The 115343-nt window shown below is 59.9% G+C and carries 98 protein-coding genes and 1 riboswitch (2 of these 99 only partly in view); of the genes, 65 read left to right on the plus strand and 33 right to left on the minus strand.

The features are described from left to right. Together SHEL_RS03140 and SHEL_RS03145 are read left to right on the plus strand one after the other, a co-directional pair. Positions 1–390: the 3' portion of a beta/alpha barrel domain-containing protein gene (locus SHEL_RS03140; protein ID WP_012797807.1), read on the plus strand. Its footprint begins 492 nt before the window's first position; the window shows 390 of its 882 coding nt (coding positions 493–882); its start codon lies beyond the left edge, outside the window; the stop codon is at positions 388–390. A 264-nt stretch (positions 391–654) separates the two neighbouring features. Continuing rightward, positions 655–1152: a PaaI family thioesterase gene (locus SHEL_RS03145; protein ID WP_012797808.1), complete on the plus strand. Its 498-nt coding sequence runs from the start codon at positions 655–657 to the stop codon at positions 1150–1152. 101 nt (positions 1153–1253) lie between these two features. Here the strand turns inward: SHEL_RS03145 and SHEL_RS03150 are convergent, their stop codons facing one another. From SHEL_RS03150 to SHEL_RS03170, 5 genes are all read right to left on the minus strand, one after another. Next, positions 1254–2936, minus strand: a complete 1683-nt coding sequence (locus SHEL_RS03150) for a UDP-glucose--hexose-1-phosphate uridylyltransferase (RefSeq protein ID WP_012797809.1) — start codon at positions 2934–2936, stop codon at positions 1254–1256. Then, positions 2924–4192 carry a galactokinase gene (locus SHEL_RS03155; RefSeq protein ID WP_050749514.1) on the minus strand — a complete coding sequence of 423 codons (1269 nt, stop codon included), beginning with the start codon at positions 4190–4192 and terminating at the stop codon, positions 2924–2926. The genes SHEL_RS03150 and SHEL_RS03155 overlap by 13 nt, the downstream gene beginning before the upstream one ends. A 47-nt stretch (positions 4193–4239) precedes the next feature. Beyond that, entirely contained in the window at positions 4240–6009 is a 1770-nt protein-coding gene (locus SHEL_RS03160; RefSeq protein ID WP_012797811.1) for a glycoside hydrolase family 36 protein, read from the minus strand. Next, positions 6006–7388, minus strand: coding sequence for an MFS transporter (locus SHEL_RS03165; RefSeq protein ID WP_012797812.1), 1383 nt, complete (start codon positions 7386–7388; stop codon positions 6006–6008). Before SHEL_RS03165 ends, SHEL_RS03160 begins: the two co-directional genes overlap by 4 nt. Positions 7389–7531: 143 nt before the next feature. Then, positions 7532–8209: a hypothetical protein gene (locus SHEL_RS03170; RefSeq protein ID WP_012797813.1), complete on the minus strand. Its 678-nt coding sequence runs from the start codon at positions 8207–8209 to the stop codon at positions 7532–7534. Between the two features lie 122 nt (positions 8210–8331). Here SHEL_RS03170 and SHEL_RS03175 point away from each other — a divergent pair, with 122 nt between their 5' ends. After that, on the plus strand, positions 8332–9873 hold the full coding sequence (locus SHEL_RS03175) for a DUF6937 domain-containing protein (protein ID WP_012797814.1): 1542 nt from the start codon (positions 8332–8334) through the stop codon (positions 9871–9873). A 110-nt stretch (positions 9874–9983) separates the two neighbouring features. On the opposite strand, the gene gpmA is transcribed toward SHEL_RS03175, so the two are convergent. Further along, the gene (gpmA, locus tag SHEL_RS03180; RefSeq protein ID WP_012797815.1) at positions 9984–10745 is read right to left on the minus strand and encodes a 2,3-diphosphoglycerate-dependent phosphoglycerate mutase; all 762 of its coding nucleotides are present in this window, start codon (positions 10743–10745) and stop codon (positions 9984–9986) included. 97 nt (positions 10746–10842) lie between these two features. Then, positions 10843–14574, minus strand: a complete 3732-nt coding sequence (locus SHEL_RS03185; RefSeq protein WP_012797816.1) for a phosphoribosylformylglycinamidine synthase — start codon at positions 14572–14574, stop codon at positions 10843–10845. Between the two features lie 212 nt (positions 14575–14786). Here SHEL_RS03185 and SHEL_RS03190 point away from each other — a divergent pair, with 212 nt between their 5' ends. The 4 genes from SHEL_RS03190 to SHEL_RS03205 all read left to right on the plus strand — a co-directional run bounded on the left by SHEL_RS03190 (position 14787) and on the right by SHEL_RS03205 (position 19068). Beyond that, positions 14787–15521 carry a metallophosphoesterase family protein gene (locus SHEL_RS03190; RefSeq protein ID WP_012797817.1) on the plus strand — a complete coding sequence of 245 codons (735 nt, stop codon included), beginning with the start codon at positions 14787–14789 and terminating at the stop codon, positions 15519–15521. A gap of 972 nt (positions 15522–16493) precedes the next feature. Continuing rightward, positions 16494–17156, plus strand: coding sequence for a spermidine synthase (locus tag SHEL_RS03195; RefSeq protein WP_269471196.1), 663 nt, complete (start codon positions 16494–16496; stop codon positions 17154–17156). A 161-nt stretch (positions 17157–17317) separates the two neighbouring features. Then, positions 17318–18085, plus strand: a complete 768-nt coding sequence (aroD, locus tag SHEL_RS03200; protein ID WP_012797819.1) for a type I 3-dehydroquinate dehydratase — start codon at positions 17318–17320, stop codon at positions 18083–18085. 107 nt (positions 18086–18192) lie between these two features. After that, the gene (locus SHEL_RS03205) at positions 18193–19068 is read left to right on the plus strand and encodes a KR domain-containing protein (RefSeq protein ID WP_012797820.1); all 876 of its coding nucleotides are present in this window, start codon (positions 18193–18195) and stop codon (positions 19066–19068) included. 78 nt (positions 19069–19146) lie between these two features. Here the strand turns inward: SHEL_RS03205 and SHEL_RS03210 are convergent, their stop codons facing one another. Then, positions 19147–19569, minus strand: coding sequence for a peptide deformylase (locus SHEL_RS03210; protein ID WP_012797821.1), 423 nt, complete (start codon positions 19567–19569; stop codon positions 19147–19149). Positions 19570–19651: 82 nt separating this feature from the next. After that, positions 19652–21541: an immunoglobulin-like domain-containing protein gene (locus SHEL_RS15575; RefSeq protein WP_012797822.1), complete on the minus strand. Its 1890-nt coding sequence runs from the start codon at positions 21539–21541 to the stop codon at positions 19652–19654. Between the two features lie 215 nt (positions 21542–21756). On the opposite strand from SHEL_RS15575, the gene SHEL_RS03220 reads away from it, so the two are divergent. Together SHEL_RS03220 and SHEL_RS03225 are read left to right on the plus strand one after the other, a co-directional pair. Further along, complete coding sequence (locus SHEL_RS03220; RefSeq protein ID WP_012797823.1) at positions 21757–22311, plus strand: GNAT family N-acetyltransferase; 555 nt, start codon at positions 21757–21759, stop codon at positions 22309–22311. A gap of 154 nt (positions 22312–22465) precedes the next feature. Then, positions 22466–23023: a shikimate kinase gene (locus SHEL_RS03225; protein ID WP_050749619.1), complete on the plus strand. Its 558-nt coding sequence runs from the start codon at positions 22466–22468 to the stop codon at positions 23021–23023. Positions 23024–23190: 167 nt separating this feature from the next. Here the strand turns inward: SHEL_RS03225 and SHEL_RS03230 are convergent, their stop codons facing one another. The 5 genes from SHEL_RS03230 to SHEL_RS03250 all read right to left on the minus strand — a co-directional run bounded on the left by SHEL_RS03230 (position 23191) and on the right by SHEL_RS03250 (position 28585). Then, complete coding sequence (locus SHEL_RS03230) at positions 23191–23859, minus strand: zinc ribbon domain-containing protein (RefSeq protein ID WP_012797825.1); 669 nt, start codon at positions 23857–23859, stop codon at positions 23191–23193. Positions 23860–23974: 115 nt separating this feature from the next. Beyond that, positions 23975–24943: an FHA domain-containing protein gene (locus SHEL_RS03235; RefSeq protein WP_012797826.1), complete on the minus strand. Its 969-nt coding sequence runs from the start codon at positions 24941–24943 to the stop codon at positions 23975–23977. A 4-nt stretch (positions 24944–24947) separates the two neighbouring features. Further along, positions 24948–26762 carry a protein kinase domain-containing protein gene (locus tag SHEL_RS03240; protein ID WP_012797827.1) on the minus strand — a complete coding sequence of 605 codons (1815 nt, stop codon included), beginning with the start codon at positions 26760–26762 and terminating at the stop codon, positions 24948–24950. Next, on the minus strand, positions 26759–27364 hold the full coding sequence (locus SHEL_RS03245; protein ID WP_126513738.1) for a leucine-rich repeat domain-containing protein: 606 nt from the start codon (positions 27362–27364) through the stop codon (positions 26759–26761). The genes SHEL_RS03240 and SHEL_RS03245 overlap by 4 nt, the downstream gene beginning before the upstream one ends. A gap of 12 nt (positions 27365–27376) precedes the next feature. Further along, positions 27377–28585 carry a zinc ribbon domain-containing protein gene (locus SHEL_RS03250; protein WP_012797829.1) on the minus strand — a complete coding sequence of 403 codons (1209 nt, stop codon included), beginning with the start codon at positions 28583–28585 and terminating at the stop codon, positions 27377–27379. Positions 28586–28775: 190 nt separating this feature from the next. Between SHEL_RS03250 and SHEL_RS03255 the strand changes: the two genes are divergently transcribed. After that, positions 28776–29936 carry a zinc-ribbon domain-containing protein gene (locus tag SHEL_RS03255; protein ID WP_012797830.1) on the plus strand — a complete coding sequence of 387 codons (1161 nt, stop codon included), beginning with the start codon at positions 28776–28778 and terminating at the stop codon, positions 29934–29936. An 82-nt stretch (positions 29937–30018) separates the two neighbouring features. Here the strand turns inward: SHEL_RS03255 and SHEL_RS03260 are convergent, their stop codons facing one another. Both SHEL_RS03260 and SHEL_RS03265 read right to left on the minus strand, forming a co-directional pair. Further along, on the minus strand, positions 30019–30228 hold the full coding sequence (locus SHEL_RS03260; RefSeq protein WP_012797831.1) for a hypothetical protein: 210 nt from the start codon (positions 30226–30228) through the stop codon (positions 30019–30021). 379 nt (positions 30229–30607) lie between these two features. After that, positions 30608–31621, minus strand: a complete 1014-nt coding sequence (locus SHEL_RS03265; protein WP_012797832.1) for a DNA/RNA non-specific endonuclease — start codon at positions 31619–31621, stop codon at positions 30608–30610. Between the two features lie 324 nt (positions 31622–31945). Here SHEL_RS03265 and SHEL_RS03270 point away from each other — a divergent pair, with 324 nt between their 5' ends. Then, positions 31946–32521, plus strand: coding sequence for a PadR family transcriptional regulator (locus SHEL_RS03270; protein WP_012797833.1), 576 nt, complete (start codon positions 31946–31948; stop codon positions 32519–32521). Between the two features lie 108 nt (positions 32522–32629). Here SHEL_RS03270 and SHEL_RS03275 read toward each other — a convergent pair whose 3' ends face one another. Further along, complete coding sequence (locus tag SHEL_RS03275; RefSeq protein ID WP_012797834.1) at positions 32630–34738, minus strand: heavy metal translocating P-type ATPase; 2109 nt, start codon at positions 34736–34738, stop codon at positions 32630–32632. Positions 34739–34758: 20 nt separating this feature from the next. Continuing rightward, entirely contained in the window at positions 34759–35016 is a 258-nt protein-coding gene (locus SHEL_RS03280; RefSeq protein ID WP_012797835.1) for a DUF6110 family protein, read from the minus strand. Between the two features lie 431 nt (positions 35017–35447). Between SHEL_RS03280 and SHEL_RS03285 the strand changes: the two genes are divergently transcribed. Beyond that, a complete protein-coding gene (locus SHEL_RS03285) occupies positions 35448–35843 on the plus strand; it encodes a heavy-metal-associated domain-containing protein (protein WP_012797836.1) in 396 nt (131 codons plus the stop codon). 91 nt (positions 35844–35934) lie between these two features. On the opposite strand, the gene SHEL_RS03290 is transcribed toward SHEL_RS03285, so the two are convergent. Beyond that, positions 35935–37347: an aminopeptidase gene (locus SHEL_RS03290; RefSeq protein WP_012797837.1), complete on the minus strand. Its 1413-nt coding sequence runs from the start codon at positions 37345–37347 to the stop codon at positions 35935–35937. 327 nt (positions 37348–37674) lie between these two features. Between SHEL_RS03290 and SHEL_RS03295 the strand changes: the two genes are divergently transcribed. Both SHEL_RS03295 and SHEL_RS03300 read left to right on the plus strand, forming a co-directional pair. Then, positions 37675–39195 (plus strand): IMP dehydrogenase, encoded by a 1521-nt coding sequence (locus SHEL_RS03295; protein ID WP_012797838.1) that lies wholly within the window; start codon positions 37675–37677, stop codon positions 39193–39195. A gap of 90 nt (positions 39196–39285) precedes the next feature. After that, positions 39286–40395 (plus strand): RlpA-like double-psi beta-barrel domain-containing protein, encoded by a 1110-nt coding sequence (locus SHEL_RS03300; protein WP_012797839.1) that lies wholly within the window; start codon positions 39286–39288, stop codon positions 40393–40395. 102 nt (positions 40396–40497) lie between these two features. Here SHEL_RS03300 and SHEL_RS03305 read toward each other — a convergent pair whose 3' ends face one another. Beyond that, positions 40498–40773 (minus strand): helix-turn-helix domain-containing protein, encoded by a 276-nt coding sequence (locus SHEL_RS03305; RefSeq protein ID WP_012797840.1) that lies wholly within the window; start codon positions 40771–40773, stop codon positions 40498–40500. A gap of 128 nt (positions 40774–40901) precedes the next feature. Beyond that, the gene (locus SHEL_RS14780) at positions 40902–41171 is read right to left on the minus strand and encodes a helix-turn-helix domain-containing protein (protein WP_169304497.1); all 270 of its coding nucleotides are present in this window, start codon (positions 41169–41171) and stop codon (positions 40902–40904) included. A 407-nt stretch (positions 41172–41578) separates the two neighbouring features. Between SHEL_RS14780 and leuS the strand changes: the two genes are divergently transcribed. The 3 genes from leuS to SHEL_RS03320 all read left to right on the plus strand — a co-directional run bounded on the left by leuS (position 41579) and on the right by SHEL_RS03320 (position 46103). Then, positions 41579–44137 (plus strand): leucine--tRNA ligase, encoded by a 2559-nt coding sequence (gene leuS, locus SHEL_RS03310; RefSeq protein WP_012797842.1) that lies wholly within the window; start codon positions 41579–41581, stop codon positions 44135–44137. A 67-nt stretch (positions 44138–44204) separates the two neighbouring features. After that, the gene (locus tag SHEL_RS03315; protein WP_012797843.1) at positions 44205–44843 is read left to right on the plus strand and encodes a SanA/YdcF family protein; all 639 of its coding nucleotides are present in this window, start codon (positions 44205–44207) and stop codon (positions 44841–44843) included. A 126-nt stretch (positions 44844–44969) separates the two neighbouring features. Continuing rightward, positions 44970–46103 (plus strand): 4Fe-4S binding protein, encoded by a 1134-nt coding sequence (locus tag SHEL_RS03320; protein ID WP_012797844.1) that lies wholly within the window; start codon positions 44970–44972, stop codon positions 46101–46103. On the opposite strand, the gene SHEL_RS03325 is transcribed toward SHEL_RS03320, so the two are convergent. Next, positions 46100–47662 carry a LuxR C-terminal-related transcriptional regulator gene (locus SHEL_RS03325; protein ID WP_012797845.1) on the minus strand — a complete coding sequence of 521 codons (1563 nt, stop codon included), beginning with the start codon at positions 47660–47662 and terminating at the stop codon, positions 46100–46102. The two genes, SHEL_RS03320 and SHEL_RS03325, sit on opposite strands and share 4 nt — an antisense overlap. A 224-nt stretch (positions 47663–47886) precedes the next feature. Between SHEL_RS03325 and SHEL_RS03330 the strand changes: the two genes are divergently transcribed. From SHEL_RS03330 to SHEL_RS03370, 9 genes are all read left to right on the plus strand, one after another. After that, the gene (locus SHEL_RS03330) at positions 47887–50424 is read left to right on the plus strand and encodes a DMSO/selenate family reductase complex A subunit (protein ID WP_012797846.1); all 2538 of its coding nucleotides are present in this window, start codon (positions 47887–47889) and stop codon (positions 50422–50424) included. Positions 50425–50447: 23 nt separating this feature from the next. Next, a complete protein-coding gene (locus SHEL_RS03335; protein WP_012797847.1) occupies positions 50448–51092 on the plus strand; it encodes a DMSO/selenate family reductase complex B subunit in 645 nt (214 codons plus the stop codon). 180 nt (positions 51093–51272) lie between these two features. Further along, a complete protein-coding gene (locus tag SHEL_RS03340) occupies positions 51273–51905 on the plus strand; it encodes a DMSO/selenate family reductase complex B subunit (protein ID WP_012797848.1) in 633 nt (210 codons plus the stop codon). A gap of 24 nt (positions 51906–51929) precedes the next feature. Further along, positions 51930–52637 carry a molecular chaperone TorD family protein gene (locus SHEL_RS03345; RefSeq protein WP_012797849.1) on the plus strand — a complete coding sequence of 236 codons (708 nt, stop codon included), beginning with the start codon at positions 51930–51932 and terminating at the stop codon, positions 52635–52637. A gap of 6 nt (positions 52638–52643) precedes the next feature. Beyond that, complete coding sequence (locus tag SHEL_RS03350) at positions 52644–53510, plus strand: dimethyl sulfoxide reductase anchor subunit family protein (RefSeq protein WP_012797850.1); 867 nt, start codon at positions 52644–52646, stop codon at positions 53508–53510. 497 nt (positions 53511–54007) lie between these two features. Continuing rightward, entirely contained in the window at positions 54008–55084 is a 1077-nt protein-coding gene (locus SHEL_RS14220; protein WP_012797851.1) for a DUF559 domain-containing protein, read from the plus strand. 302 nt (positions 55085–55386) lie between these two features. Beyond that, positions 55387–56247: a transporter substrate-binding domain-containing protein gene (locus SHEL_RS03360; protein WP_012797852.1), complete on the plus strand. Its 861-nt coding sequence runs from the start codon at positions 55387–55389 to the stop codon at positions 56245–56247. 103 nt (positions 56248–56350) lie between these two features. After that, complete coding sequence (locus SHEL_RS03365) at positions 56351–57013, plus strand: amino acid ABC transporter permease (protein ID WP_012797853.1); 663 nt, start codon at positions 56351–56353, stop codon at positions 57011–57013. A gap of 9 nt (positions 57014–57022) precedes the next feature. Further along, positions 57023–57796 (plus strand): amino acid ABC transporter ATP-binding protein, encoded by a 774-nt coding sequence (locus tag SHEL_RS03370; RefSeq protein WP_012797854.1) that lies wholly within the window; start codon positions 57023–57025, stop codon positions 57794–57796. A 562-nt stretch (positions 57797–58358) separates the two neighbouring features. On the opposite strand, the gene hpf is transcribed toward SHEL_RS03370, so the two are convergent. Together hpf and SHEL_RS03380 are read right to left on the minus strand one after the other, a co-directional pair. Next, entirely contained in the window at positions 58359–58907 is a 549-nt protein-coding gene (hpf, locus tag SHEL_RS03375) for a ribosome hibernation-promoting factor, HPF/YfiA family (protein ID WP_012797855.1), read from the minus strand. Between the two features lie 83 nt (positions 58908–58990). Further along, positions 58991–60619, minus strand: a complete 1629-nt coding sequence (locus tag SHEL_RS03380; protein ID WP_012797856.1) for an amidohydrolase — start codon at positions 60617–60619, stop codon at positions 58991–58993. Between the two features lie 294 nt (positions 60620–60913). Here SHEL_RS03380 and fdhD point away from each other — a divergent pair, with 294 nt between their 5' ends. The 3 genes from fdhD to SHEL_RS03395 all read left to right on the plus strand — a co-directional run bounded on the left by fdhD (position 60914) and on the right by SHEL_RS03395 (position 62726). Continuing rightward, positions 60914–61807 (plus strand): formate dehydrogenase accessory sulfurtransferase FdhD, encoded by an 894-nt coding sequence (gene fdhD, locus SHEL_RS03385; protein WP_012797857.1) that lies wholly within the window; start codon positions 60914–60916, stop codon positions 61805–61807. Between the two features lie 125 nt (positions 61808–61932). Then, complete coding sequence (locus SHEL_RS03390; protein WP_012797858.1) at positions 61933–62397, plus strand: 2-thiouracil desulfurase family protein; 465 nt, start codon at positions 61933–61935, stop codon at positions 62395–62397. Between the two features lie 113 nt (positions 62398–62510). Beyond that, entirely contained in the window at positions 62511–62726 is a 216-nt protein-coding gene (locus SHEL_RS03395) for an ArsR/SmtB family transcription factor (RefSeq protein WP_012797859.1), read from the plus strand. Here SHEL_RS03395 and SHEL_RS03400 read toward each other — a convergent pair. After that, complete coding sequence (locus SHEL_RS03400) at positions 62714–63712, minus strand: IS1595 family transposase (protein ID WP_012797493.1); 999 nt, start codon at positions 63710–63712, stop codon at positions 62714–62716. The two genes, SHEL_RS03395 and SHEL_RS03400, sit on opposite strands and share 13 nt — an antisense overlap. A gap of 146 nt (positions 63713–63858) precedes the next feature. Between SHEL_RS03400 and SHEL_RS03405 the strand changes: the two genes are divergently transcribed. The 16 genes from SHEL_RS03405 (at position 63859) to SHEL_RS03480 (ending at position 78432) form a co-directional block, all read left to right on the plus strand. Next, positions 63859–64065, plus strand: coding sequence for a helix-turn-helix domain-containing protein (locus SHEL_RS03405; RefSeq protein ID WP_126513742.1), 207 nt, complete (start codon positions 63859–63861; stop codon positions 64063–64065). A gap of 78 nt (positions 64066–64143) precedes the next feature. Beyond that, positions 64144–65208: a hypothetical protein gene (locus tag SHEL_RS03410; protein ID WP_012797861.1), complete on the plus strand. Its 1065-nt coding sequence runs from the start codon at positions 64144–64146 to the stop codon at positions 65206–65208. Positions 65209–65266: 58 nt separating this feature from the next. Beyond that, on the plus strand, positions 65267–66499 hold the full coding sequence (locus tag SHEL_RS03415) for a Rossmann-fold NAD(P)-binding domain-containing protein (RefSeq protein ID WP_012797862.1): 1233 nt from the start codon (positions 65267–65269) through the stop codon (positions 66497–66499). Between the two features lie 138 nt (positions 66500–66637). Beyond that, positions 66638–68182 (plus strand): Na+/H+ antiporter NhaA, encoded by a 1545-nt coding sequence (nhaA, locus tag SHEL_RS03420; RefSeq protein ID WP_012797863.1) that lies wholly within the window; start codon positions 66638–66640, stop codon positions 68180–68182. Between the two features lie 61 nt (positions 68183–68243). Next, positions 68244–69092: a tRNA (guanine(46)-N(7))-methyltransferase TrmB gene (gene trmB / locus SHEL_RS03425; RefSeq protein WP_012797864.1), complete on the plus strand. Its 849-nt coding sequence runs from the start codon at positions 68244–68246 to the stop codon at positions 69090–69092. A 173-nt stretch (positions 69093–69265) separates the two neighbouring features. Next, positions 69266–70069, plus strand: coding sequence for a YebC/PmpR family DNA-binding transcriptional regulator (locus SHEL_RS03430; RefSeq protein WP_012797865.1), 804 nt, complete (start codon positions 69266–69268; stop codon positions 70067–70069). 243 nt (positions 70070–70312) lie between these two features. Continuing rightward, on the plus strand, positions 70313–70810 hold the full coding sequence (gene ruvC, locus SHEL_RS03435; RefSeq protein WP_012797866.1) for a crossover junction endodeoxyribonuclease RuvC: 498 nt from the start codon (positions 70313–70315) through the stop codon (positions 70808–70810). Between the two features lie 32 nt (positions 70811–70842). After that, complete coding sequence (ruvA, locus tag SHEL_RS03440) at positions 70843–71436, plus strand: Holliday junction branch migration protein RuvA (RefSeq protein WP_012797867.1); 594 nt, start codon at positions 70843–70845, stop codon at positions 71434–71436. Between the two features lie 42 nt (positions 71437–71478). Next, positions 71479–72546 carry a Holliday junction branch migration DNA helicase RuvB gene (gene ruvB, locus SHEL_RS03445; protein ID WP_174259101.1) on the plus strand — a complete coding sequence of 356 codons (1068 nt, stop codon included), beginning with the start codon at positions 71479–71481 and terminating at the stop codon, positions 72544–72546. Further along, complete coding sequence (locus tag SHEL_RS03450) at positions 72547–72990, plus strand: hypothetical protein (RefSeq protein ID WP_012797869.1); 444 nt, start codon at positions 72547–72549, stop codon at positions 72988–72990. A 272-nt stretch (positions 72991–73262) separates the two neighbouring features. Beyond that, positions 73263–73466 carry a cold-shock protein gene (locus SHEL_RS03455; protein ID WP_012797870.1) on the plus strand — a complete coding sequence of 68 codons (204 nt, stop codon included), beginning with the start codon at positions 73263–73265 and terminating at the stop codon, positions 73464–73466. A gap of 204 nt (positions 73467–73670) precedes the next feature. Continuing rightward, positions 73671–73804: riboswitch (FMN riboswitch) on the plus strand. Between the two features lie 125 nt (positions 73805–73929). After that, entirely contained in the window at positions 73930–75045 is a 1116-nt protein-coding gene (gene ribD / locus SHEL_RS03460) for a bifunctional diaminohydroxyphosphoribosylaminopyrimidine deaminase/5-amino-6-(5-phosphoribosylamino)uracil reductase RibD (RefSeq protein WP_012797871.1), read from the plus strand. Continuing rightward, positions 75046–75717: a riboflavin synthase gene (locus tag SHEL_RS03465; protein WP_012797872.1), complete on the plus strand. Its 672-nt coding sequence runs from the start codon at positions 75046–75048 to the stop codon at positions 75715–75717. It abuts the gene before it with no gap. Between the two features lie 51 nt (positions 75718–75768). Then, positions 75769–77022, plus strand: a complete 1254-nt coding sequence (locus SHEL_RS03470) for a bifunctional 3,4-dihydroxy-2-butanone-4-phosphate synthase/GTP cyclohydrolase II (RefSeq protein WP_012797873.1) — start codon at positions 75769–75771, stop codon at positions 77020–77022. 39 nt (positions 77023–77061) lie between these two features. Then, positions 77062–77529 carry a 6,7-dimethyl-8-ribityllumazine synthase gene (ribH, locus tag SHEL_RS03475; RefSeq protein WP_012797874.1) on the plus strand — a complete coding sequence of 156 codons (468 nt, stop codon included), beginning with the start codon at positions 77062–77064 and terminating at the stop codon, positions 77527–77529. Between the two features lie 243 nt (positions 77530–77772). Next, positions 77773–78432, plus strand: coding sequence for an HAD family hydrolase (locus SHEL_RS03480; RefSeq protein WP_012797875.1), 660 nt, complete (start codon positions 77773–77775; stop codon positions 78430–78432). Between the two features lie 15 nt (positions 78433–78447). Here the strand turns inward: SHEL_RS03480 and SHEL_RS03485 are convergent, their stop codons facing one another. Beyond that, positions 78448–79167: an HAD family hydrolase gene (locus SHEL_RS03485; protein WP_012797876.1), complete on the minus strand. Its 720-nt coding sequence runs from the start codon at positions 79165–79167 to the stop codon at positions 78448–78450. A 120-nt stretch (positions 79168–79287) separates the two neighbouring features. Between SHEL_RS03485 and SHEL_RS03490 the strand changes: the two genes are divergently transcribed. From SHEL_RS03490 to tgt, 3 genes are all read left to right on the plus strand, one after another. After that, positions 79288–80013, plus strand: a complete 726-nt coding sequence (locus SHEL_RS03490; RefSeq protein ID WP_012797877.1) for an epoxyqueuosine reductase QueH — start codon at positions 79288–79290, stop codon at positions 80011–80013. Positions 80014–80051: 38 nt separating this feature from the next. Continuing rightward, entirely contained in the window at positions 80052–81137 is a 1086-nt protein-coding gene (queA, locus tag SHEL_RS03495; RefSeq protein ID WP_012797878.1) for a tRNA preQ1(34) S-adenosylmethionine ribosyltransferase-isomerase QueA, read from the plus strand. 200 nt (positions 81138–81337) lie between these two features. Beyond that, the gene (gene tgt, locus SHEL_RS03500) at positions 81338–82486 is read left to right on the plus strand and encodes a tRNA guanosine(34) transglycosylase Tgt (RefSeq protein WP_012797879.1); all 1149 of its coding nucleotides are present in this window, start codon (positions 81338–81340) and stop codon (positions 82484–82486) included. A 54-nt stretch (positions 82487–82540) separates the two neighbouring features. Here the strand turns inward: tgt and SHEL_RS03505 are convergent, their stop codons facing one another. Next, positions 82541–83278, minus strand: a complete 738-nt coding sequence (locus SHEL_RS03505; protein ID WP_012797880.1) for a DUF6557 family protein — start codon at positions 83276–83278, stop codon at positions 82541–82543. Continuing rightward, positions 83265–84104, minus strand: a complete 840-nt coding sequence (locus SHEL_RS03510) for a hypothetical protein (protein ID WP_012797881.1) — start codon at positions 84102–84104, stop codon at positions 83265–83267. The genes SHEL_RS03505 and SHEL_RS03510 overlap by 14 nt, the downstream gene beginning before the upstream one ends. Positions 84105–84570: 466 nt before the next feature. Between SHEL_RS03510 and SHEL_RS03515 the strand changes: the two genes are divergently transcribed. The 7 genes from SHEL_RS03515 (at position 84571) to SHEL_RS03545 (ending at position 97893) form a co-directional block, all read left to right on the plus strand. Then, entirely contained in the window at positions 84571–87138 is a 2568-nt protein-coding gene (locus SHEL_RS03515; RefSeq protein WP_012797882.1) for a protein translocase subunit SecDF, read from the plus strand. Beyond that, on the plus strand, positions 87138–87470 hold the full coding sequence (locus SHEL_RS03520; RefSeq protein WP_012797883.1) for a DUF1292 domain-containing protein: 333 nt from the start codon (positions 87138–87140) through the stop codon (positions 87468–87470). Before SHEL_RS03515 ends, SHEL_RS03520 begins: the two co-directional genes overlap by 1 nt. Positions 87471–87768: 298 nt before the next feature. Continuing rightward, positions 87769–89208, plus strand: a complete 1440-nt coding sequence (locus tag SHEL_RS03525; RefSeq protein WP_012797884.1) for an alanine/glycine:cation symporter family protein — start codon at positions 87769–87771, stop codon at positions 89206–89208. A 444-nt stretch (positions 89209–89652) separates the two neighbouring features. Further along, the gene (locus SHEL_RS03530) at positions 89653–90270 is read left to right on the plus strand and encodes a TetR/AcrR family transcriptional regulator (protein WP_012797885.1); all 618 of its coding nucleotides are present in this window, start codon (positions 89653–89655) and stop codon (positions 90268–90270) included. Between the two features lie 32 nt (positions 90271–90302). Further along, positions 90303–95039 carry a 2-hydroxyacyl-CoA dehydratase gene (locus tag SHEL_RS03535; protein WP_012797886.1) on the plus strand — a complete coding sequence of 1579 codons (4737 nt, stop codon included), beginning with the start codon at positions 90303–90305 and terminating at the stop codon, positions 95037–95039. A 61-nt stretch (positions 95040–95100) separates the two neighbouring features. Continuing rightward, the gene (locus SHEL_RS03540; RefSeq protein ID WP_012797887.1) at positions 95101–96366 is read left to right on the plus strand and encodes a CobW family GTP-binding protein; all 1266 of its coding nucleotides are present in this window, start codon (positions 95101–95103) and stop codon (positions 96364–96366) included. Between the two features lie 108 nt (positions 96367–96474). Continuing rightward, a complete protein-coding gene (locus SHEL_RS03545; RefSeq protein ID WP_012797888.1) occupies positions 96475–97893 on the plus strand; it encodes an FAD-dependent oxidoreductase in 1419 nt (472 codons plus the stop codon). A 221-nt stretch (positions 97894–98114) separates the two neighbouring features. Here SHEL_RS03545 and SHEL_RS03550 read toward each other — a convergent pair whose 3' ends face one another. Beyond that, positions 98115–99011, minus strand: coding sequence for a LysR family transcriptional regulator (locus SHEL_RS03550; protein WP_012797889.1), 897 nt, complete (start codon positions 99009–99011; stop codon positions 98115–98117). Between the two features lie 213 nt (positions 99012–99224). Between SHEL_RS03550 and SHEL_RS03555 the strand changes: the two genes are divergently transcribed. Next, complete coding sequence (locus SHEL_RS03555; protein WP_012797890.1) at positions 99225–100952, plus strand: FAD-dependent oxidoreductase; 1728 nt, start codon at positions 99225–99227, stop codon at positions 100950–100952. Between the two features lie 353 nt (positions 100953–101305). On the opposite strand, the gene SHEL_RS03560 is transcribed toward SHEL_RS03555, so the two are convergent. Both SHEL_RS03560 and SHEL_RS15060 read right to left on the minus strand, forming a co-directional pair. Further along, entirely contained in the window at positions 101306–102709 is a 1404-nt protein-coding gene (locus tag SHEL_RS03560; protein ID WP_012797891.1) for an NAD(P)/FAD-dependent oxidoreductase, read from the minus strand. A 76-nt stretch (positions 102710–102785) separates the two neighbouring features. After that, entirely contained in the window at positions 102786–103688 is a 903-nt protein-coding gene (locus SHEL_RS15060) for a LysR family transcriptional regulator (protein WP_012797892.1), read from the minus strand. Positions 103689–103820: 132 nt separating this feature from the next. Here SHEL_RS15060 and SHEL_RS03570 point away from each other — a divergent pair, with 132 nt between their 5' ends. The 5 genes from SHEL_RS03570 (at position 103821) to SHEL_RS03590 (ending at position 110627) form a co-directional block, all read left to right on the plus strand. Then, complete coding sequence (locus SHEL_RS03570; protein ID WP_012797893.1) at positions 103821–106478, plus strand: molybdopterin-dependent oxidoreductase; 2658 nt, start codon at positions 103821–103823, stop codon at positions 106476–106478. 14 nt (positions 106479–106492) lie between these two features. Then, positions 106493–107071 (plus strand): 4Fe-4S dicluster domain-containing protein, encoded by a 579-nt coding sequence (locus SHEL_RS03575; protein WP_012797894.1) that lies wholly within the window; start codon positions 106493–106495, stop codon positions 107069–107071. A gap of 34 nt (positions 107072–107105) precedes the next feature. Further along, complete coding sequence (locus SHEL_RS03580; RefSeq protein WP_012797895.1) at positions 107106–107783, plus strand: TorD/DmsD family molecular chaperone; 678 nt, start codon at positions 107106–107108, stop codon at positions 107781–107783. Between the two features lie 754 nt (positions 107784–108537). Next, positions 108538–109143, plus strand: a complete 606-nt coding sequence (locus SHEL_RS03585) for an FAD-binding protein (RefSeq protein ID WP_050749518.1) — start codon at positions 108538–108540, stop codon at positions 109141–109143. Positions 109144–109220: 77 nt separating this feature from the next. Further along, entirely contained in the window at positions 109221–110627 is a 1407-nt protein-coding gene (locus SHEL_RS03590) for an NAD(P)/FAD-dependent oxidoreductase (RefSeq protein ID WP_012797897.1), read from the plus strand. A gap of 17 nt (positions 110628–110644) precedes the next feature. On the opposite strand, the gene SHEL_RS03595 is transcribed toward SHEL_RS03590, so the two are convergent. Both SHEL_RS03595 and SHEL_RS03600 read right to left on the minus strand, forming a co-directional pair. Further along, positions 110645–111445 (minus strand): MBL fold metallo-hydrolase, encoded by an 801-nt coding sequence (locus tag SHEL_RS03595; protein ID WP_012797898.1) that lies wholly within the window; start codon positions 111443–111445, stop codon positions 110645–110647. A 2-nt stretch (positions 111446–111447) separates the two neighbouring features. Next, a complete protein-coding gene (locus tag SHEL_RS03600) occupies positions 111448–112368 on the minus strand; it encodes an alpha/beta hydrolase (RefSeq protein ID WP_012797899.1) in 921 nt (306 codons plus the stop codon). 99 nt (positions 112369–112467) lie between these two features. On the opposite strand from SHEL_RS03600, the gene rsmI reads away from it, so the two are divergent. The 4 genes from rsmI to SHEL_RS03620 form a co-directional block, all read left to right on the plus strand. Continuing rightward, on the plus strand, positions 112468–113319 hold the full coding sequence (gene rsmI / locus SHEL_RS03605) for a 16S rRNA (cytidine(1402)-2'-O)-methyltransferase (RefSeq protein WP_041422701.1): 852 nt from the start codon (positions 112468–112470) through the stop codon (positions 113317–113319). A gap of 33 nt (positions 113320–113352) precedes the next feature. Continuing rightward, positions 113353–113601 (plus strand): glutaredoxin family protein, encoded by a 249-nt coding sequence (locus SHEL_RS03610; protein ID WP_012797901.1) that lies wholly within the window; start codon positions 113353–113355, stop codon positions 113599–113601. Positions 113602–113662: 61 nt separating this feature from the next. Then, complete coding sequence (locus SHEL_RS03615; protein WP_012797902.1) at positions 113663–114871, plus strand: iron-containing alcohol dehydrogenase; 1209 nt, start codon at positions 113663–113665, stop codon at positions 114869–114871. 3 nt (positions 114872–114874) lie between these two features. Beyond that, positions 114875–115343, plus strand: the 5' portion of a protein-coding gene (locus SHEL_RS03620) for a M48 family metallopeptidase (RefSeq protein WP_012797903.1). Its footprint extends 128 nt past the window's final position; the window shows 469 of its 597 coding nt (coding positions 1–469); its start codon is at positions 114875–114877; its stop codon lies off the right edge, out of view.

A 115343-nucleotide genomic window follows, 5' to 3' on the forward strand; every position in this document is an offset into this window, starting at 1 on the left:
TCTGAGATGCAAGGCTGCGCGGGTGTGGTGTGCAACAACACTTCGACGCCCGAGACCATCGAATCCATCAGATGTCACGTGGATATACCTGTTGTGGTTACCATCAGCAAATACGACGAGTATGCGGCGGCTCAGATTGCGGCAGGCGCCACCATCGTGAACGTGGCGGGTGGCAAAAATACCGCCGATGTGGTCGCGCAGGTTCGGGCAGCGTATCCCGAGATCCCCATTATGGCCAGCGGAGGCAAGAACGGGGATTCCATCAGAAGGACCATTGCCGCTGGGGCCGATGCCATCACATGGACTCCGCCCACCATCCAACAGCTCGAGAAAGAGCTGATGGATTTCAACCGCAAACAGGAGAGCGAAACGGAACAGCAGCCAGCCTAAGCGTGCCGAATGGGACCATGGCGATTGCCGGCCTAAAACATGGCGCACGGCGACCATCTCAGTCGTTCGCCTGAGCATGGCGTGCAGAGCCTATCGTATCGGCTGCCTAAACATGGTGCGCTGCGTTCGTCCTGGCTATCCATCTTGCCATAGGATAGAACCGGCCCGCAGGATTTGCGGGCCCTTTTCACGTTTCTGGCCGTTGCCTGAACGGGTTAGAGCGTCATAATGGGATGGTTCGACAACTATTGAGGAGAGTTTTACATGCACGAGGATAAATGGAGCAGGTTCGCAGAGGAGACGTTCGGCGAAGGCGCAACTATGGATGACATCATCCTGCATGGGCTGACCCATACGATGGGGTTGTCGGTGCAGGAGGTCAGGGACGGATACGTACGACTGGCGATGCCTGTGACAGAAGATCTTGTTCAGCCGCTGGGCTTCCTCCATGGAGGGGCGACGCTGGCCCTGCTTGAATCTTGCGCGAGCTGCGCATCCATGTTGCGCGTCGATCCCGACACCCACTATTCTTTCGGGTCCGGCATCGAGGCCAAGCATATCAACAGCGTCCAGGTGGGCGAGACCGTCATCGGCGAGGCTCAGCTGAATCGGACCGAAGATCTGGGCGAGCGTGGTTTGAAAGAGTATTGGGACATCAAAGCCACCACAACCGAAGGCAAGCTGGTCTGCACGGGCGTCTTCAAAGAACGGATTGTTTCCAAGGAGTATTTCGAGAAGCGCAATAAAGAACAGCATGCTTAAAGCCGACGCGTGCCGAGGCTTGTTTTGGAAGGAATTGAACAGGCGGGGGAAAGGTGCTTTCTCCCGCCTGTGGTGTGCAATGCCGTGTTGGGTCGACGCCTTTACAGGCTTTCGACGAACACCTTGAGGGCTGCAGACCCTTCGTCGGTGTGCTTGAACGGGCTTGCGTCTTCAAGAATCTCGAAGAACACGCGGCCGATTTCACGCTTGAGCTGGTCTTCGATGGCTTCATCCAGCGTGAACCGGTTGGCTGTGAAGTCTGCCGCCCATTTAGCATGTTTAGCGATGGCATCGTTCGTTTCAAGCTCCGCCCGAACGAGAATGCCTGCACGGCTGAGAGAAGATTCGCGGCTGTCGCCTGCGGCTCTCAAGGTCGAGGTGATCTGCGCGATGGCGCGCTCGACCTCGGAGAGTTCGCGTTCAAGACGACCAGGCAGGATAGCCAATCCGGCGACTTCGATAAGGCCGATGTTCTCACGCTTGATGTGGTGGTGCTCCGGACGCGGATGGAAAATGCCCAAGGGGCGATCCTCGCTAGTCCGGTTATTGCGCAGGGCGAGGAGCAGCTCGAACGAACCGTCCTCACGCACCCTTGCAAACGGGGTGATGGCGTTGTGGGGGCCGTTGGCGTCTTCGGCAACGATGTCGATGGATTCCGCAGAATAGGTGTGCCAGCACTCCATGACGCGGGACCCCGCGGCGACAAGCATGTCGGAATCGGTGCCCACCAGGCGGATGGTTGCCAGCGGCCAATCCACCACGGATGCGGCCACCTGGGGGTATGTCGACATATCGAAGGACCAGGCATCGTTGGCGGAAAACAAGGGGAGCATTTCTGCGCCGGCCTGGAAGTGGTCATGGGTAAGGATGGAACCACCCACGATGGGCAGCCCGGCGTTTGAGCCGATGAAGTAGTGCGGGGCGATCTCCAGAAACGCGAACAGCTTACGCAACGAAGCCTCATTAACAAGCATGGGCGTGTGACGACGGCTGAATGCGATGCAATGTTCCTGGTAGTAGGCGTAGGGGCTGTACATGAGGGCCCAATCTTCGCCATCGAGCCCGATGTTCACCGTGCGCAGATTCGAACGGGACGGATGGGCGCCGTGCGGGTTGCCGGAAGCGCGGCCGCGATAGCCCTCATTCTCTATGCAGAGCTGGCAGGCAGGATAGGGGGTCTCTTGCGGAGAGACCGAAACGGCTGCCTCTTTGGCGATGGCACGGGGATCCTTTTCTGGCTTCGACTTGTTGACGGTGAGCTTCAGCGGATTGCCGTACGGCACGTCATCGTAGCTCCAAGAGAGATCCTTGACGATGGCGTTGGTCTGTATGTGGTTGCAATCGCAGCTCAGCGTATGGAAATAGTCGAATGCGGCTTTGGATCCCTGCGTTTTATGGATGTTCCAGAAGGTTCTTTCAACTTGGGACGGACGAGGCGAGACCAGATCCATAAGCTGGGCGGATATGCGCTCGTCGTTTTCGTCGCGGCTGATGGCGCCGTGGATTCTGGCTGCTTTGGCGAGCGTGTCCAGAATGATCGGCAGCTCACGGCGATTGCGAGGCCAGTTTGCCGGAAGGCCCTCGGCCGAGTTTTCGAATTCATTGAGATGCCGAGCCGCCGTGTATTCGCTGGGTAGCAGGGGTGCATCGGCCGGAGAGTCGGCACCGATGGCTCCCAAAACGGCGTTGTATGCCCATTGGGAATCACGCTCATCGAGCAAAGCGTGACTGATTGCGTACTGGATTAGAGCTTCGGCGGCGTCTGACGGGGTTACTTCCACCATGCGTGGCTTCCTTCGGTCGTTATACGGGCGACAAGACATGCGCCTGCGCCAAAGTGTCCATCCATAATAGCGGCAAACTGGGCGGTTTGCTCTCTGGGGACGAAAACTTGTATGGAACCCCCGAAACCTCCACCGTGGATGCGGCAGACGCCGCGGCGGATTTCGGGTTGGCTTGCAGATGAGTTCCTGCTTCCGAGCGCGCTGGCGAGGGATGAGAAGCTCCTGGGCTTATCGGCGTCGGCCCATGCCAGGTCGTCGAGGACTTGGTCTGCAAAGGCCAAGGCCACCATGGCAGGTTGGTTGGCGCCTGGGACGGATACGTTCTGCAGATACTGGGCCGACGAGGCCGAAGACAGGGCTGTGCAGCGCAGGAATGCGTCGAAATCACCCTGCTCGAGGGCTTGGATTCGTTTGCGGGTCAAATCACATTCGCGGTAGTAGTGCATGGCGCGAAGCAAGGCTCCGTCTCCCAGTGCGAAACGGACGTCGTCCAGATGGTCATACAGCGTCGCTCGCGGCACGTCGCGAAGCGTGGTGCCTCCAAGGAACGAGGCGACGTTGTGCATGTCCGCAGGCACCTGGGCGTATTCTTCCACAAATGCGCTGTGGTCTGCACCCACGTTTACAAGGCAAAGGTCGTAGCCGAAGGATGCGAACTTAGCGGCAATGGATTTGACCTGCGGGTTCGTCGGGTTTGCAAAATCCATGGCAACCAATCCGCCACAGGCGATGGCCATTTGGTCCATGAGGCCGCAAGGCTTGCCCAGGTAATCGCGTTCTGCAGATTGAGCTAAAAGCGCGAGCTTCTCCGGCGGAATCCGGTTGCCCGAGAAGAACAGATTGCAGACGCTTGCGATTGCAAGTTCGAAGGCTGCCGACGAGGAAAGCCCGCTGCCGGACGGAAGGTCTGCTTCAAGCTGCAGGTCGAAGCCTCGCATATCGAATCCCGCATGTATGAAACCGGCGAGCACGCCTATGGCAAGCGCCCGCGATTGGTTGGCGTCGATGGGCGTGCCTGGCGTCCAATCCAGCTCGATGCGGCCGGTGCGAACGTCATCCAACAAGATTTCGAAGGCTGGATACCCCGAGCTTTCTATGTGCACGGTATCGGTGCCGTTCTCGGCAGCCTGACCGCGAATGCCCAGCTCGAGTGTTCCTGTGAGCACTACGCCGTTCTGGTGGTCTACATGGTTTCCTGCCAGCTCTGTTCTGCCAGGCGCGAACACCTGGGCAACGTGAAAACGGCCGTATCCCAATGAAGAATCCTGCGCGTGGGCAGCCCGGTATGCATCGCCGAGGGAACTCATCGGTTGGCCAATCTCATGAGATCGATGGCGTTCTGCCAACGTTCAATCTGATTGTCGTCCCAGGCACCCATGTTGTCAGAGGTGAACAGTACGCCGCTGAACACCGCACTGCGATCGAGCAGCATGGTGCGCTGCTCCATGTTCAGTTGCACGTCGGTTCTCAGATAGACGACGTCAGAGTCGTTGCGGAAGGCTCGCCTGTTCAGATGTGCGCGCCATACGGTGTTGGAAACGCTGTGTTTGGTGCTGACGCGCTCGCGGTGCAGCATGCGGCGGCTGGGCAGGTCGTCCCAGTCGTTTCCGACGTCGCAGCTGATTCGGCAGTAGTCGACCAGCCCGAATGCGCTGGCCAAGGGCACGCCGCATCCGTCGATAAGCACGTCTTCTCCAGCGGCATCCCTCAAAAGGCGCATGGCATCGGCCATGAGCTCGCCGCGATTCATGCCGTCATGGGGAATCATGCAGGCTGCATACAGGAAGTCGAGCTTCAGCAGTTTGAATCCCCAGTCCTGGGTGTAGGTGCGAATTACCTCGGTTACGTAGGCGCGAACTTCTGGGTTGCGGGTGTCGAGGGCATATGCGCCGCTCCAGTTGCTGCCAATGGTAACGGCGTTGCCTTTCTCGTCGCAAAGCACCCAGTCGGGGTGCTCGTGGCCGATTCTGGCGTCTTTCTCAACGGCGAACGGGGCGAGCCAGATGCCGGGGGTGAATCCTTTTCTGGAGATGTGCTGCGCCATTGGTGCTGGACCGGCTGGGAAGCATTTCCGATCGACATCCAGCCAGTCTCCAATTTTGCAGAAACCGTCGTCGATTTGGAATACACGTTCGAATCCCGAAGCGTCGACGCGCTCGAACACGCTTCTGACGGCGTCGAAATCCCTGCACAGGACGGTCTCATTGATGCGTCCGTAATGACGGTACCAGGTGGTATATCCGCAGGCCGGTTTGCAAGTGCGGGCTTGGATGCCGTTTAGTTCGAACCAGCGATCGAAGGCGGCCTCGGTCGCCTTGTCCACGTCCTCCGCGTCGGTGCGTTCTATGACGGCGAATCTTCCGAATTCGACGGTGTCGCCATCCTTGAATTCACGGGCGGGTGCTTCCGGCAGGACGAAGAGGAGGTTCTCCTTGCAGTCGGTGCGGATGTGGGTGAACCCGCGGGATTCGTCAAGACCGGCAATCAGCGTGCACGTTCGGTCGTCACGAATATACCCGTACGTCCATCCGTGAAGCTGTCCGGGCTTGTTTGTGTATTCGGTAAAGCGGTAGTCGCCCGAGCCATCCAGCACGAAACGACGGATAAGCGGTGCAGGCACGCGTTTCAGGCCGCGCATGTACCCATCGATAGGCAATTCCTGCGTGTCGGTCCAAGATTGCCATCCGTTCAGAAGAATGCGTTCGTCGTTACTGAACTCATGGGACCATACGACCATACAGGATTCGATGCGCACGTCGCTCATGACGTCGACGGAAACGGAGAACACCTCCTGGTCGAAGGTGCAGTTGATGCTGATGTTTCGCTTTGGCGAACCTTCGTCCTCGTCGTCCTGCACTTCGGCATCAGGCATTGCGTCCTGTTTTTCAGCGGCACGAATCGCGTCGGTGTACATCTTCACCGTTTCGGCGTTTATGGTCTTCGGTTCATCTTCCGGTTCTACATCCGATGGGGCTTCCGATTCTGAATCGAGAATCTTCACCAAGGTGCGCCGAGCTTTTTCGTTGGACTCGCCGACAAGGCGGTATGAAACAAAGCAGCGTATGGGTCTCATCGTGTCTCCTCGCCCGAGCCGATGCCGTTGTCCTCGAGGATGCCGTACACCTTCTTCTCGTTGTAGCGCATGATGACCAGGCCGCCTGCCAGGCAGAATACCGCTGCGACCAGGGCGGTCAGACGATAGCCGAATCCATGGGAACCGATGAGCGCGATGGATGTGAATGCCAGCATGCTAACAGACTGACCCAGCTTGAATGCAAAGGTTCGGGCGGCGTAGAACATGCCTTCACGTTTTTCGCCTGTGGTGATGGCATCGGCCGATGCGATGTCGGCGACGATGGCTTGCGGGAGGATGCCCAGGATTGCCATGGGGATGGATGCCATGACGGCGACGATGATGCCCCATGCGATGCCGGGTATGCCGAGCTTGCCGACCACAGTGGTTACGGCAAAGGAACAGGAGAAGAACAGGAACGCGAATACGACCAACTTCTTCTTGCCCATGCGCTTCGCCAGGATGTTGACGGGGGCGTAGAAGCACACTGAAAGGCCGGTCATGATAGCGAATAGGATGAAGGTCATGCCGTCATCAAGGCCCATGAGCACGGTGATGTAGAACGGTAGGCCGGTTTGGAACATGGTGAGCGCAATCCAATAAAGGACGTCAGAGCACACGAAGGTGCGGAACTCCTTATTCGCAAAGGTTTTGGCTAAGCTTTTGAACGTAGGCGTAGTGGATGGCGTGGTAACCGCATACGTATGCTCGTCGATGGTGAACGTAGGAACAAGCATACAGACGATTGCAACGCAGGCAAGGATGCCGATGGTTACACGGAAGCTGGCAGTGAAGCCCAGGGAAGGCTCCAGGATTCCGGCGATATTCGGCACTAGGTACGCGAAGGCCGTGCCGAAGAAGTACGTGAATGAGATGAAGGTGGACACATTGATGCGCAGTTTCTGGGTCGATCCAAGCTCAGGAATGAGTGCGTTGTACGGCGTACAGTAGCAGGTGAGGCACAGGTAGAAGCCGAGAACCGTGAACAACAGCCATAGGTTGTTCGCCATGGACACGCCGTTGATCGGGGCGCAGAACACCAGGACGGTGAAGATGCCGAGAGGGATGGCCGCATAGCGCATGAACGAGATGCGGCGACCCAGGCGATGGGTGGAACGGTCCGATTTCGATGCGATCCAGGGGTCAGTGAAGGCGTCGAAGATACGTCCGGATGCGGTGATAAGGCCAATGACGGTGAGTCCTAGAAAGACCGCGCCTTGGGTTATGAACAGCTGATGGCCCTGAGAAAGCAGCTCTTCAGAAGGCTGGTAATAGTAGACGAGCCAGTTGGAGATAATGCCGGAAAGCATTGCCCAGCCGAGCTGGCCAATGGCGAAAAGCCAGAGGATTTTCGTGCTTGCAGGTTTCTTTTCGATCATGGTGCCTCGGTTCTGCAGTCTTGCTTGTACAGGTAGCGTTTATGATACCTGAACTGCGCCGCAGTGTGACCACGTTGGCTTCCGCCAACTGCATTAATACGATAGTTTCCACCTATGAGAGCTTTTTCTTAAGGACCTCGACGTCATTGCTTCAGAACGCGCTCCGCAAGAGCTTGATGCTCGGCAGATGAGGAGTTTTGCAGGTAGTGCATTCCGAACAGCACGATCTCAAGCCAGGAAACGCCCTCGAAATCATCGGCGGGATAGGACTCGAACAACGAGGCGAATTTCCGCTGCTGGAGCCTGTCGGTTCCGGGAATCATGCTGTTGGCGATGCTTGTTTGCTCGTTGAACGTATCGGAGTCGATGGTGATCGGGGTTTTCTCAAAGAGTTCATGAGCGGTCGAAGACATACGGGACATACGGAACAAACGAAGCCAATAATCCTCCCTCCAATACTCGAACGCGTCAAGAAACTCTTCAGACGATGTCAGAAAGCTTCTCATACAGCGCACGAACTGATCGGGCTCCGTATGGCAATTGTCGAATGCAACGTCGAACAGCCGGACCTTCTCATCATGTGACAAGTCTTCTGCGACGGGTGCAAAGGTGTCGGGATAGGGAAGTGTCTTCAGTGTGTCCCGATCTTGCAGGATCGCATGTGTTTCTCTGCGGTCGCTGCGAAACAACTCGGTCCATATGGCATCCAGGCACTCATCTACCGTTTCCCGAGGAGAGATTCGTAATGCAATTACAATGGCGGCTAGGTTGTAGTCATCAAGCGATGTGAAGCCATTGTTGGAGAATGCGAATGAGCTCATGTTCTCTTCCGTTCGCGCCGTAAACCTTCCGGTGTTAAGCATATCAGGTTGGTCCAAACCACGTCGGCTGTCGTTTACAATGGTTGCATTGGTTTGTGTTACTAAAGCCTGTAGGAGCTGCCATGGTTGCCAATTCGGTTGATCGCGCTAAAGTCATTTTCGGCAATGAGATCGACACTGCAGATTACGAGAAAGCGTGTAAGGGCAAGGAGAAGTATGCCCGAAGATTCGGGGACGACTCCAATACGGTGTACCACTTGCGTGCCGAAGAGGCGCCTGTTATTGGGAAACATCTAGGGGTGCGGTGGCTTCGGCCGGCCGAACCTGGCTCAGATGAGGTTTTCGATATGGCTGCAGATGCAGCGGCGGCGCCTGTTGTTTCGACGACGCCAAAGACAATCAGCGAAGTCCAAGGAAAACCCCTGGTTGTCGGTAATATTCGCATGGGTTTCGGGCATTATCGTATCAGCATGGCCATAGCTTCAGCCGCCCATGCGCTGGGGTTTGTGCCATATTGGTTCGACTTATGCGGCTTTCCCGAGTCCACTTGTAGCAAGCTGATAGAACATCAAAACAATCTGTATTCTATGGGATCGCGCGTCAGCCAGAAGGTCGGCGCGTTCAACGCATTGTATTGGGAGCCGCTCAATTCCGAAGGGTTCCGAAAGCTGACATACAATTCGGGCGACCAGAAGAACGCAGAGTTGATGGTGCCCATCTTCCGGGACCTGCCGAAGGACGTTCCGTATGTGGGTACCCACGCATGGCCGGCGCAGGCGGCCGTGCATGCAGGCATGACCCATGTGGTGAACGCCATTCCAGACAACTGGCCAATGGCGTTGCATCTGGCGGAGGGGTCGCGTCACGCTGTACAGACGCCCAGCGCATATCAGGGATACAAAATGCTGCGCGGCATGGACAAGAAGCGTCAGCTGAAGCCCATGCCTGAAGGATCGCTTTTCTATACGGGCCACTATATCGACCACGAGCTCGTGAGCAACATCGAAGCCGACTGCGCGGCGCGTCGTGCGCGATTGCATGGCGGGTGTCCCATCAGATACCTGGTTTGCGTCGGCGGTGCTGGAGCCCAGCAAGATCTAATCCGCGGCATTATCGAACATGCAGTGCCGTTGGCCGAGCGAGGTGAAGCCACGTTGCTGGTGAATGTGGGCGACCATATCGATGTCTGGGACGCATTGGCCAAATCCGTTCCTGCGCTGTCTCGGGCAAAGACCCATTTCGATGACTTTACTGAACTGGAGAATCTTGTGTCCGAACCTGGCGCTCCGAAGCTGGACGGCATTCATGCGTTCGGGTATACAGACATTTTTGCGGCGGTTTATTCGACGAATCTCCTGATGCGCCATACCGATGTATTGGTTACGAAACCCTCTGAACTGGCGTTCTATCCTGTTCCAAAACTGATGATCCACCGTGTGGGCGGACACGAGGCTTGGGGTGCGATTCGTGCGGCCGAAATCGGCGACGGCACCTATGAGTTGCAGAAGCTCGATGAGATTACCGCAATGATGGATGCGTTCCAGCAGGACAGAAGCTTGGTCTCAATGATGTGCGACCGTATCGAAGAGGCGAATGCCCACGGCGTGTACAATGGAGCTTACAGAGCGGTATTGCTGGCAGCGGGGCTTTGGCCTGGCGAATAGATTCATGCGTGCAGATGGTCTGTCTGCCTGGCGATCCCCGATGGTGAAAAGCCGAGGCCCGCAAGCTTGTGGCTGCGGGCCTCGGCTTTGCTATGTGTGGTTGGGTGCCGCTACTGGGCTTTCTTGCCTTGGTTGGCGACCTTGTTGATTTTGGCGTCGATGGTCGCGGGGTCGCCTACGTAATGCTTATCGAGCACGTTCATGTCCTGGTCAAAGGTGTATACCAGAGGAACTCCGGTGGGGATGTTCACACCAATAATCTCTTCGTCGGATAGCTTGTCGAATTCCTTTACCAGTGCGCGCAGCGAATTGCCGTGGGCGGCGATCAGGACGCGCTTGCCAGCGCGCATTTGCGGAAGGATGGTTTCGTTGAAGTAAGGCATCGCACGGGCGATGGTGTCCTTCAGACATTCAGCGTAGGGGACGTCGGCAGGGTCGACATCGCGATAGGCGGGCTGGATGTGGGCGTCGCGCTCGTCGCCGGCTTCCAGCGCGGGGGGACGGACATCGAAGCTCCGGCGCCAGATCTTAACCTGCTCCTCGCCGTATTTCTCGGCGGTTTCGGATTTGTTCAGGCCCTGGAGGGCGCCGTAGTGGCGCTCATTGAGACGCCACGTCTTTTCGACGGGCAGCCAGTGGCGGTCCATGTTGTCAAGGACGATTTGCAGCGTATGGATGGCGCGCTTGAGATAGCTGGTGTAGCAGATGTCGAAGTCGTAGCCATCGGCCTTCAGGGCGCGGCCGCCTTCAGCAGCTTCCTTGCGGCCGGTGTCGGTGAGTTCGACATCGGTCCAGCCAGTAAACAGGTTCAGCTTGTTCCACTCGCTTTCGCCGTGACGGATGAGAACGAGTGTCATTGTATTTTCGGCCATTGGATCTCCTGACTCGTAGGGGCGGATCTGCTCAAGTATGTATCGTCCGATGTCGGGCGATACCAGGCGGCAAGGGATTTCCTTGCCGCCTTCTTGACTAAGCGAAGTAGGCTACGCCGTTCTCAAAGATAGGCTGCCATTTGTTTCCGGGGACGTTCTTGAATACATTGTCGGCGATGCGCTCGGTGTGACCCATTTTGCCAAAGACCCGGCCGTCGGGGCTGGTGATGCCTTCGATGGCGAGGACGCTGCCGTTGGGGTTGTCGCCCAGCGCCATGGTGGGCTGGCCTGCGAGGTCAACGTACTGCGTTGCGATTTGGCCGCTGGATTTCATCTGGGCCAGGACCTGTTCGTTCGCAACGAATCGGCCTTCGCCGTGGCTGATGGCTATCGTATGGATATCACCAGGGGTGCAGCTTGCCAGCCAGGGGCTCATCGTGGAAGCCACGCGGGTGTTGACCAGGCGGCTCTGGTGACGGCCAATGTTGTTGAAGGTCAACGTGGGGCAGTCGGCGTTCATCGCGCGAATGTCTCCGAAAGGTACCAAACCGAGCTTGACGAGGGCTTGGAAGCCGTTGCAGATGCCGAGCATCAAGCCGTCACGGTTCTGCAGCAGATCACGGACCGCTTCGGTGACCTGGGGAGCTCGGAAGAACGCGGTGATGAACTTAGCGGAGCCATCGGGCTCGTCCCCGCCGGAGAAACCGCCGGGGAGCATGATGATTTGGCTCTTAGCGATTTCGTCGCAAAGAATCTGCGTACTCTCGGCAACCGCCTCGGGGGACAGGTTGTTGATGACGAAGGTCTTAACCTCGGCCCCAGCACGCTCGAAGGCACGTGCGGAATCATATTCACAGTTGTTGCCGGGGAATACTGGGATGATGACCCGCGGACGCGCCAGCTTGGAGGATGCAGTCACAGCAGGAGCATTCGGGGTGAACGTGACCGCTTCGACCTCGGGTCCTTCGCCACGATAGGGGAATACAGGCTCGAGCTTGGACTCCCATGCCTCCTGCAGCTTTGCCATGTCGATTTTCTCGCCAAGGATTTCGAACGCGTATTCATTGGTGGTCTCACCGATGACGGCAATGGCGATTTTGTCGCTCGCCACGGGCAGTTCAGCGCCTTCTGCAAGCTCGATAAGGAATGTGCCGTAGGACTGGCTGAACAGGGATCCTGCTGGGATTTTGTCGACGCGAATGCCGATTCCGTTGCCGAGGCACATCTCGAACAGGGCTTGTGCTGCTCCGCCGAATCCGCACGTGGACACGGCCAGTGCGTCTTTGCGTCCGATGATGCCTTCGACGAGGTCCATGGCCTCGCACAGGGCTTCACCCTGGGGAGCGATGGGGTTGTCACCAGGCATGGGAACAATGATGGCAACGCGGCTGCCAGCCTGTTTGAACTCGGGGCTGACCACGCGGTCCGTGGTGCCGACGGCGGTTGCGAAGCTTACCAGGGTGGGCGGAACATCGAGCTTTTCGAAGCTGCCGGACATGGAGTCCTTGCCGCCGATGGCACCGACACCGAGGTCGATTTGGGCATCCAAGGCGCCAAGCACGCTAGCCAATGGCTTGCCCCAACGTGCGGGGTCGGTGCCGAGCTTCTCGAAGTATTCCTGCAGTGTGAGATAAGCTTTCCTGCGTTCGAAACCGGCGGCGACAAGCTTGCTGACGCTTTCGGCTACGGCCAGGTAGGCTCCATGGTACTGGTCTGCGCTGGACAGGTAGGGGTTGAATCCCCACGCCATGCCGGAGCAAGTCGTGGTTTCGCCTGCCACCGGGAATTTGGCGGCCATGGCCATGCTTGGGGTAAGCTGGTGCTTTCCGCCGAACGGCATAAGCACGGTGGCTGCGCCGATGGTGGAGTCGAAGCGCTCGACGAGGCCCTTCTTGGAGCACACGTTCAGGTCGCTGACCATGGCGAGCATCTTCTCCTCAAGGGTTTCCCCCGGCCATTCAAGGGCATAAGGCTCAGCCTTGAGCACGGTCATCTTCTGGCTCTTGGGGGCGCCGTTGCTGGCCAAAAACTCACGGCTCACGTCGACAATGGTGGTGCCGCGCCAGACGATCTGGACGCGGGGTTCCTCGGTAACGCGGGCTACGACGGTAGCTTCCAGGTTTTCCTCGTGGGCAAGGGCGATGAAAGCATCGACGTCCTCGGCTGCGACATCGACAGCCATGCGCTCCTGGCTTTCTGAAATGGCGAGCTCTGTGCCGTCGAGGCCGTCGTATTTGGTGGGCACGCGGTCAAGGTCGATGTACAGGCCGTCTGCAAGCTCGCCTATGGCGACGGAAACACCGCCTGCGCCGAAATCGTTGCAGCGCTTGATCATGCGGCAGGCGTCGCCGCGGCGGAAGAGTCGCTGGATCTTGCGTTCGACGGGAGCGTTACCCTTCTGGACTTCCGCTCCGCAGGACTCCAGGCTTTCCATGTTATGGGCCTTTGAGCTGCCGGTTGCGCCTCCGATGCCGTCACGGCCGGTGCGGCCGCCGAGCAAGATGACGCGATCGCCAGGTGCTGGGGTTTCGCGGCGAACGTGGTCAGCGGGGGTGGCGCCTACAACGGCGCCGATTTCCATACGCTTGGCCATATAGCCGGGATGGTACAGCTCTGCAACCTGCCCGGTTGCCAAGCCGATTTGATTACCGTAGCTGGAGTATCCGTGGGCAGCGTCTGTAACGATTTTGCGCTGCGGAAGCTTGCCGGGGATAGTCTCGCTTACAGGAACCAGCGGATCTGCCGCCCCTGTGACGCGCATGGCCTGGTAGACGTAAGAGCGGCCAGAAAGCGGATCGCGGATGGCACCGCCGACGCAGGTTGCCGCGCCGCCGAACGGCTCGATTTCGGTAGGATGGTTGTGGGTCTCGTTTTTGAACAAGTACAGCCAATCCTGCTCTTCTCCGTCGACGTCGACCTTCACCTTCACAGTGCAGGCGTTGATTTCTTCGGATTCGTCCATATTGGTGAGGATTCCGCGTGCTTTGAGGGTTTTAGCGCCGATGGTGCCGATGTCCATGAGGCACATGGGCTTGTTCTCGCGGCCGAGCTCACGTCGCAGGTCTTTGTAACGTTCGAAAGCCGCTTCGACAGCGGGCTCGTTGAACTCTACGTCTTCGAACACGGTACCGAAGGTGGTGTGACGGCAGTGGTCCGACCAATAGGTGTCGATCATCTTGATCTCGGTGATGGTGGGCACGCGGCCTTCTTCAGTGAAGTACTTCTGGCAGAATTGGATGTCTCCCAAGTCCATGGCGAGCCCGCGGTTGGAAATGAATGCGGAAAGCTCCTCGTCGTTCAGGTCGTTGAAGCCTTCCAGAATCTCAACGTCTGCAGGGGGCACGAAGGCCATCTTCAAGGTGTCTTTTGTGTCGAGGGACGCCTCGCGGGCTTCGACGGGGTTGATGAGGTGGTGTTTGACGGCGGCGATGTCTGCCTCGGTCAGCTCGCCCTCCAAAAGGTAGACTTTACAGCTGGCAACGGCAGGGCGTTCGCCTTGACTGATGAGCTGGACGCATTCGCTCGCCGAGTCAGCACGTTGGTCGAATTGGCCGGGCAGGTATTCGACTGCAATGATGGTGGCGTCGGTGGTGCCGGCTGCCTTCACCTGGTCCAGGGTTTCGAACGTGTTGTCGGATTGCGGCTCGCTGAAGACGGTCGGGACGCATGACTCGAAGAGCGTCTGATCGATGCCCTCCACGTCGTAGCGGTTGACCAAGCGAACGGCCGTAATCCCGTCGATTCCCAGGATGTCCTTCAGCTCGTTTTTCAGCTGTTGGGCTTCAACGTCGAATCCAGGCTTTTTCTCTACATACACACGATAGACCATATGTCCAGTCCGCCTTTCGATTGTGCGTTTTCATGCGTTTACGCGCACGATTCACTCGTAGTTATCCTACCGTATTTTGGGGCACTACATACGTCTCGCTCACGTGTGAACACGGATAAGCCGTAAAGGGTCGGGCTGATAGGCTTGTTGCGCAAAATATGAGGTTGTCAAGGTGCGAAAATGTCGTAGGACACCTTGAAGGGAGGATATCCGTGGCTGGCAGAATCTTCATTACAGGCGATACGCACGCGACCGTGGATATGCGAAAACTGAATTCCAAGCTGTTTCCTTTAGGGAAGACGCTGGATGCGGATGACTACGTCATCATCTGTGGCGATTTCGGCGTCGTATGGGCGAACGACAACACGGACAAATACCTCCTTAACTGGTATCAAGCGAAGCCGTGGACAACCTTGTTCGTTGACGGCAATCATGAGAATTTCGATTTGTTGGATGCCATTGCACCAAGGAACTGGCATGGCGGTATGGTTCACGAGCTTCGTCCCAAGGTGCTCCATCTGATGCGTGGCCAGATGTTCGACATCCACGGCAGGTCGTTTTTCTGCATGGGCGGAGCAACTTCGATAGACAAGGCCTTCCGTACGGAGGGCAAGAGCTGGTGGCCCCAGGAAGTGCCGTCTCTCGATCAGCGCGATACAGCTTTGGCATCGCTTGAGCGGGCGGGATGGAGAGCCGATTATGTGCTGACGCATTGCGCTCCTTCAGGCGTGCAATACCGCCTCAATCCGTACTTCAGCTTCGATGTGGTTACAGACTTCCTGCAGGGCATTGAAGAACGGTTGGACTATCGCCATTGGTTCTTCGGGCATTACCATGAAGACCGAACTGTTGGTGAACGCTGGACTTGCGTGTACTACGACATCTTGGAAATCGAGTTGGGGGATGACGCGTCCGCTGACCGCATAGCGCCCGCAGGGCGTCGATAGGGTTCTGGTGGCGGTCTTTCCAGAACTATTATCCGCCGCCGGCGCCATGATTGGTCGTCTCCATACGGGAGTTTCCTTCCGTAATTCGGAAGGCTGCCAAGGGGTGTTCGACATGAGATGCTGAACTGCTTGTGCTCTGATTTATACGGACTGTCGAAGATGGTCGTCGCAGGCGGTTTAGCACAACGGCCGATAAGGTAGACGTGTTTCGGAGCCCTCGAGCGGATTCCTGCTTCGTATCCGATGTCGGGATAGGTTTTCCGCTCCGAAGAAAAGGGCGCCAGTTTGTCGAGCTGCCTGTTTATGATGGCAGCCTTTTCGGGTCTGTTGCTTTTTGCGATGCCGGCGACGTGGTTCTTGCGGGTTCCATCTGCGGTTAGGGTCATGTCGGTCACCTTGCCTTCCTGAACTCTGAGGTGCTGCTGATGTCGATGGGATATTGGCGATGGCGGAGCATTTCTGCGTCTGCATGTGCCGTGGATTGGCTCCAACCGCCTTGCAATAACGTGTAAAGCGGTGCTGGAAGAACCGGTTTTTTACTTGGAAACGGACCTGAACTGAAAATCCAAAGGTCGCGCGTATAGCCATGGCAGCGCAAACAGCTTGGCCATCTTTCAATCAAGCGATGAAGGCTATGTTGTTATGGGTGGAGAAGCGTCATCGGAGGACTCTTTTCTGCATCTTGCTGTATGCGAAGGCTGTCCCAGCATCTACTGGTTAGGGTGTCCAACCGATGTGTGCATCATAGCAAACAGATGTTCGTAAATCAAGAGGATCATGCAGGTTTTTTCCAGTATCGAAATGTACCGAGCTCAGTCGCCACGGCTGTTTTGCTAAGCTGACGATATGGGGAAACGCACCGACATATGCAGAAGAGACCGCAGGGTAGTGCGGCCAAGGCGTTGCAAGAGGTATGTTTCCGAAGCAACGGCATGTCGCAGGCTGCTTGCCTCGCCCCAGACCATGTTCGGCATGGCGCTCGTTTTCGATACTGAAGATGAAACGGGCAGGGCAATCCGCGTGCTTGAGGTTGAGGGTACGTGGGAGTCAGTCGCCTACTTGGATGAACCGTTTGAACTGGCCTTAGATTACACCAAGGCTTTCGACGTCCTGTTCGAAACGGTGCCGAAACCGTGCCGTATTCTTGCGATCGGATGCGGAGGGTTCTCATATCCGATGCATCTTGCGGATGTGTCGAGCGCTCGAATCGACGCTGTTGAGATAGACCCGGCCGTTATCGATTTAGCTCGGGAGTTTTTCGGGCTTGACGAGGCTGAGCGACGCTGGGGAGCGGAAGGCGACGGTCGGTTGCGCGTCGTGTGCGAAGACGGCCGAGCGTGGTTGGATTCCTGTGCTCCGGGGTCATACGACGCCATCGTCAACGACTCGTTTTCTGCAGGAATGCCTGCCGAGGGCCTTGTCACGTCCGATGCTGCGCTTGCAATTCGCCGGGTCCTTTCGTCTCATGGGGTGTATGTGGTTAATGTGGTCGCATCGCTTGAAGGGGAGGCGTCGCACATTCTTTATGAGCACATCACGGTTCTCGAGCGCGTGTTTTCGGAAATCGAGGTGCATCCTGTATATGCGCTGCCTCCTGGGGTTCCCGGAAACATCATCCTTGTCGCCCGTCCTTAGCAGTCGGCCGTGCAACGCCGACCCTTCGCTTCGGGTTTTCAACATTGTTCGAATCTTGGTGAATGTTTCGCGTGGCGCCTTGGCGGTATAATTCCTGACACAACGCACGCAAGGTACGACGCGTATGTTGAAGCAATGTCGGATAGCGAGGAGCAACATTTATGAAACCGCTGGTCATCAAAGATGTTTCAATAGGAGAAGGCGCGCCGAAGACCATCGTCTCCGTTATGGATGCGACTACCGAAGGAGCCTTGGCCACCATCGACCAGGGCCTTGCGGCCGGCGTCGATTGCTTCGAGTGGCGCGTCGATTTCAGCGAGAACGTGCACGACCCCGCGGCCGCTGCGGAAGAATCTCGGGTGCTGGCTCAGGCATTGCCGAAAAACCCTCTGTTGTTCACCTTCCGCTCCACCAGCCAGGGCGGCCAGTTGACGATACCGGTCGAAGAATACGTGGCCCTCAATAAAGCGGTCATCGAGGCCGAGGCCATCGATATGGTGGACATCGAAACTTGGATAGGCGATGCCGCTGTGTCGGACCTGGTAGCCTGCGCCCATGCCCATGGGGTTGCCGCCGTTGTCTCGTATCACAATTTCGCAGGCACGCCTTCCAAGGATTGGATGGTTGCCCTGCTCACGCATATGCAAGACCTGGGCGCGGACATTCCTAAGATCGCCGTCATGGCGAAGACACCTGCCGACGCGCTTGAGCTGCTGGCCGCCACTGAAGAGATGGCGCGCTTGCATGCGCAGGGTCCGCTGCTGACCATGGCGATGGGGCGTGACGGCTCCATTACACGGCTTGCGGGCGAGCTTTTCGGTTCGGCGCTTACGTTCTGTGCACTTGAGAATGCTTCCGCACCTGGTCAGGTTGATGTGTCGCAAGCCCGTCGCATCATGGCTGACCTACATGAGGTTCTGGGTAAATAAAAGCAAGCCTGTCTGGTCCGCTTCAGTTCGCAAACGCATTGCGGAATCAGGCCTAACCGTCTCGCCAGAGGTCGCAAGACTTTGGCGCATTCCGAGGAGGAACCAATATGGGAGAACCACAACGCATCACAGGCCATACGCATCTGATTACATTGCTGGGCAGTCCGGTGGCCCATTCGTCATCCCCAGTGACGCACAACCTGTCGTTCGAAAAGCTGGGTATCGACACGGTCTACCTGTGCCTGGAAATCGGAGCCGACGAGGTAGGCGAGGTCGTCAACGGGCTCAAGCGCACCGTAGGCTGGGACGGATCTAATGTAACCATGCCTTGCAAGAACGCCGTTATCCCGTTTTTGGACGAACTTGATCCCGCTGCTGAACTCATGGACGCAGTGAACGTCATCAAGAACGACAACGGCAAGCTCAAAGGCTACAACACCGACGGAGCGGGATTCGTCTGGGGTATGCGCCAGAAGGGCGTCGACCCCGCAGACAAGACCGTTACGCTGATCGGGCCCGGCGGGGCCGGCTCTGCCGTCGCCGTGCAGCTGGCGTTGGATGGCGCGAAGAAGCTCAACGTGGTCGGTCGACAGGGGAAGACCTTCGAGCGCGCCCGCGACCTGGTGCCGCGAATCGTGGAGAAGACGGGCTGCGACGCCCAGCTGTTCGACATCGCCGATCAGGACAACCTGCGTAAGCTGATTGCCGAGTCCGACGTTTTGGTGAACGCCAGCAACGTCGGCATGGGCGCGGGCAGTACCGAGTCTCTGGTCCCCGTGGATTATCTGCGTCCTGAACTGGTAGTATGCGATACCGTATACTTCCCGCGCGAGACCCAGCTCATCCTGGACGCCAAGGCATTGGGATGCGTGACCGTTCCTGGCTTGGGCATGATGATCGGCCAGGCAGCCGAAGGCGAGAGGATCTGGTACGACGCCGAGATGCCCGTCGACTTCATCGTCGAGCAGTTGTTCAGCGAGTAGCGACTCGGAGAGTCCGAGCAAAAGAAAACGCCGCATCTTGCGAGGTGCGGCGTTTTTTGTTGCTTTAAGAGTTTCGGATTAGACCAGCTTGCCGTTGCAGTGGTCGACAAGGTGCTGGATGACCTGGGCGGTCCAGCCTTCGAACTTGCGTTTGCGGTCGACCAACTGACCGTTGATGAGTTCCTGGTACGCTACGTTGATTTTTGCGAAACGCTTGACGGTGACGTACTGTCCCTCGTGGGAGAGGCACTCCTCGGCCACAGTGGAAGGGTTGAGCGCCATCTTGATAACAGGGTTGAACATGGCGTGCGGATTATCCTTCATGTCCAAATAGACCACGATGCGCTTGGTCTCACCAATTTGGTTGGCGGCCAGGCCAGCAGCGGTTTCGAGGGATTTCAGGGTGTCGATGAGATCTTCGACGATTGCTGCGTCTTCGGCGGTGCCTTCGTCGCAGGGCTTCGACAGAATCTCGTCGTCGGTGACGATTTCACGGATCATGGGTTTCCTCCTTTAAGTTGCGGGAAACAGTGTAGCGTAAAAGCGCGACGAACGGGACGGTTCCCTTCCGTCGCGCCGGAAATTATTGGGGTGTGGTGACCAGGTATACAAACCCGTCGAAGCTGTAGTCGCCCGAAACGCGGACTCGGGGCAGCGCCCGGCAGTCTTCGCCAATTTGTGCCCAGCGGTTCTCAGTGGTGAAAGCGCAGAGGATGCCGGCTTCGTCGATGCAGGTCATGGCGTCATCCGTGGTATCGCCGTAGGGATAGGCGAAAGCTTCGCTGGTCTGAAGCATCTCCTTTGCCTGGTTCAGATCGGCGACGATGTCTTCGTGGGACAGCGCACTGATGATGCCGCCGTGCCCGACGCTGCCGCCGCCCTGATGCAGCGCGTAGGAGTGCGACTGGTATGAGATCACAGGGCTCGCATGGTCGATAGGGATGGACTCGGCGTTGTCGTTGCTGCAGATGACGAAGGACGTGGCCGGCACGCCGTATTCTTCAAGAAGCGGGATGCCGTACGCCAAAAACCCTGACTGGCCGTCGTCGAACGTGAGCACGACGCTCTTGGCGGGCAGCGAATGCGCGCCCTCCAGGAAAGCTCGGACTTCAGGGTACGACGGATAGTAGAAATCGTTTTCCTGCAGGTAATTCAGCTGGTTTGCCAGATCGGTGTCGAGGATGTAGTTGACGTTCACCTCGTCGGGCAGATCGTCTTCGGTATAGACGTAGTGGTACATGAGAACCGGGATGCCATACTCCTGGGTCTCCATGCTGTCGACCACGTGGACCGTGCGCGTTGCCGTTGCCGTGTGGCCCGTCGAGTCGCTGACGGTGTAGGTGACTTCGTAGTCGCCCGGCGTGGATGTGTCGACGTCCCCGTTGGTTTCGATGGCGTTGTTGAGAATGCCGTCGATGGGTTCCGCCGCATGGGCGCCGCCTTCAATGTATTCTTCGCCGACCAGGACGTAGGTATCCGGGTCGCCGTTCACCCCGATGACGATGTCGCCGGGATCGGCGGGCGCTGCGGCAGACGTTCCGGAGCCTTCGTCGGTCGTTTCGGGTTCGGTGGATTGGGTGTCGGAGGCGCTTGCGTTTTCAGACTGGTTTTGGCTGACTGCGGGCGTGGGTGTCGCATTCGTTTCTGCATCCGATCCGCGATTCAGCATGAAGAAACCGCCTGCCCCCATGGCTATCAGGGCAATGGCCAGCACGGCAGCGACAAGGCCTTTGCGGGAACGGCGTTTGGGTGTGCGCTGGAAAGGAACCGGGGCCGCGGCGACCAGGTCGGAATCGCCGGCGTCGTCAGCGACAAGTCCGTGGTTGCGGGTCGAGGGCCTCTGAGGCCGGGCGTTTTGATTGCCAGCTTCGGAAGCAAGCGGCTCGTTTTCGACGACCGGGGAGGGTGATTCGGTGTTGGCGGTTGCGGCATCCAACGGTGTCATGACGGCTGTGGCATGCGTATCCACAATGGCGGGTGTCGGAACTCGGGTTTCTACGGGCTGTTCCGCAGGTGTGTTGGCGGCTGCGAACCGAGGTGCCGTGGGGCCGATGGTGGCGGCTGATCGAGCAGAGACGGCCACAGGGCCGGTTGCTGCTGCATGCGCCGCGTGCCGTGCCCGTGCGACAGATGCATTCCCAGCGGTGTTCTCGGTATCGGAGGCGATGCGCGCATGGCGACCGATAGGCGTCGATTTCGGTGCAGTGGTGGCGGCTTGCTCAGGGGCATGCCGAGGAACGGCCCGACGGGAAGAGGCCTCAACGTCATCTGCGCGTTGTGCCGTCCATTCGTCCAGGTCGGCTGCGTAGTCGCTGGCTTGCGGCCAGGCACCGCCGCCTGCTTTCGGATCGGTGTCGTCGGCGAATGCGGGCCAAGCTCCCATATTGCCGACGTTCTCGGTTTTTGCCTTGGGCTTGCGCCTTGTGGGCTTTTGGCGGCGATACTCCCTGCCGCGGTATTCGTAGGATGCCATGCAAAACCTCCCAAATAGTTGATGGGTTGATTTTACCGCACGAAGACTTTGGCCGACGAACCGTCACGAATACTGCGTCTGGGCAGCCCACGCGCGCTGCCTGCGGACGGTCGAATCCCGCACACCACTGACAGCAGAAGAGCGTTGATCGGAAATGACGGCGCAATGCTACAATGGGGATTGCCCATAGGTTTCGAACATTACAGGAGGCGTTTATGCTGTTCAGACAGGCGAGCGTTGAGGATCTCGATGCTGTCATGTCCGCAATCGAGGACGGTCGTGTTGCTTTGGCTGCCATGGGGCTTGACCAATGGCAGGGCGGTTCTCCCAACGCCGAAATGGTGCGCGAGGACATGGCATGTGAATACACCTATGTGGCAGTTGACGACGAGACGGGTGACGTTCTTGGAACGGTGTCTTTCACGGACGCGGGCGATGGCGATTACGACAACGTCATCGACGGCGCTTGGACGCGCGATCTTCCGAACACGCCGAACCCTCCGCATGGCGGACGTTATGCGGCGCTGCATCGTATTGCAGTTTCCGCAAAGGCCGCCCGGCGTGGCGTGGGAACGTTTCTGGTCAAACAGTCGATCCGGCTTGCCCGCGAGCGGGGACTCGATGCAGTTCGCGCCGATACGCACATAGACAACATTCCCATGCAGCGCACATTCGAAAAATGCGGTATGGTGCGGTGCTGTGAAATCCTGTTGTCGACGGACGACGAGCCCACCAAGGAACGCATCGGTTACGAACTTGCCTTATCGTAAGTCGGGGTTTTCGAGGCGTTCCTTCGTAACGTTTCAGCGACGGCTTGATTTTTTCTTGCAGGCGTCTTTTCAAATCTTGGATTAAGCGTACAATGCCGAAATACTTTACTCTGCTAAAGTACGTATTGGAACGAGACGACTTGAGGTGATCTGCATGGCTGATGAGTACCAAGGCAAGTACAAATTGCTCAAACCGGTATTTCTCATCGGCTTTATGGGTGCGGGGAAAACCAGCGTGGCACAGTATCTGGCGAACGTGCTCGGTTTGGCTTCCATCGATGCCGACGAGTATTTGGAACTAATGGAGGACAGGGTCATAGCGGACATCTTCGCGGAAGACGGTGAGGATTATTTTCGGGATATAGAGACCAGGCACCTCGAGGAGCTGGCGAAGCGCAAGTTGGTGCGTCTGATCGCGACGGGCGGCGGCGTCATCAAGCGTCCGGCGAACATTGAAATCATGCATTCGTACGGCTATACGGTCTACCTTGGCGTTACCGCAGATGAAGCGGCCGAACGAATTCCGAACACCGAATCGCGACCGCTTTTCAAGAACATCGACGTGGCACGCAAGACCGTGCTGGAGCGCATGCCCCTCTATGAGGCCGCAGCGGATGCGTACGTGGAAACCACAGGCCGCAAGGTGCCCGACATTTGCCGGGAAGTTGCGTTGCGCCTGATAGATTCCGGCGTGTTGGTGAAGGTTTCCTAGCTGAAAAACCGCACTGTGGTACGAACGCCGCCGACAGAGGCTGAGCCTCATATCGGTGGCGTTTTTCATTTTTTTTCGACCCATTACGTAAAAACGGCCCGCCGATTTGAACTGAACTGGGAGACGGTTCAATTTGGCGGGCCGCAGGCGGGTGCATTTGCGTGGCTCTAGGAGAGTTTGGCACCACAATTGGCGCAGAACGCATCGGCTCCAGGCGTGTAGGGCGTGCCGCATGATGGGCATACGGTGCCGCCGTCGGCAGACGCTTGCTGCTCGGCGGGCGCCGAAACCGGCGCAGCAGGAGCCGCGGGTGCAGAGGTTGCTTGGGCGGCTTGGAATTCCTTCACGTTGGTGCCGCAGCTCATGCAGAAGGTGTCCCCCGCATTCATGGGAGCCCCGCATTTGGGGCATGCAGCCTGGCCAGGTTGCATGACGGGTGCGCTTGCTGCGGCGCGGACCTGATCGATGGGAAGGCCGCAGGTCATGCAGAACATGTCGGTGGCACCGACTCGGCCGCCGCACTTGGGGCAGATGAAAACCTGCGCCTGCGCTTGCTGGAGGCGCTGCTGCTCTTCGATCTGGGCGATTTGAGCATTGATGGCGTCGCGCTGGGCGTCCAAGGCGGCAATACTGTCGTAGAGTCCTTCGCGACCCGCGCGCAACTCGGGATTGTCCCTTGTCATTTCGTACAGGCTGGCCCCAAGCTGTGCAGAAAGCGCCTGACGTTGCTTGTTGATGTCGTTGAGCTGGTTCTTCAGCCTGAACGTTTCAGTAGTGCGGCCAGCGGAAGCGACACCGCGGTTCACGCTGGAAGAAAGATTATCGAGGAAACCCATGCTTGCGCCTTCCGTCCGATGCGTCAGAATCTGTGGAACGCATCTATAATAGCGGTTTTAGGCGAGGCTGTCATTTCGGCTCTTACCCATGGATGCGCAAGAGGCGGCGTATGCGCTACGCATCGACCTGGACGATCATGAACACCGTGTCGCGGGCAAGTTCGAGGCGATCGCCAGCTTGCAGGCGAACGTCCTGCGCAACATATCCGTCGCCACGCTGGTCGCGAGGCGGCTCGATGACGGTCCGTGTGCGGTCTTCGCCGCTTACCAGGACCGATCCGTTTCGGGAATTCAATCCTCGGGCATACCAGACGCCTTCGCCGTTCCGATAGATCAGCAGATGATGCCGGGATACGGTCTGTTCAACATCGGCAATCGAGTTGGCGGCGGTGGCAAGATAGCCGATTTCAGTTCCTTCGTCATCGGTGTTCAGCACATAGGCGCTGCCGCGCATACGGTTGCCCACTACTCGGAAGAGCGCCAGGCGCACGTCTTCGAACCCTTCGTCCTCTTCGGTTTGCGGAAGGTCGGTCACGACGGATGTCTGGGTCACCGATTTCGAGCCGAATGCGCGCTCGGCCATCGACAGCACATGTTCGGCTGCGATGCGGGGGTCTTGGCGCAGGCCCGTTTCGACGAACAGCAGGACCAGAAGGTATGCGCGGTCCACGTCGTTGGCTCCCGAAGCGGACTTCAGATACTGTACGGCGTTGAGGTACAACACGTCGTTGAGCTGGTAATTCCGGCATGCATCCGCCATGGCAAGCGCTCCGTCGCCAGAGAAATGATCGGAAATCTGGTTGACGGACAGCCCCCGTCCTTGGCTGGAGCGCATGGCGGAGAAGAGCGCGTACGCCGCCTTGTCGAAGGGGACGAATGCTGAGGCTGGCAGGTCACCAGGCTTGCTGTGGACGATGGAACGCGACAAGAAGGACTTGTCGTCGGCCCGTTGCTGCAGGCTGCGCCCGCCCGCGATGGGCCGGTCGGACAGGACGTTGACGGCTACGTCGCGGTTGCTGATGCCCGCAAAGCCTTTGAACGTGTCGAACAGCACGCCGCAGGGCGTTTCGTTATCGACGGCCATACGATCAGGACCTCCTTCGAATGACGATGGCCCACAGGGCGCCAATCGTCATGAACACGGCTATTGATGCCAGCGCCACGCCGGCAACGGGTTGGGCGGTATACACCGTCCAATCGGTGATATGCACAAGCAGAAGCACGGCAGTTTCCAGAGCGATAAGCACGCAGGTGCCCACCAGGAGCTTCGAACCAAGGGATTCGCCCAGATAGTAGAAGGGCACCGAAAGCAAAGGCGGGATGATGCAGAACAACATGGCCATCGGAGCGCCTATCGTGCCGGAGACGGTTTTGTCGAACAGCGTCAGGGACGCATCGATGCCGCTGATGCAGCCTGCAACAATGATTGACACGGCCGCGATGAGGCTTGCAGTCATGATGACGGGTGCGGTTATGGGGCGTTTGGCGCGGACCTCGTCACGCACCAGCGGTGTTGAACTGGGGGTGGCGGTCATGGTCCGGCCGACACCGCCAGAGCGGAGGTGCTGGGTTGCGGCTCCTGTGGGGAACTGCGCCTGGCCGGTTGCACGGAGCACGGTTGCCTGCCCGCGAACGGGTGCGCCCAGCGAAATCTGCTGGGTTTGAACGGGAGCCACGGCGTTCACATCGATGAACGGCAGCAGCATCTGGCCGCGGTATCGACGTACGATGTTGTCGGTGTAGTTGTCGACGAAGCGCTCGAGCATGCCGCGCATCTCCCAGACCTGCGCACGGCTGTCCTGCTCGTTGGCCAGGCCTTTCAACAGGATGCGGCCAAGCTGCTGGTCGACCACGTTTGCAGCGGCGATGAGTTTGGACGTGTTCACGGCGCCGGCCGATGACAGGGTGCGGTATGCCTCGATGAGTTCGGGCTGCCCCTCGATACCCTGCTCAGGCGTCAGATCGATGTGCATGGAGCTCGGTAAGGGGATGGCGTGCTCCAGTTTGTAACGGTAGTACGACCCTGGATCCTCGGAGAGTTTTCCCAGGCGATAGGGGGTTTCTCCGCACAAGAGCTCGTACAGCACGCTGCTGATGGCGTACACGTCGATGAGCGGCGAACGGCGCAGCCGGTCCAGGTTGGGCAGGTCGTTGGTGAGCATCTCCGGAGGGGCGTATTCGGGCGTCGCACGGCGGACGACGCTGGTCAGTCGCGTAAAAGAGGGGTCTTGGTGCAGATTGACCTGCGTGGATGACCCGAAGTCGATGAGACACAGGTCGAACTCTCCGGATTCCACCTGCTCGGACACGGATTTTTCATCGGTGCGCAGCATGATGTTGTTGGGGGAGATGTCACGGTGCGCGAAGCTGTCGTCCAGGTACTCGAATCGGGCGATCAGGTCGAATAGGGCCATGCCCAGTTTGGCGACGGTGACGGGCTCTACGCGGGTGCCTTTGGGGTCGACGGCCCGCAGGCCTGCGGCTTTCTTGCAGGTTTCGCCTTCGACCCACTCCATGACGATGAGTGGCTCACCCTCAGCAATGCCGTAGCCGTAGAGCTTAGGGAAACCTTTGAGGCCCGACAGACGCTGCTGGTTCTCGAATTCACGACGGAAGGCCGCGGTTTGGGCCGTAACGGTGCGCTTGTACGATGCTTCATCCATGGATGGCGTGCGCATCGGGCGCAGTACGCGTTTCATGGCGAAGGTTTCGCCTTCGGGGTTCGCCACCTTGCATACATATCCCGAACCTCCGCGGTCGTCGGACCCTTCGGGCACGAGCAGCGTCAGGAACCGACGGCGGTATCGTTCCTGCTGAGATTCCGACATGGGGAAGGGCACTTCGAACGAGTCAAGCTCGAGAATGCGCATGTCGCTCAAGGACGTGTTCTCGGGCTGTGTCATTCGTCAGCCTTCCTGGGTTCGACCGGGTTCAGCCGGCTGGTGTCGCCTGAGGGGTTGAACCCCTGGTCGAACACGATCTGCAACCCGTCATTTGCAGGCAGCGAGTTGATGGCGAACTCCCGGTCGCCCTCAGAATCGATGTTCCCGCGGACGTCGAGGTAGTCAAGCGACGTTAGCTTGGAAACGTCCAGCACCTCGATGTCGTTGTCCTGGGCAACGACCATCTGCAAATTGGGGAACACCTCCAAACCGTCAAGGCTGGTGATGCCCAGACCGGAGATGCCTTCGTCATATACCTCGAAATAGTCGCGGTCGTTGAAGTCGTAGGCCCCGATTTCCGTGACGGCGTTGCGCTCGCTTCGGCCGAGGCGTCCGTCTTGGTCGGTGTCCAGGTTGTCTTCAACATATGCGCGCAAGGCGTCGTCGGGAAAGACATCCTGCGTGATGTCGATGGGTTTCTCCCTCAGGTCGATGAGACTGAACTCGTCGGCATACGGCATGGCAAGCCTTCCGATGGAGACGATGGCAAACGCAGCCACGACAGCTATGGCGGCTGCCGCCAACGCCACGCTTCTCACATTGTCATCTGCGGAGACGGCCATGGGCATCTCCGACTAGAGCCTCGTGCCGCACATCATGCAGAAAACGTCGCCGGGCTCGTATTCGGCACCGCAGTTGGGGCAGACGCTCGCGGATACCACGGTTGAGCTGGCATTGCCAGGGGTTGCCGTTGCCAGCGGGCTTCCGCACATCATGCAGAAGAGGTCGCCTGCGGCGTGGGGCGCTCCGCATTTCGGACACGTGGGTGCGGCGTCGGCCGCCTGCGTAACGGGGTTTGCGCCACCTATGCCAGGCATGGCGGCGGTTGTGTCGGCCGTCGGCGCAGGTGAAAGGGAGGCTCCGCAAGTCAGGCAGAACTTATCGCCTTCGCGCACGGCGGATCCGCACTTGGGGCAGGTGGGTGCTGCGGGCATCGGCGCGGTTTGAGAAGCTGGCAGCTCGTCGTTGGCGGGCGTCACGTCTGGGGTCTCGTCAACTCCGACGGCTTGCGAGATGTCGGAGTCGGACGTCGGTTCTGCATCGGATTCTCCGGCGAATTCGGACTCGAGCGCCGTCAAGGCTTCGGCCGCATCGGCGTCATCGATGTCGAGCTCGGTTTCCGCCTCGATTTCTGCCTTAAGTGCGGCCATGGCGTCGGCCACAGCCGAGTCGTCGGATTCCGATGCGGCGTCGGGAAGGGGAGCCGGCTCAGGGGTCGAATCGGCTGCGTCCTCTTCGATGGCATCCGCTTCGGCCGCAAGGCGCTCCAAGGCGGCCATTTCTTCGGCAGGAATCTCATCGGGCTCATTCTGGGTATCGAGCGTTGTGCCTGGCAGGATGTCGAGAACCATGGTCTTGTCCGCCGCGAAGGCCTGGGCTTCGGCTTGGGCGACTGCATTTGCCGCCGCTGCCTGGGCCTCTTCGGCCTCCTTTGCAAGTGCCGCGGCAACAGCGGCCGCTTCGGCGGCGGCTTGGGCTTTCTGCTCCGCTTCGGATTCGGCTTTCGCGCGGTTCTCCTCTGCAATGCGGGAGTTCTCTTCGTCGGCAATGGCAAGGGCTGCCTTGTCGGCAATGAGCTGCAGTTCGTGGGTGAGAGCGGCTTCCTCTTCGTCAAGAGCGGCGATGGCGCTCAGCTGTTTGGAGAACCGAACCTGTACGGCCTCGCTCACCTTGGCTTCGTCGATGACCTTTGCGGCCAGAGCCAGCAGTGCTTCGGTGCGCTTTTCCGGCAAAGCAGCCAGAGCCTCTTCTATACGTGCGGTTTCGTTTTCGCTGTTTTCCATGGTCCGTCCTTTTCGACACGAAAATGTAACGAAACGATTCTATCGCAAAAACCGTCGCGTTGACCTGCGTCGTTGAAAAAAGGAACGTTTGGGATGCGATGCGAGCGTATGTAGCGAATGTGCTATATAATATCTGAAGATTAATGTGGCAGCGCACTCGACTGCCCTCGTTTCAAGTGGAAGGAAAGCCATGAACTGCCCTAACTGCGGTGCCGAGCTCAAGGAAGGCGCGGCGTTTTGCATCCAATGCGGAACGCCTGTGAGCAGCGCGGCCCCCACCCAGCCTACTCAACCCGCTCAGCCCACCATGCCGGTCCAGCAACCGACCGTTCCGGTTTCTGCACCCGCGACTCCCGCTGCGGCTCCCACGCAGCCGGTCCAGCCTGCATATCAGCCGACGGCGCAGCAGCCCTTCGTGCCTCAGCAGGATCCCTATGCGCAGCAGACCCAGGCGTATGCTCCTGCCCAGGATCCCAATGTCCAGCAACAGCCCTTTGCGCCTCAACAGGCGCCTTATCAGAATCAGGCGCCGTACCAAAACCAGAAATCCGGTGGAAAGCGCACCGGTCTGATCATCGGCGGCATCGCCGCTGTGCTTCTGCTCATCCTGGGTGGCGTGGGCATCGCCGGCGTGTTGTCTGGCGGCGATGACAAAGTCGCAGATGAAAAGCCCGCCGCCACGACTGAGAAAGCAACGGAAACGGAAGAGGAGGCCGGTGCTGCGACAGAGACTGAAGCCCCCGCGCAGGAAGAGGCCACTACCGAAGAGGCTACGGAGGACCCCGCAGAACCTGCAGCAACAGGGGCCGACTACTCTGCCGTGCTTGATTCCCATGGCGGCCTGACCGTCGATGCCGTTACCACGTTGAGCGGGTCGGACCTGTATGACCTGCTTATGTCGAAGGGATTCGAATACGACGCGTCGTACGGCGAGTATGTGTGCTATTACGAACCGTTCCAGGCTTTTGCAGTCAGCGTTGATGGTTCGACTGTTCTGGACGAAAGCGGTATGAGGTCGTTGTCCATCGGTGGTGCGGGCGACCCTGTCGTGTACGTCATTGCTGCGTATGACTACGGAGACGACCTGAACGGTGCTTACGATGCAATCGTCGGCGACAGCGCCAGCGATAAGCTGGTTCTCGACGAAGAAACGATTGTTGCAAAGGTCGAGAACGAAGGCGGCAAATACTTCGTGATGGCCATGAACTCCGAAGGCGACCTTGGTCCGACTTTCGCCGTTGTGAGCGAGGAGGCCATCTCTTCCGGTGTGTTCTACACCTGGACCGGCCTCGATACCAGCTTCGGTTCGACGGTTGACGAGCTTTACGGCAGCTTCACGAGCCAGGCATAAACCTGCGTTTCGACATCGGCGCGAAAGGGGTTCCGCACGGAACCCCTTTTTTATGCGATTTTAGGCTCGTCTGTGTTCTGAACTATGCTCGGGCGTTGGATTCCGATTTCAGGCGGTCGGCAATCCACATGTTGATGACTGCCTGTCGCGGCACGGCCAGATGACGTGCGGCTGCATCGAGCTCGTCAATCATCCATTCGGGCATGCTGATATTGATTTTGCGGGGCGTGTCGTCTCTCGATAAAAGATTTTCGTGGTCGGCGACGTACGAGCCGTGCTCGGGTTCGATCAAGGCGTGCCCCCTTTCGTGCGACAGGGCGGCAGCGGGCAAACGACCAGACTCGCTGGATAAAGGAGAGCTCCCGGCGTTCGGACTGCGCGTGTCCAGGTGGTGCGTGCGTTCCGTAGCCGGGAGCTCCTGCGTCTTTTGAACCCGATACCGTGTTTGGTAGGTTTATGGTGGTTGTACACCGATCGAATTCGCGTTACTTACAGCTTCTTTTGTAAGTGTCCCAATTATACACGATAGATACCTAATAGCAATACCTAAAATATCTAATAGGTATAAATTAGGTATATGAGGTAATAATGGCGCATCGTCGCAAATGTATGCGACGTTCGGATCTATATGGGTGTGGATGGGGAAGACGCTCGGGCGCCTGAGGGCATTGCTAAGGATTGCAACGGTTGCAGGGCTCGTAGCCTTGCTCTAGCAGCTCGTCTCGCGTGCCGTTGAAGCCTTCGCGGTTCTTTTCGGCCATCTCGGCAACCGACTCGCAGGATGGCAGGTGAAACCTCTTCGATCCCGTGTTCACCACGTAATCGAACTCCGACATGTCGATGGGTTTTACGGTCGTTTCAGGCGTCGTATCGGGTTCGGTTTCCGAAGAGTAGGGTGCCTGTTCCGCAGACAGTCGGGCCGCAAGTTCGGCGGCAACCTCGTCCGCGTCGTCGCCTCGCCAGCTGCCGCCGGTGGCATAATCGATCTCTACGCCTGGCTGGATATTGTGGACGAACACATTGAAGCTAATGCCTTTGCCGTTGTCTTCGACGGATTCGGCTTCCATGTGAACTCCTCGTGCGACCAGCTCGTTGCCGACGAATACGGGCGTTACCCGGTACAAGACGTGGTTGCGTGTGGTGCGGACGTAGCTTGCGACTTCATTTTCGAACGGCAGCATGCCCGACACGTTCAAATAGCGCGTGCCCGTGAACAGATTCAGCGGATTCGCATTCTCTCCTGTGAGCTGGAAGCCGATGATGTGGCAGCGGTTATATAGATAGCGATCCTCGATCAGGTCGTCATAGCGGCAAATCCGCCATCCGCTTGGCGTGACTGACCCTATGTCCTCCCGCTCGCTTGTCGGCATAGTCTCGACACCCACCAGGGCGAAGGCGGTTCCGCATCGTCCAAGCGAGTCGAGCTCCGAATACTCCTCGAATGTATTGCGTTTCAGCTCGTCAGATGTGAACACGGGCTCGTTGTTGTTAATGGTGGAATAGGGCTGCCCGTCGTATTCGGGAATCTGGTCGAGTTGAGCAGTGCTGGCCTCTGGTTTTGACGGCAGGAGGCCTTCGAAAGAATCCGACCAGAACAAGGCCATGCTTCCTACCAGCGCAAGCAACACCAGGCATGCGACCAGGGCATGCTTCCAATTAATCCTGCGAGTCGGCTGTTCCTCCATGGGCTCCTTCGGCGTCTTGTCCGATTGTTTATACCAAGGATACCCGAAGCCGTCCACCACATGTCCGACACGTGTCGCCGAACGAAGGAAGGCTTCGCATTTGCGTTGTACAGTCCGAAGCGGCGCGAAGTTGCACTCGGTTCTGCATGGTGTATTTCGACCGCCAGATGAACGTCCGTTGACCGAAGGCGGATTATGGAGAACAAAAAAGTTGTTCACAGTTGCATATCGTGTTATATGATATGCATGAACAATATGTATAATCTTGTATACGGATTAGTTTATGACAATGCTAAGGTACATAGCTGATAATTGGGAGGCGAAATGAAGATTGATTACGTGTTGCTTGGCTTAATCAGAATCAACCCGAATTCCTCGGGATATCAGCTCCGTGGCATGATTAACAATTCAACGGGGTATTTCTTCACGGCGCATCTGAGCCAGATTTATCCCGCGCTTCGCAAAATGCTCGACAACGGCTGGCTCAAGGTCGAGCTGCTGCCCCAAGACGGCAAGCCGGACGCCAAGCTGTACAGCATCCTGCCAAAGGGTGAGGAAGCCTTGGACGCTTGGTTGAACGAGCCATTCAAGTTCGGCATGGGGCGTTCCACATCGGACGAGTACATCACCAAGCTCATGTTCATGGGCCATATGCCGAATGACAAGCTGTTGGCATACATCGATGCCGGCATCAAGCATTTTGAGAAGGAGCGCCGCGAAATCCTCGAGAGCAACCTAGGACCCGAGAAGGAGTCCGTCGAATGGCTTGCCCCCGATATCCGCAATCGCTACCTGACTATCTGGGGCAACGAGTTCGATTACATCGTCAAAGAGACTCAATCCCGCATCGACCGTCTGACAGCTCTGAAAGAGGCCATCTTGGCCAATCAGGAGAAATAGGCTGTCGAAAAGACCGTCGTCGCAAAGCGGCTGGTGTACCCTGTAGACGTAAAACAAGAGGCCCGGGCATTGCCTGGGCCTCTTGTTCGTTCATTGGCGGCTGCGGGTTTACAGCTCCAACTCCTTCTCGTGCTGGGGCAGGTACGCGGCGGTGTTTCGTAGGCTCATAGCCACGGTCGATGCATTGTGCAGCAACGACGACAACTGAGGCGAAATGACGCCCAGGATGCCAAGGGCCAGCAGTGCCGAATTGATGGTCATGGTGCTGGCATAGGATACGTTCAGGCGGTTCATCAGTTCTTGGCTCAGCTGGCGAAGCATCACCAGAGAGTCGAGGTTAGAGCCGGAAAGAACGATGTCAGCGACTTCTTTCGCGATGTCGGAGCCTTGTCCCATGGCCACGCCGACGTCGGCGCGGGACAGGGCGGGGGAGTCGTTCACGCCATCGCCCACCATGGCGACCACACGTCCTTCTTCCTTTAGGCGCTCCAGGTAAGCGAACTTGTCCTCGGGAAGCATGTTCGCCTGGAATTCGTCGATGCCGGCTTCGGCGGCAATGCGTTCTGCGGTTTTCTGGGCGTCGCCCGTCAGCATGACCACATGCTTAAACCCAAGGTCACGCAGCTGCTGAATGGCCTTTCTCGTATCGGCTTTCAGGGGGTCCTGGACCCCTAGTACGCCGACCAGCTTGTGGTTGACCGCAAGGTACAAGGGGCTCAGACCATGGAAGGTGTCTTCCAGATAGGCGATTGTCTCGTCGGAAATGGGGACGTGCTCGTCTTCGATGACGAAATGACGCGATCCGATGACGACGCGGTGCCCGTCAAGCGAGGAGGCGATGCCGTGGGCGACGATGTACTCGACGGCCGCATGGCGCTCGCGGTGCTCCAGATTGCGCTCCATGGCACCGTGCACCACGGCTCGGGCTACGGGATGCGGGAAGTGCTCTTCGAGACAGGCTGCCAGACGCAGGACCTCTTCCTCCGGCCATGCAGGATCAAGAGATTCAACCTTTGCCAGTTTGGGTGCTGCTTCAGTCAGTGTGCCGGTCTTGTCGAACACGATGGTGTCGGCGTTTGCAAAGGTTTCGAAGTGCTTGGCTCCCTTGGTGGTGACGCCTGCCTTGGCGGCGTTGCTCATGGCGGTCATGACGGCGATGGAGCCAGTAAGTTTCAAGGCGCAGGAATAATCGACCATCAGTGCGGCAGACGTCTTGATGATGCTGCGCGTGGTAATGGCGACCAGGCCTGCCAACAGGAAATTCCAGGGGACGATCTTGTCGGCAAGGGCTTCCATGCGGGACTGGCTCTCTGCCTTGAGGTCGTCGGCCGCATTGACCATGGTGACGATGCTGCGCAGCCTTGTTTGGTTGGTGTCGGAACGCACGCGGATGTACAGCTCGCCCTCTTCAACGGCGGTTCCTGCGTACACGTCGTCGCCGACGGACCGACGGATTGCCAAAGGTTCGCCCGTAAGGCTGGCTTGGTTCACGGCGCCTTCGCCCGCTTCGATGACGCCATCGACGCAGATGGACTGTCCCGTGCGCACGACAACCAGGTCGCCTGCGGCAAGCTCGTTGGACGGAACGATCATTTCGTCCCCATCGATGACCTTCCGTGCGCTTTCAGGCACGTCGAGCAGCGAATTGATTAGCGCATTCTCGGACGAAGCTCGAGTGTAGTCTTCTAGAATCTCGCCGACGTTCAGCAGAAGCATGGTGGAGCCAGCTGTGTTGAAGTCGCGCTTCAAGAACGAAATGGCAATGGCCGACATGTCCAGTACAGGGACGGTCAGGCGGCTGTTCGCCAGTTCCGCCACGCCTGCCTTCAGGAAGGGCAAGAACGAGACGACGGTGCATATCGCACGCAGCGGGGCAGGAAGGACCCACCGGCGGAAGACGTATCCGCCGATGACGTTCGCCAGCTGGAAGAACAGTTTTGAGGCGCGGGGCGCCAAGGTCATGGTGTATTGCCCGCGGGCAGCAGCGATCTTCTCGGCATCGATGGAGCGAAGGTGATCGATGACGGTTTTGCGGGCGTCGGGGGCGTTCACGTAATTGACAGCGAGCTGTCCAATACGCGCATACACCGTCACCTTCGTGACATACATGCACGATTTGGTGACGGTGATGAGCGAATCGATGTCGTTGTCGGGAACCGGACCAGCCAGGTTCAGACGCATGCGCCCCGGAATCTCAGTACGAATCGAGAAATCCATGGGGTACGCTCGTTTCCTAACTAGGCTTCGGCCTCGACTTCTTCGGCGGCTTCGGCATCCTGCTTGGTGAGGTAGGTGGCCTCAGCGACGATGTCGTCGACTTCAGCCTTGGCCTGCTCGATAACGTCATCGTACGTGTTCTTGATGCGCATGCCGGTGGCTGCTGCCTGGACATAGCACTTCTTGGCGGTCTCGCTCTTCAGGGCGGTCAGGCCGACCGTGCCCAGAAGGAATCCGCCGGCGACAAGGAGGGTGTGGGTTTTGCTGAACAGTGACATAGTTGATGCCTTTCTCTTCGAGGTGGGTAATTGCAGTTGTCAACTTACGTATGTTTTTACAGGTTTTTGCGCTTTGTTGCAAGTCAAAAACAGGCGTTAACCTGGGGAAACGATAAACCATAGGTAACTATGTACACATAGGTTAACCATTAGATTCCCGAAACTTCAATCTCCAATCAGGGAATACTTGGCTTATACCAATATCAAAAAACGGAATATATCGTTTCTGATTGGCGCTGGCCTACATCGGTCTGTTTTGAATTATGGAGGAAATGTGAACGCAGGGGTGTTCGCTGCGGTCTGCAAAAGCGGCTGAAGCGTGTCGAACACACGAATCCAATGTTGTATGCCTCAGTTAACAACTGCATGGAAAGTGCTACACTGCGTTATGAGTTATACACCGAGAAGAGGCGTGGGAAGGAAAACGAACTATGAATCTGTCGACTGCCATTGTCATTCTCATCATCGCGGTAATCGGGTTTTTCGCGTTCCGTCGCACCCGCGATGTGTTTTTCGGCAAGAAGGATTGCTGCAACACCAGCCCCGCCGGCCCGAAGGCGAAGAAGTTCAAGGACGTCACCGTTTCGGATACGAACGTGGATAACTATCCCTACGTTGTCGAGGTCACCGTCGGCGGCATGAGCTGCGAGCACTGCGTGCATGCGGTTGAGAATGCCATCAACAGCATCGAAGGCATGTGGGCGACGGTCGATCTTGAGAAACGCACAGCCACGGTCCGTGGCAAGGGCGAAATCGACCAAGACGCTATCGACAAGGTCATCGATCAGGCCGGGTACTACGTTATCCGCCAGCCGAAGCAAGCCTAGGGTCCACGCCGGCTTCGATTCCGTACATATATATAAGAAGGAGGGCGTCCGTCGGGGCGCCCTCCTTCGCGTGTTTGCGTGTTACTTTCGGCTATGCCAGCTTGAGGAATGCGCGGTAGGCCTTAAGCGCTTCGTACAGGTCGGCTTTGCTGACGACCTCCCACGGCGCATGCATGCTCAAGACCGGCACGCCGGCGTCGATAACGTTCATGCCGTATTTTGCCAGGATGTATGCGATGGTGCCGCCGCCGCCCAAGTCGACGCGACCTAGCTCTGCAGTCTGATAGGAGGCCCCGCCCTTGTCCATGATGTCGCGGATCTTAGCCATGTACTCGGCGTTGGCGTCGTTGGATCCGCTCTTGCCGCGGCTGCCCGTGAACTTGTTGAAGACGATGCCGCGTCCAAGGTAGGCAGAGTTCTTAGTTTCGAAAGCGGAAGCGTACAGCGGATCGAGGCCGGCGCTTACATCCGAGGAGAGCATACTGGAGTTGGCCAGGCAGCGGCGCAGGGACAGGTCGGTCAGCTGCCCGCATAAATCCAGGATCTCGGCCATGGTGTTCTCGAAGAACATCGACGTGATGCCCGTGGCGCCTACGGAGCCGATTTCTTCTTTGTCGACTAGCAGGCACACGCCGGTTTTCTCCAAGTTTTCGGCCTCCAGCTGCGCGATGAGCGAGGGGTAGGAGCAGGAACGGTCGTCATGGCCATAGCCCAGAATCATCGAGCGGTCGAAGCCCAGGTCGCGAGCGGGACCTGCGGGAACCACCTCCAGCTCGGAGGACAGGAAGTCCTCTTCGCACATCTGGTATTTGTCCGCCAGCAGCTTGAGCAGCATGGCCTTGACGGGTTCTTTCTCGACGAGCTTGGCCAGATCCTCGTCCTCGATTTCATCCTTGACTGCGGGACGTCCTCCAACCAGCAGGTCCAGGTCCTCACCGGTGACGACCTCGGTGGCCTTCTTCTGCATCTGCTCTTGCGCCAGATGGATGAGCAGGTCGGTAACGCAGAAAACGGGGTCTGCGGGGTCTTCGCCCACGTTGACCTCGACTGCGGAACCGTCCTTCTTCACGACGACGCCGTGCAGCGCCAGCGGCAGTGTGACCCACTGGTATTTCTTGACGCCGCCGTAATAGTGCGTGTCCAAAAGCGCGTAGTCGGTGGATTCGTACACCGGGTTCTGCTTGATGTCCAGACGCGGCGAGTCGATGTGGGCGCCCAGGATGTTCAGGCCGTCCTCCAGCGGACGAGATCCGATGTGGGCGAGCAACAGCGTTTTGCCGTAGGCGTCGGCGTATACACGGTCGCCGGCTTTCAGGGTCATGCCAGCGGCGCGGGCTTCCTCCAGAGAAATGTAACCGGCTTCGCGGGCCATGGCGATCGCGCTTTTCGCGCATTCGCGTTCGGTCTTGTTGGCGCTGATCCATCCGCGGTAGTCTTCGGCGAAGGCCTCCACCGCTGCGCGGTCTTCGGCAGTGTAGTCTTTCCAAGCGTTCTTACGTTCCATCGGTCCTCCTTGGGGGTCGTATTCTGTCCGCGCCATTGTAACGCCGCTTCGTCAAAGGTGCTGTGGAGTGATGCCGAATCGTGGATAAACCTCTGATTGCTGCACGAAGCGTCGTTGGCTTTGCAGGAGTTGGGATTCGGTGCTGCGCGAACGGGTCCAGCAGGTGCGGGCGTTCGGTTTGCCCTCTCCTCTCGGTTCAAGATGTGGCAACATCGTGTGGGAGTGGCATGAATCGAATCGTTTTCCTGTGGTTTGTAGCATATGGGTCGAATACGGCTTTATAATAATCCGCTAACTACGTTTCACCTGCAGAGAAGGAGCTACAGTATGGCCTATTACTACGACGAGCCGTCACGTACATTCAACGAGTATTTGCTGGTTCCCGGTCATACCCCGGCGGATTGCATTCCTGCCAAAGTCAGCCTGAAGACCCCTCTCGTCCGCTACCGCAAGGGAGAAGAGGAGTGCCCCATCTCTCTGAACGTTCCTATGGTTTCGGCAATCATGGCTGCGGTTTCGGACGACAACATGGCGGTCGCGCTGGCCACCGAAGGCGGCATGTCGTTCATCTACGGCAACCAGACCATCGAGCAGGAAGCCGCAATGGTCGCTCGCGTGAAGGCCTACAAGGCAGGCTTCGTCGAGTCCGATTCCAATCTGTCTCCTGAAATGACCCTGGGCCAGGTCGTCGAGCTGAAGGAGAAGACCGGCCACTCCACCATGCCCGTCACCTCCGACGGCACCGGCACGGGTAAGCTGCTCGGCATCGTTACCGAGCGTGACTACCGCCTGTCTCGCATGAGCCTCGATCTGCCGGTTTCTGAATTCATGACCCCGCTCGAGAAGCTGGTCACCGCTACCGAAGGCACGTCTCTCAAGGTCGCCAATGACATCATTTGGGACCATAAGCTGAACTCTCTGCCCATCGTCGACGACGAAGGCAATCTGAAATACCTGGTCTTCCGCCAGGACTACGACACCCACAAAGAGAACCCCCTTGAGCTGCTCGACGATGAGAAGCGTTATATGGTAGGCGCGGGCATCAATTCCCGCGACTATGCCGAGCGCGTTCCCGCTTTGGTGGAGGCCGGTGCCGACGTGCTGTGCATCGACTCCTCCGAAGGCTTCTCCGATTGGCAGAAGATGACCATCGAATGGATCCGCGAGCATTACGGCACCGATGTCAAGGTTGGTGCCGGCAATGTCGTCGACCGCGACGGTTTCCGTTTCTTGGCCGACGCCGGTGCTGACTTCGTGAAGATCGGCATCGGAGGCGGCTCCATCTGCATCACCCGTGAGACCAAGGGCATCGGCCGCGGCCAGGCCACGGCTACCATCGAAGTCGCAAAGGCTCGTGACGAATACTTCGAGGAGACCGGAATCTACATCCCCATCTGTTCCGACGGCGGCATCGTTTACGACCATCATATCTCCCTGGCTTTGGCCATGGGCGCCGACTTCGTCATGCTGGGCCGTTACTTCGCCCGCTTCGACGAGAGCCCGTCCCACAAGGTCATGGTCAACGGCACGTATATGAAGGAATATTGGGGCGAGGGTTCCGCCCGTGCCCGCAACTGGGGTCGTTACGATCTGGGCGGCAAGAAGTCCCTGTCCTTCGAGGAAGGTGTCGATTCCTACGTCCCCTACGCCGGTCCGCTGAAGGACAACATGGCGGTCACGCTGTTGAAGATCAGGTCGACGATGTGCAACTGCGGTGCACTGACCATTCCCGAATTCCAAGATAAGGCGAAGCTCACCGTTATCAGCTCGACGTCCATCGTCGAAGGCGGTGCGCACGACGTCCTGTTGAAGGACAAGACGCCTTACGTCAGCAACGTCACGAACTAGTCGACGGTTGACGTTACAAGAGAAAGCAGTTGCGTTATTAGTACTACAAAGAACATATCAACGGTCGTCGTCGCCTTCGCGCTGGCATTCGTGCTAGGCGCGTTCGGCGCTGCCACCGCATATGCAGACACCGTGTCTGCGGCGCAGTCCGATTTGGATGCGGCTGAAGAGCGCCTTGCTGAAATCACCGAGGAATACGAAGCCATCCAGGCAGAAGTTGACGATTTGCAGGCGCAGATCGATGAGGCTACCGTAGGCGTCATGGAGGCCCAGGAGGCCGTCCGCCTGGGTAAGGAAAACCTTGCCCACGACGCAATCTACAGCTACAAGGGCGGTGGCGTTTCCCTGCTGGGCATCGTGCTGGGATCCCAGAACCTCGATGACCTGGTGAAGAACATCTCCTATCTCGACGCCATCGAGGGCGCACAGATGGACGCCATCGAAGAGCAGCAGCGACTGAACGACGAGTTCCAGGCGGCTCTTGACGATTTGGGTTCGAAGAAGGACCTTCAGATGGAGAAGCTTTCCGAGGCTGCCGACAAAGCGGCCGAGGCTCAGCAGGTTGTAACCACCGCTGAGCGGAATCTGCAGTCGGCGCAGGCCGAAGCTGCGGAGGCGGAGCGATTGGCTGAGCTGCAGGCCCAGGCCGAGGCTTTGGCAGCGCAGCAGGCCGAAAAAGCCGCCCAGAAGAATGCAGTTGTGGAAGAGGGCGTCGAAGAGGAACCCTCTAACGCCACGGAGGCGACAGAATCCAAGCAGGAGTCCTCCTCTGACGACGCATCCAGCGCCGACGAATCCGATGCCGACGAGTCGAGCCAGAACACCGAAAGTGACAGCACCGGCGGTGGATCGACAACCCCTGAAACCGTGTCAGACAACACCACGGGCTGGCATACTGGCACGGCATCGGCGTACGGTGCGGTAAGCGATGGCACATTGGGCGCAACGACGGCTCTGGGCAACGTGGTGACCGAATCGTCGATGGGCGTGGCCATTCCTATGTCCATGCCGAACTACACTTCCTACATGGGACGCAGCGTCGAAATCTCCTACAACGGGCGCACCGTCGTCGCGTATGTGGACGACTGCGGCGGCTTGTACGGACGGTCGCTTGACCTGCAGCCTGGTGTATGGGCGGCTCTTGGTGCCAGCTCCTGCTTCGATTGGGGCGTGCGCACTGTTAGCTACCGTTTCCTGTAACGCGGCTTCGCCGATACACGAACACGCGAGCCCGTCGGTTACCCGGCGGGCTCGTTGCGTGTAAAGAGCTTGAGGGAATGCGGTTTCGCCGCGCCAATGGGTTTATTGGCCGTCGCTTTCGGAATCGGAGCCTTGAGTTTTGCTGCTGGCTTTAGAGATGCCTTTCAGCAGCTGGCCGACGTTAACGTCGAGCGCATCGGCAATATCAAGAAGCCTTGCCAGGTTCGGAATCTCCTCGCCGCTTTCGACTTTTGAAATGTAGCTATGGTCAGACATGCCGATCATGGCGCCGAGCTGTTCCTGAGACATGCCGCAGTCTCTTCTCGCCGCAATGATGGCTTGGCTTATGGAAAACAGTCTTTTATCGGTCTCTTTCATGGTTCATAGGTTAAAGCAACAAAAGAGCAAGTATGTGAGCTATAGGGCACAATCGCTCCATTCGCGTAAAATTGCAAAAAGAGCAGTGCATTCATTTCCTATCGATTTGGGGCGGGATGGCGACGCGTTTAGTCGTTCGACGGGTCCTGGGGTTCGAACGGGGAATCGAGCTTCCGAACGTCCATGACGAAGTAGCTGATCTCGACATCCAGGGCGTCAGCCAGCGTCAAAAGCCTTTGCATGCTGGGGATACGTTTGCCGTTCTCGATTTTTGAGATGAAGCTGTGATCGGACATGTCGATCATGTGGGCCAACTGCTCCTGTGTCAGCCCATTGGTCTCGCGGGCCTTTGCGACGGCCCGTCCTACCGATAGCAGTCTTTCGTCAATCTTTCTCATGGTGAAAGCGTAAGGGCGATTGGAAGAAACCATGTGAGCTATAGGGCACATTGGGCGATTTTTCCGAAAGAATCTCTAATTAACCGTCAAAGGTGCTTACCGTGGGATGGGCTCGATCCACCGATAACGGCGCGTTTCGCCCAGACGTCCGATCGTCTATTGGCATCCGGCACCGCTCTTGTGACCGCAGCATAGCAAAAGATTAGTCGGGTGGGGCTGACGAAGTCGTCTTCACGACGATTCGAACGTTCCGTAGGCCCGGCTGCGGGATCGACTCCAGTTTCGACCCCGTCACGCCGGGGGCATGTTGCGCGTTGCTTTCGTGGTTTAGGCGTTCCAGCTGGCCTTTGGCGCGTCAAGGCGTATAATAACGAAATTCATGTTTTCGCGAGAAGCTGGGAGCCCATATGAAAGAGTACAACCCTCATGACATAGAGCCTCGCTGGCAGAAGGCCTGGGAGGAAGCCGACCTGTACAAGGTCGCGGACGATTCCGATCGCCCGAAGAAATACGTTCTTGAGATGTTCCCCTATCCGTCGGGCGACATCCACATGGGCCATGCGCGCAACTACACCATTGGCGACGTGACTGCCCGTTACGCCACCATGCGCGGATTCGACGTCCTGCATCCCATGGGGTGGGATGCCTTCGGTCTGCCTGCCGAAAACGCAGCAATCAAGCGCAACAGCCACCCAGCCGTGTGGACGTACCAGAACATCGACACGCAGAAGGCCAGCTTCAAGCGCATGGGCTTCTCCTACGACTGGGACCGCATGGTCGTCGCCTGCGACCCCGAGTACTACCGCTGGGGCCAGTGGATTTTCGAACAGTTCTGGAAACGCGGTCTGGTCGAGCGCCGCAACTCGCCGGTCAACTGGTGCCCGAGCTGTGCCACTGTTCTCGCGAACGAGCAGGTCATCGAGGGTAAATGCTGGCGTTGCGATTCCGAGGTCGAGAAGCGCGACCTGACGCAGTGGTACCTCAAGATTACCGACTACGCCCAGGAACTGTTGGACGACCTGGACCAGCTGGATGGTTGGCCCGAGCGTGTCAAGCAGCAGCAGGCCAACTGGATCGGCCGCTCCGAAGGCGCCGAGGTCAAGTTCCTGCTGTGCGACGCTGACGGCAACATCCCGGCGCAGCCTGCCGACGAAGACTATATCACCGTGTTCACCACCCGCGCAGACACCTTGTTCGGATGCAGCTTCTTCGTGCTGGCGCCGGAATACAAGGGTCTGCATGAGATGGTCTGCGGCTCCGAATACGAGAAACCGGTCATGGACCTGGTCGAGGCCTCCAAGAAAATTACGGCCGTTGAGCGTGCCCAGGGCAACCGTGAGAAGCACGGTTGCTTCACCGGCCGCTATGTGGTCAACCCCATCAACGGCGAGAAGGTGCCGGTTTGGGTGGCCGACTATGTCGTGGCCGATTACGGCACCGGCGCGGTTATGGCCGTGCCCTGCGGCGACCAGCGCGACTTCGAGTTCGCCCGCAAGTACGACCTGCCCATCATCCCCATCATCCTGACTCAGGACGATCCGCTGTATCCGCAGCTCAAGGATGAGAAGAACCGCGTCGTGACCAAGGTCGACTGGGATGAGGCCATGGCGGCCGAAGGCATCCTGGTCCAGTCCGGCGAATACACCGGCATGGTCGGCGGCAAGCACTCCGAAGGCGAGTCGGCCGTCGTCGCCAAGCTGGAGGAAATGGGCATGGGCGGCCGCAAGGTCGAGTTCCGCCTGCGCGATTGGCTCATCAGCCGCCAGCGCTACTGGGGTAACCCCATTCCCGCCATCCATTGTCCCGAGTGCGGCGTGGTGCCTGTTCCCGAAGAGGATCTGCCCGTGCTGCTGCCCGAGGACATCGATCTGGCCGCCGGCGAAACGCTGGCAACCCATGAGGAATTCGCGAAGTGCACCTGCCCCAAGTGCGGCGGCCCTGCGCGTCGCGAAACCGACACCATGGACACCTTCACCTGCTCCAGCTGGTATTACATGCGCTATACCGACGCCCACAACAGCGAGGCGCCCTTCGATCCGGCCAAGGCCAACGCCTGGCTGCCCGTCGACCAGTACATCGGCGGCATCGAGCACGCCATCCTGCACCTGCTGTACAGCCGTTTCTTCACCAAGGTTCTGCGCGACTGCGGCATGCTGAATTTCGACGAGCCTTTCAAGAACCTGCTGTGCCAGGGCATGGTGCTGGACAGCAACGGCGATGTCATGAGCAAGTCCAAGGGCAACGTGGTGAGCCCCGAGGTTATGATCGACTCCTACGGTGCCGACGCCGTGCGCGCCTACATCCTGTTCATGGCGCCGCCCGACAAGGAACTGCTCTGGAACGAGGACGGCCTGGCCGGTCTGTACAAGTTCCTGAACCGCGCCTGGCGCATCGTGAACGACCTGGTCGGTTGCGCGGACGAGAACACCTATTTCCAGGAGGCCGGCACGCAGCAGCAGATCGAGGCGGCTGCCGCCAAGCTGAAGCGTGAGCGCCACCGTGTGGTGGGCAAGGTTGCCGCCGACTTCGAACGCAACAACTTCAATACGGCCATTTCTGCCATCATGGAGCTGTGCAATGCCGCCACCGACTATCTGCGCATCACGCCGGCAGACGCCCGCGACGCTGCGCTGACCGCCGAAGTGGCCGAGGTCCTGGTTCTGCTCATGGCCCCCATCACCCCGCACTGGGCCCAGGAACTGTGGGTCACCGTGCTGGGCAAGGACGGTTTCCTGCACAAGCAGCCCTGGCCGGAATTCGATCCTGAGCAGGCTAAAGCTGGCGAGGTCGAGCTGGCTGTCCAGGTCAACGGCAAGGTGAAGGCCCGCATTACCGTGGCCGCCGACGCCGCCCAGGACGATATCGCCGCCGAAGCCCTCGAGGCTGCAAGCAAGGCAACCGAAGGCAAGAGCGTCGTGAAGACCATCGTCATTCCCGGTCGACTGGTCAACATCGTCGTCAAATAGTCCATTGATCGAACGCCGGCCGGGACAGGTGCCTGGCCGGCGTTTTCGTATATGAGAAAGGTCGCATGTGGTCAAGGGCTTCCTCAAATTCCTCCTTGCGCTGCTGATCGCCGCCGTTGTCGTGGTGGGCGGTCTCAACGCTTGGGTCGTGATGTCCGCAACCACCGACGACTATACGTTGGAGCAGGCACAGGAGCTGGACGTGCAGGCGGAATGCATCGTCGTGCTGGGCGCCAGCGTGCTGCCGGACGGCACGCCCTCCGACATCCTGAAGGGGCGCCTTGACGCCGCCATCGCGCTATACGAAAGCGGTGCGGCTCCCGTGATCGTCATGTCCGGCAACGGGACCGAATCCAACTACGATGAGCCTTTCCACATGAAACAATACGCCATCGAGCAGGGCGTTCCCGCCGATGCCATCGTGCTGGACCGGGCCGGCTACCACACGTACGACACCATGTGGCGTCTGGCCAACATATACGGCGCCGACAGCTGCATCGTCATCACCCAGGAATACCACCTGTACAGGTCCGTGTTCGACGCCAAAAGCTGCGGCATGGATGCCGTCGGCGTCGTCAGCGACAACGGCACCTACAACGACCAGTTGTGGTACGACGTGCGCGAGGTGGCCAGCCGCTGCCATGACGGGTTTTTGGCCCTGGCTGGCGCAGCCCCGGAAAACCAGATCACGCCGTTCGAATACTAGCTGCGGACTCGCCGGTTTCCCTTTCGGCTTTACGTCTACATTCCACATTGCCCCCAAACGGAAACCTTTACTCTTGACAAGTAGTAGTACACTATTTGCCAGAGTTTGTTGCTGTTAGGGGGAAACATGGCAATTGCTGACGACCTCGCATTGTATGCCGTCGGATATTTCGCTCACGAAAGCCATCCGTTCAGGATGGATTCGTACTGTCTGAACACCATCCAGCGTAAAACGCCTTGCACCACCTGCTCGGACGTCTGCCCCGAACAGCTCAACATCTCCGCGCGCAAACCCAACTGGAAGGGATGCATCAACTGCAACCTGTGCGTGACCATGTGTCCGACGGAAGCGATCCATGAGTCGACCACCTCGCTGACCAGCACGCTTTCCGCATTGGATACCGACGGCGACTATATCGTCGTGGCGTGCGACGACTACGAGGGCCATGCGGACGTGCGCTGCGCCTGCATCGGCTGCATGCCTTGGGAACTGTTGGCCGCCATGTCCCTTTCGAAAGGCATCGTGCTCAAAACCAAAATCTGCCGCGAGTGCCCCAACGAGTTCCTTGTGGAAGAGGTCAAGGGCAAGGTGAAGAAGCTCCGTCGCTTCTTCGGGAAAGAGGAGTTCTTGCGCCGGTTCTTCACGGCCGAACCGGAGGAGGGGAAGGCCTCAGCGGGTGCCGCGAAGCGCCATGCCTTCAGCTCTGCGTTCGGCGCTGTGAAATCGGGCGCCGAGCAGATCGTCGCGGAGAATCCGCCGAAGGTGTCGCATTATCGCGCCTTGCTGTTGGAGTCCCTCGAGAGCATCCCCGAAGAGAATCGTCCCGCCGTCACATGGGAAACGCTTGTGCAGGACGGCGATTGCCGCGGTTGCATCATCTGCGGCCGTATGTGTCCGCACGACTCCATCAAGCTCAACATTCCCGACGTGACCGCGTCGGAATACAGCAGCGTGCTTCGGGTCGGCCCCGGTGCCAACGACACTGAGGAAACCCAGATCGAAGAGTTCCAGTATCCGCAGAGTTACATTCACGAGGCCAGCCGCTGCACCCAGTGCGGCCTGTGCTACATCAGCTGTCCCATCAGCAACATCGGCGGTTGGGATAAGATCACGACCAAGAAGGTGCCGGCATACAACGAGACGCCCATCAGCGTCAAGCTGTGCGAGAAATGCAAGCGTCCCTTCAAACCCGACAACGAAGAGGATACCGTGTGCCAAACCTGCAACCGCAGGAAATTCGGCATCGGAGGCCGCCGTTAGCCGATCGCGGTGTTCTGGACCATAAGCGTGAGCTCCTGTTTGGAGTGGATGTCCAGTTTGGTGTAGATGTGCTTGCTGTGGGTACGCACCGTGTTCTCGGAGATGAACAGGTCCTCGGCGATTCGCGCAACGGTCATGCCGCGGGCGATGGCTTCCATCACCTCGGTCTCGCGGGTCGAAAGCCCGTATTGCTCCTGCAACACCAGGCACTGCTTCGACATACGGTCGGTGATTTCTCGACCGTTCGCTTCCGCCTTTGTAACAGGGCTTTCCGGCTTGCCCTCCGGCGACGGGGTTGTTTCCGCGGCGGCATCCGGCGCGGGCGCAGGCTTCTTCTTCGTCAGCTTGATGAGCTCGACCTGCTCGGCGCGTTTTTCAGCCCGGGCGTCGCTGCGCAGATGGGCCGTCCAGACAAGGAACAATGCCATGCCCGCCATGTACATGGCAAACAGCGATAGCATGGCGATGCTACTCAGGTTTCCAAGCTTGGATCCGTAGGCGATCCATCCCAGCACGAAACCGATGCCTTGGGCGCCGTAAGCATAGCTTCCGAAGAATCCGTAGGCGAATACGGGGTTGATGCCGCGGTCGCGGGAAATCTGTGCGCTCTGCATCATGATGGCCAGCACGATGATGGAGAAAAGCATGTAGGCCATGCCCGCGAACATGCTCAGGCCAACCATGCCCTGCATGAAAGGGAACACCAGCAAGCCCAAAGCCAGAATGGGGAACGACACCGTGAAGATGCGGCTGATGTCGAATCGGATGGAGAAGGTGCGCCACGCGAACAGCAGGCCGACGGCCGCCAGAAACAAACCCACCATGGACACGGAGTTGACCAGGCTGTTGACGCCGGCGTCCAGAACGGCCACGCCGCGCGCAAGGCCGCTGGCGAACCCGAGGGCGGCCACAGCAACCGCACTTGGCCAGAAGTCCTTGATTACCGTCACATACACTTGGGGATGCTGGCGGGGCACGTCTTCAAACATGGGCTGCTGGAAATCCATCTCACGTACGCACAGGGTAAACGCCAGCGCGCAGATGGGCAGCATGACCACGGGAATGAGGAACGCCGTCAACGCGTTGGGGACCAGGTACAGCGCCATGTACAGAACGGCCGCGACCGCGCTGCCGCACAGCAGCCGGAAGTTGCCTTCGACGGGGTCGGCGGATGCGAAGTAACGTTGCCAAAGCATGAAGCCTCCGGCGCATCCCACGCCTAGCAGCACGCCGCCCGCGACGACGAATGCCATGGTGAAAGCCGGCACATACATGGCTGCGATGACGCTTGAAGACCCGAGGAAGATCATGCTGGTCACGAGAAACACCAGCATGCGCCGTGCTCCGCCTGGAAGGAAGTAGACGCCGATGGTGCTGGATGCGAAAGCGACGAAGAAGGCGATCGACTGGGCAAGGTAGAAGATGATGGTGACTTGCTCGGTTTGGAAGCTTGCGGGCAGAAACGGGAAGACGCCGCCCCATGCCTGGGTGGCGTTGATGACCATGAACATGGCGTATCCAAGCATGGAAATATGCGGGCGTAGCGCTTCCGTCTGCAACCCCGTCCTCCTCTAATCGCTCGGAAGAAGTGTCGCAAGACTTCGCCGCGAATGCAAGCGTTAATCCAATAACACATATCACATACTCTGTCTTGAACTGGTAAAATGCAAAAATCACATGCGGTATGTGATGCCTCCGGCACCGATTTGCCGTATTTTCTGCACCAGAACGGGCAACGCAGGCCCGAAGTATTCTTGATTCTTGATACAAAAGGGGGGAACTTATGGTCAAGAACGACGAGCTTACCGTCTCGCGCCGTAAATTCGTGAAGGGCTCGTTCGCGGGCGCCGTTGCGACCGCCGGCGTTCTGGGCGGTGCATCCATGTTCGGCTGCTCGCCGAGCGAAGAGGGTGGAGAAACGACCGCACCCGAAAGCGCCGAGGAAGCCGCAAGCATGCCGGCTCCTAACGCACTTCCCGAGGACACCATCACCTGGTGCCAGTGCAATGTCAACTGCGGCGGTAACTGCGTGTTCCAGTGGCATTCCCAGGACGGCAAGGTCACCTATATGGAGACCGACAACACGGGAGACGACGAGAACTTCCAGGCCCGCGCCTGCCTGCGCGGCCGCAGCATGCGTCGCTGGCTGAACAGCTCCGAGCGTCTGCTCTATCCCATGAAGCGCGTGGGCAAGCGCGGTTCCGGCGAGTTCGAGCAGATCACGTGGGACGAGGCTCTGGACCTGCTGCATGACAAGCTGCAGTACACCATCGACACGTGGGGCAACGAGGCCATCTACCGCATCTACGCCACCGGCATGTATTCGACCACCGGCAATCCGTCCAAGCGTTTCCTGAACTGCATCGGCGGCTGCGTTGACCAGCTGTACGACTACTCCACGCACATGCTGCAGGCTATTATGCCCTTCATGTACGGCACCCAGTTCTCGCCCTACGACAACGTGCACGCCTCTTCCTTCAGCGAGGCCGAAGCCAACTCCGACCTGGTGGTCATGTTCGGCAACTCTCCGGCAGAAACCCGCATGGGCGGCATCAACGCCGTGTGGGACTTCGCCAAGGTGCGCGAAGCCGTCCAGTCCCGCGGCGGCAAGATCGTCAACATCGACTATCGTCTGAACGAAACCTCTTCGGGCCATCCCGAAGAGTGGCTGCCCATCCGCACCGGCACCGACGCCGCGCTGTGCGCAGCCCTCATCCATGAGTTCATCGCCGACGGCAAGACCGACGAGGACTTCCTGTCCACCTACTGCGTAGGATGGAACGAGGACACCATGCCCGAAGGCTCCAAGGGCAAGAACCTTTCCTACTACGACTACATCATGGGTACCGGCTACGACAAGGTGGAGAAGACCCCCGAATGGGCCGCTCCCATCACCCAGATTCCGGCCGACACCATCCGCGCTCTGGCCGCCGACCTCGAAAACGCCGAAGCTCCCTTCGTGGTGCAGGGCTGGGGTCCGCAGCGCCACACCAACGGCGAAGAGGCTTGTCGCGCCATCTGCATGGTTCCCATCGCGCTGGGCAAGATCGGCCTTCCCGGCACCAACACCGGCCAGCGTGAGGCCGAGCCGCCCATCTACCTGGTCGGCAGCATCCCCGGCGCCGACGAGAACGGCCCCGTTACCCAGGGCTGCTCCATCCTGATCCCCGTGTACCAGTGGCTCAACGTCGTCGACCACGGCACCGAGATGGGCGTGAAGAAGGGCGGCATCGTCGATCCCGCAGGCGAGCTCGACGACAACGACGGCATGCTCCACACGAACATCCACTTCATCTGGAACTACGCCGGCAACTGCATCACCAACCAGCACGGCGACGCCAACAAGGTCTATGATGTCCTCAATTCCATCTCCGATGACGACCTGTTCATCATGACCTGGGATACCGTCATGACCGACTCCGCGAAGTACTCCGACCTGATCCTGCCGGACGCCATGCGCTCCGAGCAGATGAACATGCAGACCCAGGGCTACGCCGAGTACTACGCCGGCGTCACCGTCGGCAACCCCGCCCAGGAAGCTCCCGGCGAGTGCCGCAGCTCCTATGATGTGTTGGCCGATTTGGCCGAACGCTTCGACATGCGCGATGCCTTCACCAACGGCGGCATGACCCATGACGACTGGGTGAAGTACCTCTACGAGAACAACTTCTCCGAGGCCTATGGCATCGAGATGCCTACCTGGGATGAAATCCTGGAGCAGGGCGTGTTCAAGCTGCCCGTCGACCCCTCCGTCGGCCTGAAGGCGTTCCGCGACGACCCTGAGGCCAATGCCCTGGGCACCCCGTCCGGCAAGATCGAAATCTACTCCGAGCAGCTCGCCGCCCTCAACGATGAGTGGGAGCTCGAGTACGAGGACGAACCCATCCAGCCGCTGCCCATCTTCAACCCCGGCTTCCACGGCTACGGCTCGGTGACCGATGAGTATCCGCTGTACTGCACCGGCTTCCATCACAAGAGCCGCACGCACAGCTCCTACGGCTTCATCCGCGAGCTCGAGCAGGTCGCCCGTCAGCAGCTGTGGATCAACCCCATGGACGCCGAGGCCCGCGGCATCGCCAACGGCGACCAGGTCATCGTGACGTCGCCCGCAGGCCAGATCAAGATCGAGGCCAAGGTGACCTCCCGCATCGTACCCGGCACGATCGCCGTGCCCCAGGGTTCGTGGCGCAAGGCAGATATGGAAGGCGACCGCATCGACGAGGGCGGCTGCGTGAACACGCTGTCCGTCTACCATCCGACGCCGTACGCCAAGGGCAACGGCCCTGCCCATTCCATGATCGCCGAAGTCGCCAAGGCTTAAGTTAGGTACCAGGGGGAATACTCATGACTCAATACGGATTCTACTTCAACAGCGCACGCTGCACCGGTTGCCGTACCTGCGAAATGGCGTGCAAGGACAACAAGGACCTGGCCGAGACCGTGGCCTTCCGCAAGATCTTCGACTACGAGGGCGGCGATTGGACCGACAACGGCGACGGCACCTTCACCCAGACCGCCTTCGCATACCACGTAAGCGCCGCCTGCAACCATTGCGCGAACCCCGCCTGCGTGGCCAACTGCCCGACCGGCGCCATGCAGAAGGACCCCGAGACCGGCATCGTCCAGTCCGATCCTGAAGTCTGCATCGGCTGCGGCACCTGCGCGAACACCTGCCCCTACAGCGTGCCCGTCATCGTGGAGCAGAAGTCCCGCAAGTGCGACATGTGCCGCGACCGCGTGGCCGCCGGCCTGCGTCCCATCTGCGTCGACGCCTGCCCGCTGCGCGCCCTGGATTGGGGCGACATCGAGGAGCTCAAGACCAAGTATCCCGACGCCGTCGACGGCATCGCGCCTCTGGCCGATCCTTCGCAGACCACCCCGTCCATCCTCATCGGCACCTGCCCTGCCTGCAAGGAGGTCGGCGACACCACCGGCATGGTGAGCAACCAGAAGGAAATCGACCTGGAGCCCGCCCGCGAAATCATCTAACGCGCGGCAGCCGCCTGCCCCATCAGGCGTTGCCAGGACAAGCCCTGCATCCCGTCCACCATCCCCAGGATGCAGGGCGCTTCTGCATTTTCGCGGCGCCGACCGGCCGCGAGCGGCGGGAAGGTATAATGCCGGGTATGCGAACAACCGGCGGCATCGCTATTCGGGGAAGGTGAAACGGTGCTGGGGTTCTTTTTCGACAACAGCCGCTGCACCGGTTGCCGAACCTGCGAAATGGCCTGCGTGGACTACAACGACTTACCTGCGGGCCGCAAATACCGGCGGATCATCGACTACGAAGGCGGAACCTGGATCGACAACGGCGACGGCACCTTCTCGACCAGTGCGTTCTGCTACCACATCTCGCTGGCATGCAACCACTGCGCAAACCCCGAATGCGTCCATGTATGCCCGACCGGCGCCATGCATAAAAACGACCTGGGTCTTGTGGTGGTCAACAACGAACGCTGCGTGGGCTGCGGATACTGCACCATCGCCTGCCCGTACCACGCGCCGTCCATCGACCCGATCCTGCGCCAGAGCTCGAAGTGCCACGGCTGCTCGGACCGCGTGGCAGCCGGCAAGCGCCCCATCTGCGTGGAGGCCTGTCCGCTGCGGGCGCTGGACTTCGGCGAGGTCGACGATCTGATCGCGCGGCACGGCACGTTCGACGCGAACATCCTGCCGTTGCCTGATTCGAAGCTGACCAGCCCGAACCTGATGGTGAAAAAGTCGCCGGCCGCCGATTCCGAAATGGCCGAAGAGGGCAGCGTCGTCAACTGGCTCGAGATTGAGAACAACCACGAGGAATAACCTCGCGTGATGGAAGGAACTGGTATGGAGACCGAATTCGTACGACGCGAACGCGCCATGAACGAGAAGGAGCCGTGGTGCGTGACCGATGAGGCCGCCATGCGGGAAATGCTTGACGACGAGGACTTTCGCGCGGCGTTCGCAGGCGCCATGCGACTTCTGGGAACCATCTTCCTTTTGCGTCCCATCCACGGCGAGGCCCTGGAGGCCGTCCAGGCTCTGGAGGTCATGGACCTGCGCGCGGATTGGCCTTTTGGGACAGAAGACCAGCTTGATCAGGCCCAAGGACTGTTGCGGGCCGGTGCCAACGAAGACCTGTACAAGCGCGACCTGGAGTTCATGCGCCTCTTCCGCGGTACGGGAAACCGCAAGGCGGCTCCGTACGGTTCGGTCTACATGGACCATGACCGCGTGCTGTTCGGCTGGACGTGGAACGCGCTTCGCGACTGGATGCGCAGCAACGGCGTGACCACGCTCTACCAGGAACGCGAGCCCGAGGACCAGATCGGTCGCATGATGCTGCTGGCTGCGGAGCTTTCCGACAGCCGCCCCGACCTGCTGCCGGAATTCCTGGGCGACCACTTCCTGCCCTGGGCCGACCATTTCCTGGAGCTGTTCCAGGCGGACACCCAGTCCTTCACCTACACGGGTGCTGCGGTGCTTGCGCGCCTGACCTTGGACGACGTGGCGCATCTTCTGGCTGTCCAACCTGCCCGGCGCCGGTTCTTCTAACGCGGCATGGAAACCGGCTTCAACGGACAAACTCTTGCCGTGTTCACCGCGTTGGCTCCCGCCGGTGCGGTGGCATTCCTGTGTCTTGCCCTGTTCCTGGGGATTCGCGGTCGTTCGCTTGAAGAATCCCAGGTCGTACGGCTGTATCGGTTCATCGCGCTGCCTCTTGCGGCAGGCTGGTTCGGGTTCATCGCGTCGGCTACCCATCTGGGGACCCCGGCCAACGCCCTGTACGTGGCCTTAGGGGTAGGACGCTCGCCTCTGTCCAACGAGGTTGCGACGACCATCCTCTTTCTCCTGTTCGCAGGCGTGCTTTGGTTGGTTTCTTTCCGCGAGCGGCCGTTGCGGGGCCTCATGCGCGTGCTTTGCGTGCTGTGCGTTGCGGCGGCGTTCGCAATGCTGGCGTTCATGTCCGTCGCTTACAACGTAGAAAGCGTGCCGTCTTGGGACACCTGGCATACTCCGGTGAACCTCCTGCTTACGGCGCTGTTCAGTGGTTGCGCTCTGGGTTCGTACACGCTGCTTCTGGCACGGATTGAAAGCCGCATGTTCCCCAAGGTTTTGCTATGGGCGTCTGCTGCGGCACTGGTTGTCGGCAGTGTGTTTCTATACATACATATGAATTTCCTGACGGGTGTCGTGAACAACGAGACGACGGCCATCGCCGAGGTTCCCTGGTACCCTGCGGCCATCATCGGACATATTCTGATCGGCGCGGTCGGCCTGGCCATCCAATACCGGGGGCTGGACATGCGCATCACTTCCACCTGGCGGGCGCGCGTCATCGGCGCCTTCGGTTTGGCGCTGGTCCTGGTTTCGGCCGTCATCGTGCGGCTGCCGTTCTACGAGGCGTATCTTTCCATCGGTTTCTAACTGGCGTCCATCGGCCGTGTGCATGAAACCGAGAAGTGTATGGCCGTGATGCTTCCGCACGCTGATCTGCATACTAGATAAGTAACAGAAACATATGATATGTAGAATAACGTAACTCTTTACCGATGTGCTTATAGGTATTTCGGACGTTTTGTTTCCGATTGCTCGTACACTTCTCGGTTTCGTGCACAAGCGTCGTTACGCACTATGCGATCAGGCGGCGGTTGCCGCGCTGGCTCTATACCCCGCCAGCGCAAGGCGCATTCCGCAATCGCAGTTGTGCGGCCCTCGGCTGCGGTGGCGGGTTCAGACTTGCTTTTCCTGACTGAATTGTGCGGATCCCGAAGGCGAGAACTCGAAAACGCCTGATGAAAAAGACGCGGGCTTCTTTCGGGTCAGGTGTACATCAGAAAAAGCCAAATCCGCATCAGATTGAATTCGGATTCCGACAAGGATTCGTTAAGGTTTTACATACGATTTGGCAAGGGTGGGCCGCTATGCTTGCTGGCATGATCATCGTTTCTGGCCATACCGCTTTGGATTACTACCGCAGCCACCGTTTTTCGGCGCGTCATACGATGCTGTCCACAAAGGACGTTCCTGAGCTGTTGGCTCAGGCGAACCGCGATTCCTCGCCGTCGAAGGTTTTGGGCGTCGATCTTGAGAGCTACGGTTTGCTGTCGGCGTACGATACCGTATGCGTGCTCGTGGCGAACAGATCCGTCCGGCGCGCGAACGCAGGCGTCACCTACCGATTGTGGTCTGGCGAACTGGCATCCGGCATGCTCAGGGTCGTAAGCGACGAGCTCTGCGTGCCATCTCCTGAGTTTCTGTTCCTACTGTCGGCCGGCCAGCTCTCTATTCCGAAACTGGTTGAGCTCGGCACGGAGCTTTGTGGGAAGTATCTGGTGGGGTCTTATTACAATTTCGGCGGGCCGCGGCCTCCCGCTTTGACGACGCTGGCGGACCTCGCGTCTTTCGTCGAACGGTTCCCTGGTACGCGCGGATACGACAAGGCCATGATGGCCCTTAGGTATGTTCGGGAGAACTCGTGGTCTGCCATGGAGACGAAGGTGGTCGTAATCCTATGCCTACCCAGCAGAATGGGTGGGTACGGCGCTCCTCTTCCGATTCTCAATCCGGCAATACCGCTTCTGGAGCGACAGAGGCCGATAGACGGCAGGTGTGAGTTTGATGGCGACATGCTCTGGAAGCGTGTGCTGCCTAACGGCACGGTGATATACGCGATTCTTGAGTACGACGGAAGGCAGCACCAGTCTCATCAAGCCATATTGCGGGATAAGCATCGCGACAACATCTTGTCGGGCAAAGGTTTTCGTTTGTTGCGGGCGCAGTACGAAGATATTGCCACAGACGCGGGCATGGACTATCTGGCCAGAGACCTGTTTGCGGCTCTGGAGATCCGCAGGCGCCCCGCCAGCGCAAGCGTGACGCAGAAGCGACACGAAACGAGGCGCCTTATACTGGCGGACGACTATCCCATGTGCACGAAACCGAGAAGTGTACAGGAGGAAGTGCCTGACGGTCATGTTTTCGGCATAAGCAGCCAATGATAATCAACATATCTTTCAAATGTGTTGCATAAATATTCTGTCAGGAGGATGGGACAGGGGATTTCTGATCTTCTTGGCGTACACTTCTCGGCTTCGTGCACATGGGGTGCCGCACATAAGACCGTTCGGCCGTTTCGGGCTGCATCGTACGGTGAGACTTTCGGCGTGGTGCCGCTGATTTCTGCTGTATTGTGGCTCATTGTTGGTTGGGCGTGACGAGCATTCGGCCACTATGGTATACTATCGCACTGTCACTTTAGTTTACTAAAGTATCGAGATATCTAATAAGAAAGGGCTATGCCATGGCTAAAAACCTGTACACCCGCCGCAACGTCATCGCAATGGGCATGACCGCTGCTGCTTCTGTTTCTTTGTTTGGTCTCGTCGGCTGCGGCGGTGGCGGTGCCGAAGAAGAAGGCGCTTTCATCGTCGGCTTCGACGCGGAGTATCCTCCTTATGGCTATCTGGCCGACCCTGACGAAGAAGGTTACGTCGCCGATGACGGTCAGACCTACACAGGCTTCGACCTCGACCTGGCCAATGAGGTCTGTGCCCGCAACGGTTGGACTCTGAAGGTCCAGCCCATCGATTGGGACTCCAAGGACGCCCTGCTCGGCTCCGGCGACATCACCTGCATCTGGAACGGCTTCACTTACGAAGGCCGCGAAGACCAGTACGCATGGTCCGAGCCCTACATGATTAACGCCCAGGTCGTCGTCGTGAAGGCCGACTCCGACATCGACTCCCTGGAAGATCTGGCCGGCAAGAATGTCATCACCCAGGCAGGTTCCGCAGCCCTCACGCTGCTGTCTCCCGATGGCGACTACGCCGATCTGGCAGCCACCTTCAACGGCGGAGCGGTTTCCACCATCGCCGCTTACACCACCGCGTTCATGCAGCTCGAACAGGGCACCGTCGACGCGGTCGCCTGCGACCTGTCCATCGCCATCAGCCAGATGAACGCCAATCCGGATGCCTACAAGCAGCTGGACGAGCAGCTGAGCTCCGAGCACTACGCCGTCGGCTTCGCCTTGGGTCAGGAGGACATGGCCCAGACCGTTACCGACACGCTGAAGGAAATGGACGCCGAAGGCTTCGTCGAGGAGCTGTGCGCCAAGTACGAAGGCGATATCGATTACGCCAACTGGTGCCTCGGCGCATAGTGCCGACGGTAAACCGCCAAGAATGAATCGGGCAGGGGCCTTTGAGCCCCCGCTCGTTTTTGCGTTACGGCGTCGTTGACGTCGCATAAGAAAGGGGGAGCCTATGGATCCGGCCGTAGTGTCCGCAATGTGCACGACGCTCGTCTCCGGCTTCGGGATGACCGTGAGAATCTTCATCATCACCCTTATCGGCGCGTTGCCGTTAGGTGTCGTCGTGGCGTTGTGCCGTATGAGCAGTTTCAAACCCTTGGCGTTGCTTGCCCGCATCTACGTCTCGATCCTGCGCGGTACGCCGCTCATGCTGCAGCTGTTCGTGTGGATGTTCGCACCGTACTACATGTTCGGGCTGTCTTTCGGCCCCGGCTGGACCATGACCGCTTGCTCCATCGGCTTCATCCTGAACTACAGCGCGTACTTCGGCGAAATCTACCGCTCGGGCATCCAATCCATCCCGCGCGGCCAGTACGAGGCCGCCGAGGTGCTGGGATACACGAAGGTACAGACCTTCATGTATATCATCTTGCCGCAGGTCATCAAGCGCATCCTGCCTGCCATGGGCAACGAGATCATCGCGCTGGTCAAGGACACGTCGCTGGCATTCGTGCTCGGCGTCGCCGAAATGTTCACCTTCGCCAAGGCCCTGGCGGCCAAACATGTGAGCATGCTTCCCTACGCCATTGCGGCGGTCATCTACTGGATCTTCACGCTCTTCGTCGAGTTCGTCCTGAACAAGATCGAGAAGAGCATGAGCTACTACCACGACTAAGGAGGCATCATGAGCGATAGAGAGTGCATCTTCAGCCTCCAGAACATCGAGAAGAGCTTCGGCAGCAACACCGTGCTCAAGGACATCAGCCTTTCGGTGTATCAAGGCGACGTGGTGAGCATTATCGGTTCGTCCGGCGGCGGCAAGTCCACGCTTCTGCGTTGCGCCACGCTGCTGGAACGGTTCGAAAAGGGCAGCCTGACCTACGGCGATTTGCCGGTGGCCACGGCCGACGCCCAGGGCAACGCCGTTTACGGCGACAAGAAGACCCTGCAGCAGGCGCGCCAGCGCTTCGGTCTGGTGTTCCAGAACTTCAACCTGTTCCCACATCGCACGGTTCTGCAGAACGTCATGGACGCCCCTGTGCGAGTGGCCAAAATGGACAAGGACCAAGCCCGCGACAAGGCGATGGGCCTCATCGAACGCATGGGCCTTTCCGGTAAGGAAGACATGGTGCCTTGCGAACTGTCCGGCGGCCAGCAGCAGCGTGTGTCCATTGCACGCGCCCTGTGCCTCGACCCTGACGTGGTGTTTTTCGACGAGCCCACTTCGGCGCTTGACCCCGAGCTGACCCGCGAGGTGCTCAAGGTCATCAAGAGCCTGGCGGCCGAGCATCGCACCATGGTCATCGTTACCCACGAGATCGGTTTCGCCCGCGACGTGGCCGACCGCGTCGTGTTCATGGACGGCGGCCTGATTGTGGAAGACGGCACGCCCGACCAGGTCATCAACAACCCGCAGCACGAGCGCACCCGTCGCTTCCTCATGCAGGCAACCGACTAGTCCTATTCCATATCCGCATCCGAGCGGGGCGGGGGAGCATTTTTCCTCTGCCCCGTTTTTTGGATAAAGTGGACATCGGGGACGAGTGGACATAGGGGACGGAGTGGACATCGGGGACGTAGCCCTTTGTCCCTTTTTCGGCGAGGCATCGGCTAGGTCGGAGTGCAATCTTATCGCATCCCGCTCCTTGGCCCGAAACCCTCGTTTTCCGCCAGGAAAAACAAGTAGTGTACGACTTCGCGCCGGAATGGGTTGCGCGTGTCATATCGGTACGCGTCTGAACTGGGGCTATGTGCGGGCATGCATTTCGAGGAGCGAAGCGGGGCCGAACGGTCGTACACTAGTTGATTCTCTTGGCGCAGAAGTGGGCTTCGGGCCGGAGGAGCAGGCTGGAATGGTGGGGAGCGCCCCTGCTGACACATCGAGCGACAAGGGGGCGCGGTTCCCTCTGCCCCAATTGTATAAAGAACGATACTGATGTGTCAGTCGGAAGCGTCCCTACTGACACAGGAAGGGCCCCGGAAACCCGGAGCCCTTCGGGGTGCCTAGCATTGTGCCGCGGCTATGCCCTCGGCTTCAGCAGGCCATAGCCGCCGTTCTCACGACGGTACAGAACGTTGACCTCGTTGGTGTCACGGTCGGTGTACACGAAGAAGTCGTGGCCCAGAAGGTCGATCTGCACGCAGGCCTGTTCTTCGGTCATGGGCGTGAACTCGACTTCCTTCACGCGGACGACTTCGTCATCGGCGGAAAGCTCGGCCATGAGCGCGTCGAAATCGGGGTCGGCGGCGGTGCGGATGGTTTCGCCGTCACGCTTCTCGATGACGCGGGTCTTGTACTTGCGCAGCTGGCGGGTCAGTTTGGCGGCGGCGATATCGATGGCCGCATACATGTCGCTGTCGCGTTCTTCGACATGGACGATGTGGCCCTTGGGGCGAATGGTGACTTCGCAGATGCAAGGAATTACGTGGGCCTTTTCGACACGGAGCACGACTTCGGCGTCGAGCGTATCAATGTCAAGCACCTTGAGTGCGTTGCCGATTTTCTCAACGGCGTAGTCGTTCATAGTCGGGGTGACGGTGAGCTTGCGTCCAACTACCTTGACGTCCATAAACTCCGTCCTTTCTATAGCGGATAGATACTGCCTTTCCGGCTGATTTCATGGTACCACTCTCTGTGGTTTTGGGGGACGAATTATCTGATAAAGGTTGTTTTCCCGTCAAGGTACGTTGCCAGCACCTTGGTCTGCAGAATGCGCGTCGGCTCGGCTTTGACCTGGGGAGACAACAGGTCGGTATCAAGGATTGCCAGGTCAGCGCGGAGTCCCGTTTTCAGGAACCCTATGTCGCTGCGCTCCGCCGCGGCAGCCGATCCCGCCGTGTAGGCGCGAAGGGCGTCCGCCATGCCGATTCGCTCTTGGGGCTGCCATCCGCCTTCGGGCCAGAGGCTCTTGGGATCCTGGCGCGTCACGGCGCAGAAGAGCACGTCCATGGAACGCGGCGCAACAACAGGGGAGTCGGTGCCGAAGGCCATGACGGTGCCGTCGTCCAAAAACGTTTTGAAAGGCCACATGTAACGGCAGCGGTCCTCGCCCAGGTCGCGTTCGGGGCCCAGTGGATCCAGCGTGATGTGGGGCGGCTGCACCGACGCGATGACGTCGAGCTTTGCTAACCGAGCCATGTCGTCGGGCTGGAAGTTCTCCAGATGCTCCAAAGTGTTGCGCAGACCGTCTGGCAGCGGGCCGTTTGCCGCCAGGGATTCCTCGAAGATGTCAAGGGCCAGGTGAATCGCTTGGTCGCCGATGGTATGGATGCGCACGGGATGTCCGGCGGCGTTCGCCCGCAGCACCAGGTCGCGCATGTCCTCATAAGCGATGGTGGTGCGTCCGCGGTCGCCTTCGAAATACGGATTGATGTAAGGCTCAAGCACGTACGCCGTATGCATGCTGGACACGCCGTCGAAGAACTGCTTGTAGCCAGGGGCCGTCAGCTTGGGTCCGCGGAACCGTTCGTGCAGCGCATCGAACCGCGACGTATCGTCCAGCAGGGTGGGGAACATGGTTACGCGTACGGGCAGTTCGCCCGCTTCGTCCAGCCGCGAATACACGTCCTCGCGGATGAAATCCAGTCCGGGCAATGCCATGAGGCTCATGTCGCAGATGCTTGTGATGCCCTGGGCCGCCAGACGCTGCGTGAAGGAGCGGTAGGCGTCGTCTATCTCGTCGTTTGAGAACCCGCCGACGATGCGGGGCATGAGCTCCATGGCCGCAGCCTCCTGGATGATGCCGGTCAGCTCGCCGTTTTTGTCCTTGGCGTAGTTGCCGCCCGCCGGCGGCACGCTGTCGGCGGTAATGCCCAGTTCACGCAGGGCGCAGGTGTTCACCCACAGGGTGTGGGCGTCGCCGGAGTACATGGCCACGGGGCGGTCGGGAAACGCCGCGTCCAGCGACGCCTTCGACGGCATGCCCGAAGGGTTCCACCGGTATTCGCGCCATCCCTGGCTGAGAAGCCAGCCGGTCGGTCGGGTTTTTGCGAACTCTTGCATGTGGCGAACGCAATCCGCTTCAGATGCGCCTAGATAGTCGGTGGCAAGAGGGCTTGAGTACAGCGCCGAATGGAAGGCGTGCAGATGTCCGTCGTGGAAACCTGCGCAGATGAACGCGTCTTCGTAATCGGTGACGTTGTCCGCGGGCAGATCGATGCTTTCGCGGGATACAATATCGACGATGATCCCGTCCTGGATGCAGACGGCCAAAGGCCGGGCGGCGTCGTCGAGGCCCGTGAATACGTGGTTGCTTGTAATGATGGTTGAAGCGGGGCGCATAGGATACCTCTTGTTCTCAGGTGGTTTCTCTCTCCGTAGCGATGGTAGCACTTTGCCGGACGTCGTGAAGACCGTGTTGCGAAATGCCGGCAGGGCGGAGGCGATGTGCCGTTTGCGCGCGGTGCCTGCGTGTTGGCCGAAGGGCTTGCGGTGCTGTCCTGATTCCCGCAGCTGAAACGTGAGGTCTGTGTATACTAGGCGCATTCGTAAAAGATGGAAACGTTTTTCGATGCCATCGGCGCGAGGGCGGAAGGCGCTGGGTACGCTTGCGAGGTTTTGCCGAAAGGGAAGATAGTGAATAACGTGCACTACGCAGACAAAGGACCGAAGGCGGCCGAGCCGGCGCCTTATGGGGAGCCTCGGCGGCCTGCTCAGGTGAAATCGCTGCATTTCGACATCGACGAGGGCTGGTCGCATCGCGACGAGCGGGTGACGGGAGAACTCCCGATAACGATTCTGGTCAACGGCCGAGAGTTCGCCACCATGGTGTGCAGCCCGTGGGATGTCGAAGACGTGGTCGTCGGCTTTCTTGCGAGCGAGGGGGTCCTGGCCAATCGGTCGTCGTTGCTCCGATTGGATGTGAACCTGGAAGACGGCGTGGCGCTTGTGGAGGTCGAAGACGCGGGCAACCTGCCTGCGGAGGGAGCGTATCCGAAGCGCCGCATCAATTCATCCACCGGCCGGGGCCGCATGTCGTTCTACTTCGAGACCGACGCCCGACCGCCGAGCCCCGTGACAAGCGACGTTCGCATCACGCCTGAATGGGCGTTGGACCTGATGGAAGGGGTTATGCAGGGCTCGCGCGTGTTCGCCCGCACCGGAGGTGTGCACGCGGGCATCCTCGCTACCGACTCCGAGGTGCTGCAGTTCCACGACGACGTGGGCCGAAACAACGTGCTCGACCGCATTTTCGGCCGATGCATCATGGAGGGCATCGACCTGAGCGACAAGGTGATCGCGTTTTCGGGACGCGTGTCTTCGGAAATCGTGCTCAAGGTGGCGAAAATGGGCGTCCCCATCCTGGTCAGCCACGCGGCGCCCACCGAACTGGGTCTGCAGAACGCGCGTCAGCTGGGCATCACGGTGATCGCGTTCACTCGACACGGCAGGCGTTTCAACCTGTACACCTATCCTGAGCGCATCATCGGCGCGGTTGAAGCGCAGGCAGAAGAGCCGTCGGCGGATTAGCCCGGGTTCGGCCTGCACCTGAGCGTGCGGCCACCGATGGTGCTTTGCGAAACCGACGTGCCGGGCAGCGTGCCGGGCGGGCGTTCTATAATGAGGCGAACTATTCTGAACGACGGGGAGGTGCCATGGACCGGTTGCCTGCGGTTGCGGTAAGCGCATGCTTGGCGGGGGAGCGCTGCACCTACAAGGCGTCGAGCAACCTGATCGAAGGATACGGCGAGCTGGCGGTCCTGTGCCGTCCCGTGCTCGTGTGCCCCGAGGTGATGGGCGGCCTGGCCACGCCCCGCGATCCGGCCGAAATCCAGGGCAACAAGGTGGTGTCCTGCCGCGGCACCGATGTCACTTGCGAATACGAGCGGGGAGCCGCCGAGGCGCTGCGCCTGGCTCAGGAAGCCGGGTGCGCCTTCGCCTTGCTTAAAGAGAACAGTCCCTCCTGCGGATGCGGCCATGTTTACGACGGCACCTTCTCCCATACGCTTGTGGAAGGGGACGGCATCACGGCTCGCGCGTTCAAACGCGAAGGCATTGCCACCTTCGGCGAATCGCAGATTGACGCCCTTATCGAAGCCATCCATGCCGAAAGGCTTTAAACGTCTCTGCGCGATGAGACATTTTCACGCAACGTGTTCAATTTGGAAAATAGGGGTTGACAAGTACTAATAATAATATAACAATACAGCTATAAGGTTGGAAGGCGGTAATCATGGCACTGACGATGGATAAGAAGGGGCTTGTCGAGCGCATGTGCGCGTACAACAAGGCCGTCAGCGACCATAACCGTATGAAGATGATCAAAATCCTGGGCTCCCATGAGCCTAACACGCTCAACGTCAGCGATATCGCCGCAATCCTGGGTCTGTCGCAGCCGGCCACCACCAAGCATCTGAAGGTTATGGAACCCTACAGTCAACCAACGTAGGCGTGACCGCGCTTGCGCGAGCTGCGGAAAGTGGCGTCGGCCATGAACAAATGGCGGAGCACCCTTTCCACTTTGGGCCATTTCTCCTCGGCCCGCTTGACCCTGAACAGGTACGCGTACCAGTTCAGATATGACTGCAGGTTCTTGACGTCCATGCCGACGTAGCCGTGCAGGTAGCGCCTGATCCAGGAGCACAGGTTGTTCACCATCGCCATCTTCTCGAGGTACTCCGGGTCCTTCGTGTCGGCCTTGTAGGGCCGGTCGACGCCCTTCACGGCCTTCACCAGCGACTTGTGGGACTTCTCCATGTCGTGGAAGATCTCGGAGCCCTCGGCGATGCTGGCCTGCAGCGCGTCCTTGATGCGCCTGGCCGAGGGCTTGCCGTGGCCGCAGCGCACGGCGACCACGTTCTTGTGGACGTCGATCGCGACCGCTATGCAGACCTTGTCCTTGCTCAGGCCCCTCTTCGGCCTCCAGCCCGGGCCTCCCTTCAGGTCGGAGTCCGTGACGTACATCTCGTCTATCCAGACCTTGTCCCGCAGGACGATGCGGTCCTGGTAGCCGTCTATCGTGCTCATGACCCGGTGGCGCCACTCCCAGGCCGTCTGGTGCGACATCCCGCAGAGCTCCGCCGCAGCGTCGAGCTGCACGTTGTAGCACATGAGGCGGATGAAGAGGACCCATGCGGACAGGGGCTTCTTCGAGGATTCGAATATCGTGCCGGCCAACGACGTGTACTTGCGACCGCAGTCGCGGCATTCCCAGAACCTGCGGCCGGCACCCGTGCGGCCTCGGCCGACGGTCTCGCCGGAACCGCATCTCGGGCACGGGGGCCGGGGCCTCCACTCGTCGGCAGCCTCGTCGTAATCTCCGACGCCGACGGACTCGCGGCACCTTCTCGTCTCGACGGCCTCTTGCAAGAGCGCGAAATCGCCCTCATCGAGGGCGTTGACCCGCTTCGCGAACGGGTTCGTACGGGTGGACATGGCGGTATCCCATCCGCCCAGGCGCCCATCCGATCGGGATCGTCGCCAAACAATGGACCGGATGGGCACCTGGGCTGATCATTGTTTGGCTCCGCCATTATAGCCTTTTGCACAGCACGGCGGCCGACTGCTCGGGAGTGCCTAGCATGCCTACGTTGGTTGACTGTAGGATTATGGAAAACGTGGGCCTGTTCGACCGTGAACGCCAGGGGATGAGCGTGTACTACTCGCTCAACTACGAAGCCCTCGAAGAGTATCGCAGGCTGCTCGACTTCGCATTCGAGCATGCGAGCACGCCCTGTCCGTACGGATACGACTGCCGCTCATGTCCCAACAGCGATACGTGCGTCTAGGGCACCTCCTTATGCCAAGGTTATAAAAATATAGGAATAAGGTAATACAAAAGGAAAGAACGAAGGGAAGGGGTAGAAGTGAAAGACTACGACGTGACCATCGACGGGTACCGATACACCCGTCTGCAGGAGGCCGGCTTCATTCTGCTTGGCTTCTGTCTGGGGATTCCTGGCATCCTGATCGACTGGGCCATTGCCCGCAAGCAGAAGATGATGGAATGCTCGGCCGAGGGTATCTGGCTCGGTATCATCGGATGGGCATTCGGCTACTTCTGCTGGTACATCCTTACCGTCACGGGCGTGTGGGCACCGGCCGCCAGCGTCTGGTGCATCCTCACGCTGTCGTTCGGCGGCGCGCTGGCGGGTCTAGCGGGCATCACGGTTGGTGCGGCGTACGTGGCCCCGGGCAACCTGAGCACGCTGTGGTTCGTGGGCTCCATCCTGTTCATCATTCTTGCCGACATGTGGGTCTACGGCATGAAGTACAAGATGACCCCTGCTGAGAAGGCCACGCCCATCATCGGCGACGACTGGATCAAGCCCGGTGAGAAGCATCTGCGTTACGATTCCGGCGTTACCATCAACGCGCCGGCCAAAAAGGTTTGGGCCTACGTGCAGCAGTCCGGTCAGACCAAGGCTGGCTGGTACAGCTTCGATTGGCTTGAGCGTCTGTTTACCTTCGATATCCACAACCACTACGACATCCATCCCGAGTGGCAGAACCTGCAGCCGGGCGAGTACCAGTGGTTCCATCAGGCGCCGCTTTCCATCGGCGAGTGGGTGACCGAGGTCTCGCACGAAGACCCCTACGGCTGGGCCGCGCACTCCGACACCGCCACCGACCCCAGCTACAAGAACCGCGGTCCTAACGGCGAAGCCGCCCTCAAGCTCTGGTTCCGCCGCTTCTGCTGGACCTGGAATTGGGAGGTCCGCTCCATCGAAGGCACTGCTGATAACCCTGAGCGTTGCCGTCTGCGCTGGCGCTGCGACTGCGTGTCCGACCCCGACTCCCGCACGCCTTGGGCGAAGTATTTCAACGTGTTCATCCTGGGCACCGCAAGCATCGTCATGGGCCGCCGCTACATGGATGTGATGAAGAAGCTGGCCGAAGGCCGCATGACCTACCCCGAAAGCAAGCGCTAACGACTCGAGCGGACCGGAAGGGGCTGTCCCCTTTGGTCCGCAGGGAAGGAAACCCACCATGAAGAACCATTACGAAAGCATTGTCCTGGGCGCCGGCGCCGCGGGCATGAACTGCTGCCTGGAGCTGCAGAAGGAGAAGCGCGAGTACCTGCTGGTGAGCCCCAACATCGGCGGCCGCATCTGCAACGACGAGGAGCGCCACATGAACTACGGCGCCGTGTTCTACTTCGGCACCTACAAGCACATGCTGGCAAGCGGCCTGCTGAAAGGCACCGTGGACGTGCTGCCCAAGCTTTCCATGGGCCAGTGCCATCACGACGACGGCAAATCCTACGAGCCGGTGTCGGCCACCACGGTCGCCGACATGCCGTCGCTGCTGGCGTACATGAAGTGGATGCGCGAAACCTTCATCCCGCGCTACACCGCGTTCAAGGACAACTGCTGCACCATGGAAGTGTCCGCCGCGCTGGACAGGGACCCCATGATCAAGGAGCTCTACACCGAGTCCGCCGAGCACTTCATCGAGCGCATGGGCTTCGGTCCCATCTGCCACGACCTTGTCAGCATGTTCGCGCATGCCTGCACCGGCACCAAGATTCGCGACCTCACCGCGCTCGACTACCTGAACACCGTGCAGCCGCTGACCATGAAGATCTTCAACGTGCCGCCGCTGAAGCTGCTGTTCGACCTGAAGCGCTTCGACTTCGACTCCGAGGGCGTCAAACAGCGCCTGGGCTCCGGTTCGGGCGAGGTCCACATCGGCGAAGCGGTGAGCATTACCCGCATGGGCGGCGGCTGGCGCGTCACGACCGACGACGGCAGCATGGTCATGTGCAGCAACCTGGTCATGGCCACGCCGGCGCACGTCACGGCGCAGCTGCTTGCGGGCGTGCCGGGCGTGCCCGAGCTGGACATCCGCAAGGCGTCGCAGCTCACGGGCTACCTGATCCGCGGCAAGGCCAAGCCGGGCTACGCCGAGCACACGGTGCACCTGTTCGACGACACCATCCCCATCATCTACATCGCCAAGCGCCTGGACGGCGACTACGAGATCTTCACCGAGGTCGACTTCGAGGAGGGCCGCAAGTTCGACGAGTACTTCGACGAATGGGAGGTCATCGGCAAGAAGTACTGGGAATACGCCCTGTACACCGCCGCCCACGAGGCGCTGCCGCAAAACCTTGCGCCGGGCCTTATCATGGCCGGCGACGTGAACGGCCTGGGTATGGAGCCCGCCTGCATCTCGGGCATCTACGCCGCCAACAAGATCATGGGCAAGACCGTCGACTAACGACCTGGCTGCCGATAAAAATCCCAAGCCCCCGAAGCCGACAACGCTTCGGGGGCTTGGATTGTGCGCTTTGTCTCGCTTTTTATAAAGTCGGCGCTCCTCTCATATACAATCTCCGAAACGATGAGAGGAGCCCGCATGTCCGACAATCAGAACCGCCATACCGACTCTTCGATTTACATTGAGGAAGTTCACGCCCATAAGGCCAGAAAAGCCAGCGTTCTTGAATTCACCCATTCCGCCACGAAAGCCGCAGGCATCATGCTTCTGGCCGCCGTGGTGGCGCTGGTCTTCGCCAATTCTCCCTTGTACGGACCCTTCGAACACGCCATCCACTTGCCCGTGGGATTCGTGGTGGGGGAAAGCGTTGTCACCATGTCCGCAGGTCACGTGATCAACGACGTGTTCATGGCCATCTTCTTCCTGCTGGTAGGCTTGGAGATCAAGTACGAAATGACCGTCGGCGAGCTGACGAACATCCGTCAGGCGCTGCTGCCCATCGTGGCCGCGGCGGGCGGTGTGGTCATGCCTATCGCCATCTACATGGCATTCAACGCCGGAAACGCCGAAACCGCAGGTGGTTGGGGTATTCCGACAGCGACCGACATCGCCTTCGCCTTGGGTATCATGGCTCTTCTGGGTAACCGCATCCCGGCGGGCATCCGCGTGTTCCTGTCCACGCTGGCAGTAGCCGACGACATCATCGCCATCCTGGTCATTGCGATTTTCTACGGCCAGGCGCCTTCGCTGTTCTGGCTGGCAGCCGCGGCTGCGGTACTGGCGGTGCTCATCGCCTGCAACCGTTCCCACGTGTATTCCATCCAACCCTATCTGGGGTTGGGTGTGGTCCTGTGGTTCTGCGTGTTCATGAGCGGCGTGCATTCCACCATCGCCGGCGTGCTGCTGGCGTTCGCGATTCCGTCCGGCTCCAACGTGAAGCTGCGTGATTTCGCAACATGGTCGAGGGAGAAGATCTCGTCTGCCCACGAATCGTTCAATCCCGACGAGCCGGTCATCGGGCAGAAGGACTACATGCATGACGTGAAGAGCCTTTCCGACGTGGCTCGCCAGGTCATTCCGCCGGCGACCCGTATGGAACATGCGCTGTACCCCTGGGTCTACTTCGCCATTCTGCCGCTGTTCGCTCTGACCAACGCCGATGTGCATCTCATCGGCTCGAATCCGGCGGACTTCTTCAGCAACCCCGTCCTGTACGGCGTGTTCTTCGGTCTGCTTCTGGGCAAGCCGGCGGGCATCGTGCTGTTCAGCTTCATCGTGGTGAAAAGCCGTCTGGCGTCGCTTCCCGAACATGTCGGCTGGGGCCACGTGCTCGGCGCCGCCATTCTGGGCGGCGTGGGTTTCACCATGTCGATCTTCGTGGCGAACCTGGCCTTCGATTCGGAAACGGCCATCACCACGGCGAAGGCCGCCATTCTGGCAGCATCGACAGTGGCAGGCGTTCTGGGCTTTTTCGTGTTGTGGCTGCAAGCGCGTCGTGACGCAGCACGCGGTGTGGTGTATGTTATGCCCGCTGTGGACGAGGAGATGCTGACGCAGAGCGATGTCGACGCCTTCAGGACCGACGAGGCGCTGCTCGAACAGCTCGACGAGGAATCCCGTCGTGCCATAGATGAGGAGTGCCGTTGCGCGCATCCTCACGAAGTTGTTGCCCACCTGCGATAACGCCGTCTTACGCATCGCGTGGGCGGCAAGGTCCGCTCTAGCGTGAAAGAAGGCCTGAACGATGCGTAGTGCCGCATCCAGAAAATCGAAGAACTTCGACCTTGAGGGGCGTCTTGCCGCTGCATCCAGCAACTACGAGGCCGATCCGTCCGCATGGGCGGGAAAGTGGCGCTGCTGGCATCCGGCGGATGCCGAAGGCGGCCGTACCTTCGACGAGGTCAGAGTCGATCTGGGCTGCGGCAAGGGGGCATTCGCCGTGGAGATGGCCCGTCGAAACCCCAACGTACTCTTCGTGGGGCTGGACGTCGACGGCGTCTGTGCGTTGCATGGTGCCGAAAACGCGATTGCCGCGGGACTCGACAACCTGGTGTTCGCCTACGAGGACTACGACTTGGATGTGACCAAGGTCTTCGGCGAAGGCGAGATTTCTCTCATATATATGAACTTTCCAACGCCGTTCCCGCGTAAGAAGATGGCGCCCCGGCGCATCACCTATCTGGACCGGTTGATGGCCTACCGTCCGTTGCTGGCCGAAGGCGGCACCATCCGTCTGAAAACGGACAGCTTCCCGTTCAGGGATTTCTCGGTCATCCAGTTCGAGCTGGCGGGATATGACATCCTGTGGCAGGCAGACGACATGCGTGCGGCGTTTCCCGATGAGCCCGACAGCGAATATGAACGCAAACTGACGGCCAAGGGCGCCACGGTCATGGGGCTTGAGGCGAAGCCGGGCCCTGCGCCTGACCGGGTTGAACAGACCGCTGAGCTCAGTCTGTTCCAGTACCTGCCCGATGATCTGGAATCCATGGATTACATTCCGCACGGCATGGACGGCGCTGTGAACAACTGGGTGAACCGCGATAAAAACGCTGCCCGCAAGGAGCGCGCTCGTCGCAGAAACGGTCGCTAGAAGGTTGTTTTGACCATTGTGCAGCGGCGCTTCGCAGACGGATTCTCCTGTGCTTCTTGATGTGCTCGCTGTGTGGATGGCATATGGCCTGGTGTGGAACGTGTGGAGTATGGTAGACTTACCCGTCGGTAATTTCTGATTCGAATATCAGCTGTGTATAGGAAGAGGCGAATATGTCCGGACATTCTAAGTGGGCGACCACCAAGCATCGTAAGGCGGCACAGGACGCGAAGCGTTCCGCGCTGTTCAGCAAGCTTTCCCGTAACATCACCGTTGCGGCGAAGGAGGGTGGCGACCCCAATCCCGAGAACAACGCTTCTCTGGCTGCCGCCATCGAAAAGGCAAAGGCGAACTCCCTGCCCAAGGACAAGATCAAGACCGCTATCGACAAGGCCTTCGGCACCGGCAAGGACGCCGCGAGCTACGAAACCCTGACCTACGAAGGTTACGGCCCGGCTGGCGTCGCCATCCTGTGCCAGGCTCTGACCGACAACCGCAACCGTACTGCCGCCGACGTGGGATCCGCGTTCCGTCATGCCGGTCAGTCTCTGGCCACTCCGGGCAGCGTTGCGTATCAGTTCGAGCGCAAGGGCCAGATTGTGGTCTCCAAGGAAATCGAGACCGGTGACAAGAAGAACCCCATCGCCGTCAACGGTGCCGCTGGTGACGAGGACGAGTTCATGATGGTTGTCGCCGAGGCAGGCGGAGATGACTACGAGGACGCCGAAGACGAATGGATCGTCTACACGGCTGCAACGGACCTGATGGCCGTCAAGAAGGGCCTCGAGGAGCAGGGCGTCCAGGTGAAGGGCGCCGAGCTCACCATGATCCCCACCACCCCGACCCAGGTCAGCGTCGAGGATGCCAAGAAAGTCATGCGTCTTATCGACAGGCTCGAAGAGCTTGAGGACCTCCAGAACGTGTATCACACCATGGAGATGACCGACGAGATCGTCGCCGCTCTCGACGAAGAGTAACGCCTGATCCAACCACACATCAGATTTGCAATGTGCCAGTAGGGACGTTTCCTATTGGCACATTTTTGTGTCACTGGGGACACATGTAGTCCATCGGCTCTGCGGGGGCCTGCAAATTCACCCCGTCACCTGACGGGTGCCTCTTGAAGAAACTTCGTTCGATACGGACTTTTCTGCTCCCATATCGGAAATCTGTGCTATTATCCGAACAAACGTTTGTTTTGTTGTTGGAAGGAGGGGCTCATGCCGTATGTTGAAAACCGCACCATTCTGGGCATCGACCCCGGCCTTGCCAACACGGGGTGGGGTGTCATCCGCCAGCGCGGCCCGCGGCTTTCCTGCGTCGCGTACGGATGCATCTCAACATCGGCCGACATGGATCTGCCGAGCAGGTTGCTCAAACTGCATGACCAGATGGAGCTGGTGGTCAAGCGGTTCGAGCCGACGTGTCTCGGTATTGAAACCATTTGGTTCGGCGCCAATGTAACGGCAGGCATCCTTACCAGCCAGGCCCGCGGGGCGGTGCTCGTAGCGTGCGCGAGCCAGGGGCTTTCCATCGGCGAATTCACGCCCAAGCAGATAAAGCTTGCTGTGGTTGGTGAGGGGAATTCCGACAAAATGCAGGTCCAGTACATGGTCAAGCAGCTGTTATCGTTGGACGACCCGCCGCATCCCGACCACGCGGCCGATGCGTTGGCGGCGGCCATCTGCTACGTGACGCACGGCCCCCGAACAGCTTAAACGGATGAATGCAGCTTCTGAGGAGGAGCCTGATGATTGCTTTTTTGAACGGACGCGTCGCCGGGCATACGACGGATACGGCGTTTATCGAAGTGAACGGCGTGGGTTTTGCCGTCGGCATGCCCGCGAGCGATTTGGCGAAACTTCCCGAAAGGGGAGAAGAGGTGCTGGTGCACACCTATTTGGCTGTGCGCGAAGACGCCATGGCGCTCTACGGTTTTCTTACGCAGGATGAGAAGCGTTTCTTCGAGAAACTCATCGGCGTTTCGGGGGTGGGGCCAAAAGTTGCGCTTGCAGCGCTCAGCGTGTACAAGCCGGAAGAGCTGGCCAATGCCATCGCAGCGGGGGATGTCAAGGCCGTGTCCATGATCCCGGGTGTCGGCAAGAAAACCGCCCAACGTATGATTCTGGAGCTGAAGGGCAGCTTCTCGGATGAGAATATGCAGTCGCTGTTCGACCAAGAGACGGCGGAGGCAACAAGACGTTTGGAAGGCGCTCGGGAAGCGTTGCTTTCCATGGGGTTCTCGTCCGCCGAAGCGGATTTGGCTTTGAAAGATGCGCCGGAAGAGCTGCATACCGATTCGGCGCTGATACAATATGCATTACGCCGCTTGGGCTCTCTGTAAAGCGCTTATGGCGCGGCACTGTTTCTCTATGATGTGGTGATTATGACCGATGGTTTTGAAATAGAAGGATTGGTATTCGAGGCGGGTTCCCGGTCGAACAAGTCGGCGGGTCAAACCGGCCCCCGTGCCGTCACGCCCGAGCTGACCGAAGACGACTTGGCGCTCGACCGTTCACTGCGCCCGAAACATCTGGATGACTATATCGGGCAGACGCGCGTCAAAGACAGCCTGTCCATTCTTATTCAGGCGGCCAAGCAGCGCGGCGAATGCATGGACCATGTGCTGTTCAGCGGCCCTCCGGGCTTGGGTAAAACCACGCTTGCAACGGTGGTGGCAAACGAGCTGGGGGCCAACATCCGCACTACCAGCGGCCCTGCCATCGCCCGTACCGGCGATCTGGCCGCCATCCTCACAAACCTGGAAGACGGCGATGTACTGTTCATCGATGAGATTCATCGGCTGAACCGCCAGGTGGAAGAGGTTTTGTATCCGGCGCTTGAGGACTACGTGCTCGACATCGTCGTCGGCAAAGGTCCCGCCGCCCGCAGCATCCGCCTGGACCTTCCCAAGTTCACATTGGTGGGGGCCACCACCCGTACGGGTTTGCTTACCGGCCCTTTGCGCGATCGCTTCGGCATTGTGTTCCGTCTGGATTACTACACCCCGGAAGAGCTCGCAGGCATCGTGAAGCGCTCGGCCGGTATTCTGGATGTGGCCATCGACGAAGAAGGCGCCCTGGAAATCGCGCGTCGAAGTCGTGGAACGCCGCGTTTGGCAAACCGCATGCTCAAACGCGTGCGGGATTGGGCGCAGGTGCGCGGAACCGGCGACATCGACGAGGATACGGCCGCCCAGGCCCTGAGCTTCTTCGAGGTCGACTCCCTCGGTTTGGACGCCCTTGACAATAAAATATTGGAGCTGCTCTGCGTCGGCTTCGACGGCAGGCCTGTCGGTTTGTCTACGTTGGCCAGCGCACTGTCGGAGGATCCCGATACGGTCGAGGACGTGTATGAGCCATATCTCATTCAACAGGGGCTTATCATGCGCACGCCGAAGGGCCGTCAGGCTACGGACCGCGCTTTCGAGCATATTGGAATCAAGAGGGTTTAAATGCTGCAGCAAGACTACCTGATGCGCTTGATCATTCAATTCGTCGCCGCAACTACTCGTTCAATTGAGATCGGCAAGGTGCGGCCGAAAGAGGCCGCAGAAGGTTTGGAAGACGCCATGTCCGAAGCTCTGGACATGGACGCTTCCACGTTGTTGCGCCTTGAGCCCGAAAGCCTTTCGGACATTCTGCGAGTTTCGGGGGTCGACCCCGATCTGATGGAGTACATCATCCGTTCGATGCTGCTTGAGGCCTGGTATCTCGAGGAGGCGAATCTGCCGAAAACCGGTCAGCTTCGCAGGGATCAGGCTCGCGCCCTGGCATACATGTACGGGCTTGAAGACACTTTGGATTTCGACATACCCGTTGAAGACTTGGAAACGGAGCTGCGCCGTTTGGCGGAGGAGGACGGCATCGATTTTGATGCCCCTTGGTCTGACGACTGATTCAATATCGAATCGTAAATACGACAGCATTCATACTTCAAATTCTATATAAATTAGTCGTGAATGCCATATGATGAAACATTAATATACCAGTTCAAAAGCTTGTTTGAATTGTGCCGATTACGATAAAACTCGGGGTTTTCCCCGACTGTAAACTTATTTGTTGACAAAACAAAGGATAATGACCATTGGTTGGTTTCGCGAAAAGCGAATTGGTTGGCTGGCATGAAAAACCAGTCTGAGTTTTCCTTGTGGAAAGAAAGAGACCGCACATGGCTGAAGGCACTGTCAAATGGTTTAGTCCCGAAAAGGGCTACGGGTTCATCTCCCAGGCCGACGGAGAAAATTTGTTCGTCCATTTCTCTGAGATTCAGATGGATGGCTACAAGACTCTCGAAGAGGGCGCGAAGGTTACCTTCGAAGTCACCGAAGGCGCAAACGGCAAGAAGCAGGCTAGCAACGTGGTTCCCCAATAGGGACGCGGTTGTTTCCAGTTTTTAAGCTAGATGATGAACGGCGGGAGGGACGCACGGTTCCTCCCGCCGTTTACGTTTACCGACATTGAGATATAGGACAGCTTCGCCGCTTCTGTTGATATTCGGCGCAATGCGCTGCCCGTTGTCTCGAAATCGGCCGCTTTTGGGGTTGACCCATCACTTTAGTGCGCTATACTGACCCCGATGTCTGTTCAGGGCGAGGTGAAATTCCTCACTGGCGGTAACGGGGAAACCCGAAGTCCGCGACCCTCTTAACGGAGGCTGATTCGGTGCAAGTCCGAAACCAACGGTTACAGTCCGGATGGAAGAACACGATGTCATGTACGTGGCCCGTAGTGGGTCGCGATATGTGATGCATCCATAACCATCATGCGCACCTGCAGACATGCGGGTGTTTTTTATTGCCCGCACGCGATAGGACGACATCGGGAAGGCGGGCGCCATGACCGCAGACGAGAAGATGATGCGCCGGGCAATCGAGCTGGCTCGCACGGCTGCGGGCTGGACCAATCCGAATCCGCTGGTTGGAGCCGTCATCGTAAAGGACGGCCGCGTTATCGGCGAAGGTTGCCACGAGCGTTACGGCGACTTGCACGCCGAACGCAACGCATTGGCGTCGTGCACCGAATCGCCGCAGGGCGCCACCATGTACGTGACGCTCGAGCCCTGCAGCCACACCGGAAAACAGCCTCCGTGTGCCGACGCGTTGGTCGAAGCGGGAATCGCGCGGGTGGTCGTGGGTTCGCGCGACCCCAATCCGTTGGTGTCGGGTCGCGGCATTGCACGGCTGCGCGCCGCCGGCATCCAGGTGGAAGAGGACTTCCTCCGCCAGGAGTGCGACGGGATCAATCCCGTGTTCTTCCATTTCATCACGACGAAGACGCCTTATGTGGTAGCCAAGTGGGCCATGACCGCCGATGGGAAGATCGCCACGGCAACCCGTGATGCCAGGTGGGTCTCCTGCGAAGCATCCCGCGCCGACACCCATGAGCTTCGACACCGTCTGGCCGGCATCATGGTCGGCGTCAACACGGTGCTCGCCGACGACCCCATGCTCAACGCGCGGCGCGGCGTGCCAAGCAACCAGCCGTTGCGCATCGTGTGTGACTCGTCTTTAAGGATTCCGCTGGACAGCGCTCTTGTGCGCTCGGCAACCGAAGTGCCCGTGCTTGTGGCGTGCGCCTGCAACATCGACCAAGGGGAACGCCTGGATAAGGCTATCCGTTTGCGGGCGGCCGGCGTCGACGTGGTGTCGCTTCCGGGGGCCGACGGCAAGGTGGACCTTGCCGCTCTTATGGCGCATCTGGGCGAATCGGGCGTCGACTCCGTCCTGGTGGAGGGCGGTGGCACCCTGCACGCGAACATGTTCAAAAGCGGCCTGGTCGACGAGGTGGTCGTTTACCTTGCACCCAAGGTGTGCGGTGGCACGAGCGCACCGACCCCTGTGGGCGGCGCGGGAGCGGCCCTTATGGCTGACGCCCTTCAATTGGGAAAACCCCAGGTAGACATCGTGGGCGACGACGTCCGTCTGACATATCGACTGAATCGAGGGATTTAGATGTTCACTGGCATCGTTGAGGAGATGGGAACGGTTCGGCGCGTCCTGCCCGGCGCCCGAGCGGGCAAAATCACCATCGGAGCGTCCAAGGTGCTCGGCGGCACGCAGATCGGCGACAGCATCGCCGTCAACGGCGTGTGCCTGACTGTGGTGGAGATGGGCGCCGACAGCTTCGTGGCCGACGTCATGCCCGAAACCCTGTCCAAATCGGGGCTCGGCCAGCTCAAAACCGGGGACAAAGTGAACCTGGAGCGGGCCATGGCCGCTGACGGGAGGTTCGGCGGGCATATCGTGTCGGGCCACATCGACGGCACGGGCCGCATTGCGGAGATGCGTCCCGATCAGAATGCGGTGCGGGTGCGCATCTCTGCGCCGGCCGGCATTCTCGCCCTCATTGTGGAGAAGGGGTCCATTGCGATCGACGGCATCAGCCTGACGGTTGCTTCGGTGTCCGCCACCGACTTCCAGGTGTCTCTCATTCCCCATACCGGGGAGGAGACGACCCTGCTCAAGAAGCGCGCAGGGGACATCGTCAACCTGGAAAACGATGTGGTGGGCAAGTACGTGCAGAAGCTGTTGGGAAGCGCTTTGGGCAAGCCGGCGGAGCAGGCTCCGTTGCAAGAAGCGTCTTCCGGCATGACCGTCGAGTTCCTCCAAAAATACGGGTTCTAACAACACAGTTGTGAATAGAGGCGCGAAGCGCCGCACGAGAAAGGAAAGAAGATGACGAACGTCTTCGAAGAGCAAGAGGTTCTATCCGCAAACGCCGTCCGCATGGGCTCCATCCAGGACGCCATCAACGAGCTGCAGGCAGGCCATCTCATCCTGGTCGTCGACGACCCCGACCGTGAGAACGAAGGCGACCTGATCTGCGCCGCGGAATACGCGACCACCTACAACGTGAACTTTATGGCGACGCACGCCAAGGGCCTCATCTGCATGCCGATGAGCTCGGAGCTCGCCCACAAACTGAATTTCCCGCCCATGGTCTCCGAGAACACCGACAACCACGAGACCGCGTTCACCGTTTCGGTGGACCACGTGGACACCACCACGGGTATCTCGGCGGTGGAACGCTCCTATACCGCCATGAAGTGCGTAGATGAGAAGTCCAAGCCCGAGGATTTCCGCAGGCCCGGCCATATGTTCCCGCTGATCGCCAAGGCGGGCGGCGTGTTGGAGCGCAACGGCCACACCGAAGCCACCGTCGATCTGCTGCGCCATGCCGGCATGAAGCAGTGCGGATTGTGCTGCGAGATCATGCGCGAAGACGGCAGCATGATGCGTACCGCCGAGCTTCTGGACTTCGCCGAGGCCCACGGCATCGTCATGGTGTCCATCAAGCAGCTGCAGGACTACTGCCGCGAGCATGACAACCACATGAAGGAACAGGCCTGCGCCACACTTCCCACCGCGTACGGCGAATTCGAAATCCACGGTTTTGTGAACGACATCACGGGCGAAGAGCACGTGGCCCTGGTCAAGGGCAACATCGGCGACGGGCAGGATGTTCTGGTGCGTGTGCACAGCGAGTGCCTGACCGGCGACGTGTTCGGCAGCCATCGCTGCGATTGCGGCGAGCAGCTGCACAGCGCTATGAGCCAAATCGAGGCGGAGGGCCGCGGCGTGGTCCTGTACATGCGCCAGGAGGGTCGCGGCATCGGCCTCATGAACAAGATTCGCGCCTACAAGCTGCAGGAACAGGGGATGGATACCGTCGACGCCAACGTGGCGTTGGGATTCGAGCCTGACATGCGCGAATACTGGAGCGGTGCGCAGATCCTGCGCAATCTGGGCTGCAGGTCCATCCGTCTTCTGACGAACAACCCGGACAAGGTCTACGGGCTGAAGGGCTTCAATCTGAAGATCACCGAGCGCGTGCCCATCGAGATCGAACCGCAGGAGCATGACCGCAAATACCTGGAGACCAAGCGCGATCGCATGGGCCACCAGTTCACAAATATCCTCAACGATTAGAAAACATGCCGCAGGCCGGCGCAACAGAAAGGACGAACAATGGCAGTAAGGGTTATCGAGGGCAAGGTCGTAAACGAAGGCATCAAGGTCGGCATTGTGCTGCCCCGTTTCAACGAGTTCATCACGGGCAAGCTGCTGGATGGCGCGCTGGATGCGCTGCGCCGCCACAACGTGGCCGATGAGGATGTCACCGTGGCGTGGGTTCCCGGCGCATTCGAGGTGCCGGTCGTTGCCCAGAAGATGGCCGAATCCGACGACTACGACGCGGTTATCGCGCTGGGTGCCGTCATCCGCGGCGCCACCGGGCATTACGACGTGGTGGTGAACGAAGTATCCAAGGGCATCGCGCAAATCTCCCTGAAGACCGGCAAACCCGTCATGATGGGCGTGCTGACCACCGATACCATCGAGCAGGCCGTCGAGCGCGCGGGCACCAAGGCCGGCAACAAGGGTTACGAATGCGCCGTGGGTGCCATAGAGATGGTGAACGTGCTTCGCCAGCTGTAGGTTCTGGCTTGCCGCGTGACGGATGCGCCGGCGGATGTGCACGAAGTCGAGAGGTGCACGGCCGGAAGCCGTCACGCGGTGTATTCTTCGGTATGTTAGTGGACAACACAGATGAATATGTGGTCTAAAAGGCCGCATTGTGATGAAAATGAAGCAAAGCACGACAGTAGATGCGTACGCTTCGCCGCTTCGTGCACATCGGCTGGTCCGCACGTGGCGGGAAAGCCGGTTTCGGAGGTTTTGATGGCTCTATCCACGGTGGTTTTCGATTTCGACGGGACGCTGCATGACAGCATGCAGGTGTATCCGCGCGCCCTGAAGGCGGTTTGCCAGGGGCTTATGGATCGCGGGCTCGTCGAGCGCCGCGAGATGGGCGACGGGGAAATCGCCGGCTACATCGGCCTTACCACGAAGGAGATGTGGCAGACCTTCGCCCCCGACCTGGACGAGGCTACGCAGCGGCAGTCGGGAATCGAGGTTGGCCGCACTATGGACGAGCTCATCGCGAACGGGGAAAGCAAACTGTACGACGGTGTGCCCGACATGTTGCAGCGGGTGTTCGATATGGGTCTTGACCTGGTGTTTTTGAGCAACTGCCGCATTGCGTACCAAGAAGTGTGCCGCAAGGCGTTCGGGATGGACGCATGGTTTTCGGCGTACTACAACTCCGAAGAAGCCCACGACCTGCCCAAAGAGGTGATCTTCGAACGCATTGCCGAGGTATTCGACGGCGATTACCTTATCGTGGGCGACCGCGACAAGGACCTGCAGATTGCCCAGGTCCACGGCCTGCCGTCCATCGGCTGCCTGTACGGTTACGGCTCCCGCGAGGAGCTCGCCTGCGCCACCTATCTTGTCGAGTCGCCGGGTGATGTGGCGAACATCATCGAGACCCTGCTGTAGCGCGCGGCCTTCCGGCTATTCGGGAAGCGCCTGGCAGAAGGCCAGAAAATCGGTGCTCGTTCCGTGGGGGAACTGTTCCAGGTCGACGCCCCCGTCTTGGACGATAAGGTGGTCGGTCACCAGATACAGATTGCATCCGAGCCGCGCCGTCACGCCGTCCTCGAGGGTGTTGTTGCCTACCATCAGCATATCGCCAGGCTTGTGACCTGCCATTTCAAACACATGGTTGTAGTATTCCGTCCGAGGCTTGAGCGCCGTCGAGTTGCTGTACGTGGTGATGAACTCGAAATCGTCCGGGTTCAGGCCTGCCCAACCAAGGCGTGTCTGCACGGCCTCAAGAGGAAACATGGGCATGGTCGCCACGGCCATGGGGTAGCCTTTCGCCTTGAGCGTCGCCACGGCATCGACCATGTTCTGGTCGGGGACCGTGCCGCCTTTCACCTTGTCGAAGTCGGACAGGTAGAAATCCAGCATCAGCGGCTCGTATTCTTCACGCGGGGCCTCAATCAGAGGTTCGAAGGCGTCCCAGAAGCACTTCTCATTGGTCTGATCAGGGTGCTCGGCCATTGTCCGGGTTGCACCGAACACGGCATCCACCACCACGCCCGCGTCCTTTCCCCTTGCGGCCATGAAATCATACAGCGCCGGCACATAGCGCTGCATGAAATCCTCCACCGTAAGGGGGAGCAGCGTTCCGTCGAGGTCGAACAGTATATATTGGTATGCGCGGCTCATGTCAGGCCATCCATTTCTTGAAAATCGGTCACGAGCTGAAACTGCATGGTAGTATAGAGCAGTTTCAGCTGCTGGCGGCGCATCGTCGCAATTCGTCAGATGTTCGTAAAGGAGGGTGCCATGAAGTTGCTGCTGCATGCGTGCTGTGGTCCGTGCACACTCGAGCCCTTGAGGTTGCTTCAGGAGGAAGGGCACGACATCTCGATTGCGTACATGAATTCGAACATCGCGCCGAAGGCGGAATACGAGCATAGGCTTCAGACGCTGCTTGATTATGCGAAGACCCAGGACATCGATGTGGTGGAAGGCGTCTATGACCCCAAAGCGTGGGCGCGCGAAGCGGGCGTCATCGGCCCCGACCCTGAAACCCGCGAGTCCCGGTGCCGCGCGTGCTACCGCCTGCGCCTGCAGGAGGCGGCACAATACGCCGCCGACCACGGCTTCGACGGCCTTGCAACCACGCTTACCGTAAGCCCGTACCAGTACACCGAGGTGATTCACGAGGAACTGGTTGATGCCTGTGGAACTCGGGGGCTTAAGCCGGTGTTTCACGACTACCGCGAGCAGTATCCCGAGGCGACGCGCCGCAGCCGTGCGCTGGGCATGTATCGGCAGGACTATTGCGGGTGTGCCTACTCCAAGGTGGAAGCCGATACGGAACGCGCCGAGCGCGCGGCCGAACGCGCCCGCAAAAAGGCGGAGCATGATGCCGAAATGGCGCCCATCCGCGCAGCCCAGGAGGCTGAACGCAAACGAAAACGTGCCGAAAAGCAGGCTTACGCCGAGAAGCGTGCGGCCCAGCGTGCCGCATTGAAAGCATACAAACAGGCCCACGCGAACGATTAGCCGTTCGCGCCTGCTGTGCCGTATAGACCGGAGATACCATGAGAACCGATGATTTCGACTACGAACTGCCGCCTGAGCGCATCGCGCAGGAGCCTTGGCCCGTGCGCGACGAGTGCAGACTTTTGGTGATGGACCGCAAGACCGGCGAGGTGACCGATCGCATATTCCGCGACGTGGCGGAATACCTGCAGCCGGGCGACGTGCTGGTTGCCAACGAGACCCGCGTGCTGCCGGCGCGCCTTTTGGGCTCGAAGCGGGGGACCGGCGGGGCCTGCGAAGTCTTCCTGCTTCGTGAGCGCTTCGACGTGGAGCCGAAAACCACCCACACGGCCGTGTGGGACGTGCTGGTGCGTCCCGGTCGCAGGTTGAAACCAGGTACCGGCGCCATGGTGGACTTCGAAGGGCCCGATGGGAACGTGGTGCTTTCGGCCGAAATCATCGACTGGGGGTCGGACACGGGCAAGGGCGAACGCATCGCGCGCCTGAGCACGCCGTTGGATTCCTTCGACGAGGCCCTGCACGCCGCGGGCCACACTCCGCTGCCGCCCTATATCAAAGGATACGCCGGCGACGAGGAGATGTACCAGACGGTGTACTCCCAGGCGGAGACCAGCGCCGCAGCGCCGACCGCCGGACTGCACTTCACGCCGGAGCTGATTGGGAGCCTGAAGGCCAAGGGCGTCGAGTGGCACACCGTGGAGCTGCAGGTGGGTCTGGACACGTTCCGCGTGGTGGACGAGGACGACCCGGCGCAGCACGCCATGCACACCGAGTTCTACAGCGTGCCCCAAAGCGTTGTGGATGCCTGCGACGCAGCCCATGCCCGCGGCAACCGCGTGTTCGCCGTGGGAACCACCAGCGTGCGGTCCCTGGAAAGCGCGTTCGACCGCGAATCGGGAAAACTCCGAGCCCGCGACCACGAAGCCACCTGCCTGTTCATCCTGCCAGGCTACACCTTCGGCGTGGTGGACGGCCTGATCACCAATTTCCACGTGCCCCGCAGCACGCTCATGATGCTGGTCAGCGCGTTTTCGACGCGCGAGAACATCATGGCCGCATACAAGCACGCCATAGACAGCGAATACCGCATGCTGAGCTTCGGCGACGCCATGCTTATCTGCTAGACTGCCGACTTCGCGCCTGCCCGTGCGGGCGCTTATCACCTGTCTTTCCAATCGTGCGCGGCGATCGGCTTCTTCTGCCAAACCGTGCCGACGCAGCTAGGGGACACGTGCTCTTCTGGCCTTCTGATGGGTGGCGCGGTCAACGTTGCCTGCCGTTTGGTAAGATGCACAGGTGCACATACCGTTGAAAGGAACCATGCATGGCATTGTTTGATGTCACTATAGACGCTACCTGCGGAAACGCCCGCGCGCTCACGTTCGAGACGGCGCACGGCCAGGTTCACACCCCGATGTTCATGCCGGTCGGCACCCATGCCACGGTCAAGGGAATCACGGTCGACCAGCTCCATGAGCTGAAGAGCCAGGTCGTGTTGGCGAACACCTATCACCTGTACATGCGTCCCGGCGTGGACATCGTCGAAGCGGCCGGCGGCGTGCAGAAATTCATGAACTACGACGGTCCCATGCTGACGGACTCCGGAGGTTTCCAGCTGTTCAGCTTGGACCACATGATGAAGACGGACCCCGACGGCGTCTCGTTCCAGGCACGTGACTACGACGGCTCCAAGCACCGCTGGACCCCGGAAAGCAATATGGAGATCCAGCAGCGCATCGGGGCCGACATCGCCATGCAGCTCGACCAGTGCGTCGGCTATCCGGAGACCCGCGAACGGGTTGAGGCGTCCACCAAGCTGTCGTGGGAATGGGCCGAGCGTTGCCTGGCAGCGCACACCCGCGAGGACCAGGCCCTGTTCGGCATCGTCCAAGGAGGCATGCATCTGGACCTTCGCCTTGAAAGCGTCCGTCACCTCATCGAGATCGAGGAGCGCAGCATAGCCGCAGGCCACAAGCGTTTCGGTGGCTTCGGAATCGGCGGATATTCAGTTGGGGAACCCCATGATGTCATGTTCGAGACGTTGGGCACCGTGGCGCAGGCCTGCCCGGAGGACAGACCGCGCTACCTCATGGGCGTGGGCAACCCCACCACTTTGGTGCGGGCCGTGCGGGAAGGCGTGGATATGTTCGATTGCGTCCTGCCGACGCGCACGGGACGCATGGGCACGGCGTTTTCCAGCCAGGGCCGCATGAACCTGCGCAACGCGAAGTACAAAGTCGACTTCACGCCGCTCGACCACGAATGCTCATGCCCGGTCTGTCAGAATTACACGCGTGCATACCTGCGTCACCTGGTCAAACAGAACGAAATGCTGGGCGGCATCTTGCTGTCCATGCACAACCTGCACTTCCTGATCGATTTGATGGCCCGCGCCCGTCAAGCCGTGCTGGACGGCGAATACGAGGCCTTCTATCAGGAATGGATGGCTTCGCCTGGCGCCAACGACTACTGATGCGACATCTGCGGGGCGTTCGCGGCGGCGGGCGCCCCGTTTGTTTCAAGGGGATTAGAAAGAACGGCATTCTTCCAGGAACTTACCACGCTCCTCTCGGTATTTGACGTTGGCCATCAACACTTCCGGAGGCCACTGTTCGAATTCAGCCTGCGCAACGGCGCTCGGCCGGGGTGAAAGATGGGTGCGGACCCTCTTCGTACCCCGCTTGTCCATGACCTTTCGGTCGGGTTCTCGGATGACATGGGTTTCCCTGTCCTTGTTCTCGCCCATGTTCTGGAACAGGTTCACCTGGCGGTCGAATTCCTCCATCGTGAACCCGTAGTACGTCATGGCGCGCAGGATGGCGGCCGCAACGGTGGCGTGGCCGTATTTACGCAGGCAGGTGCCGTACACGTCCAAACACAGCACGAAATCCCAGTACGTGTAGGTGATGCCCAGCGTGTCTGGGAATGGCTCGTAGTCCAGAAACACGTCCAGACATCCGCGGGGCGCCCAGCCGCCGTAGGCGAAGACGGTTTCTTCGTCGGCGTATGCGCTGGTCTGGGGGTTGAATATGGGGTATACCGCGATGCTCATGGGAGGGTCGCTTCGGGCGGGAGCGAGCTTCTGCAGCTCGCGGAAGGCGCCAGCGTAGTCTTCCCGGGTTTCGCGGAGCCAATCGGTCTGCGTCTGCCCGCTGGCGTGCAGGCAGTCGGGGTCGGGCATGATGAGGTTGGGGTATTTCCCCTGGTGCAGCTCCTTCCATACGTCGTCGAACCGCAATACTTTGAACAGATTAGAAAGCCTCAACGCCGGACTCCTTTCCGGAAGCGGGGAATGCGTCGTTGCTGGCCTTTCCAGCCGGGTCGCCAGCGCGGGTTGAGACGGATGCCGCTTCGAGATCTTCCAAGTTCGCCAGATAGTCCTGGTGGCAGTCGTCGGCCCAGATAGAACGCGCGGTGCGGTACGTGAGGTTCTCAACCGTCGTACGGGGCGACCATCCTTCCATTTCCGCCTCCTCAACAGGGTCGAGGCAGGGCAGGAAGACCCGGTCGTACCATTCCTGCTCCTCATACAGACGCCATGCCATCTCGCGGATCGGGTCGTCGCAGTATTCGTCCTTGAACCGTCGGCGGTTGCGCTCGCATGCCGCGCGGGAGTATCCATTGACCGTCATGCTGCGCAGGATTGCCGCAGCGCAGGCGGTCTTGCCGTACGCCGCCACGCATGTGTCGAACACCTCGAAGGTGCGCAGCGCCTCCCACGGCGTTTCGGAGATATACCCCTCCATCTCGCTTTCGGGGTCGTAGGTGAACACGCCCAACGCCCCGAAAGGCGCAAGCTCGAATCCCGCGTGAACCGCCATACCTCCGCATTCGGCGGCCTCCTTACCGTCGAACAGGGGATACAGGAACAGGTACCCCTGCGATGCGGGCGGGGCGTCTTCGATGGACTTGAACTCGCGGTAGGCTTCATGCAGAAGGTGCTTTCGTTCCTTGCAGTACTCCCTGTGGCTCAGGCCTTCGTAGCGGAGCAATTCTCGGGGGACCAGAATGAGGTTGGGGTAGCGGCCGAAGCGCATCTCCTTCCAGACCGCTTTGAAACCCACCTCGTCGAAGAGTTCGCGTACTAGCATGTAGATCCTTTCGTTCGGAGCTGACAGGACCTACGACGCTACAGGCAAAACCTTGCCGATTTGTATGTAACACTTGCATCAAAACACGGCCAAAACCTGAACCAAATCTGAGCGGAACCTGATCTTTGTCTGAACGCGGGGCCGTGATTAGGGGCTATGCGGAAACGGGTGCTCAAAAGGGGTGTCACAATTCCTTCACATTCAGACAGGCGTCGGAAGGAGAAGACCCGTGGCCGTGCGTGCCGGAGCCTGTTTTTTTCGGAAACGTTGCGCCCGAAGACATGTAAAAAACGCCACGGATTTCGCGCAAACGTCCGCTATGCCGAAGACTCGATGGATGCGTTGTGAAACGGCGCCTCACGCCACACTATTACTGTTATAATTTGGCGGTTTTCACACAACCGTAGGAAGGGGCGGAACGGCAGGTGCTGCTTATGGCCGTCCAACAGCAAGGAGCATTCAATTCATGAGTGAAACCTCGTCCAAGGCGAAGCGCCGTTCGGGCGGCAACGTTGACCGTCGCAACATTTGGCTGGTGGTTGTAACCGCGGTGCTGGTCATCGCGTCCATCGCCATGTTCATGCCTCCTCAGGAGCGCATCAATCAGGCCCTCGACTTGCAGGGCGGTCTGTCGGTCGTTCTGAGTGCGGAAAGCAACGACGGCAGCGAGGTGACCGCCGAACAGATGGAGACCTCCCGAAGCATTATCGAGAGCCGCGTCAACTTGCTGGGCGCCTCCGAAGCTGTGGTTCAGCTGCAGGGCGACAACCAGATCCTGGTCCAAATTCCCGGCCTGTCCGATACCGAAGAGGCTTTGGAGACCATCGGCAAGACCGGTAAGCTCGAATTCGCCCGCCTGGACTCCTTTACCGACCAGGACGTTGTGAACGCTATCCAGACCGGCGCCTATCTCTCTCAGGAGACCGTTACCGACGAAGCCGGCAACGTCTTCGTCACGGGGGAAGGCACGCCTTCTCTTGAAGTGGAGCCCGGCACCTACGAGCCCATCGTCACCGGTGAGAACATCAACCGTGTGACCGTCGGCCGCGAAAGCGAAACCTCGCAGTTCTACGCCGTCGACCTCAACTTGGACAGCGAAGGCACCAAGGCGTTCGCCGAAGCCTCCGCCGACCTGGTGGAAGACCACGGCCAGATCGTCATCATCTTGGACGGCGTGGTCCAAAGCGCGCCTGCCGTTCAGTCCGAAATCCCCGACGGCAACGTGGCCATTACCGGCAACTACAGCCTGGCCGAGGCCCAGTCGTTGGTGACTGTGCTTGAATCCGGCTCGCTGCCTGTGAGCTTCGAATATCAAACCGCCCAGACGGTCGGTCCCACCTTGGGTCAGGGCGCGCTTCGCTCCGGCGTCATCGTGGCGCTCATCGGCCTTCTGCTGGTCATGCTCTACCTGCTCTTCTTCTACAAGGGCCTGGGATTCATCACCGCTGCTGCCATGGCCGTGTTCGCCTGCCTGTATCTGGGCATCCTGGCGTTGCTGTCTCACTTCAACCTGTTCTCGCTGAGCTTGGCAGGCATCGCCGGCGTCGTACTGACCATCGGCATGGCCGCCGACTCGTCCATCCTCACATTGGAACGCTTCCGCGAAGAAATCCGTTTGGGACGTAGCGTTCGTGCTGCATCCATCACCGGCGTCCGCCACGGCATCATGACCTCCATCGACGCCGACCTGGTCACGCTGGTTTCCGCTTTGGCCCTGTTCTTCCTCGCGGCCGCTTCCGTCAAGGGCTTCGGCCTGACGCTGGCTTTGGGCATCTTCTGCGACATCCTCATGATGCTGCTCTTCAAGGCGCCGCTCATCCGCCTGCTTGCGCCTAAGGCCATCGCGAAGAACCCTGGTTTCTGGGGCGTGAAGGACTGCGAAGAGGCCGCTCCGTACTTCACGGATGAGAAGGAAGCCCCTGCCGGCGGCAAGATTCCCGGCCGCTTTATCAAACACGACTTCAACATCCTGGGTTGGCGCAAGGTAACGCTTACCGCAGCGGTTGTCGCCGTCGTTCTGGTGCTCGCCATCCTGGGCATCCGCGGCATCAACTTCGGTATCGAATTCGTCGGCGGCACCTCCGTCGCATTCCACAACACGGGCGATGTCACCATCGAGCAGTTGCGTGATGCGTTCGACGAGGCTGGCGAAACCGACGCAGTCATCCAGACCACTGAGACCGACGGCGAACCCGGCTTCCTGGTCCGCACCACCACCACTTCCGCCGAGGACGCGAACGTCGCTGCCAAAGCCGTCGCTGACACCTTCGGATGGGAAACCGACAGCTTCGAGGTGACCACCATCGGTCCCGACTGGGGCACGTCGGTCATCAAGAGCTCGGTCATCGCGTTCTTGGTTTCGCTCATCCTGATCATCATCTATATCAGCATCCGCTTCCGCGATTACAAGATGGGCGTGACCGCCATCGTGGCTCTGCTGCACGACCTCATCCTGGTATTCGGCATCTACGCTCTGATCGGCCGTGAAGTCACGCCGAACACCATCGCGGCGGTGCTTACCATTTTGGGCTACTCGCTGTATGACACGGTGGTCGTGTTCCGCTCCATCGACGACAACATGAAGGGCGACAGCATCAAGTGCACCTTCATGTCCATGGCGAACCACTCCCTCAACCAGGTGCTTATCCGCTCGCTGAACACATCCATCACGTCGTTGATCCCGGTTCTGTTCATGCTGCTGTTCGGCGCCGAAACGCTGAAGGACTTCGCGCTTGCCATGACCATCGGCCTGGTTTCCGGCTGCTACTCGTCGTTGGCCATCGCCACGCCGCTGTACGCCATCTGGAAGACCCGTGAACCGGAATTCGCACGTCTGGTTAAGAAGTTCGGCGATACCGTGCAGCTGTTCACGCTGAACCACCTGCCTGGCGAGCTGCGTGTTGCCGGCGCCGCGGCAACCGATGCCGCAGTCGTCGACGTTGGCGCTGATGCCAAGGGCGGCAAGGGCAACGGCGCGCATAAGTCGAAGAGTCAGCCGCAACAGAAGCAGCGTTACCGCAGAAAGGACAAATAATGTCTAACGAAGTCCGTCAGGGAAGCAATCCGAACTTCGCGCCGCCGGTAGAGGAAGGCATCGTCTTCGAGTTCGAAGACGAAAGCGGCGAGTTGGTAACCCTCGAGTTCTTGGGACTGCTTCTGCACAACGACCGCCGCTACGGGTTCTTCTTCCCCGTGGACGACGAGAATCCGGCCAAATCCTCGGGAGAGGTCCTGGTCATGGAGGTCACCGAGCTGGATGAAGAAGGCCAGCCCGCGGGCTTCGAATACGTTGTGGACGAAGCCATCCTCAACGAGGTGTACGCATCCTTCCAGGAAGCCACCAAGGACATCTACCGTTTCGAGTAGCGTCGTAGCATATCTGAAGAACGAAGAGCCGGCCAGTTATTTGGCCGGCTCTTTTTTACATGTGTGACGGGGCAGGGCGACAGGTGCTGGTTTTGCGATTCGTTCGAATCCGGTCTTTTCGGAGTTCGGGCAAACGCCGTTTGCGGGAAGATGCGGCGCTTTTACTCCATAATGCGATTGTTTATTAACGGGGCGGTAACAATCGTTACGTATAATCTCGCAATCTGTTTAACGTTCGGCTGCTTGCGACGATGACGAGCCATCTCCCAAACGGCCGCACGGGCGAAAGGAACGTGATATGGGTTTTGCAGCGATTGTTGAAGCCATCGACGGCTTCGTATGGGGTTGGGCGATGATCGTCCTGCTTCTGGGTACCCACCTGTTCATGACGGTGCGTACCAAGTTCATCCAGCGCAAGATCGGCACGGCTATCAAGCTGTCCGTCTCCCGTGCTGATGGAGAAGCCGAAGGAGACGTCTCCCAGTTCGGCGCGCTGACCACCGCCCTTGCCGCCACCATCGGCACCGGCAACATCGTCGGCGTGGCAACCGGCCTGCTCTTCGGCGGACCGGGCGCCATCTTCTGGATGTGGATCACGGGCGTATTCGGCATCGCCACCAAGTACTCCGAAACCTATATCTCCGTGAAGTACCGCGTGAAGGACGAGACCGGCGAAATGCTCGGCGGCGCCATGTACGCTCTCGAGCGCGGATTCCAGTGGAAGACCGCAGGTAAGGTCCTTGCCGTGCTGTTCGCCGTGTTCGCGTTCATCGCCAGCTTCGGTATCGGCGCCTCCGTGCAGTCGAACTCCCTGGCCGGCGTCGTGACCGCCTACATCCCATTCTCCAACGACCAGCAGCTGCTGGGCGCCAACATGCTCATCGGCGCTCTGCTCGTGGTGCTTGTCGGCGTGGTCATCATCGGCGGCGTCCGTTCCATCACCAAGGTCACCGAGAAGCTCGTTCCCCTCATGGCTCTTCTGTACGCCACGGGCTGCCTGGTCATTATCATCATGAACTGGGCTTATGTGGGTGAGGCCATCTCCCTTATCCTGACCTGCGCCTTCACCGGTAAAGCCGCATTCGGTGGCGCCGTGGGCAGCGGCCTTGCCCTGGCTCTGCAGTTCGGCTTCAAGCGCGGCTTGTTCTCCAACGAATCCGGCTTGGGTTCCGCTCCGCTGGTCGCCGCGAACGCCACCACCAAGAACCCTGCCCGTCAGGCCCTGGTCTCCATGTCCGGCACCTTCTGGGACACGGTCATCATCTGCGCCATCACCGGCGTCATGCTGGTCTCCACCATGCTGGCCAATCCCTCCATCGCCGAGGGTATCCTGAACGGCCAGATCACGGCGGCCGCGCAACTGACCACCACGGCATTCGCCTCCATCCCGGTGCTCGGCCCCATCGTTTTGGCCGTCGGCATGGTGCTCTTCAGCTACTCCACCATGCTCGGCTGGGCCCAGTATGGCAACCGCGCCGTCATGTACCTGTTCGGCAAGAAAGGCATCCGTCCCTATCAGGTCGTCTTCCTGATCTTCGTGTTCTGGGGCTGCATCGGCGGCGGCGAACTGGTCTGGAACATCTCCGACATCACCAACGCGCTTATGGCCGTCCCGAACTGCATCGCCGTTCTGGCGCTGTCCTCGGTTATCGTCAAGGGCACGCAGCACTATGTGTATGACGGCAATCTGGATGAGGCCGACAACGCCGAGATCCCCACGGTCGCCCGCAAGAGCTAACGTCGATACGTTCAACTGACCGAACCTGTTGCGCCTCGATGCGAATCGGGGCGCTTTTTCATGCCGGAAAACGCCAAAACGTGTTGATGGATTCTGCTTGCGGGCAGAGCCGAGGCCGCCCATGCGTTTTCTTGGCGCAAAAGCGGGTTTTGGACGAAAGGAAGGTCGCCTGTCCGTTCGCAGACATTTGGAACATATGGGGGGGAGTGTGGGGAATATGCCTCAGGACGAAGTGCTCTGTTGCGTGCCCAGGATGTTCTTTGTTCATTAAAACACCTGGTAAACGGGGGTGTATACGAGCAAAAATTGCGTGTATTGTGAAGCAGTTCCGTCGGTATTGAACACACTGTCTAACAGCGGTATTATGCTGAAATTGAACAAAATGTTGAATAACCACCGCAATGTTCAAAACGTGACCGATTCCTACGGATGAGGGGAGGGTGGATGGCCGCCGATGCCGTTTGCGTCGAAGACCGACGCATCGTGAAAACGCGTGCCGCCTTGCGCGAGGCGCTCATAGAGCTGACCGAGGAGCGGGGATGGAACGGGTTTTCCATCAACGACCTGTGCGAACGCGCAAACATAAACCGCGGTACGTTCTACAACCACTACCGGGACAAAGACGAGTTGATGATGGCGTTTCAGGACGAGGTGCTTGAACAGATCGGAAACCTGCAGACGTCGCTTGCGGACATGTCGCTTGAAGAGGTGGCGATGTGCGTCGGGTTCAAAAAGCCCCTGCCGATCATGGTCACCCTGTTCGATTATCTGCGTAAAGAGGGCCGGTTCCTGCATGCGGTGCTCGGTCCCAACGGCGACGCCGCATTCGGGTTGCGACTGTGCACCTATGTGTGCAACGATATCGTGAAGGCCATGCTGAACGAACAGTACCGCACGGGCGACGATGCGTTCGTGGACTACTACGTCACGTTTTACGCTTCGGCGTATTTCGGGGTCATCCGTCGCTGGATCGAGCAAGGTATGGTCGAATCCTCCGAGGAGATGGCCGTCATCTGCCAGCGCCTGCTGTTCATCATGCCGGGCGAGCCCATCAAACTCTAACAACGTCATCTGCAGTACCGAGGAGCATGACAATGACTGAAGAAGCCCAGAATACCGAAATCGCCCCGAACGGGCCTTTGCATATCGGCATCGACGTCGGATCGACCACCGTCAAGGTGTCGGTGCTCGACGATGCCAACGAAATCCAATACTCCTGCTATCGCCGTCACCATGCCGACGTGCGCGCCACCATCATCGAGGTGCTGGAAGAGGCCCAGCAGGCATTCCCGACCACGCCCATGACCATGGCCATCACCGGTTCCGGCGGCCTGCTGCTGGCCCAATGGCTCGACATCGAATTCGTCCAGGAGGTCATCGCCTCCAAGACCGCGGTTGAGACCTTTATCCCTCAGACCGACGTGGTCATCGAGCTGGGCGGCGAGGACGCCAAGATCATCTACTTCGACAACGGCATCGAGCAGCGCATGAACGGCACTTGCGCCGGCGGCACGGGCGCGTTCATCGACCAGATGGCGGCCCTGCTGAACACCGATGCCGGCGGCTTGAACGAGCTGGCCAAGGGCTACACCACCATTTATCCCATCGCCAGCCGCTGCGGCGTGTTCGCCAAGACCGACGTGCAGCCGCTGCTCAACGAGGGTGCACATCGCGAAGACATCGCTGTGTCCATCTTCCAGGCCGTGGTCACCCAGACCATCTCCGGCTTGGCCTGCGGACGTCCCATCCGCGGCCACGTAGCGTTTCTGGGCGGACCCCTGCAGTACCTCTCCGAGCTGGACCGTCGTTTCTGCGAGACCCTCAACTTGGATGACGAGCACGCCATCCGCCCCGAGAACGCTCACCTGTTCGTGGCGTCGGGCGCTTCTATCTGCGGCAAGAAGAACAAGCCGGAACTCATCGGCGACGTGCTGGAACGCCTGCGCAACCTGGGTACTTTGCAGGGCTCCGAGGTCGTGCGCCTGCCCCCGCTGTTCGCTACGGAGCAGGACTACATCGATTTCAAGGAGCGCCACGACAAGGAGAAGGTGAAGCGCGGCGATCTGGCTGCCTATCGCGGCACCGCGTATCTGGGCATCGACGCCGGCTCCACCACCTTCAAGATGGCTTTGGTGGGCCAGGACGGCGAACTGCTCTGGAGCCATTACACCAACAACAAGGGCGACGTGCTGGCAACCGCCAAGCGCGTCGTCGGCAAACTGTACGCCGATTTGCCCCACGACCCTGAAACCGGCGAGCCCCTGGTCACCATCGGCCACGCAACCGTCACGGGTTACGGCGAAGGCCTGCTGCTGGAAGCTCTCAACGTCGACTCCGGTGAAATCGAAACCGTCGCGCACCTGCGCGGCTCCCAGGAGATGCTGCCGGGCGTCGAGTTCATTCTGGATATCGGCGGCCAGGACATGAAGTGCCTGCGCGTGCGCAACGGCGTCATCGAGCACATCATGCTCAACGAGGCCTGCTCTTCGGGTTGCGGCAGCTTCATCGAGAGCTTCGCCACGGGCCTGAACCTGGACGTCCGCGAGTTTGCCCAGACCGCCAATGCGGCCGAGAACCCGGTCGACTTGGGCAGCCGCTGCACGGTGTTCATGAACAGCCGCGTGAAGCAGGCCCAGAAGGAAGGCGCCACCGTGGGCGACATCGCCGCGGGCCTGGCCATCTCCGTCATCAAGAACGCCCTGTTCAAGGTCATCAAAATCCGCGACCCCAAGGACGTGGGCGACAAGGTCATCGTGCAGGGCGGCACATTCTTGAACGACGCCGTGCTGCGCGCCTTCGAACAGCTTTCCGAAGTGGATGCGGTGCGTCCCGACATCGCCGGCAACATGGGCTCATACGGCGCCGCGCTTCTGGCCCGCGACCGCGCAACGGGCGAAAACCCCGTATCCTCGCTGCTTTCGCCTGAGGAGCTGGAGGCCCTGGCCCCGAAGCACCGCACCACGCGCTGCAAGGGCTGCTCCAACAACTGCCTGCTCACCATCAACGACTTCGGCGTGGACCCGAACACCGGCAAGCACCGTCGTTTCATTACGGGCAACCGCTGCGAAAAGGGCGCCGGCCATCAGAACGATTCCAAGAACGTGCCGAACCTGTTCGAATACAAGAGCCACCGCCTGTTCGATTACGAACCGCTGGCGGAAGAAGACGCGCCCCGCGGCGTGGTGGGCATTCCGCGCGCCCTCAATATGTATGAGAACTACCCGTTCTGGTTCACCTTCTTCACCAAGCTGGGCTACCGTGTGATCCTGTCCGACCCCTCCACGAAGGCCATCTATAACAAGGGCATCGAGTCCATGCCGTCCGAGAGCGTGTGCTATCCGGCCAAGATGAGCCACGGCCACATCATGGACCTGCTGGAGAAGCGCCCCGACTTCATCTGGATGCCCTGCGCCAAGTGGGAGCGTCTGGAGGATGAAGGCGCGGGCAACCATTACAACTGCCCCATCGTGGCCAGCTACTCCGAGGCGCTGCGCCTGAACATCGACGAGCTGAAGGATTCCGAAACCAAGTTCCTGAACCCTTGGTTGCCCTACGACAAGAAGGACCACCTGAAGAAGCGCCTGTACGTGGAGCTGTTCGAGAACTTCAAGGACACCACCACCAAGCACGCCAAGGCTCCGACGAAGGCCGAGGTCAACGCTGCGGTCGACGCCGCATGGGCCGAGGACGAGGCCTTCAAGCGCGACATGCGCAAAAAGGGTGAAGCCACCTTGGCGTGGATGGAGGCCACCGGCACCCACGGCATCGTTCTGGCGGGCCGTCCGTACCACAACGACCCCGAGATCAACCACGCCATCCCCGAGCTTTTGACCAGCTTCGGCCTGGCTGTGCTAACGGAAGACTCCGTGGCCCATCTGGGCCAGGTGGAACGTCCCATCCGCGTCGTGGACCAGTGGATGTACCATACGCGCCTGTACGCTGCGGCGAAGCTTGCCACCCAGCGCAAGGACCTGGACCTCATCCAGCTCAACAGCTTCGGCTGCGGTCTGGACGCCCTTACCACCGACCAGGTGCAGGAGATTCTGGAAGCGGCGGGCAAGGTGTACACCGTGCTCAAGATCGACGAGGTGTCCAACCTGGGCGCGGCCCGCATCCGCGTGCGCAGCCTGCTTGCGGCGCTTAAGGACAAGCAGGACGAGGAAGCCGTCCGCGAGATGGACGAGAGCAGTGCGGGCAAGACCTGCCCGGCCGAGGAGCTGGACGTGAAAGCCCTGCTCACCAACCCTGACGAGTTCATCGCCGAGAAGGCGGGCACCAAGGCTGGCGAGGTGGCCGAATACATCGTGAGCAACGTCCGGGCCAACATCCCCGAGAAACCCACGGAGAAGGCGAAGCCGGAGGTGCGCGAGCACTTCAAGAACCGCGAGAGCGCCGATACGGAATTCCCGCGCGTCGAATTCACCAAGGAGATGAAGGAATCCGGCTACACAATCTTGGCCCCGCAGATGGCCCCGTACCACTTCGAGCTGCTCAAACCTGTGTTTTTGGCCAACGGCTACAACATGGTGCTGCTGCCGTCGGTGGACCATGGCGCAGTGGATGCCGGCCTGAAATACGTCAACAACGACATCTGCTACCCGTCCATCCTGGTCACGGGCCAGATCATGGAAGCCGTTACCAGCGGCGAGTACGACACCGACCGTCTGGCCGTGCTCATCACGCAGACCGGCGGCGGCTGCCGTGCCACCAACTACATCGCGCTGATCCGCAAGGCTCTCAAATCTGCAGGCTACGGCCATGTGCCGGTCATTTCGCTGGCGCTGCAGAACGGCCTTGACGAGAGCAACTCCGGTTGGGAAGTGACCGTGCCCATGCTGAAGCAGGCCGTGTACGCTTTGAGCTACGGCGACCTGCTGATGATGGCCCTGTACCGCACGCGCCCCTACGAGGTGGAGCCGGGCAGTGCCCAGCGCCTGTTCGACCACTGGATGGAGGCCTGCAAGAAGGAGATCTACGCCGGTACGAACCGCAAACAGTTCGGGCGCACCTGCAAGGCCATTATCGACGACTTCGACACGCTGCCGCTGACCGGCGAGGGTACCAAGCCCCGCGTCGGCGTGGTGGGCGAAATTCTGGTCAAGTTCCATCCCACGGCCAACAACCAGGTGGTGGACGTCATCGAGCGCGAGGGCTGCGAGGCCGTCGTGCCCGGCCTGATTGAGTTCTTCCTGTTCGGCATCGTAGGCCGCATCTTCCAGAAGGACCCGTTGGGCCGCTCGGCAACAGGCGCCGTGGCCGCACGCGGTATCCTCACACTGCTGGATACCATGCGAAAGCCCCTGATCAAAGCCCTGGAGGAATCGAACCGTTTCGAGGCTCCGACGGACATCTACACCCTGGGCGCCTACGCCGAAGAGGTGCTTTCCACCTGCAACTCCATGGGTGAAGGCTGGCTGCTTACGGCCGAGATGATCGAGCTCATCAAGACCGGCACGCCGAACATCGTGTGCGCGCAGCCGTTCGCCTGCCTGCCGAACCACGTGGTGGGCAAGTCGGTCATCAAGGAGCTGCGCCGCCGTCACCCGAAGAGCAACATCGTGGCGGTGGACTACGACCCCGGCGCTTCCGAGGTGAACCAGCTCAACCGCATCAAGCTGATGATTTCTGTGGCGAAGGCGAACCTGGAGGAGACCGACGAGTTCATTCGGGCATCCAACCTGGCGGCGGCTCAGCGGCGGCTGGACGAGTCCGACATGGTGAGCGCCAACGGTTGCGGCGCGCTGGACACCGATGCGTTGCTGGCGAAGATCGACGCCGCGCTGGCCGAGGATGACGCGAAGGCCGCCGAAGGCGAACTGGTCGCGAAATAGTTTCGAATCAGATCCACCCGGCGGGAGGGGCCTTCCGCCGGCTTGCATGAAAGGCAGTACCATGGCAAAAGGCTCGCTCGTGAAGGTAGCAATCATCACGGGATACTTGGGAGCAGGCAAAACGACCCTGCTCAACCACATTCTTACCAATGCGGAAGGCATCCGTGCGGCGGTCATCGTCAACGACATCGGCGAGGTGAACATCGACGCCGAGCTTATCGCCAAGACCGGTGCGGTGACGCAGATGGACGACAGCCTGATTCCCATGACCAACGGCTGCATCTGCTGCTCGCTGTCCGAGGACCTGTCCAACCAGCTCAACGACCTGGCCAATTCCGGTAACTTCGACTACATCGTCATTGAGGCGTCGGGCGTGTGCGAGCCCATGCCCATCGCCTACACCATCCAGGCGTTCTGCCAGGCGGGCGAAGAGGACGATGCGCCCATGCTGCTGGACAACGTCATCTCCGTGGTGGACTGCGCTCGCCTGCTGGACGAGTTCAACAGCGGCCGCGACCTGCTGGACGGCGAGGACGACATCGTGCAGCTGTTGGTGGAGCAGATCGAGTTCTGCTCGACGCTGGTGCTGAACAAGACCGACCTGGTGACCGATGAGCAGGTGGCCGAGATTCGCGCCATCGTGCGCAGCCTGCAGAAGAAGGCCGTCATCGTCGAGGCTGAAAACGGCCAGGTGGATTTGGATGAGCTGCTCAACACCGGCCGCTTCGACTTCGAGCACGTGTTCGACTCGGTGGGCTGGGTGAGCGCCATGGACGAAGCCGACGCCGAGGCCCGCGAGCGCGAAGAGCACGAACACGAACATGAGCATCATCATGACCATGACCATGACCATGACCACCATGGGCATCACCATCACCACCATCACGATGATGACGAAGAGTGCGACGACCCCGAATGCCACTGCCACCACTATCACCATGGGCACGACCACGACCATGTGGCCGAATTCGGCATCTCCACCTTCGTGTACCAGCGCCGCCGCCCATTCCGCGAGAACGCCCTGGACCAAATGGTGGAGGATTGGCCGAAGGGCATCCTGCGCTGCAAGGGCATGGTGTGGCTTTCCGAGGATTCCGACATGTGCTACGTGTTCGAGCAGGCGGGGCACCGTTTCTCGCTGGGCGAGAACGGCCTGTGGCTGGCCACGGCTGACGAGGAATACCTGGCGCAGCTGGCCGAAACCGAGCCCGACGCCCTGAAGGGCTGGGACGACGAAGTTGGCGACCGCGAAATCAAGCTGGTGTTCATCACCCGCGGCGCCGATCAGGATGCCATCGAGCAGTGGGCCGACAGTTTCTTGGCATAGCGCCGTCCCGTCAGCTTCTTAAATACATCGAACCGCCGGCTCCCAAGGTCGGCGGTTTTTTTAATGCGTCAAGGCGGATCGGTCGTTGTCGGTAAAGGTTGGCTTGGAATGCCTTTAATCGGCGGCGGCGGAACCGGCATGGCGGTCACCATCCAGGCCACCGAGCTGGGCCTGAACGTGGTGCTGCTGGAGAAGGCGGGCGCATTGGGCGGCGCGTTCTCCGCAACCGAGGGCATGTTCGGCGTGGGTTCGCACTGGCAGGAAGAGGCCGGCGAGCACGGCACGGTGGGCGAGGCCGTCCGCCGTTGCGTGAATTACCACCACTACGTTCCGTCGACCGAGCTGTATTACAACTTCTTCAACCAGACCGCCGAGACCATCCAGTGGCTGGAGGACCACGACTGCACGTTCCGCGCCGTGGTCGACTACGGCGGAAACCTGGCCTGGCACGTGTACTACTACGACGAGAACGCCTCCAGCCCGGGCGCGTACTTCACCGACAGCCTGATCAAGGCCACCGAGGCCACCGGCGCCGACATCCGCCTGCCCTGCGGTGCGCGCAAGATCCTGGTCGAGGACGGTGCTGTGAAAGGCGTCATCGCAGCGAACGCCGATGGCTCCTTCGTCGAAATCGACGCTCCCGTGGTAATGCTGGCTTCGGGCGGCTATGCCAGCAACATGGACTTCCTGCATGCCGTGTCTCCGTACACCGTGAACAAGAACCTGGTGTCGCTGGGCGCTCCCGGCCGTGACGGCGACGGCATGAGGATGGGCGTCGACGCGGGCGTGGCGCTGTCCGAGGGCTACGGCACCGTGATGTGGTGCGGACCTGCAGCTATTGGCGCGCAGTGGACAACCGACGCGTACTCCGCCTCCGTACAGCCGACCCTGTGGGTGAACCAGAACGCTAAGCGCTTCATTGCCGAGGACCTGTGGATCGGCAACTTCGCTGCCGGCGGCATCGCCTGCCGCGACCAGGAGCTGACCTACGTCATCTTCCGCGAGCAGGACCTGGCGGCATGGGAGCAGAACGGCCCGTACGGCACCGTGTTCACGTTCGGCACCCCCGGCGTGCCCATGGACGAGGCGCGCGCTCAGCTTGAGGCTCTGCCCAGCGTGCATGTGGCCGACACCATCGAGGACCTGGAGGCCGCAGTTGGCCTGGACCCCGCCGCTCTGAAGGCAACGGTTGACGAATACAACGGCTTCTGCGCTTCCGGCGAGGACCCGATTTTCGGCAAGGCGGCCGACTACCTGACCCCGATCGACGAGGGCCCGTTCTGGATTCTCGTAGTTGCCGACGGCTACTACACCACCGTGGGCGGCTTGGAGATCAACGAGAAACTCGAGGCCCTGGATAACGACCGTATGCCCATCAAGGGCCTGTACGTGGGCGGCTGCGACACGGGCAGCCTGTACGGTGACTCCTACGACGTGGCCACCGCTCCCGGCAGCCAGGCGTCGTGGGCCATCAACTCCGGCTGTCTAGCCATGAAGAACGCCGCCGAGTACCTGCAGACCCTGTAGCGAGTCTCGACCAACAAGCAGTTCAAGCCGGCGCCCCTCCCTTAAGCCGGCTTCGACTCACGGAAGCGCCTGAAAAGGCGCTTCCGTATCTTTTTCAGTCGGGATTTGCCGATGCCCAAGAATGCCACAAAACCAAAGCATCGGTTCGGTTCGTGCCGCATGCGGCACGATGACGGACGATGCGAAACCGTTTTCGGACTTAGGGGCGTCGACAGCCTCTCTTACGCACAGTGTTTGCGCGCGTAGGCGATGGCATAATCGAAAAACGCCTGTTCATGCTCGTAAAGTACGCGGCCATACTCATGAGATATCCCGTAGGTCCAGTTCATGTCCTGTATGGGGAGGGCCACGACGTTGGGGTTGTCGGTGAACATGGGAAGCGTCGTAAGATGTTCGACGGTAATCCCGATTGCCCTGTTTTCCAACGCAAGGTTGTAATGCCAGAACACCTCGGGGGAGTATGTGACGGACTGCAGCTCAAAGCCTTCTTGTCGGACCGCGGCACGCACGGACGCGTCGAGCTTCTGACGCTGGCCGAAAAGAGCCACGCGGGTCGAAGCCAGGTCGGCGGGCAGCAGTGCGGTGCGCTGTGAAAGCGGGTTAACCGTGCTGACCCAGGCGTACACCCGCTCGGAGGCGAGCGGGATGGTGGTGAGCCCGTCGCCGAAAGGACTCAAAGTCAATCCAAGGTCGCAGGCCCCGGATGCCACAAGCTCGTCGCAGGTAAGGTCGTCGGTTTCACGAAGCTCGAACGCGACGTCCGGGCGCTTGCGCCTGAATACGTCGATGCACTCGTTTCCGAACAAACCGCTGAGTCCGAGCGCCGATGCCAGTCGAATGGTTTTCTGCTCGCGCGCGCGAATCTGCACGAAACGCAGGAGCGTTCTGTCCATCTCTGCTTGGCTCATCAAGGCGAACTCCCTGAAGACCTGCGCATACTCGGTGGGGGAGCGCTTCCCGTTCGGCTCGCGGGTGAACAGGGGCGCTCCAAGCTCCTGTTCCAACGCTTTGATCGATTTCGCCATGCCCTGCGGCGACATGGGCACGATGGCGGCGGCCTTCTGAATGCTCTGAGTGTTGTACACAAGCAGGAAATAATCAAGTTGATCGCTGTTCATGACCGTTCTCCCCTACGTGTCCCTAATGGTTTTATCAGTATATCAAACGAAACAAAAAGTTACAAACTATAACTTTAAGCTAACCCAATACGTATTGTAATACAAGATGAAAGGCGTAATAATTCAACCCGTCAGAGAGCTTAAGCGCAACAAATAGTTGCGCACGAGTTCAACACTCACGGCATAAGCCGAAACAAGCGAGAGGGGCAAACAATGAAGAATTCCACCAACGTTGCTGCAAAGGGCATGAGCAGGCGTTCCTTCCTGGCCGGTGCCGGCGTGTTCGCTGCAAGCGCGGGTGTGATGCTGGCTGGCTGTGCGCCGAATACGCAGAGCGAGCAGGCTGCCGAGCCCGCACAAGAGGCCGGTGAAGCGTCCTCCGAGGCCGCAGCGGCTCCCGAGAACGATATCTGGGCCATCAAGGAGCTCGGCGAGCCCGACGAGGTCATCTCTGCCGACGTTGCAATCGTGGGCGGTGGCGGAACCGGTCTGGCTGCTGCCATTCAGGCCGTCGACCTGGGCCTGAATCCGGTCGTCATCGAGCGCGAGTCCTCTTACGGCGGATCGTTCGTGGGAACCGAGGGCATGACCGCCCTTGAGACCAAGTACACGCGCGACAACCCGCCGTACCTGGCAAGCGCCTACTATCCCGATCAGCCTTACGGCGTGAAGAACGCCATGAACACCTGCCTGAACTATCACCACTGGATTCCGCAGCACAAGCTGTATGAGAACTTCTTCGGCCAGACCGCCGAGACCATCGACTGGTTGGAGGGTCATGGACAGAAGTTCGCCGAGGTCATAGGCATTGGCGCAGGCCCCAAGATCTGGCACGTGTACGACAAGGGCGATCACGGCAGCACCCCTGGTTTCGAGTTCATGCGCACGTTCTCCGAGGAAGCCGACCGTTTGGGCGTGACCGCGCGTTTCAACACGTTCGCCCGTCGCGTCATCATCGAGGATGGCAAGGTGGCCGGTCTGCTGTGCGAAGGCACGGACGGTTCGGTGCTGAAGGTCGAAGCCCCGGTCGTCATGATCGGCTCCGGCGGCTACGCCAACAACCCCGAGTTCCTGTACGGCGTCTCTGAGACGAAAAACGAGAACATCCAGGCCATGGGTATGCCCATTCGCGAGGGCGACGGTATCAAGATGGCGAAGGCGGCCGGCGCGGCCATGGCCGAGGGCCTGGGAACCGTCATGTGGTGCGGTCCCGTGCCCATCGGAGCCATCACCGCTTCGTGGACCATCGACGCCTATACCGCCGGCGTGCAGCCCACGCTGTGGCTGAACCAGGATGGCGAGCGCTTCTGCAAGGAAGACCTGTGGATCGACGACTTCAGCGCCGCCGGCATCCAGGTGCGCAACCAGCACAAGACCTATGTGCTGTTCACCGAGGCCGACATGCTCGATTGGGAAGCGAACGGTCCGTGGGGCCAGTGCTTTAGCTTCGGCATGCCCGGCACGCCCTTGGCTGAGGCCCGCGAGGTGCTGGAGCCTGCTGCAGGCGTGCATATCGGCGACGACCTGGCGGCGCTGTGCGCCGAGGTCGGCCTGGATGCTGCTGCTGTTCAGGCGACCGTCGACCGCTACAACGAGCTGTGCGCGAACGCTGCCGGCAAGGATGCGAACGATGTGACGGCTGACGAGGACTTCGGCAAGCAGGCCCAGTACATGCATCCGGTTGCTAGCGGCCCGTACTGGCTCATCGAGACCGCCGATGGCTACTACACCACCTGCGGCGGCATCAAGGTGAACGAGAAGGTCCAAGTCCTGGACGAGGACGGCGAGGCTATCCCCGGTCTGTACGCGGGCGGTTCCGACGCCGGCGGACTGTACGGTGACAGCTACGACGTGAAGTTCGCCCCCGGCAGTCAGGCCGCCTGGGCCATGAACTCCGGCCGTCTTGCCATGAAGGACGCCAAGGAATACCTGGGCAAGTAATCCCCTGAACAGCCCTTTCCATAAAGCCCCTGCAGCCACCCCTCCACTTGCTGCAGGGGCTGTCTTGTATCCGAACCCCGCAGCGAGCGAAGCGATGCGGTCGACCCTAAAAAGCGCAGCCGGAGCGTTGCTGATCCGCAATGGGGCCCTGTCCGAACCAGATTCAACAGGGTAAGGCTGTGAAATGTCCCTCCGCGCGCAGTTCCGCATGTTGGACAGCCAGTGGCTGTCCAATACCTGTATTTCGGAGCGCGCGAGCGCTCGGCCAGCTCTGCTGGCCAGCGGCGCTTTCACCAAAGCAGGACTGTCTGAGCACGGAGGGCGTCCATTTCACAGCCTTACCCCAGGTCGAATCAACTTTCAGCCAGGTAAGCCCCCATGAGGAATCCCATGACGGAGGCCATCATGAGGCCTCGCGTCCAGCCGCTGGAATCTCCCAAGCAGTACAATCCCTCCATGCTGGTAGCGAACTTCTCCGACACCTTCACCCGATTGCTGTAGAGCTTCAGTTCCGGCGCGTACAGCAGCGTCTCAGGTGCCGCAAATCCAGGAATCGCCTGGTCAACGGCCTGCATGAACGCAATAATCGACGTCATAGTGCGATACGACAGCGCGCTTGTGATGTCGCCCGCCACGCAGTCGGGCAGGGTGGGACGCACGTTCGCGCGCACAAGCTCCTTGGGCCAGGTGCGCTTGCCGTCCAGAATGTCGCCGAAGCGCTGCACCAGAATATGTCCCGCGCCCAGCATGTTCGCTAGCTCGCCGATGCGCTGCGCGTACTGGATGGGCTGGTCGAACGGCTCGCGGAAGTTGTGCGAGCACAGGATGGCCAGGTTGGTGTTCGGCGACTTGCGCTCCTTGTACGAATGCCCGTTCACCACGGCCAGCCCGTTGTCGTAGTTCTCCTGGCTCACAAAGCCGCCGGGGTTCTGGCAGAACGTGCGCACCTTGTTGCGGAACGGGTCGGGATATCCGATGAGCTTGCTCTCGTACAGGGCGTTGTTTACGCGCTCCATCACCTCGTTGCGCAGCTCAACGCGAACGCCCACGTCAACGGGGCCAGGCACATGCTCGATGCCGTGCTCGCTGCACAGCCGCTCCAGCCAGTCGGCGCCGCGGCGTCCTGTGGTCACCACGGTGCGCTCGGCCAGGATGCGCTTTTCGTCTCCACCACGGTCCCTCACCAATGCGCCTCGGCACACGCCGCCCTCGATGACCAGGTCGCGGCACTCGCTTTCGAACAGCAGCTCGACGCCGGCGTCGGCCAGGTAGGTTTGAATCCGTCTGTAAATCTCTTGGGCCTTTTCGGTGCCCAAGTGCCGGATGGGGCAGTCCACCAACTGCAGGCCCGCCTTGATGGCGCGGCGGCGGATCTCTTTCACGGCTTCAGTGGCTTCGAGGCCCTCCACGTGCTCGTCGGCGCCGAATTCCAGGTAGATCCTGTCGACGGCGTTGATGGTGTCCTGCGCCAGGTTCTCGCCAATGAGCTGGGGAAGGTCGCCGCCCATCTCGTAGGACAGCGACAACTTGCCGTCGGAAAACGCGCCCGCGCCTGAAAAACCCGTGGTGATGCGGCACGGGTTGCAGCCGATGCAGTGCCCGACCTTTTCCTTGGGACAGCTTCGCCGCTCGATGGGCAGGCCTTTCTCGACAATGGCGATGCGCGCGCTCGACCCGCTGCGCACCAGGTTCAACGCTGTGAAAATGCCGGCTGGACCGGTGCTGATGATAAGAATGTCGTAGTTGGTGTTCGACATGATGAAACCTCCGTAATCAGCGGAGTCTATTGCATGTCAAGAAAAGGCGTTTATTGTCGACGGCGTTTCGTTTTACTTAGCGCCCAACAGACGGTGCCGCCTTCTCGCATATAGCTTGCAGCGCATCCAAAAACGCCTGGGCGGCAGGGGACAGCGGCCGGTTCTTGCGCCACACGATGGCGCTTTCGTCGACGATCGGCGGGTCCAGCGGGATGCAGTCGATGGCCTGGCCGTAATAGCGCTCTGCCAGCTCTTGGTAGCCGATAACGCAGGTTGAGCCGTATTCGGCCAGGTCAACGACCGTCATGCCCAGGTTGAAGTTCACAATGGAGTGCAGCTGGGGATACTGGTCGCCGGCCCAGTTTCTCATAACGTCGCTTTCGAGCAGCTGTTTCGACACCACAAGGTCTTCGCCTGCCAGGTCGCTCGGCGTTACTTTCTCGAGCCCGAACAGGCGGCTTTGCGGCCCCACGAGCGCGGCGATTGTGTCTTGGCCAGGCAAGGGCAGTGCAAGATAGCGTCCGCGTTGACGTGCGCCGCACTCCTGCATGAAGTCGATGGATCCCTGGTTGAGCTTTTCCACCAAGGAATGGGTGTCGCCCGACACCAGATTGAATGTGACGCCGCGATGCCGTTCTCGCACATTGCTCATGGCCTGGAACAGATACTGCATGGAATTCGAGTCGCCGTGCCCGATATATACCGTGCCGGTAACGTGCTCGTCTGAGTGAGCGATGGCGGTGCGTGCGCGGTCTTCGAGTTCTACGATGGAGGTTGCGTAGTCGTACAGGATTTGGCCATCCACCGTGAGCTTGATGATGCCCTCCTCGCGTATGTACAGCTGTTTCCCCAAATCGTCTTCGAGCGCGGACATTTGGCGCGACAGCGTGGGCTGTGATATGTGCAGCCGCTTGGCGGCCCTCGTCATGCTCTTCTCGTCAGACAAGGCAACGAAGTTGCGCAACACGTCGGTCCTCATGGTTCCTCCTATGCAATTAGTGCATGAAACTTCATACATCATTACATAATTGTACTTGGTTTCGACGCTCTGTACAATTCGCGACATAAGCCGCACGTTCCAGTGCGCAGGAAAAAGGGGAGGAGAAAACCTATGGAGGAATTCGCCAACAAGGGCATTTCGCGTCGTGCGTTCGTCGGAGCGGGAGCGTTTGCTGCGGCTGCGGCGGCCATGGTGGCCGGCTGCTCGCCTGAGAATTCGCTTGAGCAGACCGAGGACACCGCGCCGCGGAACTACCGCGTAGATGCCGAATTTGACGAGAGCCAGGACGGCCAGTGGCTGCCCGTGAGCTGCTGGACCAGCTGCGGCGGCCGTTGCCTGCTGAAGGCGTACGTGGTCGACGGCATGCCCATGCGCATCAAGACCGACGATACGCATGAGGACAGCTTCGAGAACTTCCAGAACCGCGCGTGCCCCCGCGGCCGAGCCCAGCGCATGCACGCTTTCGGCGCCGACCGCATCAAGTACCCCATGAAGCGCAGCGGTTGGCAGCCTGGCGGCGGCGAGAACAGCAACGGCCAGATGCGCGGCAAGGACACGTGGGAACGTATTTCCTGGGATGAGGCGTTCGACCTGATCGCCACCGAGGTGAAGCGCATCATCGACGAGCACGGCCCTCTGGCCATCAACTATGCAGGCATTCCGTTCTACAACTGCGCCGTGGCACAGACCCTGCTGCCCGCGCTCGGCGGCTACACCTGGCATCTCGGATTCACGTCCTATGGCTCCTGGACAGCCACGCCTGACCAGATCGGCATCGACAACACGGCGGGCGAACCTGGCACCATGGGTACGAACGACCGTCTGAGCATGCTTAAGAGCGACCTGATCGTGCTGCATGGCAACAACCCTGTGCACGCGGCCGCCGGTTCACCTTCGCTGCACCTGATGCGCGCCCACGAGGCAGGCATCCCGTTCGTGTTCATCGGTCCTGACTACAACCCAACTGCCGCCATGGTTGAAGCAAAGTGGATTCCCGTGCGCCCGACCACGGACGCCGCGTTCCTTTCGGCAGTCATCTACGAGATGATCAAACTGGACGAGGAGCGGGGCGACGTTGTGGACTGGGACTTCCTGTACAGCCACACGGTCGGTTTCGACGATGACCACATGCCTGCCGACGCCACGCTGAACGAGAACGTGCACGGCTACGTGATGGGTGAATACGACGGCACCCCCAAGACCGCCGAATGGGCGGCCGAGATCTGCGGCTGCACTGCTGAGGACATCCGCTGGTACGCCGAACAGGTGGGACGCAAGAACAAGGTTTCCATGTACTACGCGTACTCCATCGCCCGCAACAACCAGGCCGCCACGCTGCCGCAGTTGGCGCTGACCCTGGCCTGCATGGGCGCGCATGTGGGCGCCGACGGCCAGCAGTTCGGCCCGACCTATCACTATTTCGCGCACAACTGCGGCCCCAACCTGGTACAGCCCGGCGAGATGCGTCAGGGCGACGTGCCCGAGCAGGCGCAGAACTCCGTGTTCGGCGCGTTCGACCTGGGCTATCGCGCGGCCAGCAGCTGGAAGGCCATGGCGGAAGGCCACGGACCGGACGGCTGGACCGGCGAGGACGTTTCGAAGGACATTCGCATGATCTGGTGCGAGTCCGGCGGATACCTGACCAGCCAGCCCGATGTGAACAACGGCATCAAGGCGTTCCGTGCCATGGACTTCGTGCTGACGCAGGCCATCAACTTCAAGCCCGAGGCGCAGTTCTCCGACATCGTGCTGCCCGCCTCCACGCCGTGGGAGTACGGCTACGATCAGCTGGCATTCCAGCAGTACAAGCAGTTCAACCGCGAGTCGTTCTTCTTCCCGACGGCCTTCACCGAGCCGCTCTTCGAAAGCAAGCCTGATGTGGAAATTGCCTATGAACTGGCGAAACGCCTGGGTCTTGACGCCGACAAGATGTGGCCTTACGACGAGGAGCAGCGCCAGTTCGACCGCATCCTGAACGCCACCGTGCTGGACGCCGACGGCGTGACCTATAAGCCGCTTGTCACCATCACGCAGGAACGCTGCGACGAGCTGGGATTCGACGGCCATGCGCAGGAAGGCGTCATCGACTACGACGAGCTGCGCGCGGCGGGCGTGTACCGCGTCGAGCGCACTGAGGGCGACAACTACGGATACATCGCCTACAAGGACTTCGTGGACGACCCCGAGGGTCATCCGCTGAACACCGTGAGCGGCAAGTGGGAGCTGTACTGCCAGTCCGCCAAGGACGCCGTGGACGCGCTGGGCTGCCCCGACAAGATCAAACCTTACGGCTGCGTGACCGAAAGCGCCGGCGGCTACCAGGGGCTTTCCGAGGAATTCCCGTTGTTGGTGTACCAGCCCCACTACCTGCGCCGCGCGCACACCACGCACGACAACGTGGGCTGGCTGCGCCAGGCGTTCAAGAACCCGGTGTATATGAACGCTCAGGATGCTGCCGAGCGCGGCATCGAGCAGGGCGACATCGTCGAGGTCTCCAGCGAAACGGGCAAGATGATCCGCATCGCGTCGGTGCTTGAGACCTTGATGCCAGGCGTTGTGGGCATTCCCCATGGAAGCTGGCCCGAGATGAACGAAGAGAACGGCGTGGACGAGAACGGCTCCGAGAACACCATCACCATAAACGTGCAGAACGTCGGCTCGTACAACTCGTACCACTCCACCGTGGTGCAGGTGCGCAAGTACGAGGACCAGGACGTGCCGCAGGCCGAGATGCGCCCGCTGCGCATGCCTGAAGGCATCGAGGAATAGAGGGGGAGTAAGCCATGACCTTGGGATTCTATTTCAACATGAAACGTTGCACGGGATGCCGTGCTTGCCAGGTGGCCTGTCAGGATCGCAACGACCTGGCTGTGGGGCTTGCCGCTCGCAAGGTGGAAAGCTACGTGGCCGGAACCTACCCCAACGCCATGCCGTACCACTTTTCGGCTGGATGCAACCACTGCGAGAACCCGGCCTGCGTGGCGAACTGCCCCACGGGCGCGTGCCAGAAGGCTGAAGATGGCACCGTGTTCCGCGATGAGGAAGTGTGCATCGGCTGCGGCAGCTGCGCGAACTCCTGCCCATATGGCCATCCCATGATCGACGACGAGGCCAAGAAGGCCATCCGCTGCGATTCCTGCCGCATCTTCCGCGAGAACGGACAGAACCCGGTATGCGTGGACGCGTGTCAATACCGTGCACTGGACTTCGGCGACCTGGATGAGCTGCGCGCGAAGTACACCGACCAGGAGCTGGTAAACGAGCTTCCCATCCTGCCGTCGGCCGCCGAGACCAGCCCGTCGCTTTTGGTGAACCCGAAGGATGCCGCCTTGAACGACGATTTCAAGATGTGGATCATGTAGCCGAACGGCACGAGGGAATCTGAGGAACACGACGATGAAGAACCTGCAAGAAAGCCTGGCCGAAACGCTGGCCGCACGCTATTACCTGTATTCCACGGCGCAGGCGCTGCTGGGAAACGAGCCGACGGAAGTGTTGCTGAATGCGGCCGACCCGGAGCTTGTCGAAGGCGCGCTCGAGGCGTGTGGCGTGGACGGTGCGATCGAACTTGCAGGTTCTTTTGCTGCGGCACTCGAGGGCGTGCAGGGTGAAGACGGCCTGCTCGGGCTTTCCGCCCAGTACACGCGCCTGTTTGTAGGGCCGGGGAAGCTGGCGTGTCCGCCGTGGGAGAGCGTGTACCGCTCGAACAGCCGGGCGTTGTTCCAGCGCAGTACCCTGGACGTACGCAACGCATACCGCGAACAGGGCTTGCTGCCGCAGATGTACCCGCGCGTGGCTGATGACCATATTGCCCTTGAGCTGGGATTTCTTGCACAGCTGGCAAAGCGCGCCATGGATGCGCATCAGGCGGAAGATACGAATGCGTGCAAGGCCGCGCTTGAGGCGTCAGCACGTTTCGCGTCCGAGCACCTGAATGTGTGGCTGGTCGGTTACGCCTCCGACCTGCAAAAGGAGGCTCCAGATAGCCTATATGCAGCAGTCGCGCGCATCGCTCAGGTTTTCTGCGCCCGCGATGTGCTCCTTACCGGTGAGGCGGCTGTCTCGCTGCCGTAGCTCATTTCTTCCGTACAGTCTCTGCAACGAGCGTTCTCCCATGCATTGGCATTGAGGGCGCTCGTTTATTCATATGACACATCAGTCTGCGTGAAGCTAATCGAGGGGGTTCACGCAGTCGAACGGAGAAGCGGCGGACATTGCGAACGCATGGGCCAGAGCCTGCGGCTCCGTTCTCATACCGTCACAAGCCCATTCCGTCGTGAGAAACGCCGCTCCCGCAGTGAACAAACGAACCTGCAGGATCTCGTCGTCGTTGAGCGAAACTCCCGTTTTTCGGGGGATGAGGTCGATGCAGTACTGTGCAATGCTGCGGTTGCCGTAGCCGTAGGCCGAGTTGTAATCCTGCGACCGAAACGACTTCGTGAAGAAATCGCGCCGCGACCTCGGGTTTTCGAAATAGTCGTAGAACGTAGTACGGCCCTTTGCAAAGGTCGGTCACCTTGATGCGATCGATGGCCGACGATTTCATCATGCGCTCCAGCGCATCAACAATGCGCATCCTTGTTTCGATTTGCCGCTGCATGGTCCCCTCCGTTTCGACCGCTTGCGGTATCGCCTGAAGATGCTCAGTATACGATACGGGCTGCGTCTCAGACCCGAACAGATTGTCAATCTGTTCGGGTTCCGAACATGTGCTATGGGGTGTTCGGAACCCGAACACCCTCAGGGTTGTGCACGTGGAATCCCAGTTCAGAGCCTTGTAGATTGTCCTTGTTAGCCAGAAGACATCACAACCTGCTAGGAGGGAATCATGAAATCCAACATGAATCGCCACACCTGGTGGCAGATTTTCGACGCCAACTACTACAGCGACTGCGAACGCTTCCAGGCGGCCCGTTGCAGCCGCGTGGCAGCTCCCGAAGAGGGTCAGGCTCCTATGAACTCCTACCTGGATGGCACGAGCCCGCTGAACGCCGAGTACCTGCAGGGCCAGCTTGACGGCGTCATCTCCAGCGGAGCCGCAGTGCAGGCCGATTCCATCGACGAGCTTGCCGAGCTGATGGGCGTGCCGGCAGATGCGCTGGTCGAGACCGTCGCTCGTTACAACGAGCTCTGGGACGCGCAGGAAGACGCCGATTTCGGCAAGAAGGCGTTCTGTCTTTCTGCCATTGCCCAGCCTCCGTATACCGCGGTTCATCTGGCCGGATGGCTGCTGTGCACGCTCGGCGGCGTGACGGTGAACACCTCGCTGCAGCCGTTGCGCGAAGACGGCACGGCCATCGAGGGCGTCTACGTGGTGGGCAACGACCAGGGCGGCTTTTACGGCACCGTGTATCCCGAGACCTTCGGCGGCCTGAACAACGGCAAGGGCATGACGTTCGGCTATCTGGTTGGCAAAGCCTTGGCTGAAGCGTAAAACGGGCTTTCCACGAGTGTCACATGTTGCGAAGTCGTACAATGGACGCTGGGATTTCCGTCGCAAAAGGAGGAATCATGGGCGTCACGCGGCATGCCGATATCGCCATCATCGGTGCGGGACCGGCCGGCATCTTCACGGCTCTGGGGCTTTTGGGGCACAACTCATCTGCCAGCATTGTCATCGTGGAGAAGGGCCTTCCCATCGAGCGTCGCCACTGCCCGAAGCTAAAAGTGGGGCATTGCGTGGGCTGCGAGCCCTGCCGCATCACCACGGGCTTTTCAGGTGCGGGCGCTTTCTCCGACGGCAAGCTGTCTTTGTCCCATGAGGTGGGCGGCGACCTGCCGCAGCTCATCGGTGCGGACCTGGCCCAGCAGACCATCGACCGGGTGGACAAGGTGTACCTGTCCTTCGGCGCCGACGAACATGTGGAAGGCCTCGGCAACGAGATCGAGGTCCGCGACATCCGGCGGCGCGCCATCCAGGCGGGCCTGCAGCTGGTGGACTGCCCCATCCGGCATCTGGGCACCGAGAAGGCGCAGGAAATCTACGCGCTCATCGAGGACTACCTGATCGAAAGCGGCGTGGAAATCCTTTTCGAGAGCGAATGCGTCGACGTCATTGTGGAGAACGGAACGTGCGTCGGGGTGGAGGTGCGTTTCGACGGCGAGGATGCGACCATCATGGCCGAGCGCGTGGTGGTGGCCACGGGCCGTCGCGGCGCCGACTGGTTGGAGAAGCTGTGCACGCGCCACGGCATAGGCCACGCTCCGGGCCCTGTTGACGTGGGCGTGCGCGTGGAACTTCGCAACGAGGTGATGGAGCGCGTGAACGACGTGCTCTACGAAAGCAAGCTCATCGGCTACCCGAACCCGTTTCGCAACAAGGTCCGCACGTTCTGCCAGAACCCCGGCGGGTTCGTCAGTCAGGAGAACTACGACGGCGGCCTGGCGGTGGTGAACGGGCATTCCTACAAGCAGCACAAATCGCCCAACACCAACCTGGCCATCCTGTGCTCGCACAACTTCCGCGAGCCCTTCAACCAGCCCATCGAGTACGCCCAGAAGATTGGCGAGCTGGTGAACATGCTGGGCGCGGGGCACATCCTGGTCCAGCGGTTCGGCGACATCCTGGACGGCAAGCGCACCTGGCCCGAAGAGCTGGCGCGCTCCAACGTGCGCCCCACGCTGCCCGACGCGGTGGCGGGCGACATCACCAGCGCCCTGCCGTACCGCACCATGACCTCGATCATCGCGTTCATGCAGGCCGTCGACAAGGCGATTCCCGGGTTCGCGTCCCACGAGACGCTGCTGTACGCCCCCGAGCTCAAGTTCTACAGCAACCGCGTGTCCATGGACGAGAGGTTCACCACCAACGTGGAGAACTTGTTCTGCCTGGGCGATTCCAGCGGTTGGACACGCGGCCTCATGATGGCCAGCGTCATGGGCTTCCTCATGGGCGAGCGTTTGGCGACCGAAGAGTAGGCGGTCCCGACGGCGTTCTATTCGGCGACGGTCAGGCGTTCCTGATACCCCACCTGCACGCGGGCGGGATGACATTCCTGCGCAAGCATCTGCGAAAACGCGGTGCGGGGCATGGCGTAGTCGTTGTTGTTCTGGGAGATATGCATGGCCACGACCTGTTCCAGCCCGTTGTGCAGAAGATCCGCTAGTTCGCTTGCACCCTGGTCGTTGGACAGATGCCCCCGCTCGCCCAGGATGCGCTGCTTGAGCACGTAGGGGTAGGGCCCGTTTTCCAGCATGCGCACGTCGTGGTTTCCCTCCAGCGCCAGGATGCGGCAGCCCTGCAGGCAATCGTGGGCCTGGGGCGTCACGATGCCCGTGTCGGTCATGAATCCCAGCACGTCGCCGTCCGCTTCGAACCGGAATCCGAAGGACGCGACGGCGTCGTGGGAGGTGGCGAAGGGAACGACGCGCATGCCGCCAATGTCCAGCGAATCCAACGCCTCGAAGTGGGCCACGTCCGCATCCACTGACTCGATGGCGGCGGGGATGTCGCGGCTGGCGTTCAGGTTTTTTCGGTTCACATACACGCTTGGGTGGGCGTCCAGCGAGCGCAGGCCGCGCAGCACCACACCCAGCCCTTTGGTGTGGTCCGAATGCTCGTGGGTGATGAGCACCGTGGATATGCGGGCAGGGTCGAATCCCGATTCGGTGCAACGGGACATGAAGGCCTTCTTGGAGATGCCGCAGTCGATAAGGACGGCCTGGCCGGTAGCCAGATTCTCGACCACCGATGCGTTGCCCTTGCTGCCGCTGGCAAGCACGTGGAGCTTCAGCATGGTTACGCCTCCTTTTCGACGCCGATGCGGGCGGCCATCCATTCGGCCATGCGGCGTTGCGCGCGTTTCGCCTCGGGCAGCATGCCCAGTACGGCCCAGCAGTGGCACAGGCCTTCGCCGCGGGTCACGTCGAGTTCGACGCCTGCCGCTTGGATGCGTTCGACCAGCTTGTCGTCGTGGGGGCAGAACAGCTCGTGGGTTCCGTAGAAGAGCATCATGGGCGGAAAACCTTCGAAATCCACGCCGCTGGGGCAGTAGTCGCCGCTGGAGAGGTCCATATCGCGCCCCCATACCGTGGCGATGTAGTCGTTCATGGCCACGCTGAGGTAGGGGTCGTCGGTTTCGGCCTTGAGCCGGATGTCGCGGTCTTCGCCGTCGGCAAGCCCCGTGGCAGGCGAAATCGCTATGACGCCTGCGGGCACGCCGAAGCCGATGGCAACCTGGTGTGCCGTGTGGGCTATGGCCACGTTGGCGCCTGAGCTGTCGCCGCCGAAGAAGATGCGCTCCGCTGGGTAGTCATCGGTCAAACGCTCCTGCACCACGTCCAGCCACCGGCGGGCCTCCAGGGCGTTGTGTTCGGGCGCCAGCGGGTAAAAGGCCAGGTAGACATCGAAACCCGTGAGCTTCGCCACATGTTCCACCATGTCGAAATGGACTTGCAGCGGCCCCATGGTGCCGCCGCCTCCCGCCAGGTACACCAGCGCCGCCTGCGGTTCGACGCCCGTCTGCGTGCGCACGCGCACGACGGGGCGACCCTCCACCATAAGGCGCCGGCAATCGTACTTGTTGTAGAAGCTTTCGGGCACGTCGTTGACGGTGGGCGGGTCTTTGACCAGGTTCAGCATGACGGCCTTCAGACCGCCGCGGGTAACGCGGTTTATCAGGTTGAGCAGCGTTTCGGCTGCCTTGTATTGCACGCTCACGAAGGATCCTTTCTGCGGGCGACGGGCGCCCTGGTGTTTGGTGTGATTGTAACCTCTTAGGCAACTGAATCGGCTTGGCATCCATGTATAATGGCGGACATGCCAGGAATGCTCTACATATGTGCCACGCCCATCGGCAACTTAGGCGACATCACGCTGCGGACGCTGGACGCGTTGCGTTCGGCCGACGTCGTGTGCGCCGAGGACACCCGCGTCACGGGCAAGCTGCTGGCCCATTTTGAAATAGAGAAGCGGCTGGAGCGGCTGGACGAAGCCACCATAACCGAGCAGGCGGAAGCGGTTATCGACCGCATCGCCGCAGGTCAAACCGTGGCATTCTGCTCCGACGCCGGCATGCCGGGCGTGTCCGACCCAGGTGCCCGACTGATTGCGGCGGCCCAGGCGAAGGGTGTGCCCTATACGGTTCTGCCAGGGGCATCGGCTGCGACGACCGCCTATGTGGCCAGCGGTTTTGTGAACCCCAAGTTCTATTTCGCAGGGTTCTTCCCGCGCAAGGCGGGGCAGCGCACCGAAGCTTTGGAGGCGCTGCTGAACTTCGACGCCACCGTGGTGTTCTACGAGAGCCCGCACCGTCTGGTGTCGGCGCTTGCGGCCATTGCGGATACGCTGCCCACCCGCGAAGTGGCGGTCTGCCGCGAGCTCACCAAGATCCACGAGGAAGTGGCCAGGGGCATGGCGGGCGAGGTGGCCGCACGGTTCGCCGAACGCGAGGCCGCGTCGCCTATCAAGGGCGAAATCGCCATCGTCATCGGTCCGCCGACGCAAGACGAAGCGCAGGCGGCCCAAGTCACGACGGAGGATGCGGCGCTTGCGCGGGCGCGTGAGCTGCTGGCATCAGGAGGCATGACCAAAAAGGATGTCATGCGCGCGCTGTGCAAGGAGTTCAATCTGAGCCGCAACGACGCATACGAACTGGTTCATCAGGCGTAACGACGCGGACCCGTTCCGCAGAAGGAGACTTTCGTGGCCGAACTCACGCTCTACAAATTCGATACCTGTCCGTTCTGCCGCAAAGTGATGGCGTACATCGACGAGGCGTGGCCGAAGGACAAACCCATTGCCTACAGGGACGTCCGCCGCGAAGCCGACGCGTACGACGAGCTGCTGCGCATCGGCGGCATGACCCAGGTCCCGTGCCTGGTGATCGACGGCGTGCCCCTGTACGAATCCGACGACATCGTGGCGTGGCTTGCCGCCCACAAGGACGAGTAGCCCGGGCTTCGGCCGCTGTCGTTCTTACTCTGTATATAACCTAGTTCCTAGGAGGAAACCCATGAACGATTTCATCTTCTGCTCCCCGACGCAATTCGTCTTCGGACATGGCGCCAACGACAAGATCGGCGAGATGCTCGCTCAGCGCGAAGGCTTCAAGCGTGCGCTTCTGGTCTACGGCCAGGGCTCCGTCGTGCGCACGGGCACGCTGGACCGCGTCAAGAAGTCTCTGGACGCAGCCGGCATCGAGTATGTCGAGTTCGGCGGCGTGCGTCCGAACCCCGAGGTCAACGACGTGCGCAAGGGTATCGAGGCCGTGCGTGAGAACGACATCGACTTCATCCTGCCTGTTGGCGGCGGCAGCACCATCGACTGCGCCAAGGCTATCGGCTTCGGCGCGCTGCACAACGGCGACGTGTGGGACTTCTTCAGCGGCAAGGCCGCAGTCGAGCGCTGCATGCCCATCGTCGCGGTGCTGACCATCCCTGCCGCGGGTTCCGAGGCCTCCAGCTCCTGCGTCATCAGCAACGACGAACTTGGCCTGAAGAAGGGCACCAACGGCGACGCCTTCCGTCCCGTCATGGCTTTCATGGATCCTGAGGTTACCTTCACGCTGCCTGCGTACCAGACGGCGGCCGGCGTGACCGATATGATCGCCCATATCTGCGAGCGCTTCTTCAGCGGCGTAGGCGATGTGCCCGTCACCGATAACATGGCATGCGACGTCATTCGCGCCCTTATGGATGCGGCGCCCCAGGTTCTGGAGAACCCCGAGGACTACGACGCCCGCGCAGCCATCATGTGGGCTTCCACCTTGGCTCACAACGACGTGCTTGGCCTGGGCCGTTCCACCAATCCTGCGTCCCGCGCCGGCGGTTGGGAAAGCCACGCGCTCGAGCACGAGCTTTCCGCCTTCGACCCCAAAATCACCCACGGCGCCGCCCTTGCGGTCATCATGCCCGCCTGGATGCGCTACGTGTGGCGTGAAGATCCGAGCCGCTTCTTGCTGTTCGGCATGAATGTCTTCGGCATCGAGCCCATCGACGACACGGATGAGGCCGTCGAAGATGCGGTTACGGTCATCATCGACGAGCTGCAGGGATTCTTCGCCAGCATGGGCATGCCCACCAAGTTGGGCGATTTCGGCCTGAAGCCCGAAAACATCGATGCGTTCCTGAAGACTCTGGAGGCCAACAAGGGCTCCGTGTTCGGCGGCTTCAAGAAGCTCACCATGGACGATGCCCGCGCCATCTATGAAAGCGCGTTTTAATCCGTGGCGCGACGCAGCGGCATAGCGGCGAAAACCAAACGCACCACCTTGATCGTCGACGGCGTCGACGTTCAGGTGGTGCGTCGCTTTGGCCAGAAGAGCGCCCGTCTGAAGGTGAAACCGCCCGACGGGCATCTGGAAGTGACCGGTCCCTTCGCCATGACAGACCGGGAGATCAGCACCTTCGTGCAAAGCCACTGGGATTGGATCGCCCGGCAGAAGCTTCAAACCATTGCCATGGAGGAGGCCAAAGGCGGCACGCCCACCCAGGCCGAGCTGGATGCATGGCGGGAATGCGTCAAGGCCTTCGTGCCGCCCTTGATTGACAAATGGGCGCCGGTCATGGGCGTGCGTCCCGGCAAGGTGACCTACCGCAACATGGTCAGCCGATGGGGCAGCTGCAACGTGAAGTCCGGCCACATCACCATCAACATACAGCTGGCCGCGCAGCCGCCTGATTGTCTGGAATACG

This window comes from Slackia heliotrinireducens DSM 20476 (assembly GCF_000023885.1).
GTDB lineage: Bacteria > Actinomycetota > Coriobacteriia > Coriobacteriales > Eggerthellaceae > Slackia > Slackia heliotrinireducens.

Bases quoted from the DNA above. Each gene is read 5' to 3' on its own strand.
- SHEL_RS03345 (WP_012797849.1), top strand. From the start codon at position 51,930: ATGGAGACCGAATTCGTACGACGCGAACGCGCCATGAACGAGAAGGAG.
- SHEL_RS03205 (WP_012797820.1), top strand. From the start codon at position 18,193: ATGGGAGAACCACAACGCATCACAGGCCATACGCATCTGATTACATTG.
- SHEL_RS03415 (WP_012797862.1), top strand. From the start codon at position 65,267: ATGAAGAACCATTACGAAAGCATTGTCCTGGGCGCCGGCGCCGCGGGC.
- SHEL_RS03330 (WP_012797846.1), top strand. From the start codon at position 47,887: ATGGTCAAGAACGACGAGCTTACCGTCTCGCGCCGTAAATTCGTGAAG.
- SHEL_RS03390 (WP_012797858.1), top strand. From the start codon at position 61,933: ATGGACCGGTTGCCTGCGGTTGCGGTAAGCGCATGCTTGGCGGGGGAG.
- SHEL_RS03170 (WP_012797813.1), bottom strand. From the start codon at position 8,209: ATGAGCTCATTCGCATTCTCCAACAATGGCTTCACATCGCTTGATGAC.
- SHEL_RS03250 (WP_012797829.1), bottom strand. From the start codon at position 28,585: ATGGAAAACAGCGAAAACGAAACCGCACGTATAGAAGAGGCTCTGGCT.
- SHEL_RS03400 (WP_012797493.1), bottom strand. From the start codon at position 63,712: ATGTCCACCCGTACGAACCCGTTCGCGAAGCGGGTCAACGCCCTCGAT.
- SHEL_RS03590 (WP_012797897.1), top strand. From the start codon at position 109,221: ATGGGCGTCACGCGGCATGCCGATATCGCCATCATCGGTGCGGGACCG.
- SHEL_RS03230 (WP_012797825.1), bottom strand. From the start codon at position 23,859: ATGGGTTTCCTCGATAATCTTTCTTCCAGCGTGAACCGCGGTGTCGCT.
- SHEL_RS03430 (WP_012797865.1), top strand. From the start codon at position 69,266: ATGTCCGGACATTCTAAGTGGGCGACCACCAAGCATCGTAAGGCGGCA.
- SHEL_RS03595 (WP_012797898.1), bottom strand. From the start codon at position 111,445: ATGCTGAAGCTCCACGTGCTTGCCAGCGGCAGCAAGGGCAACGCATCG.
- SHEL_RS03225 (WP_050749619.1), top strand. From the start codon at position 22,466: ATGGCTGATGAGTACCAAGGCAAGTACAAATTGCTCAAACCGGTATTT.
- SHEL_RS03515 (WP_012797882.1), top strand. From the start codon at position 84,571: ATGAGTGAAACCTCGTCCAAGGCGAAGCGCCGTTCGGGCGGCAACGTT.
- SHEL_RS03295 (WP_012797838.1), top strand. From the start codon at position 37,675: ATGGCCTATTACTACGACGAGCCGTCACGTACATTCAACGAGTATTTG.
- SHEL_RS03405 (WP_126513742.1), top strand. From the start codon at position 63,859: ATGCCTACGTTGGTTGACTGTAGGATTATGGAAAACGTGGGCCTGTTC.
- SHEL_RS03150 (WP_012797809.1), bottom strand. From the start codon at position 2,936: ATGGTGGAAGTAACCCCGTCAGACGCCGCCGAAGCTCTAATCCAGTAC.
- tgt (WP_012797879.1), top strand. From the start codon at position 81,338: ATGGCATTGTTTGATGTCACTATAGACGCTACCTGCGGAAACGCCCGC.
- SHEL_RS03220 (WP_012797823.1), top strand. From the start codon at position 21,757: ATGCTGTTCAGACAGGCGAGCGTTGAGGATCTCGATGCTGTCATGTCC.
- SHEL_RS03370 (WP_012797854.1), top strand. From the start codon at position 57,023: ATGAGCGATAGAGAGTGCATCTTCAGCCTCCAGAACATCGAGAAGAGC.
- SHEL_RS03280 (WP_012797835.1), bottom strand. From the start codon at position 35,016: ATGTCACTGTTCAGCAAAACCCACACCCTCCTTGTCGCCGGCGGATTC.
- nhaA (WP_012797863.1), top strand. From the start codon at position 66,638: ATGTCCGACAATCAGAACCGCCATACCGACTCTTCGATTTACATTGAG.
- SHEL_RS03265 (WP_012797832.1), bottom strand. From the start codon at position 31,621: ATGGAGGAACAGCCGACTCGCAGGATTAATTGGAAGCATGCCCTGGTC.
- SHEL_RS03365 (WP_012797853.1), top strand. From the start codon at position 56,351: ATGGATCCGGCCGTAGTGTCCGCAATGTGCACGACGCTCGTCTCCGGC.
- SHEL_RS03530 (WP_012797885.1), top strand. From the start codon at position 89,653: ATGGCCGCCGATGCCGTTTGCGTCGAAGACCGACGCATCGTGAAAACG.
- SHEL_RS03465 (WP_012797872.1), top strand. From the start codon at position 75,046: ATGTTCACTGGCATCGTTGAGGAGATGGGAACGGTTCGGCGCGTCCTG.
- SHEL_RS03240 (WP_012797827.1), bottom strand. From the start codon at position 26,762: ATGACACAGCCCGAGAACACGTCCTTGAGCGACATGCGCATTCTCGAG.
- SHEL_RS03160 (WP_012797811.1), bottom strand. From the start codon at position 6,009: ATGAGACCCATACGCTGCTTTGTTTCATACCGCCTTGTCGGCGAGTCC.
- SHEL_RS03525 (WP_012797884.1), top strand. From the start codon at position 87,769: ATGGGTTTTGCAGCGATTGTTGAAGCCATCGACGGCTTCGTATGGGGT.
- SHEL_RS03450 (WP_012797869.1), top strand. From the start codon at position 72,547: ATGCTGCAGCAAGACTACCTGATGCGCTTGATCATTCAATTCGTCGCC.
- SHEL_RS03585 (WP_050749518.1), top strand. From the start codon at position 108,538: ATGAAATCCAACATGAATCGCCACACCTGGTGGCAGATTTTCGACGCC.
- SHEL_RS03550 (WP_012797889.1), bottom strand. From the start codon at position 99,011: ATGAACAGCGATCAACTTGATTATTTCCTGCTTGTGTACAACACTCAG.
- SHEL_RS03560 (WP_012797891.1), bottom strand. From the start codon at position 102,709: ATGTCGAACACCAACTACGACATTCTTATCATCAGCACCGGTCCAGCC.
- SHEL_RS03580 (WP_012797895.1), top strand. From the start codon at position 107,106: ATGAAGAACCTGCAAGAAAGCCTGGCCGAAACGCTGGCCGCACGCTAT.
- SHEL_RS03570 (WP_012797893.1), top strand. From the start codon at position 103,821: ATGGAGGAATTCGCCAACAAGGGCATTTCGCGTCGTGCGTTCGTCGGA.
- aroD (WP_012797819.1), top strand. From the start codon at position 17,318: ATGAAACCGCTGGTCATCAAAGATGTTTCAATAGGAGAAGGCGCGCCG.
- SHEL_RS15060 (WP_012797892.1), bottom strand. From the start codon at position 103,688: ATGAGGACCGACGTGTTGCGCAACTTCGTTGCCTTGTCTGACGAGAAG.
- trmB (WP_012797864.1), top strand. From the start codon at position 68,244: ATGCGTAGTGCCGCATCCAGAAAATCGAAGAACTTCGACCTTGAGGGG.
- SHEL_RS03270 (WP_012797833.1), top strand. From the start codon at position 31,946: ATGAAGATTGATTACGTGTTGCTTGGCTTAATCAGAATCAACCCGAAT.
- SHEL_RS03485 (WP_012797876.1), bottom strand. From the start codon at position 79,167: ATGAGCCGCGCATACCAATATATACTGTTCGACCTCGACGGAACGCTG.
- SHEL_RS03185 (WP_012797816.1), bottom strand. From the start codon at position 14,574: ATGGTCTATCGTGTGTATGTAGAGAAAAAGCCTGGATTCGACGTTGAA.
- queA (WP_012797878.1), top strand. From the start codon at position 80,052: ATGAGAACCGATGATTTCGACTACGAACTGCCGCCTGAGCGCATCGCG.
- SHEL_RS03145 (WP_012797808.1), top strand. From the start codon at position 655: ATGCACGAGGATAAATGGAGCAGGTTCGCAGAGGAGACGTTCGGCGAA.
- SHEL_RS03545 (WP_012797888.1), top strand. From the start codon at position 96,475: ATGCCTTTAATCGGCGGCGGCGGAACCGGCATGGCGGTCACCATCCAG.
- ruvB (WP_174259101.1), top strand. From the start codon at position 71,479: ATGACCGATGGTTTTGAAATAGAAGGATTGGTATTCGAGGCGGGTTCC.
- SHEL_RS03535 (WP_012797886.1), top strand. From the start codon at position 90,303: ATGACTGAAGAAGCCCAGAATACCGAAATCGCCCCGAACGGGCCTTTG.
- hpf (WP_012797855.1), bottom strand. From the start codon at position 58,907: ATGGACGTCAAGGTAGTTGGACGCAAGCTCACCGTCACCCCGACTATG.
- SHEL_RS03275 (WP_012797834.1), bottom strand. From the start codon at position 34,738: ATGGATTTCTCGATTCGTACTGAGATTCCGGGGCGCATGCGTCTGAAC.
- SHEL_RS03290 (WP_012797837.1), bottom strand. From the start codon at position 37,347: ATGGAACGTAAGAACGCTTGGAAAGACTACACTGCCGAAGACCGCGCA.
- leuS (WP_012797842.1), top strand. From the start codon at position 41,579: ATGAAAGAGTACAACCCTCATGACATAGAGCCTCGCTGGCAGAAGGCC.
- SHEL_RS03480 (WP_012797875.1), top strand. From the start codon at position 77,773: ATGGCTCTATCCACGGTGGTTTTCGATTTCGACGGGACGCTGCATGAC.
- SHEL_RS03335 (WP_012797847.1), top strand. From the start codon at position 50,448: ATGACTCAATACGGATTCTACTTCAACAGCGCACGCTGCACCGGTTGC.
- SHEL_RS03470 (WP_012797873.1), top strand. From the start codon at position 75,769: ATGACGAACGTCTTCGAAGAGCAAGAGGTTCTATCCGCAAACGCCGTC.
- ribH (WP_012797874.1), top strand. From the start codon at position 77,062: ATGGCAGTAAGGGTTATCGAGGGCAAGGTCGTAAACGAAGGCATCAAG.
- ribD (WP_012797871.1), top strand. From the start codon at position 73,930: ATGACCGCAGACGAGAAGATGATGCGCCGGGCAATCGAGCTGGCTCGC.
- gpmA (WP_012797815.1), bottom strand. From the start codon at position 10,745: ATGGCCGAAAATACAATGACACTCGTTCTCATCCGTCACGGCGAAAGC.
- SHEL_RS03350 (WP_012797850.1), top strand. From the start codon at position 52,644: ATGGAAACCGGCTTCAACGGACAAACTCTTGCCGTGTTCACCGCGTTG.
- rsmI (WP_041422701.1), top strand. From the start codon at position 112,468: ATGCCAGGAATGCTCTACATATGTGCCACGCCCATCGGCAACTTAGGC.
- SHEL_RS03540 (WP_012797887.1), top strand. From the start codon at position 95,101: ATGGCAAAAGGCTCGCTCGTGAAGGTAGCAATCATCACGGGATACTTG.
- SHEL_RS03490 (WP_012797877.1), top strand. From the start codon at position 79,288: ATGAAGTTGCTGCTGCATGCGTGCTGTGGTCCGTGCACACTCGAGCCC.
- SHEL_RS03285 (WP_012797836.1), top strand. From the start codon at position 35,448: ATGAATCTGTCGACTGCCATTGTCATTCTCATCATCGCGGTAATCGGG.
- SHEL_RS03555 (WP_012797890.1), top strand. From the start codon at position 99,225: ATGAAGAATTCCACCAACGTTGCTGCAAAGGGCATGAGCAGGCGTTCC.
- ruvA (WP_012797867.1), top strand. From the start codon at position 70,843: ATGATTGCTTTTTTGAACGGACGCGTCGCCGGGCATACGACGGATACG.
- SHEL_RS03255 (WP_012797830.1), top strand. From the start codon at position 28,776: ATGAACTGCCCTAACTGCGGTGCCGAGCTCAAGGAAGGCGCGGCGTTT.
- SHEL_RS03320 (WP_012797844.1), top strand. From the start codon at position 44,970: ATGGCAATTGCTGACGACCTCGCATTGTATGCCGTCGGATATTTCGCT.
- SHEL_RS03195 (WP_269471196.1), top strand. From the start codon at position 16,494: ATGGCGCTCGTTTTCGATACTGAAGATGAAACGGGCAGGGCAATCCGC.
- SHEL_RS15575 (WP_012797822.1), bottom strand. From the start codon at position 21,541: ATGGCATCCTACGAATACCGCGGCAGGGAGTATCGCCGCCAAAAGCCC.
- SHEL_RS03245 (WP_126513738.1), bottom strand. From the start codon at position 27,364: ATGGCCGTCTCCGCAGATGACAATGTGAGAAGCGTGGCGTTGGCGGCA.
- SHEL_RS03165 (WP_012797812.1), bottom strand. From the start codon at position 7,388: ATGATCGAAAAGAAACCTGCAAGCACGAAAATCCTCTGGCTTTTCGCC.
- SHEL_RS03455 (WP_012797870.1), top strand. From the start codon at position 73,263: ATGGCTGAAGGCACTGTCAAATGGTTTAGTCCCGAAAAGGGCTACGGG.
- SHEL_RS14220 (WP_012797851.1), top strand. From the start codon at position 54,008: ATGCTTGCTGGCATGATCATCGTTTCTGGCCATACCGCTTTGGATTAC.
- SHEL_RS14780 (WP_169304497.1), bottom strand. From the start codon at position 41,171: ATGAGAAAGATTGACGAAAGACTGCTATCGGTAGGACGGGCCGTCGCA.
- SHEL_RS03305 (WP_012797840.1), bottom strand. From the start codon at position 40,773: ATGAAAGAGACCGATAAAAGACTGTTTTCCATAAGCCAAGCCATCATT.
- SHEL_RS03360 (WP_012797852.1), top strand. From the start codon at position 55,387: ATGGCTAAAAACCTGTACACCCGCCGCAACGTCATCGCAATGGGCATG.
- SHEL_RS03175 (WP_012797814.1), top strand. From the start codon at position 8,332: ATGGTTGCCAATTCGGTTGATCGCGCTAAAGTCATTTTCGGCAATGAG.
- SHEL_RS03575 (WP_012797894.1), top strand. From the start codon at position 106,493: ATGACCTTGGGATTCTATTTCAACATGAAACGTTGCACGGGATGCCGT.
- SHEL_RS03395 (WP_012797859.1), top strand. From the start codon at position 62,511: ATGGCACTGACGATGGATAAGAAGGGGCTTGTCGAGCGCATGTGCGCG.
- SHEL_RS03615 (WP_012797902.1), top strand. From the start codon at position 113,663: ATGAACGATTTCATCTTCTGCTCCCCGACGCAATTCGTCTTCGGACAT.
- SHEL_RS03380 (WP_012797856.1), bottom strand. From the start codon at position 60,619: ATGCGCCCCGCTTCAACCATCATTACAAGCAACCACGTATTCACGGGC.
- SHEL_RS03210 (WP_012797821.1), bottom strand. From the start codon at position 19,569: ATGATCCGTGAAATCGTCACCGACGACGAGATTCTGTCGAAGCCCTGC.
- ruvC (WP_012797866.1), top strand. From the start codon at position 70,313: ATGCCGTATGTTGAAAACCGCACCATTCTGGGCATCGACCCCGGCCTT.
- SHEL_RS03235 (WP_012797826.1), bottom strand. From the start codon at position 24,943: ATGGCCGTCGATAACGAAACGCCCTGCGGCGTGCTGTTCGACACGTTC.
- SHEL_RS03520 (WP_012797883.1), top strand. From the start codon at position 87,138: ATGTCTAACGAAGTCCGTCAGGGAAGCAATCCGAACTTCGCGCCGCCG.
- SHEL_RS03510 (WP_012797881.1), bottom strand. From the start codon at position 84,104: ATGCTAGTACGCGAACTCTTCGACGAGGTGGGTTTCAAAGCGGTCTGG.